The organism is Acinetobacter sp. CWB-B33 (genome assembly GCF_039655955.1).
Taxonomy (GTDB): domain Bacteria; phylum Pseudomonadota; class Gammaproteobacteria; order Pseudomonadales; family Moraxellaceae; genus Acinetobacter; species Acinetobacter bouvetii.
Genome location: NZ_JAGFEU010000002.1, coordinates 1 through 114465, shown reverse-complemented (window position 1 = coordinate 114465; position 114465 = coordinate 1). Strand labels below are relative to the sequence as shown.

At 45.6% G+C, this 114465-nt stretch carries 119 protein-coding genes and 1 pseudogene (1 of these 120 only partly in view); 45 read left to right on the top strand and 75 right to left on the bottom strand.

Translation table 11 applies throughout. The features are described from left to right. Positions 1-1317, bottom strand: the 5' portion of a protein-coding gene (gene eat / locus JZ784_RS06840; protein WP_346314328.1) for an ethanolamine permease. The gene continues 123 nt to the left of window position 1, outside the view; 1317 of the gene's 1440 nt are visible here — the first part of the coding sequence; its start codon is at positions 1315-1317; the stop codon falls past the left edge of the window. A gap of 209 nt (positions 1318-1526) precedes the next feature. On the opposite strand from eat, the gene JZ784_RS06835 reads away from it, so the two are divergent. Further along, on the top strand, positions 1527-1949 hold the full coding sequence (locus JZ784_RS06835) for a hypothetical protein (RefSeq protein WP_346314676.1): 423 nt from the start codon (positions 1527-1529) through the stop codon (positions 1947-1949). A 181-nt stretch (positions 1950-2130) separates the two neighbouring features. Here JZ784_RS06835 and JZ784_RS06830 read toward each other — a convergent pair whose 3' ends face one another. Continuing rightward, positions 2131-2892, bottom strand: a complete 762-nt coding sequence (locus JZ784_RS06830) for a ferredoxin--NADP reductase (protein WP_005007982.1) — start codon at positions 2890-2892, stop codon at positions 2131-2133. An 85-nt stretch (positions 2893-2977) separates the two neighbouring features. Between JZ784_RS06830 and gigC the strand changes: the two genes are divergently transcribed. Beyond that, a complete protein-coding gene (gene gigC, locus JZ784_RS06825) occupies positions 2978-3856 on the top strand; it encodes a LysR family transcriptional regulator GigC (RefSeq protein WP_005007980.1) in 879 nt (292 codons plus the stop codon). 51 nt (positions 3857-3907) lie between these two features. Here the strand turns inward: gigC and JZ784_RS06820 are convergent, their stop codons facing one another. The 16 genes from JZ784_RS06820 to ndhC form a co-directional block, all read right to left on the bottom strand. After that, positions 3908-4501 (bottom strand): cold shock domain-containing protein, encoded by a 594-nt coding sequence (locus JZ784_RS06820; RefSeq protein WP_346314675.1) that lies wholly within the window; start codon positions 4499-4501, stop codon positions 3908-3910. 112 nt (positions 4502-4613) lie between these two features. Then, positions 4614-4907, bottom strand: coding sequence for a cold shock domain-containing protein (locus JZ784_RS06815; RefSeq protein WP_005007977.1), 294 nt, complete (start codon positions 4905-4907; stop codon positions 4614-4616). An 84-nt stretch (positions 4908-4991) separates the two neighbouring features. Continuing rightward, positions 4992-5627: a uracil phosphoribosyltransferase gene (upp, locus tag JZ784_RS06810; protein ID WP_005007976.1), complete on the bottom strand. Its 636-nt coding sequence runs from the start codon at positions 5625-5627 to the stop codon at positions 4992-4994. A 125-nt stretch (positions 5628-5752) separates the two neighbouring features. Further along, positions 5753-7297: an NADH-quinone oxidoreductase subunit NuoN gene (gene nuoN / locus JZ784_RS06805; protein ID WP_346314327.1), complete on the bottom strand. Its 1545-nt coding sequence runs from the start codon at positions 7295-7297 to the stop codon at positions 5753-5755. Positions 7298-7300: 3 nt separating this feature from the next. After that, complete coding sequence (nuoM, locus tag JZ784_RS06800) at positions 7301-8911, bottom strand: NADH-quinone oxidoreductase subunit M (RefSeq protein WP_005007973.1); 1611 nt, start codon at positions 8909-8911, stop codon at positions 7301-7303. 1 nt (position 8912) lies between these two features. After that, on the bottom strand, positions 8913-10802 hold the full coding sequence (gene nuoL, locus JZ784_RS06795; protein ID WP_005007972.1) for an NADH-quinone oxidoreductase subunit L: 1890 nt from the start codon (positions 10800-10802) through the stop codon (positions 8913-8915). Next, positions 10799-11107: an NADH-quinone oxidoreductase subunit NuoK gene (gene nuoK, locus JZ784_RS06790; protein WP_005007970.1), complete on the bottom strand. Its 309-nt coding sequence runs from the start codon at positions 11105-11107 to the stop codon at positions 10799-10801. The genes nuoL and nuoK overlap by 4 nt, the downstream gene beginning before the upstream one ends. Then, entirely contained in the window at positions 11107-11625 is a 519-nt protein-coding gene (gene nuoJ, locus JZ784_RS06785) for an NADH-quinone oxidoreductase subunit J (RefSeq protein ID WP_171065499.1), read from the bottom strand. Before nuoJ ends, nuoK begins: the two co-directional genes overlap by 1 nt. After that, entirely contained in the window at positions 11625-12167 is a 543-nt protein-coding gene (nuoI, locus tag JZ784_RS06780) for an NADH-quinone oxidoreductase subunit NuoI (protein WP_005007966.1), read from the bottom strand. Before nuoI ends, nuoJ begins: the two co-directional genes overlap by 1 nt. Positions 12168-12185: 18 nt before the next feature. Then, the gene (nuoH, locus tag JZ784_RS06775) at positions 12186-13202 is read right to left on the bottom strand and encodes an NADH-quinone oxidoreductase subunit NuoH (protein WP_005007963.1); all 1017 of its coding nucleotides are present in this window, start codon (positions 13200-13202) and stop codon (positions 12186-12188) included. A gap of 3 nt (positions 13203-13205) precedes the next feature. After that, positions 13206-15890 (bottom strand): NADH-quinone oxidoreductase subunit NuoG, encoded by a 2685-nt coding sequence (gene nuoG, locus JZ784_RS06770; RefSeq protein WP_346314326.1) that lies wholly within the window; start codon positions 15888-15890, stop codon positions 13206-13208. A gap of 11 nt (positions 15891-15901) precedes the next feature. After that, complete coding sequence (nuoF, locus tag JZ784_RS06765) at positions 15902-17230, bottom strand: NADH-quinone oxidoreductase subunit NuoF (protein ID WP_005007958.1); 1329 nt, start codon at positions 17228-17230, stop codon at positions 15902-15904. Next, positions 17227-17736 (bottom strand): NADH-quinone oxidoreductase subunit NuoE, encoded by a 510-nt coding sequence (gene nuoE / locus JZ784_RS06760; protein ID WP_005007957.1) that lies wholly within the window; start codon positions 17734-17736, stop codon positions 17227-17229. The genes nuoF and nuoE overlap by 4 nt, the downstream gene beginning before the upstream one ends. 14 nt (positions 17737-17750) lie before the next feature. Then, on the bottom strand, positions 17751-19538 hold the full coding sequence (gene nuoC, locus JZ784_RS06755; protein WP_005007955.1) for an NADH-quinone oxidoreductase subunit C/D: 1788 nt from the start codon (positions 19536-19538) through the stop codon (positions 17751-17753). Between the two features lie 87 nt (positions 19539-19625). Beyond that, the gene (locus JZ784_RS06750) at positions 19626-20303 is read right to left on the bottom strand and encodes an NADH-quinone oxidoreductase subunit B (RefSeq protein WP_005007953.1); all 678 of its coding nucleotides are present in this window, start codon (positions 20301-20303) and stop codon (positions 19626-19628) included. A gap of 7 nt (positions 20304-20310) precedes the next feature. Beyond that, a complete protein-coding gene (ndhC, locus tag JZ784_RS06745; protein WP_346314325.1) occupies positions 20311-20856 on the bottom strand; it encodes an NADH-quinone oxidoreductase subunit A in 546 nt (181 codons plus the stop codon). Positions 20857-21480: 624 nt separating this feature from the next. On the opposite strand from ndhC, the gene JZ784_RS06740 reads away from it, so the two are divergent. Next, positions 21481-21837, top strand: a complete 357-nt coding sequence (locus tag JZ784_RS06740; protein ID WP_005007947.1) for a hypothetical protein — start codon at positions 21481-21483, stop codon at positions 21835-21837. A gap of 56 nt (positions 21838-21893) precedes the next feature. On the opposite strand, the gene bfmS is transcribed toward JZ784_RS06740, so the two are convergent. Continuing rightward, positions 21894-23570, bottom strand: coding sequence for a sensor histidine kinase BfmS (gene bfmS, locus JZ784_RS06735; RefSeq protein ID WP_346314324.1), 1677 nt, complete (start codon positions 23568-23570; stop codon positions 21894-21896). Positions 23571-23610: 40 nt separating this feature from the next. Beyond that, entirely contained in the window at positions 23611-24327 is a 717-nt protein-coding gene (gene bfmR, locus JZ784_RS06730) for a response regulator transcription factor BfmR (RefSeq protein ID WP_005007943.1), read from the bottom strand. A gap of 599 nt (positions 24328-24926) precedes the next feature. On the opposite strand from bfmR, the gene JZ784_RS06725 reads away from it, so the two are divergent. From JZ784_RS06725 to JZ784_RS06715, 3 genes are all read left to right on the top strand, one after another. Continuing rightward, positions 24927-27761 (top strand): ribonucleoside-diphosphate reductase subunit alpha, encoded by a 2835-nt coding sequence (locus JZ784_RS06725; protein WP_346314323.1) that lies wholly within the window; start codon positions 24927-24929, stop codon positions 27759-27761. Between the two features lie 415 nt (positions 27762-28176). Further along, entirely contained in the window at positions 28177-29460 is a 1284-nt protein-coding gene (locus tag JZ784_RS06720) for a ribonucleotide-diphosphate reductase subunit beta (RefSeq protein ID WP_005007934.1), read from the top strand. A 175-nt stretch (positions 29461-29635) separates the two neighbouring features. Beyond that, positions 29636-30244 carry a DUF805 domain-containing protein gene (locus JZ784_RS06715; RefSeq protein ID WP_346314322.1) on the top strand — a complete coding sequence of 203 codons (609 nt, stop codon included), beginning with the start codon at positions 29636-29638 and terminating at the stop codon, positions 30242-30244. Between the two features lie 202 nt (positions 30245-30446). Here the strand turns inward: JZ784_RS06715 and JZ784_RS06710 are convergent, their stop codons facing one another. Next, positions 30447-30860 (bottom strand): TM2 domain-containing protein, encoded by a 414-nt coding sequence (locus JZ784_RS06710; RefSeq protein WP_213073136.1) that lies wholly within the window; start codon positions 30858-30860, stop codon positions 30447-30449. Between the two features lie 93 nt (positions 30861-30953). Next, positions 30954-32123 carry a low temperature requirement protein A gene (locus tag JZ784_RS06705; protein WP_346314321.1) on the bottom strand — a complete coding sequence of 390 codons (1170 nt, stop codon included), beginning with the start codon at positions 32121-32123 and terminating at the stop codon, positions 30954-30956. Between the two features lie 224 nt (positions 32124-32347). On the opposite strand from JZ784_RS06705, the gene JZ784_RS06700 reads away from it, so the two are divergent. Then, positions 32348-32830: a hypothetical protein gene (locus JZ784_RS06700; protein WP_130144256.1), complete on the top strand. Its 483-nt coding sequence runs from the start codon at positions 32348-32350 to the stop codon at positions 32828-32830. Here the strand turns inward: JZ784_RS06700 and JZ784_RS06695 are convergent. Then, on the bottom strand, positions 32827-33495 hold the full coding sequence (locus tag JZ784_RS06695) for an HAD family hydrolase (RefSeq protein ID WP_346314320.1): 669 nt from the start codon (positions 33493-33495) through the stop codon (positions 32827-32829). The two genes, JZ784_RS06700 and JZ784_RS06695, sit on opposite strands and share 4 nt — an antisense overlap. A 95-nt stretch (positions 33496-33590) precedes the next feature. On the opposite strand from JZ784_RS06695, the gene JZ784_RS06690 reads away from it, so the two are divergent. Continuing rightward, positions 33591-34358 (top strand): hydroxymethylpyrimidine/phosphomethylpyrimidine kinase, encoded by a 768-nt coding sequence (locus JZ784_RS06690; protein WP_346314319.1) that lies wholly within the window; start codon positions 33591-33593, stop codon positions 34356-34358. Positions 34359-34416: 58 nt separating this feature from the next. Here the strand turns inward: JZ784_RS06690 and JZ784_RS06685 are convergent, their stop codons facing one another. The 11 genes from JZ784_RS06685 to JZ784_RS06635 all read right to left on the bottom strand — a co-directional run bounded on the left by JZ784_RS06685 (position 34417) and on the right by JZ784_RS06635 (position 41960). Continuing rightward, positions 34417-35490 (bottom strand): DUF1176 domain-containing protein, encoded by a 1074-nt coding sequence (locus JZ784_RS06685; RefSeq protein ID WP_346314318.1) that lies wholly within the window; start codon positions 35488-35490, stop codon positions 34417-34419. A gap of 117 nt (positions 35491-35607) precedes the next feature. Beyond that, a complete protein-coding gene (locus JZ784_RS06680) occupies positions 35608-36012 on the bottom strand; it encodes an NUDIX domain-containing protein (RefSeq protein ID WP_346314674.1) in 405 nt (134 codons plus the stop codon). A gap of 559 nt (positions 36013-36571) precedes the next feature. Further along, entirely contained in the window at positions 36572-37006 is a 435-nt protein-coding gene (locus tag JZ784_RS06675) for a nuclear transport factor 2 family protein (RefSeq protein WP_005007902.1), read from the bottom strand. A gap of 125 nt (positions 37007-37131) precedes the next feature. Next, a complete protein-coding gene (locus JZ784_RS06670; protein WP_346314317.1) occupies positions 37132-37791 on the bottom strand; it encodes a DUF2939 domain-containing protein in 660 nt (219 codons plus the stop codon). Positions 37792-37912: 121 nt separating this feature from the next. Further along, positions 37913-38248, bottom strand: coding sequence for a YegP family protein (locus JZ784_RS06665; RefSeq protein ID WP_005007899.1), 336 nt, complete (start codon positions 38246-38248; stop codon positions 37913-37915). Positions 38249-38481: 233 nt separating this feature from the next. Then, complete coding sequence (locus tag JZ784_RS06660; protein ID WP_005007896.1) at positions 38482-38847, bottom strand: hypothetical protein; 366 nt, start codon at positions 38845-38847, stop codon at positions 38482-38484. A gap of 110 nt (positions 38848-38957) precedes the next feature. Then, positions 38958-39302, bottom strand: a complete 345-nt coding sequence (locus JZ784_RS06655; protein ID WP_005007894.1) for a zinc ribbon domain-containing protein YjdM — start codon at positions 39300-39302, stop codon at positions 38958-38960. Between the two features lie 179 nt (positions 39303-39481). Beyond that, a complete protein-coding gene (locus tag JZ784_RS06650; protein ID WP_005007891.1) occupies positions 39482-39829 on the bottom strand; it encodes a DUF488 family protein in 348 nt (115 codons plus the stop codon). Between the two features lie 8 nt (positions 39830-39837). Then, the gene (locus tag JZ784_RS06645) at positions 39838-40284 is read right to left on the bottom strand and encodes an SRPBCC family protein (RefSeq protein ID WP_005007889.1); all 447 of its coding nucleotides are present in this window, start codon (positions 40282-40284) and stop codon (positions 39838-39840) included. Between the two features lie 231 nt (positions 40285-40515). Beyond that, positions 40516-40926 carry a ribonuclease E inhibitor RraB gene (locus tag JZ784_RS06640; protein WP_005007888.1) on the bottom strand — a complete coding sequence of 137 codons (411 nt, stop codon included), beginning with the start codon at positions 40924-40926 and terminating at the stop codon, positions 40516-40518. Positions 40927-41015: 89 nt separating this feature from the next. Continuing rightward, the gene (locus JZ784_RS06635) at positions 41016-41960 is read right to left on the bottom strand and encodes a hypothetical protein (protein ID WP_005007886.1); all 945 of its coding nucleotides are present in this window, start codon (positions 41958-41960) and stop codon (positions 41016-41018) included. 284 nt (positions 41961-42244) lie between these two features. On the opposite strand from JZ784_RS06635, the gene JZ784_RS06630 reads away from it, so the two are divergent. After that, positions 42245-42385 (top strand): hypothetical protein, encoded by a 141-nt coding sequence (locus JZ784_RS06630; protein WP_018572682.1) that lies wholly within the window; start codon positions 42245-42247, stop codon positions 42383-42385. A gap of 12 nt (positions 42386-42397) precedes the next feature. Here JZ784_RS06630 and JZ784_RS06625 read toward each other — a convergent pair whose 3' ends face one another. From JZ784_RS06625 to acnD, 15 genes are all read right to left on the bottom strand, one after another. Then, entirely contained in the window at positions 42398-43063 is a 666-nt protein-coding gene (locus JZ784_RS06625) for an RluA family pseudouridine synthase (protein ID WP_005007884.1), read from the bottom strand. A gap of 644 nt (positions 43064-43707) precedes the next feature. Continuing rightward, positions 43708-44154 (bottom strand): hypothetical protein, encoded by a 447-nt coding sequence (locus JZ784_RS06620; RefSeq protein ID WP_346314316.1) that lies wholly within the window; start codon positions 44152-44154, stop codon positions 43708-43710. 690 nt (positions 44155-44844) lie between these two features. Beyond that, a complete protein-coding gene (locus tag JZ784_RS06615) occupies positions 44845-45549 on the bottom strand; it encodes a DUF1003 domain-containing protein (protein WP_005007880.1) in 705 nt (234 codons plus the stop codon). Positions 45550-45588: 39 nt separating this feature from the next. Then, positions 45589-45831, bottom strand: a complete 243-nt coding sequence (locus JZ784_RS06610) for a DUF6868 family protein (RefSeq protein WP_346314315.1) — start codon at positions 45829-45831, stop codon at positions 45589-45591. Beyond that, entirely contained in the window at positions 45828-46067 is a 240-nt protein-coding gene (locus JZ784_RS06605) for a hypothetical protein (protein WP_346314314.1), read from the bottom strand. Before JZ784_RS06605 ends, JZ784_RS06610 begins: the two co-directional genes overlap by 4 nt. A 34-nt stretch (positions 46068-46101) precedes the next feature. Next, complete coding sequence (locus JZ784_RS06600) at positions 46102-46308, bottom strand: hypothetical protein (RefSeq protein ID WP_005007875.1); 207 nt, start codon at positions 46306-46308, stop codon at positions 46102-46104. 173 nt (positions 46309-46481) lie between these two features. Further along, entirely contained in the window at positions 46482-47186 is a 705-nt protein-coding gene (locus tag JZ784_RS06595) for a hypothetical protein (RefSeq protein ID WP_346314313.1), read from the bottom strand. 58 nt (positions 47187-47244) lie between these two features. Next, on the bottom strand, positions 47245-47823 hold the full coding sequence (locus JZ784_RS06590; RefSeq protein WP_346314312.1) for a DUF4126 domain-containing protein: 579 nt from the start codon (positions 47821-47823) through the stop codon (positions 47245-47247). A gap of 91 nt (positions 47824-47914) precedes the next feature. Then, positions 47915-48070, bottom strand: coding sequence for a hypothetical protein (locus JZ784_RS06585; protein ID WP_346314311.1), 156 nt, complete (start codon positions 48068-48070; stop codon positions 47915-47917). Beyond that, on the bottom strand, positions 48067-48507 hold the full coding sequence (locus JZ784_RS06580) for a hypothetical protein (protein ID WP_346314310.1): 441 nt from the start codon (positions 48505-48507) through the stop codon (positions 48067-48069). Before JZ784_RS06580 ends, JZ784_RS06585 begins: the two co-directional genes overlap by 4 nt. 151 nt (positions 48508-48658) lie before the next feature. Then, entirely contained in the window at positions 48659-48793 is a 135-nt protein-coding gene (locus tag JZ784_RS06575) for a hypothetical protein (protein ID WP_005007869.1), read from the bottom strand. Positions 48794-49318: 525 nt separating this feature from the next. After that, a complete protein-coding gene (locus tag JZ784_RS06570) occupies positions 49319-49738 on the bottom strand; it encodes a hypothetical protein (RefSeq protein WP_346314309.1) in 420 nt (139 codons plus the stop codon). Positions 49739-49965: 227 nt separating this feature from the next. Beyond that, positions 49966-50199, bottom strand: coding sequence for a hypothetical protein (locus JZ784_RS06565; RefSeq protein WP_346314308.1), 234 nt, complete (start codon positions 50197-50199; stop codon positions 49966-49968). A gap of 20 nt (positions 50200-50219) precedes the next feature. Then, the gene (locus JZ784_RS06560; RefSeq protein WP_346314673.1) at positions 50220-50441 is read right to left on the bottom strand and encodes a hypothetical protein; all 222 of its coding nucleotides are present in this window, start codon (positions 50439-50441) and stop codon (positions 50220-50222) included. 148 nt (positions 50442-50589) lie between these two features. Continuing rightward, positions 50590-53208 (bottom strand): Fe/S-dependent 2-methylisocitrate dehydratase AcnD, encoded by a 2619-nt coding sequence (gene acnD, locus JZ784_RS06555; RefSeq protein WP_346314307.1) that lies wholly within the window; start codon positions 53206-53208, stop codon positions 50590-50592. Between the two features lie 237 nt (positions 53209-53445). On the opposite strand from acnD, the gene JZ784_RS06550 reads away from it, so the two are divergent. Beyond that, a complete protein-coding gene (locus JZ784_RS06550) occupies positions 53446-54168 on the top strand; it encodes a folate-binding Fe/S cluster repair protein (protein WP_346314306.1) in 723 nt (240 codons plus the stop codon). Positions 54169-54305: 137 nt separating this feature from the next. Next, on the top strand, positions 54306-55040 hold the full coding sequence (locus tag JZ784_RS06545) for a DsbC family protein (protein ID WP_346314305.1): 735 nt from the start codon (positions 54306-54308) through the stop codon (positions 55038-55040). Positions 55041-55259: 219 nt separating this feature from the next. Here JZ784_RS06545 and JZ784_RS06540 read toward each other — a convergent pair whose 3' ends face one another. Further along, entirely contained in the window at positions 55260-56444 is a 1185-nt protein-coding gene (locus tag JZ784_RS06540) for a PQQ-dependent sugar dehydrogenase (RefSeq protein WP_346314304.1), read from the bottom strand. A gap of 124 nt (positions 56445-56568) precedes the next feature. On the opposite strand from JZ784_RS06540, the gene JZ784_RS06535 reads away from it, so the two are divergent. Beyond that, on the top strand, positions 56569-56889 hold the full coding sequence (locus JZ784_RS06535; protein ID WP_346314672.1) for a protein tyrosine phosphatase: 321 nt from the start codon (positions 56569-56571) through the stop codon (positions 56887-56889). A gap of 58 nt (positions 56890-56947) precedes the next feature. Here JZ784_RS06535 and JZ784_RS06530 read toward each other — a convergent pair whose 3' ends face one another. Next, complete coding sequence (locus JZ784_RS06530) at positions 56948-57193, bottom strand: hypothetical protein (protein ID WP_005007855.1); 246 nt, start codon at positions 57191-57193, stop codon at positions 56948-56950. A gap of 373 nt (positions 57194-57566) precedes the next feature. Between JZ784_RS06530 and JZ784_RS06525 the strand changes: the two genes are divergently transcribed. After that, the gene (locus tag JZ784_RS06525; RefSeq protein WP_346314303.1) at positions 57567-58373 is read left to right on the top strand and encodes a tetratricopeptide repeat protein; all 807 of its coding nucleotides are present in this window, start codon (positions 57567-57569) and stop codon (positions 58371-58373) included. A 101-nt stretch (positions 58374-58474) separates the two neighbouring features. On the opposite strand, the gene JZ784_RS06520 is transcribed toward JZ784_RS06525, so the two are convergent. From JZ784_RS06520 to JZ784_RS06505, 4 genes are all read right to left on the bottom strand, one after another. Next, positions 58475-59413, bottom strand: a complete 939-nt coding sequence (locus JZ784_RS06520) for an AEC family transporter (RefSeq protein WP_346314302.1) — start codon at positions 59411-59413, stop codon at positions 58475-58477. Positions 59414-59539: 126 nt separating this feature from the next. Then, positions 59540-60655, bottom strand: a complete 1116-nt coding sequence (locus JZ784_RS06515; RefSeq protein WP_346314301.1) for an NADH:flavin oxidoreductase/NADH oxidase — start codon at positions 60653-60655, stop codon at positions 59540-59542. 50 nt (positions 60656-60705) lie between these two features. Beyond that, positions 60706-62805, bottom strand: coding sequence for a TonB-dependent receptor (locus tag JZ784_RS06510; protein ID WP_346314300.1), 2100 nt, complete (start codon positions 62803-62805; stop codon positions 60706-60708). 23 nt (positions 62806-62828) lie between these two features. Then, positions 62829-64094: a carbohydrate porin gene (locus tag JZ784_RS06505; RefSeq protein WP_346314299.1), complete on the bottom strand. Its 1266-nt coding sequence runs from the start codon at positions 64092-64094 to the stop codon at positions 62829-62831. Between the two features lie 372 nt (positions 64095-64466). On the opposite strand from JZ784_RS06505, the gene mutM reads away from it, so the two are divergent. Continuing rightward, complete coding sequence (gene mutM / locus JZ784_RS06500) at positions 64467-65321, top strand: bifunctional DNA-formamidopyrimidine glycosylase/DNA-(apurinic or apyrimidinic site) lyase (RefSeq protein WP_346314298.1); 855 nt, start codon at positions 64467-64469, stop codon at positions 65319-65321. Further along, positions 65318-65599, top strand: coding sequence for a peptidylprolyl isomerase (locus tag JZ784_RS06495; protein ID WP_130148026.1), 282 nt, complete (start codon positions 65318-65320; stop codon positions 65597-65599). Before mutM ends, JZ784_RS06495 begins: the two co-directional genes overlap by 4 nt. A gap of 69 nt (positions 65600-65668) precedes the next feature. Here the strand turns inward: JZ784_RS06495 and JZ784_RS06490 are convergent. Next, positions 65669-65827 (bottom strand): annotated as a pseudogene (locus JZ784_RS06490) (gamma-glutamylcyclotransferase family protein); the annotation flags it as partial. A gap of 150 nt (positions 65828-65977) precedes the next feature. Here JZ784_RS06490 and JZ784_RS06485 point away from each other — a divergent pair. Continuing rightward, positions 65978-66670, top strand: coding sequence for a hypothetical protein (locus tag JZ784_RS06485; RefSeq protein ID WP_346314297.1), 693 nt, complete (start codon positions 65978-65980; stop codon positions 66668-66670). A gap of 51 nt (positions 66671-66721) precedes the next feature. Here JZ784_RS06485 and mscL read toward each other — a convergent pair whose 3' ends face one another. Both mscL and typA read right to left on the bottom strand, forming a co-directional pair. Continuing rightward, positions 66722-67156 (bottom strand): large conductance mechanosensitive channel protein MscL, encoded by a 435-nt coding sequence (gene mscL / locus JZ784_RS06480; protein ID WP_346314296.1) that lies wholly within the window; start codon positions 67154-67156, stop codon positions 66722-66724. 222 nt (positions 67157-67378) lie between these two features. Further along, positions 67379-69217, bottom strand: coding sequence for a translational GTPase TypA (gene typA / locus JZ784_RS06475; RefSeq protein ID WP_346314295.1), 1839 nt, complete (start codon positions 69215-69217; stop codon positions 67379-67381). 172 nt (positions 69218-69389) lie between these two features. Between typA and JZ784_RS06470 the strand changes: the two genes are divergently transcribed. The 3 genes from JZ784_RS06470 to JZ784_RS06460 all read left to right on the top strand — a co-directional run bounded on the left by JZ784_RS06470 (position 69390) and on the right by JZ784_RS06460 (position 73324). After that, entirely contained in the window at positions 69390-70760 is a 1371-nt protein-coding gene (locus JZ784_RS06470) for a uracil-xanthine permease family protein (RefSeq protein WP_005007834.1), read from the top strand. A gap of 66 nt (positions 70761-70826) precedes the next feature. Further along, a complete protein-coding gene (locus JZ784_RS06465) occupies positions 70827-71864 on the top strand; it encodes a class I SAM-dependent methyltransferase (protein WP_346314294.1) in 1038 nt (345 codons plus the stop codon). Next, a complete protein-coding gene (locus JZ784_RS06460; RefSeq protein ID WP_346314293.1) occupies positions 71861-73324 on the top strand; it encodes an amino acid permease in 1464 nt (487 codons plus the stop codon). The genes JZ784_RS06465 and JZ784_RS06460 overlap by 4 nt, the downstream gene beginning before the upstream one ends. Positions 73325-73920: 596 nt before the next feature. Here JZ784_RS06460 and omp38 read toward each other — a convergent pair. Beyond that, positions 73921-74961, bottom strand: a complete 1041-nt coding sequence (omp38, locus tag JZ784_RS06455; protein ID WP_346314292.1) for an outer membrane protein Omp38 — start codon at positions 74959-74961, stop codon at positions 73921-73923. 381 nt (positions 74962-75342) lie between these two features. On the opposite strand from omp38, the gene JZ784_RS06450 reads away from it, so the two are divergent. The 3 genes from JZ784_RS06450 to JZ784_RS06440 all read left to right on the top strand — a co-directional run bounded on the left by JZ784_RS06450 (position 75343) and on the right by JZ784_RS06440 (position 77811). After that, complete coding sequence (locus JZ784_RS06450; protein ID WP_346314291.1) at positions 75343-75864, top strand: GspH/FimT family pseudopilin; 522 nt, start codon at positions 75343-75345, stop codon at positions 75862-75864. Between the two features lie 109 nt (positions 75865-75973). Continuing rightward, positions 75974-77149, top strand: coding sequence for an acetyl-CoA C-acyltransferase (locus JZ784_RS06445; protein ID WP_346314290.1), 1176 nt, complete (start codon positions 75974-75976; stop codon positions 77147-77149). 212 nt (positions 77150-77361) lie between these two features. After that, the gene (locus JZ784_RS06440; RefSeq protein WP_346314289.1) at positions 77362-77811 is read left to right on the top strand and encodes a VOC family protein; all 450 of its coding nucleotides are present in this window, start codon (positions 77362-77364) and stop codon (positions 77809-77811) included. Between the two features lie 55 nt (positions 77812-77866). On the opposite strand, the gene JZ784_RS06435 is transcribed toward JZ784_RS06440, so the two are convergent. The 5 genes from JZ784_RS06435 to JZ784_RS06415 all read right to left on the bottom strand — a co-directional run bounded on the left by JZ784_RS06435 (position 77867) and on the right by JZ784_RS06415 (position 85366). Continuing rightward, a complete protein-coding gene (locus tag JZ784_RS06435) occupies positions 77867-78352 on the bottom strand; it encodes a DUF934 domain-containing protein (protein ID WP_346314288.1) in 486 nt (161 codons plus the stop codon). Continuing rightward, positions 78345-79988: a nitrite/sulfite reductase gene (locus JZ784_RS06430; protein WP_130148000.1), complete on the bottom strand. Its 1644-nt coding sequence runs from the start codon at positions 79986-79988 to the stop codon at positions 78345-78347. Before JZ784_RS06430 ends, JZ784_RS06435 begins: the two co-directional genes overlap by 8 nt. A gap of 250 nt (positions 79989-80238) precedes the next feature. Continuing rightward, on the bottom strand, positions 80239-82641 hold the full coding sequence (locus JZ784_RS06425) for a glucose/quinate/shikimate family membrane-bound PQQ-dependent dehydrogenase (RefSeq protein WP_346314287.1): 2403 nt from the start codon (positions 82639-82641) through the stop codon (positions 80239-80241). A gap of 207 nt (positions 82642-82848) precedes the next feature. Further along, the gene (locus JZ784_RS06420) at positions 82849-84129 is read right to left on the bottom strand and encodes a carbohydrate porin (protein ID WP_346314286.1); all 1281 of its coding nucleotides are present in this window, start codon (positions 84127-84129) and stop codon (positions 82849-82851) included. Positions 84130-84247: 118 nt separating this feature from the next. Further along, entirely contained in the window at positions 84248-85366 is a 1119-nt protein-coding gene (locus JZ784_RS06415) for a CaiB/BaiF CoA-transferase family protein (RefSeq protein WP_346314285.1), read from the bottom strand. Between the two features lie 210 nt (positions 85367-85576). Here JZ784_RS06415 and JZ784_RS06410 point away from each other — a divergent pair, with 210 nt between their 5' ends. After that, positions 85577-86587 carry an AraC family transcriptional regulator gene (locus tag JZ784_RS06410; RefSeq protein WP_005007790.1) on the top strand — a complete coding sequence of 337 codons (1011 nt, stop codon included), beginning with the start codon at positions 85577-85579 and terminating at the stop codon, positions 86585-86587. A 101-nt stretch (positions 86588-86688) separates the two neighbouring features. Here JZ784_RS06410 and JZ784_RS06405 read toward each other — a convergent pair whose 3' ends face one another. Next, the gene (locus tag JZ784_RS06405) at positions 86689-87147 is read right to left on the bottom strand and encodes an NUDIX domain-containing protein (protein ID WP_131276071.1); all 459 of its coding nucleotides are present in this window, start codon (positions 87145-87147) and stop codon (positions 86689-86691) included. A 225-nt stretch (positions 87148-87372) separates the two neighbouring features. Between JZ784_RS06405 and JZ784_RS06400 the strand changes: the two genes are divergently transcribed. Both JZ784_RS06400 and JZ784_RS06395 read left to right on the top strand, forming a co-directional pair. After that, positions 87373-88578, top strand: coding sequence for an acetyl-CoA C-acetyltransferase (locus JZ784_RS06400; RefSeq protein ID WP_346314284.1), 1206 nt, complete (start codon positions 87373-87375; stop codon positions 88576-88578). An 11-nt stretch (positions 88579-88589) separates the two neighbouring features. Then, positions 88590-90722 (top strand): 3-hydroxyacyl-CoA dehydrogenase NAD-binding domain-containing protein, encoded by a 2133-nt coding sequence (locus tag JZ784_RS06395; protein WP_346314283.1) that lies wholly within the window; start codon positions 88590-88592, stop codon positions 90720-90722. Between the two features lie 155 nt (positions 90723-90877). Here JZ784_RS06395 and JZ784_RS06390 read toward each other — a convergent pair whose 3' ends face one another. Beyond that, entirely contained in the window at positions 90878-91351 is a 474-nt protein-coding gene (locus JZ784_RS06390) for an Lrp/AsnC family transcriptional regulator (protein ID WP_346314282.1), read from the bottom strand. Between the two features lie 137 nt (positions 91352-91488). Here JZ784_RS06390 and JZ784_RS06385 point away from each other — a divergent pair, with 137 nt between their 5' ends. Continuing rightward, positions 91489-92121: a LysE family translocator gene (locus JZ784_RS06385; protein WP_346314281.1), complete on the top strand. Its 633-nt coding sequence runs from the start codon at positions 91489-91491 to the stop codon at positions 92119-92121. Between the two features lie 139 nt (positions 92122-92260). Continuing rightward, a complete protein-coding gene (locus JZ784_RS06380) occupies positions 92261-92596 on the top strand; it encodes a hypothetical protein (protein ID WP_346314280.1) in 336 nt (111 codons plus the stop codon). A 79-nt stretch (positions 92597-92675) separates the two neighbouring features. Here JZ784_RS06380 and JZ784_RS06375 read toward each other — a convergent pair whose 3' ends face one another. The 3 genes from JZ784_RS06375 to JZ784_RS06365 all read right to left on the bottom strand — a co-directional run bounded on the left by JZ784_RS06375 (position 92676) and on the right by JZ784_RS06365 (position 94634). Further along, entirely contained in the window at positions 92676-92903 is a 228-nt protein-coding gene (locus JZ784_RS06375; protein WP_346314279.1) for a hypothetical protein, read from the bottom strand. A 78-nt stretch (positions 92904-92981) separates the two neighbouring features. After that, positions 92982-93404 (bottom strand): GNAT family N-acetyltransferase, encoded by a 423-nt coding sequence (locus tag JZ784_RS06370; RefSeq protein WP_346314278.1) that lies wholly within the window; start codon positions 93402-93404, stop codon positions 92982-92984. 9 nt (positions 93405-93413) lie between these two features. Then, the gene (locus JZ784_RS06365) at positions 93414-94634 is read right to left on the bottom strand and encodes an SAM-dependent methyltransferase (protein WP_346314277.1); all 1221 of its coding nucleotides are present in this window, start codon (positions 94632-94634) and stop codon (positions 93414-93416) included. Between the two features lie 103 nt (positions 94635-94737). On the opposite strand from JZ784_RS06365, the gene JZ784_RS06360 reads away from it, so the two are divergent. Together JZ784_RS06360 and JZ784_RS06355 are read left to right on the top strand one after the other, a co-directional pair. After that, the gene (locus JZ784_RS06360) at positions 94738-95385 is read left to right on the top strand and encodes a hemolysin III family protein (RefSeq protein ID WP_005007771.1); all 648 of its coding nucleotides are present in this window, start codon (positions 94738-94740) and stop codon (positions 95383-95385) included. A 142-nt stretch (positions 95386-95527) separates the two neighbouring features. After that, on the top strand, positions 95528-96841 hold the full coding sequence (locus JZ784_RS06355; RefSeq protein ID WP_005007770.1) for an MFS transporter: 1314 nt from the start codon (positions 95528-95530) through the stop codon (positions 96839-96841). A gap of 82 nt (positions 96842-96923) precedes the next feature. Here JZ784_RS06355 and JZ784_RS06350 read toward each other — a convergent pair whose 3' ends face one another. Together JZ784_RS06350 and JZ784_RS06345 are read right to left on the bottom strand one after the other, a co-directional pair. Further along, positions 96924-97271 (bottom strand): hypothetical protein, encoded by a 348-nt coding sequence (locus JZ784_RS06350; protein ID WP_346314276.1) that lies wholly within the window; start codon positions 97269-97271, stop codon positions 96924-96926. A 164-nt stretch (positions 97272-97435) separates the two neighbouring features. Continuing rightward, the gene (locus tag JZ784_RS06345) at positions 97436-98446 is read right to left on the bottom strand and encodes a metallophosphoesterase (protein WP_219190065.1); all 1011 of its coding nucleotides are present in this window, start codon (positions 98444-98446) and stop codon (positions 97436-97438) included. A 103-nt stretch (positions 98447-98549) separates the two neighbouring features. On the opposite strand from JZ784_RS06345, the gene JZ784_RS06340 reads away from it, so the two are divergent. Beyond that, positions 98550-100175, top strand: coding sequence for a phospholipase D family protein (locus JZ784_RS06340; protein WP_346314275.1), 1626 nt, complete (start codon positions 98550-98552; stop codon positions 100173-100175). A 37-nt stretch (positions 100176-100212) separates the two neighbouring features. On the opposite strand, the gene JZ784_RS06335 is transcribed toward JZ784_RS06340, so the two are convergent. Continuing rightward, positions 100213-101025, bottom strand: a complete 813-nt coding sequence (locus tag JZ784_RS06335; RefSeq protein WP_219190067.1) for a lysophospholipid acyltransferase family protein — start codon at positions 101023-101025, stop codon at positions 100213-100215. Positions 101026-101403: 378 nt separating this feature from the next. Here JZ784_RS06335 and hflX point away from each other — a divergent pair, with 378 nt between their 5' ends. The 6 genes from hflX (at position 101404) to JZ784_RS06305 (ending at position 105460) form a co-directional block, all read left to right on the top strand. Next, positions 101404-102732 carry a ribosome rescue GTPase HflX gene (gene hflX / locus JZ784_RS06330; RefSeq protein WP_346314274.1) on the top strand — a complete coding sequence of 443 codons (1329 nt, stop codon included), beginning with the start codon at positions 101404-101406 and terminating at the stop codon, positions 102730-102732. A 43-nt stretch (positions 102733-102775) separates the two neighbouring features. Then, positions 102776-103147 carry a hypothetical protein gene (locus tag JZ784_RS06325; RefSeq protein ID WP_005007756.1) on the top strand — a complete coding sequence of 124 codons (372 nt, stop codon included), beginning with the start codon at positions 102776-102778 and terminating at the stop codon, positions 103145-103147. 10 nt (positions 103148-103157) lie between these two features. Beyond that, the gene (locus tag JZ784_RS06320; protein WP_005007753.1) at positions 103158-103832 is read left to right on the top strand and encodes an LrgB family protein; all 675 of its coding nucleotides are present in this window, start codon (positions 103158-103160) and stop codon (positions 103830-103832) included. 88 nt (positions 103833-103920) lie between these two features. Then, positions 103921-104367 carry a DUF2147 domain-containing protein gene (locus JZ784_RS06315; RefSeq protein ID WP_346314273.1) on the top strand — a complete coding sequence of 149 codons (447 nt, stop codon included), beginning with the start codon at positions 103921-103923 and terminating at the stop codon, positions 104365-104367. Between the two features lie 140 nt (positions 104368-104507). Then, entirely contained in the window at positions 104508-104957 is a 450-nt protein-coding gene (locus tag JZ784_RS06310; protein WP_005007750.1) for a DUF2147 domain-containing protein, read from the top strand. A 50-nt stretch (positions 104958-105007) separates the two neighbouring features. After that, a complete protein-coding gene (locus JZ784_RS06305; protein ID WP_005007748.1) occupies positions 105008-105460 on the top strand; it encodes a DUF2147 domain-containing protein in 453 nt (150 codons plus the stop codon). Between the two features lie 70 nt (positions 105461-105530). Here JZ784_RS06305 and JZ784_RS06300 read toward each other — a convergent pair whose 3' ends face one another. From JZ784_RS06300 to pdxA, 3 genes are read right to left on the bottom strand one after another with little or no spacing between them, the layout of a single operon-like run. Beyond that, positions 105531-106376: a symmetrical bis(5'-nucleosyl)-tetraphosphatase gene (locus JZ784_RS06300; RefSeq protein ID WP_346314272.1), complete on the bottom strand. Its 846-nt coding sequence runs from the start codon at positions 106374-106376 to the stop codon at positions 105531-105533. Further along, positions 106369-107184, bottom strand: a complete 816-nt coding sequence (gene rsmA / locus JZ784_RS06295; RefSeq protein ID WP_005007744.1) for a 16S rRNA (adenine(1518)-N(6)/adenine(1519)-N(6))-dimethyltransferase RsmA — start codon at positions 107182-107184, stop codon at positions 106369-106371. Before rsmA ends, JZ784_RS06300 begins: the two co-directional genes overlap by 8 nt. A gap of 33 nt (positions 107185-107217) precedes the next feature. After that, positions 107218-108201, bottom strand: coding sequence for a 4-hydroxythreonine-4-phosphate dehydrogenase PdxA (pdxA, locus tag JZ784_RS06290; RefSeq protein WP_346314271.1), 984 nt, complete (start codon positions 108199-108201; stop codon positions 107218-107220). Positions 108202-108537: 336 nt separating this feature from the next. On the opposite strand from pdxA, the gene rplM reads away from it, so the two are divergent. The 9 genes from rplM (at position 108538) to JZ784_RS06245 (ending at position 114308) form a co-directional block, all read left to right on the top strand. Next, positions 108538-108966 (top strand): 50S ribosomal protein L13, encoded by a 429-nt coding sequence (rplM, locus tag JZ784_RS06285; protein ID WP_005007737.1) that lies wholly within the window; start codon positions 108538-108540, stop codon positions 108964-108966. A gap of 13 nt (positions 108967-108979) precedes the next feature. Continuing rightward, entirely contained in the window at positions 108980-109366 is a 387-nt protein-coding gene (rpsI, locus tag JZ784_RS06280) for a 30S ribosomal protein S9 (RefSeq protein ID WP_005007735.1), read from the top strand. 360 nt (positions 109367-109726) lie between these two features. Next, positions 109727-110377: a glutathione S-transferase N-terminal domain-containing protein gene (locus JZ784_RS06275; RefSeq protein WP_005007733.1), complete on the top strand. Its 651-nt coding sequence runs from the start codon at positions 109727-109729 to the stop codon at positions 110375-110377. A gap of 11 nt (positions 110378-110388) precedes the next feature. Next, entirely contained in the window at positions 110389-110817 is a 429-nt protein-coding gene (locus JZ784_RS06270) for a ClpXP protease specificity-enhancing factor (protein ID WP_346314270.1), read from the top strand. 17 nt (positions 110818-110834) lie between these two features. After that, on the top strand, positions 110835-111476 hold the full coding sequence (locus tag JZ784_RS06265) for a hypothetical protein (protein WP_346314269.1): 642 nt from the start codon (positions 110835-110837) through the stop codon (positions 111474-111476). Positions 111477-111884: 408 nt separating this feature from the next. Then, entirely contained in the window at positions 111885-112244 is a 360-nt protein-coding gene (locus JZ784_RS06260) for a hypothetical protein (protein ID WP_005007727.1), read from the top strand. Positions 112245-112330: 86 nt separating this feature from the next. Further along, the gene (locus JZ784_RS06255; RefSeq protein ID WP_346314268.1) at positions 112331-113314 is read left to right on the top strand and encodes a hypothetical protein; all 984 of its coding nucleotides are present in this window, start codon (positions 112331-112333) and stop codon (positions 113312-113314) included. A 16-nt stretch (positions 113315-113330) separates the two neighbouring features. Next, on the top strand, positions 113331-113876 hold the full coding sequence (locus tag JZ784_RS06250) for an ATP/GTP-binding protein (RefSeq protein ID WP_005007723.1): 546 nt from the start codon (positions 113331-113333) through the stop codon (positions 113874-113876). A gap of 9 nt (positions 113877-113885) precedes the next feature. Continuing rightward, complete coding sequence (locus JZ784_RS06245; RefSeq protein ID WP_346314267.1) at positions 113886-114308, top strand: roadblock/LC7 domain-containing protein; 423 nt, start codon at positions 113886-113888, stop codon at positions 114306-114308. Positions 114309-114465: the final 157 nt, after the last annotated feature.

Below are 114465 nucleotides of genomic sequence, written 5' to 3'. Positions count from 1 at the left end.
CGCTAACCAGACTTTCGGATCCACCACGAAGCCTGCAACTACAGCAATCGCAGCCAGTATCAGCGCAATATAGGCCGTCACTACACCGCCCGGCGCTTGGTATGGGCGCGGCAAATTGGCTTTCGATGTTTTCAGCTTAATATAAGACAGCATCATCAGTACGTAAGAAATTGTCGCGCCGAACACCGCCATTAAGATCAGCAGGTCGCCTTCGCCAGACAAAGACATCAAAAAGCCAATAATGCCGGGGATAATAATGGCCAAATGCGGCGCATGGTTTTTATTGGTTAAAGACATGGATTTGGGTAAATAGCCTGCGCGGGACAGGGCAAAAATCTGCCGCGAATAGGCATAAATAATCGAGAAGAAGCTGGCGATTAAACCTGCCAAGCCGACAAAGTTCACAAAACCCGCCAGCCACGTATTGGCGCCATATACTGCTTTTAAAGCATCAACCAAAGGCGCGCCTGATGCTTTCAATGCCTCTGCCCCTGCTGCGCCCGGCCCTAAAAATAAAATGCTCAAGGCAAAAAAAGCTAAAATCAGCATGGAGCCAATCAAGCCGCGCGGCAGAGATTTATGCGGTTCTTTGGCTTCTTCCGCCGCCAGAGGCACACCCTCAACCGCCAAGAAAAACCAAATGGCATAAGGCACAGCAGCCCAAATTCCAAGATAGCCCATTGGCAAGAAACTGCTGGCGCCTGCCGCATCTGCATTTACCGCAATATCAAATAAATTGGCGCTGTCAAATGCAGGCAGCATAGTAAAAATAAACACCATCAATGCCATAGCCGCCACAGCAGTAATCACAAACATGATCTTTAACGCTTCGCCAGCGCCTTTCAAATGAATCCCCATAAAGACCAGATAACACACCAGATAAATCATCCAGCCGCCCATGCCGAATAAGGATTCACAATAAGCGCCAATAAAGCAGGCAATCGCCGCAGGCGCGATAGCGTATTCAATTAAAATAGCGGTACCTGTCAAATAGCCGCCCATTGGGCCAAATGCTGTGCGGGCAAAACTGTAGCCCCCGCCTGCAGTCGGCAGCATCGTCGACATTTCAGACATGCAGAGGCACATGCATAAATACATAAAGGCCACCACAACGGTGGCAATAAACATGCCGCCCCATCCGCCCTGCGCTAAGCCAAAATTCCAGCCGGCAAAGTCCCCTGAAATGACATAAGCCACGCCAAGCCCGACCAGCAGCAGCCAGCCGACCGCTCCGCTTTTTAATTGCCTCTGCGCAAAATAATCGTCAGCAGCGGTATCCGCCGCGTGCAGCTCTGCAGCGCTTTCTGAATTTGACATATGCACCTCTAATTTTTAGTTTTGCTCATTCAGTGCTATGCATAAGCCATACCAAATTAGATCTTTAAGTCACATTCAAGCCGAGTCAAAACGCTATCTTGTTGTTTTAAATATGATCGCATGCAGGATGGATGAAAAAATGAAAGTCTGCCTTTGCAGCAATAAATGAGCTATAATTATGCACCTCATTTTTCATGCACTCATTCTATATGGCGTACCGTCAGCAAAGTGTAACGCTTGATCTTGACACTGACGTCACTTATCAATGTGCTTTACATTACACCCGCGATCAGCATCTGATTGGCATTATTGAATTCAGTAAGCCCAGCTATGTCTTGAAATGGGGAGATTTAGAATTTTTCCGCCGCCGGACGGAAGAATTCTCAGTCATGCCGTTTCCGGACTGCATTAATGCCATGGTGATTGATATCCGCAATGTCACAGCATATTTGGATAATGAAGTGCCGATTATTCCTTGGCGCTTGCTGGAAGAAGACTGTCCGGTACGCTTAGTTGTGCCTCAAGAGCGCATGGATCATTATGCCGGCTTTTTTGAGCCGACATGGCTGACCGCAGATGTCGACACAGCCATTCAGGAAATCCGTGAATACATGGATATGTTTGTGCATTAAGCCTGTTTGCATTGATACAGCTCAAATAAAAAACCTCCATTTAGGAGGTTTTTTTATATCTGTAAAAAGCCCCTCCTTTAATAAAGGAGGGGCTTGGGGAGGATTCAAAGATTTGAGAAGAATTTTATAATTTTAATCCCTCCCAACCTCCCTTTTTTAAAGGGAGGAGTACTGAGGGTACTTACCAATAATTTTCAACAGCAATATTGCCTTCGCCGCGGCGGTTCATGGTCAGGCCGCGCGCTTTCAGCGCATCTTTGGTGTCATCCACCATCTGCGGGTTGCCGCAGAGCATGACATGGCTGGTTGCAGGGTTCAGCGCCATGCCTGCTGCTTTTTCCAGCTCGCCATTAGCGATCAAGACCGGTAAACGGTCATGCAAAGGCGCGTTCGGGTCACGGGTAATAATCGGAATAAACTGAAAGCCCGTATGCCCTTCGCCAAACATTGCGGCGATTTCATTAATCCGTTCCACATAGGCCAATTCTGCTTCTGTGCGCACACTGTAAACCAAGTTGATTTTTGAATATTTCTGCCATGTTTCAAAGTCTTGCAGCATTGATAGAAATGGCGCCAAGCCTGTGCCGGTCCCCAATAACCATAAATCCTGAGGCAGCGGCAGCTGATAGCGCGCCAGCGTTAAGAAACCGTACGGAATTTTTTCCAAATACAGCTCATCCCCCACCTGCAAATGCTGCAAATTAGACGTAAATGCGCCATCTGGCACGACAATCGAGAAAAATTCCAAAGTTTCATCAAATGGCGAAGATACGACAGAATAAGCCCGCACCACCAAATCATCCCCCACTTTTAAGCCAATGCGTGCGAATTGGCCTGCAGTGAATTTAAAATGAGCAGGCCGCGTCATGGTAAAGCTGAATAAAGTATTGGTCCAACGATGTACAGATAGAACTTTTTCTAAGCTAAATTTCTCAATTGACATGATTTCAACGTGGCATGAAAGACTGCGCTCATGTTAGCATGACGGCATAATTTATTAATATTTTTTAAATGTTAAGGCTCTATTCATGCGCATGACTTTACGCCAGTTGGCTGTTTTTGTAGCGGTCGCTCAAGAAGGTACAGTAACCAAAGCCAGTGATGCCGTAAAACTCACGCAAAGCGCTGCGAGTATGGCTTTAGCAGACTTGGAAGATGGCTTGGGCGCGCCGCTGTTTGACCGTCTAGGCAAACGATTGCAGCTTAATGACTTGGGCCGTTTTTTACTGCCTCAAGCCTTAGAAATCCTTGGCCGCTGTGAATCATTCGAACAAGCCGCCAAAGGTGAACTGCAAAGCATTGATTTACGCTTAGGCGCCACCTTAACCATCAGCGATTATTTGATGCCTGACCTGATGGCGGATTTTCTGCAAATCCAGCCGCAGGCCCATTTACAGCTGCAAGTCGGCAATACCCGCCAGATGATTGAAGCGGTCAATCAGTTTCAGCTGGATTTAGCCTTAATCGAAGGCTCTTGCCATTTGCCGCAGCTGCAATGCATACACTGGCGCGACGATGAACTGGCGGTATGCTGTTCACCCGATCATCCGCTGGCACGGCTGGGCCGCCCTTTAACCATAGATGACTTTAAAAATGTGGAATGGATATTGCGTGAAGAAGGTTCAGGCACGCGCGAAGTCTTTGACAATGCAATTTTGCAGGATTTGCCGGATGCCAATATCCGCTTGACTCTGGGCCATAATGAAGCAATTCTGAAAATTGTTGCCGGCGGTTTAGGCATGTCATGCATTTCTAAACTTGCCATTGAACCGCTGCGTGAAAAAGGCCAATTGGTGATTTTAGACACCCCTTTCTGGCAATTGACCCGCCCGCTGTTCATGCTGGTGCACCGTCAAAAATATCAAGGGCCGGGCTTAAAAGCTTTCATGAAATTCTGTGAAAAATAATAGGTTTCTGCCTATAAAAAAGCGCCTGATGGCGCTTTTTTATCTCAACCATTACCACCGTGAATCATTTTCACAGGGTTCACCATCATTATTGCCATCCATTTTTGTACCTGGGCAATTACGCACAAACCAACGGGCTTCTTCACGTGAATTCATCTGCGAACAATGTATTCGCCCATCACAACGATACCCATTCGGATTACTGTTTACAGGCACTTGAGCCATTGGCTGTACATCAGCTGGGGATTGCTGTGCTAATTGATAGCGCTGATATTTTCCATAAACAAAATAAGCCAATAAACAAATTAGAATAAGCCCTACAATAGTTGTGATGATTCCCCCGCCGTGGTTGTTTTGCTTTTGACGCCCAGATTTTTTCTGATTACCACGGTTTATCACTGCTCTTGCTGATGGCGTAAAAGTTTCAGACTGGTTTTTTATATCCAAACGAACAATATTATCTGCTTTAAATTTGCCCTTTTCTTCTACAATCCGAAACTTCAGCTTTTCACCAATCTGCGGCTGAATATTCCGATTGGGCATATCCTTAATATGAAAAAATAGATCCCTAGATTCCCCGTCCACTTGTATAAAACCAAAGCCACGTTCTGCTTGATAATTCTTAACTTTCCCCTCTTGAAACATCATTCACTCAATCTTTATATTTTTAATCATTGTAATAGAAAAAGCGCCGTTAGGCGCTTTTTTGCATCATATTTCATTCAATTTTCATGAAATATCAATTCTTTAAGTTTTCTTATTTGCGTAAATTTGACAATAATGCAGAAGTAATTGATGTGTTATTCGCAACTACTTTTGACTTCTTGGCTTTCGCAGAATTGTCTTCTGCACGCTCAATTTTAACCGCCTTAAATTTACCGCCATTGTCTACCACGTTAAATTTCACACGCTCATTGCGTTTTGGCTCACCTTCCGCTGCAGGAAAATCAGAAATATGAAAGAACACATCTCCTTCAGCTGAACCAATAAAACCATAACCTTTTGCAGGGTCATACTGCTTGATTTTACCCTGATATACTTCGTCTTTCATGATGCCGCCCTATTTTTTAAAATGCCTTATGCGCATTATATAAAAAAGAGGCTTTAAAAGCCCCTTTCTTATTCAATCTTAAAATCAGTCTTTTTGCACTGAACCGAAAATCTTGTCGCCAGCATCGCCCAAGCCAGGCACGATGTAGCCATGTTCATTAATGCCCTGATCAACTGATGCAGTGAAAATTGTCACATCAGGATGCGCTGTTTCTACACGTTTAATGCCTTCTGGCGCCGCAACTAAGACCATCACACGGATATCTTTACAGCCGCTTGCTTTTAATACATCAATCGCAGCCACCAGTGAAGAACCTGTTGCCAGCATCGGGTCAATAATCATCGCAATACGGTTTTGCACATCAGGCACTAATTTTTTGTAATATGTGCGCGCTTCCAGCGTTTCTTCATCGCGCTCTAAACCCAATACCGAAACTTTTGCGCTTGGAATCAAATTTAAGAAACCTTCCAGCATGCCAATGCCTGCACGCAAAATAGGCACTACTGTAATTTTTTTACCCGCAATGCGGTCTACAGTCACTTTGCCAGCCCAGCCGTCAATTTCATGATCGCACATTGGCAAGTCTTTAGTCGCTTCATAGGTCAGAAGCATGGTGACTTCTTGAGCAAGTTCGCGGAAGTTTTTAGTACTGATATCCGAACGGCGCAATAAACCAAGTTTATGGCGGATGAGCGGATGACGGATTTCATGGATAGCCAAGGGAGAACACCTAAAAGGTTAAGATCAAATTCTTAGTATTATAAAGGCATTTAACAAATGATAAAAATAAAAAAGCCCTCTAAGTCGAGGGCTTTTTTGTAATAACTGGATTAATTCAGCATTAATCAGTTAAAACCGCTTTGCACCAATGCCAGAATGAATTGCTGCAATTCAGGTGAAATCGCAAAGAAAGCCACCTTAGAAACCGCAATAATTGGATCTGGATAAACACCGATCAACAGCACAAGAGCTGCGGCGCCTAATACCATAATACCGCCGACTTTTTGACCCCAATGGTCAACAGCGTCAATACGCGGGTTTTCAGGCGGTGTCATGTACATCACTACCATGACACGCAGATAGTAGTACAGGCCGATACCCGAACCAATGATTACCATTGCCGCCAAGAACCATGACTGGCCCGCAACTGCAGTTTTAATCACGAGGAACTTACCGATAAAGCCCGCTGTTAATGGAATGCCAGCAAGGGAAAGCATCATCACGGTCAACGTCGCAGTTAACACTGGACGGCGCCAGAATAAGCCGCGGTACTCTGCCAAGCTGCCTGCTTCATCTGTATTGTTGTATGGGCTGGACATTAAGGTCACAACACCGAACGCGCCGATGGTGGTTAACACATAAGTAATCACATACACGTTTACAGATTCAAACGTCGCGAAACCTTGCACTTGAAGGAAGTCTGTATTGCGCGCGCTGACAATCGCCACCAGCAAGTAACCGAAGTGAGCAATCGATGAATACGCAAGAATGCGTTTCAAATTCACTTGGCGAACCGCCAGCAAGTTACCTGCAAGGATAGAAAGCACAGCAAGAATCGTCAGAATGATCACAAAGCTGTCTGACAGGATTAAGCCTGAAGACAGTACATAGCGGACAAACAGGCCGATCATTGCCACTTTGGCAACAGTTGCAAGGAAAGTCGCGATTGGAGCCGGCGCACCGGCATACACGTCTGGCGTCCATTTATGGAATGGCGCAAGAGACAGTTTGAATGCAACTGCAAAGATGATTAACGCCAGGCCCAGCACCACAGCTGGCTGACTGAATGTCGTGAACAGTTTGCCCGGTTCAGCGACAAAGTTCAGCGTGCCTGTGTAAGCATAGATATAGGCCATACCCATCAGCAGCATTGCAGACGCGGTTGCTGAAAGAACAAGGTATTTCACACCGGCTTCAAGCGATTGAGAACGCTGATGCGTATAAGCCAATAAGCCATAAACTGGAATTGACATCAACTCAAGACTGATAAAGAACGATGCATAGTGCGTGCTTGCCACCATCAGCAATGCGCCTGTCACAGACGCCAGCATCAGGATATAAAGCTCTTCACGGTTGTCTTTATAAGTTTCAATATAGGCATGCGATAGCGTGCAGCACGCAAGCGCCGCGACGATAATCACAAACTGGTACAGCATCGTAAACGGATCTACGATGAACAAATTCATTACGTTGGCAGGAGCAAACTGCCCTGCAAACACAACAAAAATGATGTAAAGCGCAGCAAGGTTTAAACCGATAACCGATGCTGTTGCAGCTAAATTATGATTGCGCTTGATGGCTACCAGCAGCATCACCACCACCGCTGTTAAAGCGACGATCATGACTGGCGCGATAGGCATCAGCTCTGCAAATGACATTGTGAAGTTCATGACTTATTGGATCTCCACATTTTCAGCTGAAACGACAGCTTGCTGCAGTGTATCAACTGTTTCTTGAACAGGAATGTAGCTATTCGCTAACCACGCCATGCTTGAATTAGAAACGTCAAGGAACGTTTGCGGGTACAGACCCAGCCAGACCAGACTCAGCGCACAAACTAAAAGAATCACAATTTCACGTACATTCAAATCTTTTAATGGATTTGAATAGTGCTTTTGCTGTTCTTCATTTGGTGTGCCAAATAATGCTTTATGGATCAGGATTAAGCCGTAAAGGCCAGCAAATACCAAACTTACCGCAGCAAGAATTGTAAACACTGGGAAGCGAGCATAAGAGCCCATCAAGATCAGGAATTCACCGATGAAGTTGCCTAGACCTGGAATACCCACAAGCGCAGCAACAAAGAACATCAGGAAGAACGCAAGATACTTGAACTGGCCGCGGATACCGCCCATCAGGCGTAAATCACGTGTATGCAGGCGTTCATAAACTTGACCGCACATAATAAACAGGGCAGCCGAAGAGATGCCGTGCGCCAGCATCATGATCATTAAGCCTTGGAAGGTCAAAATGTTGCCCGCATAGATTGCAAGCAAAATGAAGCCCATGTGTGAAATCGACGTATACGCTAACAGGCGCTTCATATCGGTTTGCTGGAAAGCACACCAAGCGCCGTAGAAAATACCGATTAAACCAAAGATGATCGCAATGTCAGCAAACTGTGCAGATGCAGCCGGGAAGAACGGAATCACAAAACGCAATAAACCGTAAGCCGCAGTCTTAATCAGGATACCTGCAAGGTCAACAGAACCTGCTGTCGGCGCTTGCGCATGCGCGTCCGGAAGCCAGCCATGCAATGGGAAAACTGGAAGTTTTACCGCAAAGCCGATGAACATGCAGATCATGAAGGCATAAGCTAAAGCAGGAGCTTGTGCATCAATGGTATTCGCTACAGCCATTAAATAGTTGTAGTCAAAACGGATTTCACCATTCATCGAATATCCGACAGCCACAAGGCCAAGGATACCGATCAGCATGATTAAGCCGGCAACTTGCGTATAGATGAAGAACTTAGTCGCAGCATAAACGCGGGACTTGCCTTCTGCGCCGCGATGGCCCCAAAGTGCAATCAAGAAGTAGATTGGAACCAGCATCATCTCCCAGAAGAAGAAGAACAGGAACAAATCAATTGCAAGGAATACACCGATAACGCCGCCTAAAGACCATAGAAGGTTTAAGTGGAAGAAACCGACATTTTTCTGAATTTCACCCCATGAACAGCCCACTGCCAGCACACCAAGGAGTGCAGTTAACCCCACCATAAGAAGTGATAAGCCATCCACCGCAAGGTGAATGTTAATGCCGAGGGTTTGAATCCAAGGCAATTTAAACTCAGCAGCCCATGTTGGCGCAGCATTGCCAAGTTCGTAGTTATAAGTACCCGTTTGCCAAAGAACAATGGTCAACACCAAAGTCACCAGCATACCGATCAGTGCGATATAGCGCGGCAGGTGCTGATCGAGTTTATCGACCAGCCAGCATGCAAAACCTGCAATGAACGGAATAAGAACCAGAGCGGGTAAAATTAAATTATTAGTTTCCATTTTATTTCCCCACGACCTGAATCACGACCAAGATCATCAGCAAGACAACTGTGCCGAATGCCATACTTGATGCGTATTCACGCAATGAACCTGTTTGACGTGAACTTGTAAAGCTGTTGCCGCCTTTTACAAGTGCAGGCAGTACCAGCCATAAGCCGTCAATTGGATCACGGCCTAAGATTTTCGCAATCAGCAAATATGGCTTCACAAATACGATGTCATACAGCGCATCGAAACCAAGCGCATTGCGGCAGATATTCACAAGGCCAGCGCCCAGTGAAGTTTTCGCAAATGCTTTTACTGCACTGTAAGCGAAAGCAAACAGAATCACGCCAATCACAAGGCCTGCAAGCGCAATGCCCACAGCGGTGTATTCAGCGCTGTGCATGCCGTGTTCCAATGCTTCAGGAACATTGAATGCCGGAATTTTAGCAGCGTTTAAAATATTGGTTACCGGCGCTTTTAATACATAAGCTAAACCAGTCGACAATACTGCAAGAATCGCCAAAGGACCCCAGTACGTCACGCCTTTAATTTCATGGTAAGGCGTATTTTCTTTGCCAAAGAATACAACCCAGATTAAGCGGAATGTATAAATTGACGTTAAGAATGCACCTGCAACACCAGTCCAGTACAAGCAGTCATAAACAGCAACCGCTTGGCCTTTCACCCATACAGCACCCAAAATCGCATCTTTCGAGAAGAAGCCGATCGTGATGAATGGGATTGCAGCCAATGCGCCGCCGCCAATCGCAAAACAGGCAAACAGGAATTTGTTCTTATGGAACAAGCCGCCCATTTTGAAAATGTTTTGTTCATGATGATAAGCCAGAATCACCGCACCTGAAGACAAGAATAATAATGCCTTGAAGAATGCGTGAGTCAGCATGTGGAACAAGCCCGCTTGGTATGCTTCAGCGCCCACAGCCATAAACATATAGCCTAACTGACTCATTGTTGAGTAAGCCAAGATACGTTTGATGTCTGTTTGCACCAATGCCGCGAAACCTGCAACCAGAAGCGTTACCGCGCCTGTAATCGAGATGAACGCCATCACTTCAGGCGCTTGCTCAAACACTGAGAACATACGGCAGCACAGGTAAACACCTGCGGTTACCATGGTCGCCGCGTGGATCAATGCAGATACAGGCGTAGGGCCTGCCATCGCATCCGCCAGCCATGTTTGCAATGGGATTTGTGCAGATTTACCTGCAGCGCCCAGGAACAGCATTAATGCAGTCCAAATTGCAATTGAAGAACTTTCAGCCAGAACCGTTGGCGCTGCTGCAACCACTTCTGCAATGTTTAAAGTACCAAACTGCTGGTAGATTAAGAACAATGCAATCAGCAGGAATACATCACCCACACGAGTTACTGTAAATGCTTTGATGGCAGCAAAACCGTTTGCAGGGTTTTGGTAGTAATAACCGATCAACAGGTATGAACAAAGACCAACACCTTCCCAGCCTAAGAACAATAACGCTAAGTTATCGCCTAGAACCAGCAATAGCATGCTTGTTACAAACAGGTTGAAGTAAGAGAAGAAACGCGCAAAATCTTCTTCACCGCGCATATACCATGTCGCGAAGATGTGAATTAAGAAACCGACACCTGTCACCATGCCCATCATCAATAATGATAAGCCGTCAAGGTGAAGCGAAAAGCCTGGCGCTAAACCGCCTACATTGAACCAAGTCCAAAGATGCTGGGTTGTCGCAACAGAACCGTTATTTACGAAATCTAAGCCGGCAATCAATGCAAATAATGCAGAAAGGCCAACTGAACCCGCCCCGATAATGGCTGCAACTTTTTCAGGAAGATTGTTGCGTCCCGCCGCCAAAAGGATAAAACCAATGAGCGGAAATAATACTGTTAAATATAAATAGCTCATCCGCGCATCTCACTAGCAGCATCCACATCCAAATGATGGAAGCGATGATAGAACTGAAGGACGATCGCAAGGCCGATACAGGCCTCTGCCGCAGCAAGCGTTAAAATCAGGATGAACATGATCTGGCCATCAGGCTGCGCCCATGCGCTGCCCGCCAAAACGAACGCTAAAGCAGCGGCGTTCATCATGATTTCAAGGCTCATCAAAATAAAGAGTAAGTTGCGTCGCACCATTACACCGTAAAAACCCAGTGCAAAAAGAATGGTTGCAACGATCAAACCATGTTCTAAAGGAATGTTGCCCATTATTCTTTTTCCTCTTCTGCACTTGGTTCGCGTTTACCCAGATGGAATGCTGCGACAAGCGCACCAAGCAATAGCATCGCGGCAACTTCGACCAATAATAAGTACTGAGTAAAGAGTGCTGTACCCACAGCTTTCGGGCCAACCACTTCTGCGCCCATCACCAAAGATGCTTTGGTGTAGTCTGAGCCCAGCATCCATACGAGCACCAAGCCCATCAGGAAGCTCATCAGCGCAGGATAAGCCCACGCAGATGAAGTCAGCCACTTGCTTTCCTGTTCCACAGTTTGCTGGCCCAGGTTCAGCATCATCACCACGAATACGAATAGCACCATGATCGCGCCGGCGTAAACGATGATCTCAAGCGCGCCGGCAAACGGCGCGCCAACGATCATGAACATGCCTGCAACGGCAAGCAATGAAACGATCAAGCTGAGTAAAGCGTGTACTGGATTGGTGTTGGTCACAACACGAATCGTAGAGACGATGGCCACAAGCGCCATCAAATAAAACGGCCACATCATGGTAATAGACTCCGTACATCAACAGGCGCGCTTTCACGTTGCGCTTGGCCTTTGTCTTTACCTGTCACAGCCATACCGGTTACGCGGTAGAAGTTGTAATCAGGATATTTACCAGGACCTGAGATAAGCAAGTGTTCTTTCTCATACACAAGGTCTTGACGAACGTATTCTGACAGCTCGAAATCAGGTGTTAACTGAATTGCAGTCGTCGGACATGCTTCTTCACACATACCGCAGAAAATGCAGCGAGAGAAGTTGATACGGAAAAATTCCGGATACCAGCGCCCATCTTCGTGTTCTGCTTTTTGCAGTGAAATACAGCCCACTGGACATGCAACCGCACACAGGTTGCAGGCCACACAGCGCTCTTCCCCATCTGGGTCGCGCGTCAGCACGATACGGCCACGGAAACGCGGCGGTACGATATCTTCGGCTGGCACTTCCGGATATAAAATGGTGTCACGTTTACGTGTCACATGTGAAAAAACCATCCACAGTGAACGTACAATTGACCCAAATCCAGCTAGAAACTTAAACATTTTGTTCTCCCTGCTGTCTTAGGCCTGATTCATCAGAATCACAGCACCAGTCACCAAAAGGTTAACCAACGCCAAAGGCAAGCAAATTTTCCAGCCAAAGTTCATCACTTGGTCGTAACGCGGACGCATTAATGAACCGCGCGCCAAGACAAACATCATGACAAAGAATGCTGTTTTGATAATGAACCAGAACGCATCTGGAATAAACGGAATTTCAAGGTTGAACGGCGCAAGCCAGCCACCAAAGAATAAAGTTACGATCAGAGCAGAGATCAGCACTACGTTGACGTATTCCGCAACGAAGAACATCCCCCACTTCATGCCGCCGTATTCTACATGGTAGCCTTCCGCCAATTCCTGTTCCGCTTCCGGCTGGTCAAATGGATGACGGTGCGTTACTGCAACGCCTGCAACCACGAAAATCAGGAAACCTAAGAATTGAGGAACGACAAACCACACATCGCGCTGCGCTTCCACAATTTCACGCATGTTGAATGAGCCGGCAATTGCCACCACACCCATCAGCGAGATGCCCAAGAACACTTCATATGAAATGGTTTGAGCAGCAGAACGCAGGCCGCCTAATAATGCATATTTGTTATTTGATGACCAGCCGCCGAACAGCACGGCATACACGGCAATACCCGCCATTGCCATAAAGAACAGCAAGCCGATGCTCATGTCCGAAACGCCTAAATAAGGCGATACCGGAATAACCATGAATGACAGTACCGCTGTCCCCATCGCCACTGCTGGCGCTAGGCGGAAAGTCAGTTTGTCGGCAAATTTTGGCGTCCAGTCTTCTTTGAACATGATTTTCAGCATGTCGGCAACAATCTGGAACATACCGCCCGGACCGACACGGTTCGGACCGTAACGGTCTTGCCATAATGCTAGCAGGCGGCGTTCAATGAACGACATCAGCGCAGCAATTAAAACAACAACCAGCAAGATGACAATCGCTTGCAGCACAGAATAGGCAATTGGCCAGTTCTCAGCCCACAGCGGCGTTTGACGTATTAATTCTTGTTGCATGAATTACACTCCTACCGCGACTGAAACAGGCTCAGCAAGAGATACCGTCGGCGCGATGCCAACTGGGTAGCCAATATAACCTGTAGGTAAATATTCAATCACTTGAACTGGAAGCACAATTGAAGTCTCGCCAGCTTTTATCGTAATTTTTTGACCGTCTTGAACATTCAAGCGCGCTGCATCCTGCTCACCCACTGCAAACACTGCATCAGGAATACGGGTTTCCATTGCAGGCGTTTTCACCGTGAACTCGCCAGAAGCGAAAATGTGATGCATCGGCACTAGGCGGAAGCTGTCTGGGTTGACCGCAGCAGTTTCAGGCGCAACAAATGTACGCGCTGGACGTTTTGGCAAACGGTCGAACAAACGGATGCCTGAATCGCCGCCTTTTAAATGCCCGCCCACGTTGTCTTGGAATTTGTTCCAAGCCTGCGGTGAGTTCCAGCCAGCGGACCATGCAAATGGAACCAGCGGAGACGGTGTTTCGCTGCCAACATAACCTTCCATAGAGAATGTTAATGCAGAGTCTGTATCCACAGGCTGTTTAGGCTCGTGAATAGACAGTGGCGCGCGCATTGCAGTACGGCCAGAATAGCGGCGCGGTTCACGCGCAACTTTAAGGCCATGGACACGGAAGCCCGCATCTGGCGCAACATCTTGAATCGCTTCAAGTGCAGGTACGTTTTTCGCAACGGATTCGATCACGTCATCCAGCAAGGTCCAAGAAATCGCTTTGCCTTTCACGCCAGTTTCAATGGCATGCAGCCAGCGCCAAGATTCTTTAATCGCCAGTTCCGGCTTGTAGTAGCTCGGGTCATACACTTGGTAGAAACGCTGTGCACGGCCTTCTTGAGAAACAACCGTACCGTCGCCTTCAGCAAATGAAGCTGCAGAAAGCACGATATCCGCTTTCTTCACAGTTTCAGTTTCAGAATGATCCAAAACAATCACGTCTTTCGCTTTCGCCAGCGCTGCTTCAACTTGGCCCGCAGGCAAACGGCGGAATAGATCATTTTCAACGATCACAACCGTGTCATAGTCTTGCGCAAAGGCTTGCTCTAAGCTTTGGCCGCCTAAGATTGCCAAGCCCATTGAGTTCACTTCAGGAACCGTCAAGGTTAAGCCCGCATTTGAACCCAGATTCTGTGCAACTTGCGCAGCAGCTTCCATGATTGATGCGTCTTGCAGGCTTGTACCAGAGATGATCAATGGCTTTTTGGCCGCTTTTAAAGTGTCAGCAATGGTTTGCGCAAATGCTTTCGCATCGTCAGCAAGACCAGTAACCGTTTCACCTTTAACAGCAGCAGCAACGGCAAAACCTAAACGCGCAATGTCGTTAGGAGACGCAACCACTTCACCTTCAGCAATATCAGCCAAACGGGTTTGCGTTGCCGCCAAGATGTAAATCGGCGATTTCGCATCTTGCGCAATACGCTGCACAGGTTCGGCCAGCCAGTCTTGAGTACGGCGTTCCGCAGCCATCTCTTTGGCTTTGTTTTTCGCCGCTTGGCGAACAGATAAAGCCATGCGAGGCGCAGTTTGAGTCAGGTCTTCACCTAAGATCAATACAGCGTCATAGCTTTCAATTTCACGCATCGTCGGGTTGTATACACCCTCAGTTTGCATGATTGATGCAGCCAGCTCAGCCAGGTTTTGCTCTTTTTGAGACATGCCTGTTGAATAGTTCTCTTGACCTACCAGCTCGCGAAGCGCGAAGTTAGATTCAAGTGAAGCGCGCGGCGAACCAATACCCAAAACTTTTTTGCCTTGGATGTTTGCAATCACGGTATCCAGCGCTGTATCTACAGAAACTGTTTCTACAGTTGCGCCATTACGGAATTGCGGCTGACGCGGACGGTCTTCACGGTTGACATAACCTGTGCCGAAACGGCCTTTGTCGCAAAGGAAGTATTGGTTGACATCACCGTTAAAGCGGTTTTCTACGCGGCGAAGCTCGCCATAACGCTCACCCGGAGAGATATTGCAGCCCGAAGAACAGCCTTGGCATACGCTAGGCGCATACTGCATGTCCCACTTACGGTTGTAGCGTTCTGAGTGAGTTTTGTCGGTGAATACGCCTGTAGGGCACACTTCAGTCAAGTTGCCAGAGAATTCAGACTCTAAAGTACCTGATTCTGGACGGCCAAAGTAAACGCGCGATGCGTTAGCATATACGCCGAAGTCTGTGCCGCCGGCATAGTCTTTGTAGTAACGCACACAGCGGTAGCACGCGATACAGCGGTTCATTTCATGCGAAATGAACGAACCCAATTCCTGATTGTAATGGGTACGCTTGGTAAAGCGGTAGCGGCGGCGGTCATGCTGCGTCATCACCGTCATATCTTGCAAATGACAGTGACCGCCCTCTTCACAGACTGGACAGTCGTGCGGGTGGTTGGTCATCAAGAATTCAACAATCGAAGCGCGGAAGTCTTTTGCTTCTTTGTCTTCAACTGAGATATAGGTATTGTCAGACGCAGGCGTCATACATGACATAACTAAACGGCCGCGGGTATCTTCTGGATTCGCGTATTGAGTTACAGCACATTGACGGCAAGAACCGACAGAACCTAAGGATGGATGCCAACAAAAGTATGGGATGTCGATGCCAAGGCTTAAACATGCTTGCAGCAAGTTTTCTGAGCCGTTGACTTCATACGATTTTCCATCGACATGAATTGTAGCCATAGTCGAATTCCTTAAGCTTGTTCTACGTTGCCAGTTTTAGCAGCAGCATCAACTACTTTTGCTTCAAACTCGCTACGGAAATATTTAAGTGCGCCCATTAATGGTTCCATCGCACCTGGAGCATGCGCACAGAAAGTTTTACCAATCCAAAGCTTGCGAGTCAGTTCTTGCAAGTGGTCGATATCTTCTTTCTTGCCTGTGCCGTCTTCGAGTGCTTTCAGCGCTTTAACCGCCCATGGCAAACCGTCACGGCAAGGCGTACAGAAACCGCATGATTCACGCGCAAAGAATTCTTCTAAGTTACGTGTTGCTGAAACCATGCATTGCGTTTCATCAACCACCATGAGTAGGCACGTACCTAAACGCGAACCTGCTTTCATGATGCTTTCAGCATCCATCGGAAGGTCGATATGCTCTGCAGCCAAGAAGTCTGTAGATGCGCCGCCCGGAAGCCATGCTTTCAGCGTTAAGCCATCACGCATGCCGCCAGCGTGGTCTTCAATCACTTCACGCGCAGTGGTACCGAAAGGAAGTTCCCAAAGGCCTGGGTATTTTACTTTGCCTGAAGCGCCGTAAATTTTAGTGCCTGGATCTTTCGATTTGCCCGCAGATAAGCCGATATACCATTCTGGGCCGCGAAGCATGATTGCCGGCAAGTTGTTATAAGTTTCAACGTTGTTGACAATCGTAGGACGACCCCATGCCCCAGCAACTTGCGGGAAAGGCGGTTTCGTACGCGGGTTCGCGCGGCGGCCTTCAAGCGAGTTAATCAATGCAGTTTCTTCACCGCAGATATAACGGCCCGCGCCTGTATGCACGTGCAGCTCAAAGTTCCAGCCAGAGCCTAGGATGTTTTCACCCAAATAGCCTTTAGCGCGGATTTGCTCTAATGCTTCATTTAAGTAGCCAGCCGCTTCGATGTATTCACCGCGGATAAAGATATAACCTTGCGTTGCTTCAAGGGTATAACCGGCAATCAGCATCCCTTCGATCAATTGGTGAGGAAGATCTTCCATCAGCAAACGGTCTTTAAAGGTGCCTGGTTCCATTTCATCGGCATTACAGATCAGGTAACGGGGACCGCCGTCATTCGGCGCCATCAGCGACCATTTAATCCCTGCCGGGAAACCTGCACCGCCGCGGCCTTTGACCGTTGCAGCTTTGATCACGTCCAGCACATCTTTTGGCGGCATGGTCAATGCTTTTTTAAAGCCTGCGTAGCCTTCAAGCGCTTCGTAGTCATCTGCGCTGCGAACATTGGCCTGTTTGCTCAAACGCCATGTCAGCGGATGAGTTTCCGGGTTGCCGTCGCCGTAAATTGGTTTTGGTTCAGTATTCATACATACTTCTCCAATAACTGTTTAATTGATGTCACTTCAACCAGTCCGTGAGTATCTTCATCAATCATCAAAGTTGGACCTTTGTCGCAGTTGCCCAGGCAGCAGATCGGAAGCAATGTGAACCGGCCGTCAGCAGTCGTTTGACCAAACTGAATGCTCAATTCACGCTGAAATGCTTCAGCTAAAGTTTCCGCGCCCATCAAGAAGCAAGCGATTGAGTCACATAATAAAATTACATGGCGGCCAACAGGCTGACGGTAAATGCGGTTATAGAATGTCGCCACGCCTTCAAGGTCTGCAAGGCTCATGCTCAGCATTTGAGCAATCGCATTCATCTGCGCGTCATCTACCCAGCCGTTGCGGCGCTGTACACATTTCAGCGCATCCAAACACGCAGCGCGTGGATACGGATAGTGCTCAATGTGATGCTGAATATCGTGGATTTCTTCTGCAGTCAAAATCCCTTCAACATTCACACGCGGCTTTTTATCAGTCAAAATCATCATAATGCGTTTACCCCTTAGCGATCCACGTCAGCCATTACGACGTCAATGGTCGCTAAATAAATGATTAAGTCAGACATTAAGCTGCCGTTAATCACAGAAGGCATTTGCTGTAAATGCGTGAAGGTCGGTGTACGAATACGGGTACGGTAACTCATCGTTGACTTGTCTGAAGTCAAGTAGTAGTTCGACGCGCCTTTCACCACTTCCGCCATTACAGATGCTTCACCAGCAGGCATGACAGGACCCCATGACACGCTCAGGAAGTGCGTAATCAAAGTTTCAATATCTTGCAATGTTTTATCTTTCGGCGGTGGAACAGCCAGCGGATGATCCGCCTTGTATGCGCCAGAAGGCATGTTGTCTAAACATTGCTTAATGATTTTCAGCGATTCTTCAATTTCACGGAAATGCACAATCACACGCGCATAGGCATCGCCTTCGTACTCTAAAGGCACATCGAAATCGTAGTTTTCATAACCGCTGTAAGGACGGTATTTACGCACGTCAAAATCGATACCTGTCGCACGCAGACCCGTACCTGTTACACCCCATGCCAATGCAGATTTTGCATCGTACTGAGCGACATTGCGGGTACGGCCAATGAACACTGAGTTTTTCAATGCTGCAGTGTAGTACTCTTTCAAGCGGCCCGGCATCCAGTCTAAAATTTCACGGATCAGCTTTTCCCAGCCATTTGGCAGGTCATGCGCTGTACCGCCAATACGGAACCATGCTGGGTGCATGCGGTAACCCGTGATCGCTTCGATGGCGTCATAGATTTTCTGACGGTCGGCGAACATATAGAATACCGGCGTCATACCGCCGGCATCCTGAATCGCTGTACCAATAAACAGCAAGTGGTTATTGATGCGGAACAATTCAGACATCATGACGCGGATGCATTGCGCACGGTCAGGCACAGTAATGCCCGCCATTTGCTCTACGCCCATGACGTAAGGCATGTTTTGCGCACAGCCGCCCAAGTAGTCCACACGGTCGGTATACGGAATGAATGAGTGCCAAGTTTGACGTTCAGCCATCTTTTCCACACCGCGGTGGTGATAGCCAATGTCCGGCACGCAGTCTTTCACTTCTTCGCCGTCCAGCTGCAAGATCACACGGAATGCACCGTGCGCAGACGGATGGTTCGGACCCAAGTTCAGGAACATGAAGTCTTCATCGGCGTTGCCGCGTTTCAGGCCCCAATCTTCAGGCACAAAGCGCAGGTGTTCCTGCTCGAAATCCTGTTTCGCCTGGTTCTGCATATACGGTGTATATTCAGTAGCGCGCGCAGAATATTCTTTACGCAGCGGGTGGCCTTCCCAGTAAGTCGGCAGCAAAATACGGCGGAGCATTGGATGCCCCTCGAAATTGATCCCGAACATATCGTAAGCTTCACGCTCGTACCAGTTGGCATTTGGCCAAATATTGGTTGCAGTCGGCAGATTTACATCATTCTCGCTCAATGCAACTTTAATTCGGATGTCGCTGTTGCGCTCAAGAGACAGCAAGTGATAGAACACTGTAAAGTCTGATGCAGGCAAACCGTCACGGTGCGTGCGCAGGCGCTCGTCTACTGCAGACAAGTCAAACAGCATCACGTATGGGCGTGACACTGTACGCAAGAACATTAAAACGTCTTGCACACGTGCGCGCTCAACCCAGACTGTAGGAAAGTCTTCAAAAGTCGTTTGCACGTAGAAGTTCTCGCCAAATTTGGCTTTGAGCTCTTCTACAATTGCAAATGCTGGGCGTGAATCAACGGGAGTTGATTCTGGCATAGCAATTTCAGTTTCAGCCATTGGCTTGGCTTCCTATTTAATACAAATTCAGTCAACCTAAACGACAATTACACCCGGACCGGGTGTATCAAACATTCATCGTTTAAATTATTTAATTTCATCCATAGAGCGCAGGTTTTTCACAGCAATGCGCTGTGCTTGCTTGCGGTCGCGTTCCGGCTGCATCTTTGGCTTATACACTGGCTGAAGATCATCACCGATAACCGCTGACAATGGGCGGCGCTCTAATTGAATTTGGTCTTGCAATAACATTAATGCTTGAATTAATGCTTCAGGACGCGGCGGACAGCCTGGGATGTACACATCCACAGGAATGATTTTATCCACGCCTTGCACAACAGAATAAATGTCGTACATGCCGCCTGAGTTTGCACAAGCGCCCATGGAAATTACCCATTTCGGCTCAAGCATTTGCTCATACAAACGCTGAATGACTGGCGCCATTTTCATGAAGCAGGTTCCTGCCACAATCATCACATCCGCCTGACGCGGTGAAGCGCGGATAACCTCGGCACCGAAACGCGACAAGTCATGCACGCCAGTTAACGTTGTTGCATACTCTACGTAGCAGCAAGAGGTACCAAAGTTGAACGGCCAAACTGAGTTTTTACGGCCCCAGTTTACTGCTGTATGCATCAAGTCCTCTAAACGGGTCATGAATACATTCTTATTCACTTCTTCTTCAAGCGGATCTGTCACGATTTGACGCTCTTGAAGCGGATATTGATCAGCATCCGGATTCGCACGGGTTAATGTATATTTCATTCCCGGGTTACTCCTTATCAGATGATGCAGCCGCAGATTTTTTCACACGGCCAGATGATTGAGCTGGAATTTGACCAGTAGGGTCAAGTACCAATTCTTCAATTGAGTTAAAGCGGGTAATTTCTGCAATGTCCATGTTTGGCGAACCAATTTTCAGCTCTCGGCCGGCAGTTTTACGCTTATCTGTTGGCGCCCAATTCAACGCGCCAACCTTCACGGCATAAACCAATGCAATCAATAAATCGACCACAAAGATGACTACCGTCGTAAAACCGAACCAGCCCGCTTCACGCACAGATGTAGACCATGCATAGAGGTAGAGCGCTTCGATATCAAAAACGACGAAGAAAATTGCAACTAAATAGAACTTTGCAGACAAGCGGATACGCGCACCGCCTGCACCGACAACACCTGACTCAAACTGCTCTTGCTTAGCACGGCCCCACGATTTACCCCCTAGGAGTAACGGGACTGTGAGCATAAAGACGCATAGAAATGTAACGCCGATCACGAAGGCAATAATTGCCCAATCGTATGGAGTAATGGCACTCATGCGGGGATAACTCCTGGCAGGCCTAATTTATTAACAAAGAATGCATGTATTGGCCTTCAAATACACCAAACACAAAATTAATCCCGCCAATTGTACCTGATTGATGATGTATCTTGCTAGCTTATAAGCCTTAGTCTTTGGGATGATTTTTTAAGCATTTTTCTTAAAACTCTCGACTAAAGCCGTATTTCACTCCTATTTACCGCCTTATCAAATAAATTTTTAAGCTATTATTATTTTTACAAATTTTCTATTTTCAGCACATTTCAAAAGCGCACCTCCAAACTTCAAAGCACAAAATATCACCGCATGATTGAGAAATTCACCAGCAACCTAGCTTTTATTTATTTTTTCACTGAATTTTCACATTATGATAATTTTAACAATAAAAAATCTATCATTCTGGCACTTTTAACTGCCAGCCAACTTTTTACCTACCTCTTGCAACGGCGCTGCCGCATTGCAAAATAATCTCCCCCGCTGCGTCGGCACGCGCTATTAACTGCACTTATTTCATTCGGCTTTGTATTTTTTTGCAGCAAATTTAAGCCGCCTATCTGCATTTAATTCTTTTTGTGCTATTCCTATATAAAACAATCAAATCACTCGAAAAAGGAGCAATACATGAATCTAGAGTTTACGCATAAGCCAGACTACTTTTTGTTTGCCCAGCTCATTATCCGTCACATTGAAAACTATGTAGCAAAACACCCAGACGCAGATAATGCCATTTTTGATTTGCGTGATATCTACGAATTGTTCCGTCAAGACAAAGCCTCAGCAACAACCAACCTAGACGGCATCATGAATATTGCCGATGAATACAAAGTTGAAACACTGAATGGCGATGAAAAATTAATTAGCCGCTATGCTATTGATGCTAAAAACAATTCACTGCTGATTGATTTCAATACCAATGCGCTGGCCGCATTAAAAAACGGCAAAGACATTATTGCGCCAGACGCATCCGTTCACGAATAAAAACTCAAGCAATAAAAAAAGCCATTCAATTGAATGGCTTTTTTGGCTTTAGCGCCTTATTTAACGTTCAAGCTTTCGCTGTCCGAATCCTTCGCGGCCTCGCCAGCTTTGCGCTTACTGTCTTTAAAACGCTTGGCAGGCCACTGCATAATGAAACGCGCGCCGCCCAATCTCGGGCTTTCATCAATATGCACCGAACCGCCAAACCAATATGCAATGCGGCTGACAATCGACAAGCCTAGCCCATAACCGCCTGATGCCCGGGTACGGCTGTTATCCAAGCGGGCAAACGCTTCAAAGATACGGCTGCGCTCGTCTTCAGGAATCCCAGGCCCGTCATCTTCCACACAGATGTACGCATTGCCTTTGCCGTCCAGCCCGCCGCTAATCACCACCTTATTGTCGCAATAGCGCACCGCATTGCCCACCAAATTCTGAATAACGCGGTGCAGATAGCGGCGTTCAGCATCCACCACAACGGTCAGCGGCGGCGCCTGCAGTTCCAGAGTTTTTCCGGTTTTCAGCGCTTCAGTCTCGATCACCACCTGATCCAGCACTTCAAACAGGATAATCTGCTCAAAATCCAATGACGGCGTGCCCTGCTCCAGCTTGGCATAGGTCATGATTTCATCAATCAAGGTATTGAGCGCCTCAATATCCTTATCAATCTGTTCGACCTGATGCTGGCGGTATTCGTAATCTTCTTCATCCGCCATCATTTCCACGCCGAAACGGATTCGGGCGACAGGCGTACGCAATTCATGCGATACAGCTCGCATCAGCTCACGCTGCGCCTCAATCAAACGCTGAATATGATCTGACATCGAGTTGTAGCTGGACGCCAGTGAACCCATTTCATCACTGCTCTCCACAGGCAGGCGCACAGACATGTCACCGGTCTTCATTTTATTCAATGCATAATTCACCGCGCGCAGCTTGCGCTGCATTGGCACCAGCAGGCCATACACCCCAAGGCTTAACACAAACAGGCTCAGCAAGGTAATGCCAGCAGCCAGCTGAAAAGGCATCCAATTGAATAACGGCACAGGCCCCATCACCAGCACTTCAGTGGTTGAGCTTGGAATTGGCGAAACAATAGAAATGGTCGTGCCGCGCACTGTTGCGCTGTCGCGGTACAGGATAATGCTGTGATCCAGCCTTAAGCGGCCGATCTGTTCTGAATCCAAAGGCAGGTTTTTAACATCTTCAATTTGCATCGGATAAGCAAAATAATGCTGAATGCGCTGCAGATATTCTTTTTCCTGCCCCGGGTAATACACCAAATAATCCAGCACAAACACAGGCAGGGCCTTCATTTGCCGTTCAGTGATATTTTCAGCCTTGATATACAGCAGGTGACTGGCATCATCTTTCAGGCCGATAATGATATAGGCCACATTGGTTTGCGCATCCCAGCGCACAACCGCTTTGCGCTCTTCAATGCGCTTCGCTTCGGCGCGGGTTAAGTCCACCTTGTCGGCTTTAACATAATAGATGGGCAATTCCAGCAGATTGGACGCATCGGAGATCCAATCCATGCGCTGCTGTTCATTCGGCTGACGGGCAATGCCTTCACTGATGATATAAGCCATGCCGTCCGTCAGGGACTCGCGGTATTCCTGCGCGCGCTGATAATTGATGATTTGCACCAGCAAATAGCCGAACAAAGCCACCAATACCACCAAGATGACCAGTCCTGCATAAATGCGCAAAAAAATACTGTGCTTTAACACTTAGACCTGTCCTGCTTCAGCCTCAAAGGGACGGCATCAATTAGATGCCGTTAGTTTCTTTTACAAACAGATAGCCTTTGCTTCGTACAGTTTTAATACGTTTTGGATTTTCCGGATCATCGCCGATTTTTGGACGGATACGTGAAATGCGCACATCAATCGAACGGTCTTGACCGTCATATTCAATACCGCGCAGGCGCTCAAAAATATCTTCACGCGACAAAATACGGCCAGCGTTTGACGCCAGCAGCCACAGCAGGTCATATTCGGCGCTGGTAAAATCAACCAACTCGCCATTGAGCGTCACAGAACGGCCGCCGTTGTCGATCACCAGATCATCAAACTCAATGCGCTGCGCTACTTCATCTTCCGGCGCTTTATCTGTACGGCGCAGCAATGCGCGGATACGCGCCAGCAATACGCGCGGCTGCACAGGTTTTGCCACATAGTCATCTGCACCCATTTCAAGGCCAAGCACCTGATCCATGTCTTCTGTGCGCGCAGTCAGCATTAAAATTGGCTGATGGTAATGCGGACGCACTTCACGGCAAATCGTTAAGCCATCTGCACCCGGCAGCATCACATCCAAAACCACCATATCCGGCTGTTCTGCAATAATGCGGCGGATTGCGCGGTTGCCGTCCGGCTCTACCCCAACCTCAAGTCCATTGCGGATAAGGTATTCTTGAGTTAAGCGGGCAAGACGCTCATCGTCTTCAACGATTAAAATTTTAGGTAACTTTTCTTCTTGGCTCATTAGAGTGCCCCTTTATTTGACTGGACGTATCCCTTAAAAATCCAAAAGATACAATTCAATATATTTTGCAATATACACACGTTTACATTGTAAACAAGATGCTGTTCACGAAACTGATACATCAAGACCGCAATTTGTTAAGAATTTTCAAGCATTGAATTCGCTGTATTTTCCGATACGCGCTTTTTCAGGCATTTCTCAAATTATTCAGTTACAAAAAGCATAAAAAATAACCAATGCCTATATTTACAGCAATCAGATGAACCATGACGCAAATAAGTTTTTAGCTTTTCAACTTATCCACAAGGTTATCTATAAGCACTTAAACTCAGCTTTGCTATGCTATGCCCTTGTCCAATAAGGCTTAAACAAGAAAGATAAAAAATAGGGATTTTTTCGAGAAGGATTTCCATCGAAACAGATTAAAATATTTAATAAAATGTCAATATTGATCTGACCTAAATTTTCCCGTATCTTGTGTCCAATTCATTTTTAAACCACTAAGTCTTGTGTTTAAACCTCAAACACTGTGGCATAGTTTTTGCCCGGTTCAAACGGTCTACAAACATAACAATAGATGACAATGGAGCTATGCTGACATGAGCGTAATCACGTCTACCCCAGGCCAATTGCAGGTGATCAAGCGCACCGGTGATGTTGCTGTTTTTGATGCGGAAAAAATTTCTGTAGCGATCGGCAAAGCGTTCTTGGCTGTTGAAGGCCAGCAAAGCGCTGACTCTAGCCGTATCCACGATCGTATTTCTCAACTTACCGAGATGGTATTAAATACGTTCCAGCGCCGTTTACCGTCTGGCGGCACAATCCACATTGAAGAAATTCAAGATCAAGTTGAACTTGCGCTGATGCGCACAGGCGAACAGAAAGTTGCCCGTTCTTATGTGATTTACCGTGAACAGCGCGCTGAAGCGCGCAAGCTGACTGGCGCCAATCACCACCCGACCCTGCAGGTTACCACTGCAGACGGCCAGCTTCGCCCGCTGGATCTTGGCGCGCTTGAAGCGCACATTGCGAAAGCAGCTGAAGGACTGGAAGGCATCGACGTTCAGGCCATTATCGATGAAACCGTTAAAAACTTATACAACGGCGTAAAAGAGTCAGACATTGCAACCACAATGATGATGGCGACCCGTACCCGCATTGAACAAGAACCCAACTATACTTACGTGACTGCGCGTTTGCTTCGTGACAACCTGGTTGCGACCGGTTTGGAGTTCCTGGGTCTGGCTGCAGAAACCAATGAAGGCGATGCTTTAGAGACATTCCTGAAAAAAGGGATTGAACTTGATCTGCTTTCACCAGAGCTGCTTAACTTTGACTTGGCTAAATTGGCCGCTGCGATTCAGCCTGAACGCTCAAACCAATTTACCTACTTAGGCCTGCAAACCTTATTTGACCGTTACTTCATCCATTCAGATGGCGTGCGCTTTGAATTGCCGCAATTGTTCTTCATGCGTGTTTCAATGGGCCTATCGCTCAATGAAGAAAACCGTGAAGACCGTGCAATCGAATTCTACAACTTATTGTCCAGCTTCGATTACATGGCGTCTACGCCTACCCTGTTCAACTCAGGCACATTGCGTCCGCAATTGTCGAGCTGCTACTTAACCACCATTGGCGATGACCTGTACAACATCTATGGCGCAATGCGTGACAACGCGATGCTGTCTAAATGGGCTGGCGGCTTAGGCAATGACTGGACTCCTGTTCGCGCTTTGAACTCATATATCAAAGGCACAAACGGCAAGTCTCAAGGTGTTGTGCCTTTCCTGAAAGTTGCTAACGATACCGCTGTAGCAGTGAACCAAGGCGGCAAGCGCAAAGGCGCAGTCTGTGCATACCTTGAAACTTGGCACTTGGACATCGAAGAATTCCTAGAGCTGCGTAAAAACACAGGCGATGACCGCCGCCGCACCCACGACATGAACACAGCAAACTGGGTTCCAGACTTGTTCATGCAGCGTGTATTTGAAGATGCGGAATGGACACTGTTCACGCCGTCTGAAACGCCAGACCTGCATGATTTGACTGGCGCAGAATTCGCTGAACGCTATGCGTACTACGAAGGCATTGCCAAAGAACAAAACTTATTGCACAAAAAAATCCGTGCAAAAGATTTGTGGCGCAAAATGCTGTCTATGCTGTTTGAAACTGGCCACCCTTGGATTACATTCAAAGACGTCTGCAACCTGCGTTCTCCGCAGCAGCACGTTGGCGTAGTGCATTCATCGAACTTGTGTACAGAAATTACGCTGAACACCAATGCCGATGAAATTGCAGTCTGCAACTTAGGTTCAATCAACCTTGTGCAGCACGTTCAAGGCGGTGTTCTTGACCGTGAAAAACTGGCGCGTACCGTAAAAACTGCAGTCCGCATGCTCGATAACGTGATCGACATCAACTACTATGCGGTTCCTCAAGCGCGCAATTCGAACTTGAAACACCGTCCAGTCGGCATGGGCATCATGGGCTTCCAGGATGCGCTGTATGAAATGCAATTGGCTTACGGTTCAGAAGCTGCTGTTGATTTTGCCGATGAATCGATGGAAGTGATTTCTTACTACGCGATTCAAACGTCGAGCGATCTCGCACTTGAACGCGGCACCTATGAAACATTTAAAGGTTCATTGTGGGATCAAGGCATCCTGCCAATTGACTCTTTAGATCTGGTTGCAAAATCACGCCCTGAACGCATGTTTGAAGTTGACCGCACACAGCGTTTGGACTGGGACACTCTGCGTGCCAAAGTTCAAAAAGACGGCATGCGCAACTCGAACGTGATGGCAATTGCACCGACTGCAACCATTTCAAACATTTGCGGCGTGTCTCAGTCAATCGAACCGACATTCCAAAACCTGTATGTGAAATCTAACCTTTCTGGCGAATTCACAGTGATCAACCCGTACTTGGTACGTGCATTGAAAGAACGCGGGCTTTGGGATTCTGTGATGGTCAACGACCTGAAACATTTTGAAGGTTCTGTTCAAAAAATCGCACGTATTCCTGAAGAGCTGAAAGCGATCTTCGCGACTGCGTTTGAAGTTGAGCCGCGCTGGATTGTGGACGCAGCATCACGCCGTCAAAAATGGATCGACCAAGCTCAGTCTCTGAACCTTTACATCTCTGGTGCAAACGGCAAGAAACTGGACATGACATACAAAATGGCATGGCTGCGCGGCCTGAAAACCACGTATTACCTGCGTGCATTGGGCGCGACTTCTGCAGAGAAATCGACCATTAACACCGGCGCATTGAATGCAGTTAAAGCGACTGCAGCTGCAGCACCTGTTGCCGCAGCGGCTCCTGTTGTTGAAGCGAAAAAACCTGAAGCGGTTGAAGAAGATGGTTTCGCAAATGCGGCACCAGTGCCAATGGCATGTTCAATTGATAATCCTGATTGTGAAGCTTGTCAGTAAGCTGACAGGTTTTTAATCCCCCTAAATCCCCCTTTTTAAAGGGAGACTCCTATACTTTTGAGAGTTGGAGTTCCCTCCTTTTTCAAAGGAGGGTTAGGGAGGATTGAAAAATAAAAGATAAATAAAGGAACCCACCATGCCGCATATGACCCATAACTACTTGTTAGGACTTGTTGCCTTGGTGGTTTCCTTTATTGTTTGTTTTTACGTACCGTTGACTTATGCATGGGTCAAAATACGGGAACAGCAGCGTAATCAAAATAAGTCGTGAGGATATTTGCTCTTCCGCATAAAATTAGAGCATCCATCGGCAAAACTTAATTTTGCTTACACAGAATGAGCGTATAGTAGGATGTCTTAGCTTCAACAGCTGGATGTCTCATAAAAGATATAAAGCAACGAAGAGAGAACTGTTATGTCTATCCTAAGTTGGGACGATTTCGAAGATGATGAACCGAAACAAGCTGCACAAGCTCACCAGCCTGCGCCCGTCGAGCCGAAAAAAACGGTTGATTCGCAAGTGGTATCTGATGCACAGCAATCATCGCCGAATCTGGCAGCTGCACAACCCGCTCGAACCGCTGGAAGTCGCGGATCAAATCCAACCAATTCAATGGAAAGAGCATCTGCTGCCTTAGAACAGCTGGATGCCGCACCAGGCTTGGAAGAGCTGGAAATGGGCGCGCAGCGTGTACAGGTTGACGACAAAGCAATGATCAACTGCCGCGCTGACTTAAACCAGCTGGTTCCGTTCAAATACGAATGGGCTTGGCAGAAATATCTTGACGGATGCGCAAACCACTGGATGCCGCAAGAAGTCAACATGAACCATGACATCGCGCTTTGGAAGTCTGAAAATGGCTTAACTGAGGATGAGCGTACTATTGTTATGCGTTCACTGGGTTTCTTCTCGACTGCGGATTCTTTGGTTGCAAACAACCTGGTCTTGGCTATTTACCGCCACATCACCAACCCAGAATGCCGCCAGTACATCTTGCGTCAAGCATTTGAAGAAGCGATTCATACACATGCTTACCAGTACTGCATCGAATCTTTGGGTATGGATGAAGGCGAAGTCTTCAACATGTACCGTGAAGTACCAAGCGTTGCGCGCAAAGCGGCATGGGGCTTGAAGTATACGCAGTCTTTAAGCGATCCTACTTTCCAAACCGGTACACCTGAAAACGACCAAATCCTGCTTCGCAACTTGATCGCGTTCTACTGTGTGCTTGAAGGCATCTTCTTCTACTGCGGTTTCAGCCAAATCCTATCGATGGGCCGCCGCAACAAAATGAATGGTGTTGCTGAGCAGTTCCAGTACATTTTACGCGATGAGTCGATGCACTTGAACTTCGGTATCGACATGATCAACCAGATCAAAATCGAAAACCCAGGTTTATGGACAGCTGAATTCCAGCAAGAAATCATTCAAATGATTCTTGAAGGGACCATGCTTGAAATTGAATACGCACGCGATACTATGCCGCGCGGCGTATTGGGCATGAACGCGGCCATGATGGAAGAATATTTGAAATTCATCTGTAACCGCCGCTTGGCTCAGCTGGGCTTGCCTGAACAGTTTGCCGGCGTGAACAACCCATTCCAATGGATGTCAGAAATGATGGACTTGCGCAAAGAGAAGAACTTCTTCGAAACTCGCGTAACAGACTATCAGACTGGCGGCGCGTTGAGCTGGTAGGAAATCACTTCAGTGAAAATAAAAGCGGAACGTTTTGGTTCCGCTTTTTTTATATAAAAACATTAGAAATACATTTAGTTATGAATATATCAGTTTAAGTTAAAACTATTCTGATAATATAAAACAGTTTAAAAATACATCAATTTAAAAAAACCGCATAATAATAGAGGTGAAAATGAAAGGTCAGATTCTAGATTATTCGATTCAAACCAATACAGGCATTATCAGTGCCGATGATCAAAACCGATATGAGTTTATAGGAGCTGAGTGGCGAGGACAAAATGTACCTAAACGGGGTGACCGCGTAGATTTTGACATTAACCCCGAAGGCAAAGCTGTTCAAATATTTACTGCACTAGGCAGCACCAATCCAATACAAAACTTTTCACAACAGCTTGATAAAATTTCCAATCAAGATCAGTCCGAATCAGAATTTAATATGATTGATTGGTTTGTAAAATGCCTGAAAAATTATGCTAATTTCACAGGGCGTGCACGCCGTAAAGAATTTTGGTTTTTTGCATTAGTTCAATTCATCATACTCATTATTGCTCAAATTATTGACTCAATTATTGGAACTGATTTTGTATTGTATGGATTGGTCGCATTGGCACTATTTATTCCAAGTTTAGCCGTATCAGTTCGTCGACTGCATGATATTAATAAATCTGGCTGGTGGTATCTAATTGCTTTAATTCCATTAATTGGAGGAATTTTACTGATTGTCTGGTTTGCAACTGAAACAAAACCTGAACCTAATCAATGGGGACAACCTGCAAAGTAAGTACAAATCATTAGCGCTCATCGATTAGAAAATATCTGCAGTATTTTTTTACTTATTCCAAATTTAGCAGCATCAGTATCACCTCCTCTTATTTATTTGGTAAGCAACAAATACCAAAGCCAATATGAACCAAGAGGGACAGCCAGTCCAAGGTCTTAAACAATAAAAAGGCGCACTTAGCGCCTTTTTATTGTTTATCAACTTAACCATATTTACGGGCAAAATCTTCATCTGACGTACATAAGTAAATAATGAATTCAATGAAAGCAACGATTGAAGGGATAAAAGTCCAACAGAAAAGCAGATAAATAATTCCCCAGCCTATTTGACCTAAATAAAATTTATGAATCCCAAATCCACCAAGAAAAAAAGCCAAAATTGCTGCGGCAATTCGGCTTTTTTGACCATATTGAGCACCTAGTGCAGAAGGAACAGATATTTGGTAAATATTAGCCGCTTGCCCTAAGCCTCTAATTTCAAAGTCTACAAACTGTCCTCGAGCAGGATGACTCTGCCCCTTCCAATCGCTACCCGAAAATTGGTAACGATTTTGATCATCGCCACTAATCACACCTGTATTACTTTGAATGGAGAAATCTAATATTTGCCCTTTCATATTAACCCTCAATATTTTTTCATTTTTATGTTTGTATTCAATATTATGCCATGAAATCCTCAAACTCAAAATAAAGCAAATACGTCTATCTGTTTAGCGTTTCAAATAGCATTTAGATAAAATCAGCCTTAGCGCATATACCGCCGCCATGGCAAAAATGGCATATCCCGCAGGCTCAATAAACTGCGGAATACACAGCACAATCACCACTGTCAGCGGATAAAGCCATTTCTTCAAACCGCTTTGATGATGCGCTTCATGCAGAATGTACAGACTAGAGGTATACACAATCAGGCTGATCGCCACGAAATAGCTTTCATGCATAGAGCTGATCAGGGCCTCATGCGACACGACATCGACGGCGGCAGCCAGCCCTGCGCCAATGGCCGCAATGCTGATGAACACAAAAAAATGCCCATAGCCCCACGCAAAGGCCATTTTTCGGCTGTTCAGCCTTTCTGCAATCTCACTGTCAAAATAGGCCCACCACATGGTGAACATCATGACCAGACCGCCAATCATCAGAAAAATCAGTTCGGTACTGAAACGCTGATTATTCAAGGCATCGGTAATGGCGATTGAACAGCCGACAATCGACTCCCCCAGCACGATAATCGTCAGCAGCGCATAGCGTTCAGCAATATGATGCGCATGCCACGGCGTGCGGCTGGCCGCTTCGGCAAAAACAGGCACACACAGCTCGGCGGCCGCCAGCAGCGCAAATAAATAGACCGTGAACTGTATCGGCGAAAAGTGAAACAGCAGCCAGCCGCACTGCACCAGAATAATGCCGAAAGCATAACGCAGCGCCGTTTGACGCCGTTCAGCATCATGTTTTGCAACACGGAGCCATTGCGTGACTAAGCTCAGCCGCATAATGGCATAGCCGATGATAATGACATCAAAGTCCTGCTGCTGAAATGCGCTGGGAATGCCTGCAGCAATCACCAGCGAGCCTATAATCTGTATAAAGGTTAAAATTCGGTACAGCGCATCATCATTGTCATAAGCTGAAGCAAACCAGCTGAAATTCATCCACGCCCACCACAGTGCAAAAAACACCATGCCATACAAAGTCAGGCCATGCGCCAAATGATTTTCAATGATGGCATGATGCAGCTGCTGCCCTGCAGTCGCAATCGCCACAACAAAAATTAAATCAAACAGCAGCTCTAAAGAAGTTGCGACTCGGTGCTTCTCATGCGGGTCACGCGGCGCAATCGGCTTGAGCCATGCATGAGCGAATGAAAAAAAATTTGGCATTTGTTATTCTGACGATTCATGGATTCAGGCAAATTTTTTCAAATTAAATTCGAAGAAACAAGCAGGCTTACAAAATAAATAGTTTTTTCTGTTCCAATTGCTGCCTGCTCTTCACACTGCTGGCTGCAAAGGCAATCCAATTAAGGCAGCTTTACTTAAAATAACTTCTTTTATCAAAAAATCAGTGACATACTGCTTTAAAATAAAAACCAATTCCATAATAAATGATTCAAGATTATTTAGAACTGTATCCGCAGGCGCTTTGGGTACAGATTGCACAGCAGCAGATGTCGCTGCTGTCGCCCAGCCAAACCCTGCTTGCGCAAGAAATGTGCCCCATTTCCTTTGACAGCCTAGACAGTTTTGCCGTGAATTACCCCGTTGCTGAACATCATTTTGCACAGCTCCTGCAGCAGGCCAATTTAAAATGGAATGAATTTGGACAGCCGATTGTCTTTATTCAGCTGATGGACCGGACAGAAGCACAGCTGGATGGCATTGAAATTCAAGCCATCCGTGAAATTGCATTAAGCGCCAATGCCCGCATGGTGCAAATATTTTTCAAAAATGGTGAAGCTTTAGCGCATGAAAAGCTGCCCGTAAAGGCGTCACGCACGTTCCGCATGATGATGATCGGACTGATTGTGCTGTATCTGATTGCACTGGCTGCCGTACTGTCACTTGAAAAAACCAGTCCCTCGCTTTAAACCGGCTGGCTGCAAAACAGTGGAATCACCGCGGCTAAATCGGCAAAGGACTCAATCTGCTTTTTCGGCTGCGCATGCGCCAATTCCGCGGCGCTGCCGTAACCATAAGTCACAGCTATACTGTCGATGCCGTTATGGCGCGCGCCTAAAACATCATATTCACGGTCTCCGACCATCAGGCATTCTGCGGCGGCCAGCTGTTCCTGCTCTAAAATATAGGCAATCAGCTCTGCCTTATTGGTGCGCTCACCCGACAGCTCGCTGCCGTAAATCCGGCTGAAATACGGCGCTAATTGAAAATGCTCTAAGATCCGCTTGGCATAGACGGTTGGTTTCGCTGTCGCGACATACAGTTTAAAGCCTTGCTGCTTTAAGGCTTCCAGTGTTTCCGGCACGTGCGGATAGACCTGATTTTCAAACAGGCCGGTGACCGAAAAGCGCTCTCTATACCCCAGCAAAGCCTGCTCAGCCAAGTTATCATCGAGCGCCACATTAAGAATTTTCGCCAGTGATGCTTTCAGCGGCGGGCCAATAATCCAGTCGATATTGATATGCTCATTAATCGGATGCCCCACTTTTTCCAGCCCATAACGCGCCGATGCAGTAATGCCGACTTTGGGGTCTGTCAACGTTCCATCCAAATCAATCAATATATTTTTAATCACGCCCTGCACCTTATTCGCCACTCTGCAAAATGCACTCGAGTGTTGCCTGAAACTTGCCTATACTAACCCAAATTTTGCATCAGAAGGATTCCATTATGCGGCCAACCGTATTGTGCTTTTCCGGTTTAGACCCCTCTGGCGGCGCTGGGCTGCAGGCGGATATTGAAGCCATTGGCCAAAGCGGCGCCCATGCCGCCATTGCCTGTACAGCATTGACCATTCAAAACTCACAGCAGGTTTTTGGCTTCAGCGCGACCTCTAAAGAGCTGCTGCTGGCGCAGGCGCATGCCGTCGTGAAAGATTTGCCAATCAAATGCGTGAAATCCGGCATGCTGGGTACCACGGACAATATTGCTGCGCTGGCAGAATTTTTGCAGGAACAGCCGCAATATTTATATGTCTTAGACCCGGTTTTAGTGGCCAATAGCGGCGGCTCATTAGGCGATCAGGATACTCTGGTGAAAGCCTTTGCGGCACTGATTCCGCTGGCCACGCTGATTACGCCCAACACCATCGAACTGCGGGCTTTAACCGGTGAACAGGATCTGCAGCGGGCAATCCAAAAACTGTTTGCCATGGGCGCTCAGGCCGTATTGGTCAAAGGCGGCCATGAAGATACGCCCGAGTTCATCCGCAATGCGTTATATGTTCAAAGTGAGTTGGTGTCGGAAACCCAATGCCCGCGTTTGGACGGCGAATACCATGGCTCCGGCTGCTCGCTGGCCAGCTATATTGCAGGACGGCTGGCCTTAGGGGATGATGTAAAAACAGCCGTGCATCATGCCGAAATCTGGCTTTTTGGCGTATTGCAGCATGCTGAAACACCTGTGCCAAACGGGCAGAAAATTCCTAAGCGCTTTTAGCTCCAAGCATAGCTGGCTGCATCTCAAATCAAAAAAAGCGCCCCAAATGGGCGCTTTTTTATTGTGTAGCCTGTCCTTTTGAAATAAACACAGGCATTTGCCAAGCGCCGCCCGCAAAGCCTTTGCATTGCGCCTGAATGGCTTTGTAGGTTTGCACAAAACGGCTGCCGTTCCACGCCCATTCTTCTTGCGAACCGCAATCGGCCAGGCCGCGCCCTTTTTGCGCCGCAAAAATTTGCCCTTCGCTAAAACTGGAGCCTGATGCTGTCACCAGCTGGCGGGTTTGCTGCAATGCGCTGTCCATCACCCAATAGCCATATCCATAATTATAAGCGCCGCGCCAGCACGGCGCTTCGACCACAACATTTTGACGGTTCAGCGGATATATCGTGATTTGATCTTCCGGCAAATAATTCTGCTCATACAGCGTCCAGCAGCTGTCTTTATTGACCGATTTTTTTAGCTGTACTGCCAGCTGTTTGGCTTGCGCTGAATTTACGCTCAAATGTTTCGCGATGCTGGGACTATAGCGTTTAATTTGCACCAGCGGCAAAAGCTGCATTTTTAAAACCGCGGCATTGGACTGTTGACCTTTGCGGACCAGCGCAGAAGCAGTACCTATCCGCCTTTGATAATCATCCATTTTAAGCAGCGCCGCACTGGCGCCCGCTGGTGACAAAGCCCATTCCGTCTGCTCTGCTGTCCAAATGATGGGCGCTGCGTTTTGCACAGCCTGAAGCAATGCGGCTGTCTGCACTGCAGACAGCTTGCCTTCTCCAGTCTGCTCATGAATTGCCACTGTGCCATAGCTGCGCCCCAGCATACGCACAGCCAAGCGTGTTCCGCGTGCCGGCAAGTGCGCTGAATCTATTTTTACCCGAGCCGTGACTGGCGCATTTGCTCCAGCAGCCCGCTGCAGCAATACAGAAACTGGCCGTTCTAAATGATCATCGGCCTGATAGCCCGCAGCACGGCAAGTGCCGGTATTGTCACAGGCCAGCTCCCAATCCTTATGCAGAAAATGAATGCCTGAAATGCTTTCCGCAGCGCTGAGTTGGCTGACGCTGTACAGACTGAAAAATGCAAAACTCAGGGCAAGATGCAGCGGCAAAGGCTTATGGCGTATCATCATGGCTGCACCCTCAATTTTTGGACATTCTCTCAGAATACTGAACAATGCCTTGCAATCAAAGTTCAATACAAAATTTCAGACGCCTGCCATACAACGCATTCATATTTTACACTTTGGCTAAAAACTCCTGCTGCGCACCGCGCCATCAAACTGCAAGCAATCGTCCACCCGGATGCGCTGTACCGCGCTTAACTCATCCAAGACAAACCAGCGGCAGGCTGAATGTTCTCCGCTCAGCTGAATCCGCGCATTTTCCGGCAAAACGCAGCGGAAAATAAAGGCATGTGAACAAACCGCGGCATGAAAATAAACGCCGGACAAATAAGCAACATCGACTGCACAGCCTAATTCTTCCTGACACTCCCGCAGCAGCGCCTGATGAATGGTCTCGCCCATATCTAGACCGCCGCCAGGCAGGCCCCACGCATGATCCGCATAATTCGCCTTGAGCAGAAGCACCTGATGCTGCGCATTGACAATGACTGCATGCGCACTCATTCGATAAAAATCATGAAACCCCATCATCATTGCCTCTGCAACTTAACCCAAGACCCAGCCTGTCATTGTCCGATATTCATGCATTTATTTCATCTGCTCCAGTTTCAGCCTTGCGGCATCCAGCCCGATCAGCATTAAAACCTGCAGCAAGGCCTTAAACTGCGCTGAATCATTTTCGCTCATGACATGGATATTTTATTGATCGCGTCAAAACTCTCCAAAGCTAAACCCGCTGTGCTGTGCGGCAGCTGGCCTGCATCAAAGCCGATGCTGCTGTTATTCTGGAAGCGGAATATGCTGGGCAGGAGTCTGCAGCCGCACTTTTGCATTTTGCTGGCGGCCATTCACAGCCAGTGAGGAAAGGAACTGAAAGTTGAAGTCCGTATTTTCGGCTGCGGCTTTATTTTTGCTGGATGTTCATGCCGCTTGTTTTTGATGATTCATTGAGCTGTCCTCAATCAATGAGGCGCGCATATCCCCTGTGCGCCAACAGCAATACATGTACAGGAGATATGCGCAATTCGGACTCAAACGCATGGCCGATAAGCCCGAAATTTTAAACTGATAAAATCTGCTGCGCGGTCTAGATATCCCACTCCATCGACACTATCGATTCAACAGGATGCGGCAAAGAAACATGCTGATGAATAATTTTCCATTTTCCACTTTTTTTCCTGAGGCAAATGGTCGTTCTGCACCAGACAACGCCAGGAGTCGGCTTACCGCTTTCAACATCAATTTTGCAAAAACCATGCACAAATGCCATATCCGGCTCAGCATGTATATTCAGCTGATCACGGAAGACCCGCAGGCCAGTTCTAAAATAGTCCTCGTATGAGCTCCAAACCTTTTGATAAGAGCTAAGCCCTTGCAGTTCCATCGTCACATCAAATAAATTGACCTCTGCAGCGCAGTGCTCCGCAATTTGATTCATATCTAAGCTGCAAATGGCTTTATCCCAACTGTTTAAGACAGCTAGAATTTCAAGTCCCGCAGGTTGATCACCCGTTATTTTCACTCTGTCCCTCCCATATATTTAAAGAGTTCCTGTTTTTTTGGCAATAGTTGCCAAATCTGGCTGTATTGTAGATCTATTATTACTTTTAGTTTAAAAGCATATTAAACTTGCGAATATATTATAAATTAATTTGGCAAACGGATATTCACTATTTTCCAGCTGAGATTAGAACGCCGCATTTCCACATGCGTTATCTTGCCCGCATCATTCGGCACAGCGATTTCAAAACGGTTCAGGCCTGTGTAATGCGCTCTCATCTTGGGTTTAGGCCGTGTTCCCTGAGCATCAGGGATGGTCTGTTCCGCTGCTCCTTGCGCATCAATTTCAGACTGGGCAAGGTCTTGCTCAATTTCTTCTAATTGGCTGGCTGCTGATGCCTGCTGCGCAAGCAGATTGCGGATTGATTCAGGCATTGCCGCAGAATTCTCCGTCAGGCTTTGCTGCAAGGATTCTTTTAGCCCCTTGCCCTGCATTAATAAAAATATGGTGCGCTCATTTACCGCTGCATCGACGGCTTGAGCACTGATTGCACTGCTCAATTGAAGGCCCCACTTTTGCAAAGCGCCAGGCAAATGCTCCAGTCCGGCTGCTGCATTCAGTTTTTGCTCAATTTGCGGTTTCAAACCTTTTTTGACTTGGTCAAAATCAATGTATTTGGCAATTCCGGCAGCATCATTCTGCTGATACGCCCGATTCATTTGATACAGCACCCAATAAGGCGAAGCAAAAAACAGGATGAGCGCGGCCATGACCATGCCGGCAAGTGCAATTTTTAAAGCTTTCATGTTCTGTATTGGCTCCAGCATTGCCCTCAATAATGCAAAAAAAAAGCATGCCGAAACATGCTTTTTCACGTTCATACAGACAGGATATGTGATTGCATCCTGCCTGCACAACAGCGATTGATTAACCAATTAAATCCTTAATGGTTTCACTGCCGCCATTATTTTTAACGGATTCAATGCCTTTATCCCGCGACTGCTCACTGCCGTAGAATTGACTGGTGCCAATAATCTGATGATTGGCCGCTTTCAAATTAAAATACGGCTTGCCGTTTTTCGCCTCTAAACGTTCATAACGGCTATCGTCTGAACTGTTCTTCTGAACAGATTCAATCCCATTGTGCGCTGAAGCTTTGGCTTTATACAATTCACTGGTCAAAATGACTTCACCGTTGCCTGCTTTAAGCACAAAACGGAACTGCCCGTCACTTGCCTGACTAAGTTCATACCACCCCGCCATCTCACACCTCTTTTCGTTATAAAGTTTATATTCGATAGAATTATATTGTCTAAAAATTATTCTATTCTTATGAATATAATTGAAATTTATCAAAGAAAACAATACTTTTTATTTCAGCTCAAGGCATTTCACACCGGTCAGGAACAACCCACAAATATTGTTATTTTTCAAAAAATTAAATAAAAAAATAAGTCAAAACAAATGCAGCAGATGCTGCATTTGTTTTGTTGTTTTTATTTTAAAATATGCTTGCTGTACGTTTCTTTATTTATTTCAAGCATTTCTACACAGGCCTGAATGCGCAAATTGTCCCGGGCCGGCACCTGCTGCTGCAGCACCCGCAACAACAGCGCTGAAATTTCCTGCTGCACCACGATGCTCCGGCCAGTCAATAAAGAAACTTTCGCATGCAGATACGCTTCACCGACGTCTTCTCCCAAACCAATCACGTAGGCTTGCTGGCACACTGCGCGGCTTTTAATGTCGGATAAATCGCTGACATGGCCAGATTCAAAAAAAGCGCGGTTTAAAGCCGTCAGAACAGGCTTGGCGTCAAAGGGCTGAAGGTTCTCAGAATATTCCAAATGGATATGCGGCATGGTCACAGTCCTCTTAAATGTTTCAGGCTATTATGCCTTGCCAAAGCAGTGTGCGCTGAATGATTTGCTTCAAACAGCGCATTTATAAAGCAATGCAGCTGAAACTTCACTTACGCTTTTTTTACATACTCAGATTTCAATTTCATTGCGCCAATGCCGTCAATTTTACAGTCAATGTCATGGCCATCGGCAGCATCGGTCAGCAGGCGGATATTTTTCACTTTAGTGCCCACCTTAACCACAGAAGATGAGCCTTTAATTTTCAAATCTTTAATCACAGTCACAGTATCGCCGTCAGCCAGCACATTGCCATTGGCATCGCTGATCACGCTTTGCGCATCGCCATCTGCGGCCTCGCCCTCTTTCCATTCATATGAACATTCAGGGCAAATCAGTAAATCACCATCTTCGTAGACATATTCTGACTGGCATTTTGGGCATAGGGGTAAAGACATGGCAACCTCAAAAAAAGAAAAAACGGAAAAAGAAAAAGAGCCGCCGCAGCGCTCAAAGCACGTACTATAACACTTTTAATTTTCAGCCACTTAAATCACGTAAATATTTTAAGGTTTTATTCCGCTTACGGGAGGTTTTCCTCTGTGCTACGCTGTCTCAATAGAGCCGAAAGGATTGCCTATTGTTCTAATATTTTCTTCAGCACATCGGCATGGCTTTTTCCAGCATTTTTAGCGGCTGTCAGCAACGTCACTTTATGCTGACGCGCCAAATCACGCAACTGCTGCATGGCTTCGTGCTGTCCGGCCAGTTCCGCCGCATACCGCTGCTGAAACTCGGTCCAGCGCTGTTCAATATCCTGGTGATACCACTTGCGCAATTCGCTGGAGGGCGTCAATGTTTTAGGCCAGCCGTCCAGCAGCGCCTGTTCTTTTTTTATGCCTCTGGGCCAAAGGCGGTCAATTAAGATCCGCTTGCCGTCTGCGGCATCAGCAGGGTCATAAATCCGTTTAATCTGTATATCCATAGACCGCTTTACTCATCCGGAATAGCAGGGTTGACTAAAAAAGACAGCAGCTGCAGCGACTCCTGCCAGCCTAAATAGCAGGCATCGGCCGGGATCACGTCAGGCAGCCCCGTTTGGGTAATTCTAACTTCAGTTCCCACACTGACTTCTTTTAATTCAATAGTCACTTCAATTTCACCCGCCAATTCGGGCGCGTCAAAGTGATCGGTATAGCGTAAAAGCTGATTTGGTATCACCTGATGGTATTTGCCATGAAAGGAATGCTTGGTTCCCGTAGAAAAATTAGTGAAATGCATCCGGTAACTGCCGCCTGTCGATATTTCAGCATACTCAACATGCGCGCTGAAACCATGCGGCGGCATCCATTTCACTAAAGCGTCTGGGTCTGTAAATGCACGGAACACCCGCTCTGGCGGGGCACTGAAAACGCGATGCAGCTGTACGGTATTTTTCATTGTTTTTCTCCACGGTCATCATATTCATGATGTCATGCGCTTGCGCTATTGCTATCAATTTATCCGCCTGCCTAAAAATGATCCAGCGCTTTTCTGTAGGATAATTGAACCGCAATCATTTTTTACATCTGACTGGAGACAGGAGCCTGCTGCGCTTTTACCGATGCAGGATAGATTAAAAAAAGCCTGGCGATTCAGCGCGAGGCTTTCATTTAACTGCAGCGCCAACGGTTAATTCAGCTTTCCGTCTGCATTTTCAGCATCGAATGCGGCGTCTTCGTCATCCTCTTCCAGATCATCGTCATATACATAAGCCATGCAGCCCCAGCCGTCATATTCACCCGAAAACTGCCCTGCAATTTTAGTAAACCATTCTTCTAAATCGACAATATCGGCATATTCGGGTTCCATATACACATAAATGGTAATGATCCATTCACCCGATTCCTCATCTTCAAACAGGCTGATTTTCTGTTCTTCTTTCAGCAGGTAAATGGCGCATTGGTCAGCTTTCTCTTCATGCTGAAAGGCAATGGAATATTCAATTTCATGCGCTACGCTCAGATCATCGCCATCTTCAAGCATTTGCCATAATACATTGCCATTATCATCGTCTGGGAATTGCTGGTAATCGCGTGTCATATATTGTCCTTATTCTGCTTTTGTTGTGCCGCTTTTAGATTAGCCGAAATTTGCTGCTGTTTGGAGATTTATTGCGCAGCATTTTTCGATCAGCATGCTTCATCCTGCTCAAGTGTCTGGCGGTCAGGCGCTTCCTGCATCAAGGCCATAAACTTCAGCTCTTCCAGCCTTAAATTTAAATATGACTCGTGCAGCTGCACATGGCTGAAATGATTGCCATGAAAGTTGATCAGCTGATAATCATCCCGCAGTTCCTGCAGCAGCTGGCCCACATTTTCGCCATTCAGCAATGACAAATACAAATCCGCTTTTGCATTAAACACCAATGCAACCAATGCGATCGCAGCCTGACAGCGGTTCTCATCCAGATAATGGCATTCGGCAACCCGCCCGGCATGATTCGCTTCCTGAATTTGGGCGCGCAGCAGCAGTAAATGCTGCGCGGCATCTGAGCCGCTGTAGCCGTCAATCAGCTGTTTCTGCAAATGCTGAATGGGGGCAAAATAATGCTGCTGATAGCCGTTAATTTTCCGTTCCAGCGCCTGCATAATGTCATCGCGCTCCTGTAGCGCCTGCGCTTGCCCCCAATAGGCTTTGAGTTTTTCCTGCGCTTTTTGCTCGATATAGGCTTGGGTTGTGTGCTGATGCGCTGTTAAAAAATCCTTGACCTGCGCGATTTGCTCTTTGATCTCATTCAGCATGATTTCAGCGTTCATTTTCGTCAGCTCAATAAAGCTGTCGGCCTGCAGGCGGCGGGTGATCACATATTTTTCGATATCTAATACATGCTGATACTGGCTGAGCTGATTGACTGAAACCTTTAAGCCGCTGAGCTGAATCCGCAGCTGCGTCATATCATATTTCATCTCATTGGCCTGCTGCTCATGCAGGTTCAGCTCATTGCGGGCATGCGCTAAATTGTCCTGCAAGGCATTTGATAATTGACGGCTTTTTTTCAGCTGCTGCCAAGTGAACAGCAATAATGCTGTCAGCACAGCCAGCAGTGCAATGAACATAATATACGGATACGGCATCGCTGCTCCTCAGCATGAGGAATTTCACCCTCTTGCGTTCATTTATGCAGATGATCTTTTCTTTATAATGAATAGGCGATCCTGAATAAGCTTTCAACAGCTGAGCGGTAAAATACGATTAGCGGACAAGCGCCATGATTCTTAAATAAGCGTATCTTTTTTATTGTCTTTTTTATTATTGCTGAAGCTGCTTTGTTTAAGTGGAAATATTTTGAAAAACAAAAACTGATTTTATAAATATTTGATATTAGCCAAGTTTTCATTTTAATTGTCTTTCATTTTTAGTGTTATTTTCTGCGCGGCAGCAGGATCAGGCATCCAACTGCCTGCTGGGCCGCGCCAGCAACACAATCATTCCAAGCGCCTGCCGTCTGCCGTTCTCGGCGCATTCGCCAAGGCAAACTGCGCAGCTGAAGCCTGAATAATTTCCACTGTTCTTAAAACGGTACATTGCCATTAATTTCGACGGCTTTCCCGCTCAAAGGCTGAATAAAAGCCAAAGAGCTGGCGTGCAGCGCCATGCGCTTTAAAGGGCTCTGCGCAGCATTCGGATGATAAATTTTATCGCCTGTAATAGGATGGCCAATATGCATCATATGCACCCGCAGCTGATGCGATCTGCCTGTAATCGGCGTCAGCAGCACACGGCTGACCGCTTGCGCATCATCATAGCTCAGCCCTTGATACAGCGTTTGCGCAGGCTTGCCCAATTCATAATGCACCATTTGCCGCGGCCGGTTTTCCCAATCCGTAATTAACGGCTCATTGACGCTGCCTGCGCCTTCCAGCCGGCCTTGCACTAAAGCAATATAATTCTTCTTCACCGTCCGCGCCTGAAACATTTTGCTGACCGCCACTTCCGCATCGCGGTGCTTGGCAAACATCAGTATGCCTGAGGTTGCCATGTCCAAGCGGTGGGTAATTTTAGCATTCGGAAATTTCTCCACCACGCGCAGATAAGCGCTGTCCTGATGCTCAGGCAGCCGCCCCGGCACAGACAGCAGCCCTGCGGGCTTATCAATCACCACCAGATCATCATCTTCATAGACAATCATCAGCGGCTGTTGCGGAGGCATATAGATAAAATTGTCGTCTAAGGGCATAGCGCTGCAATACTGGGAAAATTTTGGCGCAACATAGCAACTGCATTTTCATGTGTCAATGTCTGGAACAGATTCCGCATTCAGCAATGCTGGATCGGCGGTTTTAAGTTGGGCTGAAAATGAAACGATGAGCGGATTGAAATAAAAAGCGGCTATCTTTATTGTTTTTATTATTTTATTAGAACGGAATTTTGAGGGCGGTGTAAGAGAAAACGGAATCGTTTACTTCAACTATCCTGACTCGGTAAGTCATGATCTTATAGCCTATAAACTTGTGATCTATAGCGTCCTAAGCCGAATCGAGACCTTTTGGGTAAGTACTGCTCTCGCGTTTTGCGCCCGCACAGCATGCTGCTCTTTTCGATCTCTGTCACACCCTTGAGATCTATAGTAATGAACAGGCTGCGGGATTGTTTCCCTGAAACCGCAGAATTTCTGCGCATTATGAGAATTTTTCCCAGATTTCACCAAAGATTGAAAAATATTTCCTACATTAAGCTATAAAGCATTTTTTTTATGCAAATACATAGCTATTAAAGGAATTTTATTCAATGCAGACTTCTAGAAAATCAGCTGCAATAATTGAATCTCCATGACAGTTTTCAGCGCCTTGGCGAACAGCCTAGCCATATCTTAATTGCAGCCTATTCAGCGGCGGACGTCTTGTCAGGCTGTAAATAAAGCTTGCGGATGACATCCAGTTCCTGATGCGTAAAGGCATCCAGCAAATGACGCGCAGCGGCTAAATTCAAACCCTGAAATACAACATCAACTGCTTTACTGTATTTTAAAAAGCCAAATAAATTAGACTGCTCTACGCTGACCTCAATATCGCTTTCAAAATTAAAAGTCAGCGCCTCAGTTTCCGGCATTTCAATCAAGCTGATTTGAACGGCCAAATTCTGCGTATTGTCTGTGACAGTAAATTCGGCTTTCCCGCCCCGCATCTGCAGCATTAAAATCTGCAGCTGCTTCCAGTTCATCGCATTAAATTTTTCCATGATTTCTTGTGCAGACATTTCTTCAAAAAACTCTGCTTCATCATCCGAATGATGGTGCGGGTGCCTGATTTCCAAATCATATGCGGTCATTATTATTCTGCCTGTATGATGTTCTGTCTAAATTTTACCAATAGTTTTAACGGCACTCTCATTTTGTTCTTAAATGATGAATAAAAACCCATAAAAATAAAAAAGCACAATGCGTGACACAAATATCATTAAATTCAAAAAGATTGATAGACCAAAAGGTTTACAGTTGAACTAGCTTACAAGCAGCGCTGCGCGCTTCTCATCAGGAAGAATGGCCGTATCGGCACACATGAAAAGAAGAATTGATCATTGAAAATGGAAAAGCAGATTTATTTTTTCTGCAGTCTTGCGGATTTTTGAGGGCGGTGTAAGAGAAAACGGAATCGTTTACTTCAACTATCCTGACTCGGTAAGTCATGATCTTATAGCCTATAAACTTGTGATCTATAGCGTCCTAAGCCGAATCGAGACCTTTTGGGTAAGTACTGCTCTCGCGTTTTGCGCCCGCACAGCATGCTGCTCTTTTCGATCTCTGTCACACCCTTGAGATCTATAGTAGCCAATGCCATCAGGGATTAATTTCCGAAGATTCGGCAATTTCCATCAATTTTAGGATTTTTTTCCGCAGCAGGTACAATTCAAAGTATTTTTTCCCTTTTGGCTATTTTTATCAGACTTTTATTGCGCACTAAGGCCATTTATCAGGAATTTTTTTCAAATAATCAGCCTCAGTTTGCATCTTTCTTGCCGCTACTCTTTCTTTTTGCTCATTTCTGACAGCAAATCCAGCTGAATTTCCTGAATTTTGGCCAGCCTGTCCCATTGGTGCATCAGCAGATGGTCAATTTTTTCATGCAGATTGCGGATTTCCAGCTCAGCCTTTAAATTGACCTGATAATCATTTTCGGAACGCATCCTGTCTTTGGCTTCCTGACGGTTTTGACTCATCATAATGATGGGCGCCTGTATCGCCGCCAGACAAGACAATATTAAATTCAGCAAAATAAAAGGATAGGGATCTGCGGGATGATTGACCATGGCGACCGTATTCACCAAAATCCACAGCACCAAAAAGGCGCCGAAGCACATTAAAAATGCCCAGCTGCCGCCAAAAGTGGCTATTTTGTCTGCCAGCCGCTCGCCAAAGCTCCAGCGCTGATCCAGCTTATTTTCAACATTTTTACTGATCAGGTCATGCTGCTGCATGCTGTGAATGACTTCATATTCTAAATTGGAGACCTCCCCCTCTTCCGAAGTCAAAATAGACTGCACATACTGCATGCGGTACTTGGTCAAATCGGCCTGGCAAATATAGTCCTGCACGCTCCAAGCCGGAAAATCTTTGGCAATTTCCTCGGTAATGACTTTGCGCACCGTTCCCATCGGAATCAGCTTTTTTGACAGATCATTCTTTTTGCACACCAAGCACGTCCGGTATTCTGTTTTCCCGTTCATTCCATTCCCTGCTCAAACCCGATGAGGATAAATTTCACCTTACTGCATCCATTTTAATGCGATATACGGCGCAAGATTCAGCAATAAAATACCGATTTTATACACCGCCATGCCGCCGTAATGAATTGCTTCAAACTGCCTATCGCTGAGTTTAAACCATTGCCCATGCACCTGTTTCATCCAGTCTTTGGCAAAAATAAATGCGATAAACCAAATCATTAAGATAATGTAATTGAACAGCATGCAATACAGCAGAAAGTCACAGAGCTGTGTGATATTCATGGCAATTCTCCGCTGAAGATCCTTGCTGTCATTTTAATCTTTTTATGCCGGGACTGCTGTTTTTTCTTACAGCCTTCAAACGCCGCACGGGCCTGCCGGCTGTGCGCTAGATGATTTTCTGGAGATTCAGCTTCAGCATGATTTTGCTTTAGATTATTGAAGCCTGAAAAAACCTGCGTCAACATCGGCGCTTGCACCGGTTGGCCTGTGCGTTCCTGAATTTTTTTAATCAGCACAGGCCAATTTTAATTGCCTATGTTCAATATATTGCTATTCTTCGCAGCACTTGCTGCAGCCTTCCACTTTCTCGGCCGGCCAATTCATTCTGGCCCGCTTATACGCCAGCTTAAAGTCGGCAAAATAGCCAATTAAAATCTGGTCATCAAATTTTGGCAGGTCTTCACAGCCCTGCGAGGCATTATGAATTTTGTGTGCGCCATTCGGCAAAGCGTTTTCATCGACAATAAATTTAATCATGCAGCAGTCCCCATATTAATTTTTTTTAAGTTCGGCAACGAATAAACCCATATAAAAATTATGGTTTTAATTCCATAATAAAATTATGCCTTTATTGAACAAAAATCAATCACTGCTGCTGTTTTATTTCACCGGCCTTTCTGCACACTCCAAGCTATCTGAACAAATGGGCACTATTCGAAACTCAGCTCATCAAAATCTTGAATTTTTGAAAGATAAATAGGCGGAGTTTTTATCTTTGACCATGTTTCCTTAAAGCGCGGATCGGCTTCCACATCTTCATTTTGGTTCTCTCGATAGACTTTTTTCGCGGTCAAAAAGTTGATGCTGGTTTGACTGTTGATATATGGCCCATGATTGCTGGAGCTGTCATAGCCAATTAAGCGCAAATCCTGATTGTGCAGTCTAAAGCTGTAATTCCAATAGCCATAACGCCCATGGCCATAGTGAACATTCAGCAAGCCTTTGTTTATTTCTATCCATAATTCAGGCGCATAATACACGCCCCCTTCTTCATTTTCCGAAGAAAACGCCGAGAGGTTTTGCGTCAATTTTTTATATCCGCCTTTTTCATGAAGCAACACAATAATGCCGCGGCGGTTGCGGTCAAGCTTTCCTCGATATTCATGATTGACCCACTGCGCTGGGTCTGTCGCTTTGACGATTAAGGCTAAATCCTGAACACCGTCTTTATTGAGGTCACCGTGAATGGCGTCAGACAGCACGTATTTTGCAGGGATATAAGCTTTGTATTTGATCGCATCTTTTTGCAGTTGAATGTCTTCTGCCGTGGGTGGTTCTGCTGCAGCCAAGGTGATTTGCGAACCAAACAAGGCAGCAGAAAGGCCAATCATTGCTGTCATCAATTTAAGTTTCATGGTTTTTATTAACATCGTCATCCGTGTTGAAATAAATACTTAAGCCTGAAATGGCGCTTTAGACTGTAGAACGGCTGATGCTTTCTTGCTTTTTGCGTCTAAGCCAGCGCACGCCCCACACCACCATGATTAAAACCACAATTACCACCAGCACCGGGACAATCAGCGATAAAATAGACAGTAAAAATGCGCTGATCCATTCTCCTGTAGAAACCACTGGATTTGCAATGCCCCCTGTGGTTGCGGTAGATAATCCACGCACGGCAACGGTACTCATTTGCACTGCCGTTGCCGTACCCCCGCCGACAATGATGGCTGCCGCCCAGCTGGCAAATTGCGACATTTCCCCGCTGCTGACCGCCATCGTGGTCAGTGTTCCTGCGACCATCGCAGCAGGCGTCGCAATGGTGTCTAAGGCATTGTCTACCCAAGGGATATAGTAAGCGGTAATTTCACACAATGTCGCAAAGCCTAATGCAATGCAGACCGATGGCATCGCCAGCCATTCAAAGCCTTTCATGGGCTCAAACCAGCCCATAAGTGATGCCATGCTCATGACCAAGAGTGGGACAAAGACACGAAAGCCGCAGGCAGCGCTTAAGCCTATACCGATACAAAGTCCGAGTATTGTTTCCATGTGATGTCCTCTAGCAGTCTGGCTTTTATTTTATCGTTATTTATGATGATTAAATTAGCAAAAGGCACTTACATAAACTTCAATTTTTCCCTTAGGTAATTTTTTCAACTTCTATTTTATCTTTGATTGTCCAATCTTGAGGGTGCGGAACAACAGCCAAATAAACATTTTCATTTTCTGTATCCATAAGCTCCTTGGCTGTTTTGATGACCCAATTTTTCATCGTATTTTTATTACTATGACTCATAATAAATAGCTTATTTTCAGATTTAGCGATAAAGCTCTTGAATTATTAATCTGAAATTCACTCTCTACGATCCATTTTCCATATTTAATTGCTTGAAGTTTTTTTACTTTTGAATGACTTGCAGAATTTATTTCAACCATTTGCGCAATTACAATATCGAAAAGAAATTCGTTTAGATTAAAAATTTCAGCTGTCACTTTGTTAGAATTATTTCGATAAAAACTTCGAAATAAGATATCTTCATCTGTAATTGGATGGGATGCCTGAGTCATTTTCAAAAGCTCTCTTGCTAAGAATTTTATCCAAGCCTTACTCCGGTCATTATGCTTTTTTCCATCAGACATATTTAGACTGAAACATTTGTTCTCATGCTTATCACATTTCTTTTTTGCCAGTTGAAAAGCTGTTGTCAAAGCATTTTCTAAGTTTTCTGTCATACTACTTTAAGATTTATTTTTTAATAATATTTAATATAACAAAGTGTTAGTGTAAGTTCTTTAGTTTTTCACCAACAAAAAAGCCCCATCTTGTGACGGGGCTTATATTTAAAACAGGATTATCTGTTTTAAATATATTGCTTTGGCAAATTTATTTTTTAAATTCAGTGCCATGGCATTTGGTACACGGGGGTAAACGGTCTGTACCAATTTCTAAGTATGTGCGTTTGCCGCACTGAACACAAAAATAGAAGCCTGTTCCAGGGATAGAGCCTGCAGTAACCATTTTTGTTCTCCATGTGTTTTAGAAATGGTAGAACCAGTATAACCCTCTTATGATGATTGTCTATTGATCATTTCGACAAATGATAATGGCATAATTGCAATAAATAATTTCGAATGGAAATTTTGGCTACTCTACAGAGATTTGGTGAGTCAGTTTTCTACTTGCAGCCCTTCGACGCGTAGAAATACTTTTTTATCTGTTTCAGAACTCTTCCCGTTCCTGCAGTGGTTCATCCACTCTTCTTTCTGCATAAAAGTCTTCTGGCATTTGCGCCAAAACTTTAAATAGCTGATTTGCTGTGACAGGTTTTTCACGCAGTATAACTTCATCACTACTGCGAAAATTTCAACTTCTTTTCCTTCAAAGCGAAATTCTTTAGGTAAACAAATGGCTTGACTGCACCTTTCATAAAAACTTTTGCGGTAGTCAAAGTACTACTCCAGCAGTTTTGATATATATACTATGATAGGTATTTTTGAGTATTTTTTTTCTATAAATATAAGCCAGCATGTCTTCATGCATACCCTACCTTCTTTTATGCTCTGTTCTTACAGCAATATCTGGAATCGATTCTGCCGGACTAATAACAGTTTGTATTTTCACTCGGTCACCTAATTTTTTCTTCAACATGTAAGTAAAAGATTTTCCTTGTGCTTTAGCTTCCATCTGAATGTCATAAAGCTCATCTCCTGAAATTGGATGCTCACTCATATCAACCAAAGTAGAAAAGTGATAGGTTGCATCTTCTTCACTTTCTGTAGGAGATGCTAATTCAACGACTTTCTCAGGATCAACAGTTACAGCATCTTGCATACCAGAACCTGCTGCACCAAAATTTTGCACAACTTTATGATTCTCTCTTAAATCTAATATTGCCAAATCTTCTTCTGAAAATGGCACATGAAATTCATTAAAATTTATAAATGGCCTGCCATCAATTCTCATTTGAAAATGATAATGTGGATATTCAATTTGGCTGCCTTTATGCCCTTTAGCATCATTTTGTGAACAATCAAATGTCCATTCAATATTTTTCCATTTAATAGTCGATAATAAAACTTTCCTATCGGATCTTTCGCTTTCTAAATCATTAATATTAGATAATAATTTTTCTTGATTCGCGCACTATCTTAAAAAAGATGCAATATTATGATAACCAAATTTTGTATAAATCAATTTGAAATCATTTTTTTAAATTTACCTCGACGTAATAACCAATGTAGACACGCCTGCTCTTTACTAATTGTTTTAAAATCTTTACCACATAAATAACATTGTTCATTCTGATAACCAGCTTTAAAAGCACTCACTTGACGTATGTGCTCTTCGTGTTGTTTATCATTAATTTCTTTAATTTGAGCTTCTGTAAGATTATTTAGCCATGTTCCAAAGTTTTTATCATCCATTAATCGTTTTCTCTTTTATTTCAATCATATAAGTATTTAACATTTCGATTAATATAAGAATTTAACCCATCTCCTGATGAAGCTAAAATTTTCATTCTATCTACGTGAAACTTTCCTGCCTTTCCATAATAACTGTAAGTATAAATTTTAGCTGTTCCATTAAATTTGACTCTAATGTAAATATCTCCAACCTCGTAATGCGTTACATTAGAATCATTATTAATATCTTTATAAATTTCCATAATACCCCTAAATAAAAAAACGCCCCAATCCACATTAGAGCGTTTTTTAATCAAATTCAACAACTTTAATCTCCCCTAGCCCCTCTTTAAAAAGAGGGGAACTCCCTCCTTTAAGAAAGGAGGGTTGGGGTGGATTTAAAGAATTACATCAAGCCACATTCCCTTCCAAAAAGTCCTGTGCAAAGCGTTGCAATACCCCCCCCGCTTCATATACAGACACTTCTTCTTCCGTATCTAGACGGCAGGTTACAGGCACTTCAACAATTTCACTCTTACCGTCTTCCGTCGCACGCTCAATCACTAAAGTTAAAGTCGAACGCGGCGCGATATTGCCAATCACGCTATACAGCTCAGTACCATCTAAACCTAAAGTTTTACGGTCAGTGCCTGCTTTAAACTCAAGCGGCAGCACACCCATACCCACTAAGTTGGTACGGTGAATACGCTCAAAACCTTCCGCCACAATCGCTTCAACGCCTGCAAGGCGCACACCTTTAGCAGCCCAGTCACGGCTTGAACCCTGACCATAGTCTTTACCGGCAATGATGATCAGCGGCTGCTTGCGGTTCATATAGGTTTCAATCGCTTCCCACATGCGCATCACTTCGCCCTCAGGCTCAACACGCGCCTTAGAACCCTGCTTAACCGTACCGTCAGCACGAACCACCATTTCATTAAACAGTTTCGGGTTGGCAAATGTCGCACGCTGTGTGGTCAAGTGGTCACCGCGGTGCGTTGCGTAAGAGTTGAAGTCTTCTTCTGGCACGCCCATTTTTTTCAGGTATTCACCCGAAGCGCTGTCTAACACAATCGCATTCGAAGGTGACAAATGATCCGTAGTGATGTTGTCGCCCAAGATCGCCAGCGGACGCATATTGGCCAATGTGCGCGGTGCAGCCAAAGCCCCTTCCCAATACGGCGGACGGCGGATATATGTACTTTTCGGGCGCCAGTCATACAGCGGGCTCGCAGCTTTTTCATTCACGCCCAAATCAAACATTGGAATGTAGATTTTTTTGAACTGTTCTGGCTTAACCGCAACTTTGACCAAAGCATCAATTTCTTCATCAGACGGCCAAATGTCTTTCAGGTAAATAGGGTTGCCGTCTTTGTCATTGCCCAATGCATCTGTTTCGATATCAAAACGGATTGTCCCTGCAATGGCATAGGCCACAACCAATGGTGGTGAAGCCAAGAACGCTTGTTTTGCATAAGGATGGATACGGCCATCAAAGTTGCGGTTGCCTGAAAGCACCGCAGTTGCGTACAGGTCACGGTCAATAATTTCTTGCTGAATTTTTGGATCTAACGCGCCTGACATCCCGTTACACGTGGTACATGCATACGCCACGATGCCAAAGCCGAGTTTTTCTAAATCATGCAGTACGCCTGCTTCTTCCAAATACAGCGCTGCCGCTTTAGAACCCGGTGCAAATGACGTTTTCACCCATGGCTTGCGCACTAGACCCAGCTCATTCGCCTTACGCGCCAGCAAGCCTGCTGCCACAGTATTACGCGGGTTAGAGGTATTGGTGCAAGAAGTAATGGCGGCAATGATGATGGCGCCATCTGGCATGAGGCCTTCCGCTTCTTGCGCAAGTGCCGCGTCTAAATTGCCAGCAATGCCTTTGGCTTTTAAGTCAGCCGTTGATACACGCGCATGCGGGTTGGATGGCCCTGCAATGTTGCGTGTTACCGTTGAAAGATCGAAACGGAGTACACGCGGATATTCCGCTTGGGTCATGTCGGACGCCCAAAGACCGATCTCTTTGGCATAGCGTTCAACCAGTTTCACCTGATCCGCTTCACGGCCAGTCAGCGTTAAATAATCAATGGTGTTTTGGTCAATATAGAACATTGCCGCAGTTGCGCCATATTCAGGCGTCATGTTGGAAATCGTCGCACGATCCCCCACCGACATGCTGTCTGCGCCTTCACCGAAGAATTCTAAATATGCACCGACTACGCGCTCCTTACGCAAGAATTCAGTCAATGCCAAAACGATATCTGTTGCGGTAATGCCTGCTTGACGCTGACCGACAAATTCCACACCAATGATATCTGGCAGGCGCATCCAAGACGCACGGCCGAGCATGACATTTTCAGCTTCTAAACCGCCGACACCAATCGAGATCACACCCAATGCATCGGTATGCGGTGTGTGTGAATCTGTTCCGACACAGGTATCTGGATATGCAATGCCGCCACGGTTTTGAATCACTGGAGACATTTTCTCCAAGTTGATTTGGTGCATAATGCCGTTGCCAGCAGGGATCACATCGACATTTTCAAAGGCTGTTTTGGTCCATTCGATGAAGTGAAAACGGTCTTCATTGCGGCGGTCTTCAATGGCGCGGTTTTTCTCAAAGGCATCTGGGTCATAACCGCCGAACTCGACAGCAAGAGAATGGTCAACGATCAGCTGCGTTGGCACCACGGGATTGACTTTCGAAGGGTCTCCGCCTTGGTCTGCAATCGCATCACGCAAACCGGCAAGGTCGACCAGCGCTGTTTGCCCCAAGATGTCATGGCACACTACGCGTGCAGGATACCAAGGGAAATCGTGGTCTTGCTTGCGGTTAATCAATTCTTTTAAAGACTGTTCGAGGATGGCTGGGTCACAGCGGCGCACCAATTGTTCAGCCAATACTTTTGAGGTGTAAGGAAGTTTTGCGTATGCGCCTGGCTGGATGTCTTCTACGGCTTGACGCACATCGAAGTATTCGAGCTGGGTGCCTGACAGGGGTTTACGGTAGTTGTTATTCATTGCGCTGTGCCTCTTGCATCATTTTGTTCTGCATGTCTAATGCTCTGAATACTACACTGCCGAAAAGCCATTTCCCAAATCGTTTAAATTTCATAAACTTAGATATAAAAATAGGGGGTTTTGAAATATTTAGTTACATTAACTTTGGGATATTTGCTCTAAATATGATTTTTTTTGAAAAATAGCGGAAAATAGGCCTAATTCTTTAGTATTAGATGATAGATAAGCGAGCAATTCATGAGCGATTTAGCCTTCTCCTCATTCACTTTAATCGGTGCCGATGCGCAAAAATTCCTGCAGGGACAAGTCACTTTAAATACCGAAGCATTGGCCGAAAATACCACGCGCTATACCGCAATTTGTGACCTGAAAGGCCGCATTCACTTCGGTTTGTGGCTAAAAAAGGTCAATCCAGAACATTTTGAAATTGTCACTACTGCCGATCAGGCCGACGAGTTTTCCAAGCACATTAAAAAGTACGGCGCGTTCTCTAAAATGAAGCTTGAACCCGCGGGTTCAGTTTTCCCGGCACTGATTGACGATACGACTGCTTTTTCAGCAGAAACGACTGATATTACTGCTTGGGAAGTGTCTGCCATTCAAAACGGTCAAGCATTCATCAGCCAAAAAACTGAAGGCATGTTCCAGCCGCAAGAACTGCGCCTGCATCAGCGTGAAGGCGTTCACTATGACAAAGGCTGCTATCTGGGTCAGGAAGTCATTGCGCGTTTATGGTTTAAAGCCAAACCGAAAGCATGGCTGCATGCAATTCAGGGTTCAGGCGATGTGCCTGCTTTGGGTGAGCAGTTGAATAAAGGCGTTCAAGTGGTGAATAGCGCGGCTTTTGAGGGCGGTTTTATTGCACTTGCGGTTGCCCGTCCTGACGCTTTGAAAGAGTTAGGCGTAACTGTTTTAGCATTGCCTGAGTATTTGAGCGGTGATGTGGCTCGACCTGCTTAAGTCTATAAATTTTAGACTGTTGTGATAGATTAGCCTCTAAGTTTAGGGGCTTTTTTAATGACTAAATCTTTTCAATGCAGCTTGTACTTTGTTATCAACTCTGTAAATATTTATAAAAATATCAACAATTAAACATTATGAAAAAATTAACTATTTTAGCACCAATCCTGACTTGGCTGGTTTTAGGCAGTTCAGTCAGCTTTGCAGATGATCTCGACAAAATGAATCAAGCTGCTCAACAATTTCCTAGAGAATTAAAGCCTGAGTTTATCGATCAGACCCCAGTTGAAGGACTGTATGCCTTATCGAATGCCCGGGGCACATTTATGATGGATGCTAAAAGCAAATATTTGATTAAAGGAAAAATTTTAGATATCAATAATCAATCGAACATTACCAATGCCATTTATCAAAAACACTATGCAATAAACCCCAAGCAACTCCCGCTGAATCAAGCTTTTAAAGAAGTAAAGGGAAATGGGAAACATGTCATTTATGTTTTTGCAGATCCGGACTGCCCTGCTTGCCAAGCATTTCAAAGTGCTTTCGAAGAAATGGATAATATGACTATTTACACTTTTCCATTTGCATTAACTCACCTGCACCCAACCGCATTAACAACGGCAAAAAAAATCTGGTGCTCTAAAGAGCCTTTAAAAGTATGGAAAGAGTATTTAATTGAGGAGAAAAAACCAAAACAGCAATCTACTGATTGCAGCAATCCAATTGATCAAAATATGGATTTGGCTAAAAAACTGAATATCTCAATTACCCCCACTGTTTTTAATTCACTCGGGCAGCGAATGGCGGGTCTTGAGACTGAAGAAGAATTCGAAGAATTTATTACCCCCAAAAAAGTACAATTAAATTAATACATAATTTATAGGGTGTTTTTGAAGGGAAATGCCCTATAAAATTTGAGAACATAAATTCTTAATTTTATTTATGCCTGATATAAATAGTGGAATAAACATAACAATACAACTGCTCAATAGAACCATGGATCAGCATCTCATACCACTCCATTTCACCTGACTATTCGCATCTGCAGCCATGCTCTTTCTCCTGAATTTTTAGAAAAACTCAAAAAGTTAGAAAGGCACCTTCTTCCTCACATAATAAACCACACCACCCCGATCATCCGAAAAATAAAAGGAGTTTGCATCAATCCGGTAAATATCTACAGGGCGTCCATTGACTTTTTTACCCGCTAAAAAACCATCCATAAAAGTTTCAAGTTTTTGCCCTTTGCGCATAATCGCAATTTTATAGCCATGCCCAATTGCTTCATCCGTAGAACCATGCAAAGCCACTAAAAAAGAATTTTTGATGACCTCATCTGTGTCTGGATGGTCAAAATAATCAAAACCGAGCGCTGATGAATGTGATGGAAAATAGGCATAGGGAGCTGGCACATTTTTACAGCCTGAGGCGCGTTTGAATTTAGGATCAGCAAAAATCTTGCCATTGGATGAATAGCAGGACGGCCAGCCATAATCGGCATCACGCTTCAGCGCATAAAACGTTTCATCAGGCTTACTTTTACCTAAATGATCTGATCCCTGATTGGTCGCAAATAAAAACTTTCCAATCCATTTCAAACCGACGGCATTGCGCAAGCCTGTGGCGTAAATCTTTTGTTCCGAACCATCCGGATTCATTTCCAAAACAGCCGCACGAACTTGTTCTTTCTCGGCACACGCATTGCAGCTTGAACCCACGGATACATAAATCTTGCCGTTTCCGCCCACTGCAATGGTTCGTGTGAGATGCCAGCCGCCATATTTATAACTGAGGCCATAATCAGGGAAATTGGCTAAAACTTCAGCTTTGGCCGCGGGTTTAGTTTCACCTTGGCTAAATTTCCGCCGGGTAAGCTGATGAGTCTCAGCTAAATATAGCCAATCTTGCCCTTGGGCATCTGTATAAAACTGCACTGAATTTGGGTTCTTCAACCCCGTCATATAAGGAATGATTTTACCGAATTTTCCGGTTTCAGCATTCCATTCATCCAAAATATAAACACTGCCTTTTTCGTTGTCGGACAAATCATGCATATCCGTGACAAACATTCTGCCATCCGGCGCTTTAGCAAAAAAACGCACTCGTTTTAGGCCTTCAGCCGCAGGAATGATGTCATAATTGGATGGAAGATTGAAAGAAAATTGCTTTCCATTTTTCAAGTGTATTGGATGAGGAACAAGTTTTGGCTGCCCTGCCAAACCTGCCATTGAGCAGGCTAAACTTAAGAATAAAGCTGACAGTATTTTTATCATTTTAGATCCGTCTCGATTCATCTTATGAAAATAGCTTCTATTTATGTTATATAAATTAAATCTTTTTTGGCTGAAATATATTTAAAAATAATCATCAACAAACAATAAATTGTGAGAAATCAGTATTAACTATCTTTTTATTTGCAGCCGCAACCAATGGCGCAGTCCAACAGCAGAGCGTATTTTTGCAGCAGGTTACGGTATTCATACGCGTTCTGCGGGGACAAGCCGTCATGCAAAACATAGCTTAACCGTTAAAGATATTGCCTGGGCAGATTGTATTTGTGTCATGGAACAGAAACATAAAACATGGATCAAAGAAAAGTTTCATAAAGAGCTGTCATATAAGAAAATTATTGTTTTAGATATTCCTGATGACTATCAATATATGGATGAAGACTTAATCGAAATACTCAAACAATCCATGCAGCATTATCTCGATTAAATCTATAAAATGATGTTGACGCGAAATATTCAGTCGCCATCTTTCAAGTCAGGTTTAATTAAAACCCATGAAACAGCTTATTCATGTCTTTGCATAAATAATCTTTAAATGAATAATCCCGCGCATGCTTGGCGTCAAATTTTGCCGTCACGCCCTCTTTTTCAAAGATATACACGCGGTCTTCCTTGCTCACCAAATACTCGCCGCCAAGCTTCATCAGCAAAGCATCAATCTTATCTTCATGCGCAATGCTGTCATCTTGATTGATTTTGTCATAATTGCGTTTAATGCCTTTAATAAACATTCATCTGCTCTTTCATTTAATGCAGCGCAGATTTACCTCAAAACACAATGAAAAGCAAATCCGTTTAAAATAAAACGTAAAAATTCATAATCAGCTCATCCTCGGGCTTTACATTGAAAATGCCAAGGTTCATATTCCATCGGACTGCATTTCAAGCCATCTGCACAGCCTGCATGCCAATGCCTGAAGATTTTGCATTGATCATGCATTTTTTTGATCAGCATGCTTGCACAATGGCTGACCGCTTGGAATATTTCACAAAAGGCATATTTACTTTCACATAATTCTAATTATGATGAGATATACGGTTACTACACATGAATATGCTCAGACACATAAATGGATTTATGCTGCTGTATTAAAAAGGTTTAAAATGAAAAAAATTCTATTCGCAGGCTTAATTGCACTCTCTTCTCAATTTGCTTTAGCTGAAGCACCAGCCAACAGCACTGATCCTGAATTTGCCAAAATTGAAGCGATGGTGAAAGCAAAGAATCTGACCGGCGCTTACCAAGCTTTAGAAAAATTGGCAAAGCAAGGCAATGCGCAAGCGATTTATAATCTAGGTTACTTAACGCAAACGGGCCAAGGCACAGCCAAAAGCGAGAAGAAAGCGATTGAGCTGTACGAGCAAGCTGCAAACAAAGGCTACCCGGTAGCAAACTATGTTTTAGGCAAAAACTATATTGCAGGTTCAATGGGCTTAAAGGCTGATCCTGTCAAAGCTAAACAATATCTTGAAAAGGCTTCTTCACAAGGCTTTGATGATGCCAGCATCGATTTAGCCGTGCTGCTGTTCTCTGAAAACAAGCCTGAATCCGACAAAGCCGGCTTGGCGAAACTCGATCCTTTAGTGAAAAAAGGCAACTTTCAAGCGATACATGCCAAAGCGCTATATGACATCAGCACCGGCTTTAAAAACAAAGATGAAAAGCCCATTCAGCAAGGCCTGAACAGCATTCAGGATTTGGCTAAAAAAGGCTACATCCCTGCGCTGATGGCAGTGGGCAATATGTTTGCCAACGGCAATATCATTCCGCAGAACTTAACGGAAGCGCAAAAAATCTTCACCGCTTTAGCCAAAGAGAATGTGCCGCAAGCCAAAGAGTCTTTAGCAACCGTCAACAAAATGATTGCAGAGCAAGCCAAGGCCCCTAAGCCAGCGGCAAAAAAGAGCTGATCAGCCTTCTTTTTCAATCCTAAGCAGTAAAAAGCCAAACATTTAACGTTTGGCTTTTTTATGCAAGGGACAGGCTGCGGAGGTTAAATCTGCACGCAGCATCACAGCGGAATAAACCGTGCAGACTGCGACAGCAGCACGGCAACGGCAATAAACCCCATAATCGTGCTGAGCACCAGCGGCGCTAAAGCCTTTTCTCCTAAACCGTAATGCTGCGCGAAGATGCCGAAAGCGACTGGCATGGGAAGCGCCGCCAGCAATGTGCCGACAAAGAGCATTTCTGAGCTGGCATTCAGCAGCCGCAGCAGGCTGAAAATCATCAATGGCATCAGCACGACTTTCAAAGCTGCCAAAGCCATGCTTTGCAGATTTATCGCATTCAGCTTCATGCCGGCTAAACTGCCGCCAATGACAAACAGCGCCAAAGGCGAAGCTGTTTTTCCCAGCATTTCCAGCGCTTGGACAACAGCGCTGGGCAATTTCAGCTGCAGCAAGACACAGCCAAGGCCGATTAAAATCGCAAGGATCACAGGATTCTGCAGCAGCCGTTTCAGCAGAATTTTAAATACAGCGCCTTGCTGAGGCAAACTCAGGTGCTGCCCTCTTTCTGCCAAAAGCAGCATCAAGGTCAAAATCAGCAGGTTTTCAATAATTAAAGTTAAGGAGAGATAAACAGCGGAATGGCTGCCCAGCAGCAGGGTCAAAATCGCGGTACCGATAAAACCGGTATTGGACATGGATGCGCCCATGGCCAAGACACTGGCATGGGTCATCGACTGGATGAAAAATTTCCGGTACAGCAGGTATGTCAGCACAAACATCAGCAAAGAACCGCCGCCATAGCCAATGAAATAGGCCGGATGCCAAATTTCCGCTAAGTTTTTGCTGGCCAGCGCCTGCACCAAAAAAGCCGGCAAAGACACCTTCATAACAAACTGGCTCAGCGGCTGAATATGCCCTGAGGCGATAAATCCGCTTCTGACCGCCCAGTACCCCAGCAGCGCAATCAAGCAAATTGGCAACAGCACATTCGCCAGCACGGCATCTTCCTTATAACGTGTAATTAATCACCGCTCAGCGGCTTTGATCATTTTGAACAGCCACTTTTTCCCGCGATAGCGGGCACTCAAAAGCGGCATAAAAAGAAATTGAGTGTTCAAAACATCTTAGCGCTCAAAAGGCTTAAATAAATCGCGCAGTCCATGCGGCTGACAGCGTAAATACTGCGGCGCCACTGCAACTGTTTCTCCCAGTTCGGCAGCGGCATGCCAAGGCCAGCGCGGATCATACAGGATTGCGCGGGCAAGGCCGATGGCATCCGCCTGCTCATAATGCAGAATGCCTTCCGCCTGCAAAGCGTCCGTAATCAAGCCTACAGCAATGACTGGAATGCTGAGCTCTTGTTTAACCGCGGCGGCAAATGGCACTTGATAGCCTGCATGCAGATCAATTTTCTGCTTAATATGCAGCCCGCCGCTGGACACATGAATATACGCTGCACCGAATTGTTCCAAAGCTTTCGATAAGCCCACGGTAGACTCGACATCCCAGCTGTCCGCATCATCTATCCAGTCTGTCGCAGATAAACGCACACCAATGGGATAGCCGGCAGGCACCGCGTCTTGCATGGCCTGAAATACCTCCAGCGTCAAACGGATGCGGTTTTCAAAGCTGCCGCCATACTCATCGCTGCGCTGATTTGACAGCGGCGACATAAATTGATGCAGCAAATAGCCATGCGCTGCATGCAATTCAATCAAATCAAAACCGGCATCTACAGCCCGCTTGGCAGACTCTGCAAAATCAGCAATGACTGTCTTAATTTCATCTGCCGTCAGCGCATGCGGCGCATGATCCGCCGGATGAAACGGCAGATTGCTGGCGGAAACTGTTTGCCAGCCCTGCGTGTGTTCAGGCGCCAGCTGGCCGCGGCCATCCCAAGGCTTATCGGTCGAGGCTTTGCGCCCTGCATGCGCCAGCTGAATGCCGAACGGCATCGGTGAAAGGCTTTTCACTTTCGCCAGCAGCGCTTTCATCTGCGCACGCTGCAAATCATTCCACAGGCCCAAATCTGCATAACTGATGCGCCCTTCCGGCTGCACTGCAGTCGCTTCTACAATGCACAGCCCGGCACCGGACAGCGCATAATTCGCCCATTGCTGCTCATGCCAATACGTCAGCTCACCCTGTTCATTGGCAGAGTATTGACACATCGGCGCAATCACAATTTTATTGCTCAATTGCAACTGGCCAAATTGAATAGGCTGAAATAATAACGCCATGCAAATCTCCTTACTGCCCTGCTTGATCTAATCTTTAGTGCTGTTTTTAATTAAAATGCTTTGGTGACACTCAATCCTGCGCTCCAGTTCAATCCATCCGCAGGTTCAAAAAAGCGCCCATTGCCGTCATTCACAATGACAGAGCCGACATAGGTTTCATCAAATAAATTGTCAGCCCTTACATACGTCCGCACTTTCCAATCCGCTTGCTTCCACACATAGCCGGCATTGGCGGAAACTACGGTATAGCTTGGCGCAGCGTCACTGTTGGCATCATCGACATAGACTTTATCCATATAGCGCACATCTACGCCTGCGTTAAATCCTGTTTCCGGCTGCCAGCCTAATGTAGCGAACGCTTGGTTTTTGGCAATGCCGGGAATTTTAGCGCCGGATTGAATACCGGCAGTATTGCCGTCAAATTCAGCATTAATGTAGCTGTAGCTGGCTTGTGTACTCAAATCACGCCAAAGGGTTTTATTCCAAGACAGCTCTGCCCCTTCACGCAAAGTCCTGTCGGCATTTTTAAATGTGGCGCGGCCATCAATCGTGCCTGCGGAAACAATATCATTCTGTGTTTTGCTTTGGAAAACCGCCGCCGTGAAATTGCCCCATGCATTTTGCGCTTTAACACCCCATTCATAATTGTCACTGCTGGCAGGCAGCAAATTGAAATTCATACCATCGTTGGCTGAATAAGCCATCTCCGTAAAGGTGGGCGTTTCAAAGCCTTTGGCATAGCTGATATAGCTGCTGACATTGGGTGTGATGGCCCAGTTTAAAGCTGCCGACGGCAAGACTTTGTCATAGTCGGTTTTGCCGCTGTCATCACCGTTGCCGGCCTTAATATAATGATCCTTTGATTCATAATGCACATTGCTGTAGCGCAGGCCGGCATCTAAAGTCCAAGCCGGCAGGAAGTTCCACGAGGCTTGCAGGTATGGATCTAGATTCCATAGGGTATTATTTTCATCACGGCGCAAATTGCCCTTCACACCATAATTTCCGCCGGCATCAAAGTTTTCATAGCCTTTGCGGTCTTCATCCATAGAGTCAAAAGCCAAACCCGCAGTAAAGCGGGTATTCGGCAGGAGTTCTTTGCCCGTCCAGCGCAGATCTGCCCCGTAGTAATCACGGCTAAAATCAATCACACCGCCCGCATGGCGCAGATTGGCCTGTGTGCTGCTGGGAATTGACTGATACTGGACCACATCCCGCTGCCCAGCATAGGCCATGGCATACAGCTCATTTTGATCATTCAGCAGCTTGCTCCAGATCAAGCCTGTCTGCGTCTGAGTAATGTCCTTGCGCACATCAAACTGCTTTAAAAAGGGCACTTGCTGTTTCGGATTTTCCTGCCACTGCGCGCGGGTCAAGCCCTGCGGATCATCGGCATGAATATCCACATGGTTGACAATCCAGTTAACCTTAGAGCCATCTTCCAAGTCCCACGTGAGTTTGGCATTGCTCAAGACTTTTTGAGCGGCACTGTGTTCACGGTAGCCGTCCGTATCAAAATATGATGAACTGACCACATAGCTCGGCTCATTGGCCTTGTCTGCGCCGCCTTGCGCGACCACATCCACGCGGCTTTTATTGTGGCTGCCGCCGGAATAGCCCAGCTCAATCGAGTCTTTGCCTTCACCCTGCTTCGTACTGGTCAAAATCGCCCCGCCGGAAGAATTGCCATACAGCGACGAAAACGGCCCGCCCAGCACCTCTATATGATCCAGGCTGCTGAGGTCAATATTTGAAGTCTGTCCCTGGCCGTCCGGCATGGTCGCTGGAATGCCGTCGACATATAAGCGGATGCCGCGTACGCCAAAGGTAGAGCGCGCGCCATAGCCGCGCATAGACAGCTGCAGGTCCTGCGCATAATTTTCACGGTTGTTTAATTGCAGTCCCGGAACACCTTGCAGGGTTTCGGTTAAATTTACGCCGATATTATTTTGATGATTCTTTTGCTCTATGCGGTAAACAGAAGCCGGTGTATTCAGCCAAGCGGTGTCTGTCCGGGCAGCTTCTATTTTAATGACGGGAAGCAAAACAGGTTCCGTAGAACCTGTTTCTGCATATAGGCTTTGGCAGATGCTTGCCGTCAGTCCAAGTAAAGTCATTTGCATAGGAAGATTCAACGCTTTACTTGTCATCAGGTCACCTGCTTTTCAGCTCATTAAAATGTAACTTTAGAGCTTAAACCAATTAAGAAGGCATCATCAACTTTGTTTGTAGAACCTGGGTTAACCACATACTGTAAATTTGGACGCAGCATGAGCCATTTAGCTGGGTTGTAGCTGTAATTCAGTTCAATATTGTATTCAGCATGCGCGTCATATTGCGCTTTGCCTTCAGAAAAACGGTCATTCACATGCACACGGTTTAGGCCCAAGCCAATATAGTCATTTGGCAATGCTGCAAACAGGCCCACATATTTCAAGCCAATTTGCTGTGAATTATCCACCTTATTGGTGATGCGGTCATGCCAAGTAAAGTTTGCAAAGCTATGCAGCCCCTGTTTGCCTGCGCCCGTTGAAGTCAGCTGCTGTTCCACTGCCAGCCAGCCGGCAAACGTACGGTCTTGCTGCTCGCCGGTTTGAATGTCTTTTTGGTTTTTAACTTCATCGGCGGTATTGTACATGCCGCCGACACGGTAGCTGCCCGGCAGGCCATTCACAAAGGATTTCGGTGTCCAAATCAATTCCACAGGAATCGTTACACCGTCTGCATTTTTGGTATCTAAATTCCAGCCGTGGCGTTCCAATGCATTTTCCGGGTTGTATTCATAAACCCCCACTTGCGCAGCCACTTCAGGAGCCGCTTGATATTTCACGCGTCCGCCCCATTGAGAAACCGGCGTATTCATCCAGATATTGCCTTGCCATTTGCCCATTTGCGCCGCGCAAAATGCATTGCTTTGGAAATCACAGGCCATGACATTAAAGTCCATGCCCAAACCTAGGCGGCCGGCTTTAATGCTGATGCCTTGTTCCTTAAAGTTCTTTTCAATGGACAGTTCAGACAGGCGGCTTTTTTGATTGCCGCGGCCAAAATTGGCTTGCACATTGGCCCACTGCGGCGCCGAAGGATCCTGCAAATCATCCAATGTGGTGCTTTGGCCTTGGCGCGCCGTCATCACGGCGCGTACAGTCACGCCATTCCAGCCCGCCAGTTTTTCCATATCGAATTGAGTGCCTAACCACAACTGGCTGGCCACTGTTGCAGAATGCCCTGCGTTGCGGCCGCCATCCGCCAAATACGCCGCATCAGCTGCGATATTGGCTTCAAATTTCACGCCTTGCTGCGCTAATTCGCTGCGTTTGCCGTCCCAATCGCCCAGCATATACTGGCCTTTGGTGTCGAAAGGCTGCTGCGCCGCTTGAGTTTGGGTCATGGCTGCCATTAAAAATGCCGGCAATAGAGCTAGACTGAACTTGTTCATTGGAAAAACCTGAATGCAATAACTTAATGTTTTCAATTCAATAAATTGAAATTAAATGAATAATTACATAATTGTTAAATTTTTAATCTGCAAAATTTTTATCATTTGCTAAACTTTTAGTTATTACTTTCTTAATTTTAATAACTTAATATTAAGTGCTATCTATTAATTTTAATATTTATCAGAAACTTATTATCCTCCTATTTTTTTAGTCGCTCAGAGCCGCCGCAATCATATCTTTTAAAAATTAACTATGCAGACTATTTTTTTAGGAAAAACAAAAAAGCACTAGCTTTTACATCCATTTCGAAGCTTGCAATCCCTGCCATTCAGCCCGATATTAAGCGTATCCACCACAGCTCTGTCCACCCAATGCCTGAATTACCCGAAGTTGAAACCACCAAAACCAGCCTGCTGCCTTTGCTTGATCAAAAAGTTTTAAAGGTGGAGGTTCGCCAGCCCAGCCTGCGCTGGCCCATTCCAGAAGATATTCAAAAGCTGGCTGGGCAAAAGCTGCTGAAGCTGACGCGGCGCTCTAAATACATTTTGGCTGAATTTGAGCAGGACAGCATGCTTTGGCATTTAGGTATGTCCGGCAGCTTTAGAATTTGCGACGGTCATGAAGAACTGCGCAAGCATGACCATTTGATTATCCAGTTTGAAGATTTGCAGCTGCGCTATCATGACCCTCGGCGTTTTGGCTGCATTCTTTGGCTGAATGCAGACTCACAGGTCAAACTCATTGACACCTTAGGGCCAGAGCCCTTAAGCGATGACTTTAATGCCGAATATTTATTCAGCAAATTCAAAACTAAAAATACCGCCGTTAAAGTCGCTATGATGGACAATCACATTGTGGTCGGCGTCGGCAATATTTACGCGACTGAAAGCCTGTTCAATTTAGGCATTCATCCGGCGCAGCCTGCCTCAACTTTAAGTTTTGCGCAAGTTGAAAAAATGGTGATTGAGATTAAACGCATCTTAAAACAGGCTATTGATTTAGGCGGTTCAACCTTGCGTGATTACAGCAACGCCATGGGCGAAAATGGCTATTTCCAGCAAACCCTATTGGCCTACGGCCGCGCGGGTGAAATGTGCATCAACTGTGAAACGGCTTTAGAAAATTTAAAGCTTGGACAGCGCGCATCGGTATTTTGTCCGCAATGCCAGCCTTTAAAAAAGGTTAAAATAGCCAGCAAGAAAACCCTGAAAGGAAGCAAAGCATGAAGTCTGCGATTGTCCGTCACATCTTGGTCAAAGACAAAGACCTGTGTGAACAGCTGAAAAAGAAAATCAAAGCCGGCGCTGACTTTGCCAAAATCGCCAAACAGCATTCGACATGTCCTTCGGGTAAAAAAGGCGGCGAGCTCGGCGACATTAAAAAAGGCCAGCTGGTCGGCCCAATTGATAAAGCGGTTTTTACCCTGCCTGAACGCGAGCTGCATGGTCCAATCAAAAGCCAGTTTGGCTGGCATTTGCTGGAAATTAAGTTCAGAATGGATTAATTCAGCGGTTCAAACCGAATATTTTTAAAAACGTCAAAACACGATGCTTAAAAAAAACCAACGCAGCAATTAAGCTGCGTTTTTCATTTCATAAACCCATGCGGATTTCTGTTCGCCGGACTCCAGCTGAATCATCACCTGCACCCGCTGATACTGCATGCCTTCAAACTCATCCAAAGCATCCCAGTGCTGCTTTAGTTTTTCCGTACTGAAACAATAATCCTTAATGACTAATGCTGCCGGAATGCTTTCTCATCGGTCATAAATATTGCTATTTTTTTTAAATATATATTTAAGACTTACAAATATATAAAATACTATTACCATCACTTTTGTATTCAAACATCAATCACAATAAAATCTAAATAGGAAAAACTCATGGGAAACTACTATAATTATCGTCTGGGAATACTCGGGGAGCGCTTTGCAATACCTGTTAGAGAAAAACAAAAGATTATTCAGGAAATGTATGATGATCCACTAATAGATCCATTTAAAGAAATGATGCAAGCTATCACATTAGATGGGCAAACAGAACAAGAGACTAAATGGAATAACTATTCATTGCATTTAACGACTTTTAGTAAAAAATACCCTGAGTTAAAATTTGTTTTAGGATTCTCTGAAGTAAATGACAGATATAAAAGCAATGAAAATTTTATTTTATTTCATAAAGGAACAAATCAATATTTGGAACGGAAACAAGGTACAGATGATATTGTCGTCGGCAATATAAAGACGAGCGCATGGTATTTATTTCTATCCGATGCTGTCATACTTTTTAAAGATAAAAATGATTTTTTAGCTCAGGTGATTCAACAACAGTTTGAAAACAATACAATCATCATCATTCCATTTAAATATTACGATTCTTTGGATGATGCGAAAACAGGACTTGATAGAAAGACTGTTTTTTTTAACAGCGAAGTAATTTTTGATCATTTGGATACATTATTCCCTGAATTTGAAAGTATTGGCGCCGCATTAAAAGTTACCTTTCCATCAGGTCAGTTTGCATTATTTCTAGATGCCGCTGAAACATATATCTTTGAATCAGGTTTATGCATCTGACAAAATGCCAAACGGCACATAAAGTGCCGTTTGGCATTTGTCTATTTACAATTACTGACGTTTTTTCAATTCATCACGGATTTCACGAAGCAGTTCAATATCTTCTGGCGTAGCTGCTGGCGCTTCAGGCTCTGCAGGCTGCTGACGGCGCATTTTGTTCATAATTTTCACCAGCAGGAACACCACCCAAGCCAAAAGCAGGAAGTTGATTAAGATGGTCAAGAAATTACCGTAGGCTAAAACATTCAAGCCTGCGTCTTGCGCTGCTTTTAATGTATTCAGGTTATTGGGATTATCGCCCAATACCAAGAACCAGTTTGAATAATCCACATCACCGCCAAGTATCCAAGAGATCACAGGCATGATGATATCTTTCACCATGGAATCAATAATCTTGCCGAATGCGCCGCCAATGATCACACCGACAGCTAAATCCATCACATTGCCTTTTACGGCAAATTCTTTAAATTCTTGAACAATACTCATCTTTATCTCCAGCCAACATTCGATGCTATTCTTTATTAAATTTTTTAAGTGATTTACATCACCAATTGTAATGTATAAGCATATTTAATTCCTTGTAATTTACTCGGAAAATATCCGCTTTAATATACAGCTTTGCGAATTCTAAACAAAAAAAGCCATCAATCACTTGATGGCTTTTTTTTAATGATGCTGCGCTCTTAAGCGCAGTTTCACTTTTAAATCTTATTTACCAGAACGGTTACGCTTACGTTCGTTTTCAGTCAAGTAACGCTTACGGATACGGATTGACTTCGGTGTTACTTCAACTAATTCATCATCTTCAATAAATTCAAGCGCTTGTTCAAGCGTATATTCAACCGCAGGAACAAGAGTCAACGCATCATCAGTACCAGACGCACGTACGTTTGTTAACTGTTTCGCTTTCGTTGGGTTCACAGTCATGTCGTCAGAACGAGAGTTAATACCCACGATCATGCCTTCATAAACTTCTAACTGCGGTTTAGCGAATAGACGGCCGCGGTCTTGAAGTGTGAACAATGCATAGCCCAGGCAAGTACCTTGAACCATAGAAATCAGCACGCCGTTTTGACGCTTCGCAACAGTACCTTGTTTCATTGGACCGTAATGCGAGAAGCTTGACGTCATGATACCAGTACCAGAAGTCATGGTCAGGAATTCAGAACGGAAACCAATCAAGCCGCGTGAAGGAACAGTTGCTTCAATACGGATACGGCCTTTACCGTCAACTTCCATATTGGTCATTTCGCCTTTACGGTGACCCATTTGTTCCATTACAGAACCTTGGTGCTGTTCTTCAACGTCAAATGTTACGTTTTCGTACGGTTCTTGCATTTGACCGTCGACTTCTTTCAAGATTACTTGTGGACGAGATACGCCCATTTCGAAACCTTCACGACGCATGTTTTCAATCAGAACTGAAAGATGAAGTTCGCCGCGGCCAGACACTTTGAAACGGTCTGGACTGTCAGTATCTTCTACACGCAATGCAACGTTATGAATCAATTCACGGTCTAGACGTTCACGGATGTTGCGTGAAGTTACGAATTTACCTTCTTTACCGGCAAACGGTGAGTTGTTTACTTGGAAAGTCATCGATACTGTAGGTTCATCTACAGAAAGTGGCGGCAATGCTTCAACATTTTTCGGATCACAAATGGTGTCAGAGATATGAAGTTCATCAATACCAGTTACACATACGATGTCGCCTGCTTGAGCAGAATCTACATCAATACGCTCTAAACCATGATAGCCCATGATTTTTAAGATACGGCCGTTACGAGTCTTGCCGTCTTTATCAATCACTGTTACAGGTGTATTCAAGCCAACTGAACCGCGCTGAATACGGCCAACACCGATAACGCCTACGAAGCTGTTATAGTCTAATGAAGAAATCTGCATTTGGAATGGACCATCAACATCAACTGCTGGCGGTTCAACAATGTCTACGATTGTTTGGAACAATGGCGTCATGTCATCTGCAAGTTCTTCTGGAGAAGGACCAGCAACACCGCGAAGGCCTGATGCATAAACAACCGGGAAGTCTAACTGTTCGTCAGTACCGCCTAAGTTATCAAACAAATCGAATACTTGATCGATTACCCAGTCTGGACGCGCGCTTGGCTTGTCGACTTTGTTGATAATCACGATTGGCTTCAAACCGCGCGCGAACGCTTTTTGCGTTACGAAACGCGTTTGCGGCATTGGGCCTTCTTGAGAATCGACAAGAAGAAGTACGCAGTCAACCATCGACATTACACGTTCTACTTCACCGCCGAAGTCAGCATGTCCCGGGGTGTCCACGATGTTGATGCGGTATTCAGTATCAGTACGCTTATCTAACCATTTGATCGCAGTGTTTTTTGCAAGAATGGTAATACCGCGTTCACTTTCAATAGCGCCCGAATCCATTACACGTTCGATCTCGCCTGCGCGATCACCAAGAGCACCTGATTGCTGTAAAAGTTTGTCTACAAGAGTCGTCTTACCATGATCGACGTGCGCAATAATGGCAATGTTACGGAGAGTTTTGATATCTGACATGTAAATTCGATACGCCTAAAGTTTGAGGGCAAATTATACAGAAAAAATATAAATTTTAGTAGTGACAGTTTATTGACAGACTCATTTTTTTGACCAGCAGCATGTTTTTTGGGTTTGTAAAGCTGTGTAATCAGATTAGAATAGCGCCACCTTGCCTTAATTTGCCCTGCACATGTCTGATTTAAATCAATCTCCCAGCCCCAAAGATCAACTTGATTTAGTCTATGGACTGAATGACCGTCCGAAACCTCTTGTTGCATTTCTTGCTGCATTTCAGCACTTATTGGCGATCATTGTACCCATCGTCACGCCTGGCCTGCTGATCTGTTTAGCTTTAGGCGTGTCCAAAGAAGACACCAATATGATTCTTTCCATGTCATTGGTGATCTCAGGCATTGCCACTTTTTTGCAATGCAAAAAGGTCGGCCCCTTTGGCGCAGGCCTGCTGATCGTTCAAGGCACCAGCTTTAACTTTATCGGCCCAATTATTGGCATCGGTTCAGCGATGGTTGCGGCAGGCACGCCTGTTGAAGCTGTCATGGCCTCTATTTTTGGCGTAGTGATTGCGGGCTCATTTATTGAAATGGGTGTTTCGCGCATTCTTCCCTGGGTGAAGAAACTCATTACACCGCTGGTTACGGGCATTGTTGTGCTGTTAATCGGCTTGACCCTGATTAAGGAAGGCCTCATCAGCATGGGCGGCGGCTATCAGGCCATGAGCGATAAAACCTTCGCCAATACAGACAATTTAATTATGTCCTGTACGGTTTTAGCATTAATTATCATCCTAAACCGTGTGCGCATCACTTGGGTAAAAAGCTCCGCTATCTTAATCGCTTTAATTGTCGGTTATGTTCTTGCGGGCTTTATGGGGCATCTAAATTTCTCAGGCTTAGAAGATGCGCCGCTGGTGCAAATTCCAACACCAATGCACTTTGGCTTAAGCTTCTCTTGGAGCTTATTCATTCCCATGGCATTCATCTATCTGGTCACCTCTTTGGAAGCCATTGGCGACATTACAGCGACTTCTAAACTGTCAAACCAGCCTGTAGATGGCCCAGAATGGATGCAGCGCATTAAAGGAGGCGTCTTGGTGAATGGTGCAAACTCTTTGCTTGCCGGTTTATTCAATACGTTTCCAAGTTCTGTATTTGCGCAAAACAATGGCGTGATTCAATTGACTGGTGTTGCCAGCCGCTATGTCGGCATTTGGATTGCAGCGCTGCTGGTCATTCTTGGCTTATTGCCAGCCGTTGCAGGCGTGATTCAGGCTGTGCCGCAAGCAGTGCTGGGCGGCGCCGTCATGGTGATGTTTGGCGCAGTGGCTGCTTCAGGCATTAATATTCTTTCAGGCATCCATTTAGACCGCCGCGCTCTGCTGATCATTGCGATTTCATTAGCGTTAGGCTTGGGTGTTGCGCAAGTGCCGCAAATTCTAGAACACTTGCCTGAACTGTTCCGCAATATCTTCAGCTCCGGCGTCGCTACTGGCGGCATTGCAGCCTTGCTATTAAATATTATCCTTCCTGAAACGAAGAAATAATTTCATTTCAGTATGCACGGCGCCCAGCATTGTCTGGGCATCGTTTTTACTTAGGAGTAACAATCAATGGATCCAAGAAGTGAAGTGGTTCTTCGGCAGCAGGATTATCTGACGGGTTCTGTACTTTTTGTCAATGCGCCATGCGATGAATTGCAAGCGCATTTGCCTTCACAGGTCGATGCCCAGTTTTGGACATGGAATTACAACGAATCCCTGTACTTTCAGAAGCAGCAGGCCCCTATTCATTTTGGCATCGAACTGCCTGAAGCCGATTTTGAACAGGCGGTCATCTTTGTTCCCAAATCAAAAGAACTGCTGAATTATGTGCTGCATAATGTGCTCAGCCGTTTGAAAATTGGCTCATCTGTTTTTTTAGTCGGTGAGAAAAAAGGCGGTGTGGAACGCGCAGCTAAACAGCTGCTGCCTTATGGCAGCGCCATTAAACTGGACAGCGCGCGCCATTGCCAAATGTGGCAATTGACCAGCAGCATCCGTACAGAACTGAAGCCGCTTGCAAGCTGGGTGCAGGAATATACAGTCCCTACCCCAAATGGCGATTTGAGCATTTGCGCACTGCCGGGTGTCTTCAGTCAAAATAAATTGGATGTCGGCACAGCTGTTCTTTTGCCTTACCTTTCAAAAGTAACGTCAGGGAAAATTGCTGATTTTGGCTGCGGTGCAGGGGTCATCAGCGCCTATCTAGCCAAACTGAATCCGAAAAACCGCATTTTCGCACTCGATGTGGATGCATTTGCTTTAGCCTCTACACAGCTGACTTTTGAGAAAAATAATCTTTTGCCAGAACAGCTTGAGATTAAGGCAGTCAGCGGCATTGAAGATGCGCCGCTATTTTTGCATGCCATCGTCAGCAATCCCCCATTCCATCAAGGCATACATACCGATTACAATGCCAGTGAAAATTTATGCAAGACCTCGCGCCGCCACCTGAAATCAGGCGGTGAGCTGTGGATCGTTGCAAACCGTTTTTTAAATTATCCTGTATTAATTGAGCAAAATTTTGGTCAGTGCATTACAAAAACGGATCAGCAAGGCTTCAAAGTGCTCTTCGCCAGCACTCAAAAAAATCTTAAGGAACAACGATGAGCGAAACCTCTCAACCGGCGCATCTTCAGCGTAAGCTTGGCGCCCGCCATCTGAATATGATCGCAATCGGCGGTTCTATCGGTACAGGTTTATTCCTTGCTTCAGGTGCAACCATTGCGAATGCCGGCCCAGGCGGCGCTTTATTGGCGTACTGCCTCATTGGCGTGATGATTTACTTCCTCATGACCAGTTTGGGCGAATTGGCGACACACAACCCGACTTCTGGCGCTTTCTTCACTTACGGCACAAAGTATGTTGAAAGCGGCTTCGGTTTTGCGCTGGGCTGGAACTACTGGTACAACTGGGCTATTACCGTGGCTTTTGAACTGGTTGCGGTACAGTTCATTATGAAATTCTGGTTCCCCGATATTCCAGGTTTCTATTGGAGCGCCATCTTCCTTGCTGTCGTGTTTGGCATCAATGCGTTGTCGGTAAGAGGTTTTGGCGAGAGCGAGTTCCTTTTCTCCTTAGTTAAAGTCCTGGCGATTATCATTTTTATTGTGATTGGCATTTTTATGATTTTTAAAATCATGATGACGCCTAATGTCAGCGTTTTTGCAAACTGGACCAAAGGCGAAGCGCCTTTTGTTGGCGGCTTATCCGCCCTCATTGGTGTCGCCATGATTGCCGGTTTCTCTTTTCAGGGCACCGAAATGGTCGGCGTGGCGGCTGGTGAATCTAAAGACCCGCAAAAAACCATTCCTATTGCGATCAAACAGATTTTCTGGCGCATCCTCTTGTTCTATGTGGTGTGTATTTTCATTATCGGCACACTGATTGCATATGATGATCCGCGCTTATTGCAAGCCGCATCCAGTGAAAATATTGCGCTGTCGCCTTTCACGCTGCTGTATGAAAAAGCCGGTTTTGCCTTTGCCGCCGGGCTGATGAATGCCGTGATTTTAACTGCAATTTTATCTGCCGGTAACTCAGGCATGTATTCCTCTACCCGCATGCTGTTTGATATGGCGAAAAACGGCAGCGCGCCCAAAATTTTCTCCAAATTAAATGCCCGCGGCGTTCCAATGAATGCGTTATATGCAACCACGGTAATTGCGGCGCTTTGCTTCTTAACCACCTTCATTGGCGAACAAGCGGTCTTTAACTGGCTTCTGAACATGTCCGGCATGTGCGGCTTTATTGTGTGGCTGGGGATTGCCGTATCGCATTACCGCTTCCGCAAAGGATATTTAGCGCAAGGCCATAAACTGGAAGATCTTGCATACCGTGCGAAATTCTTCCCTTTCGCGCCTTGGTTTGCCTTTATTCTTTGTGCCATTGTGGTATTGGGCCAAAACTATCAAGCCGTTCTGAATGGCGATTTATTAGGTGTCATTTCAACATACATCGGCATCTTCTTATTCTTAGCGATTTGGCTAGGCTACAAGTGGAAATACAAAGCCAAACTGGTGTCTTACCAAGCGATGGATGTTCGCCCAATGAACATTGACCGCGAGTAATTCCATTCCCGGATTACGCTTAGCGCTTATAAAAAAACAGTCTTCGGGCTGTTTTTTTATGTACAGCATAATCGATCTGCACTCTGTAAGAGCATAACCTGCTGACTGATTGATTCAGCTACAGTACCAACAGAAACCTTGATCATCGATAACAATGGCCAGCCAATAGATTGCTTTTTGACACTTCACTACAGTTTTAATACCGCCGCTGGCACAGCATCAAAAACGATCAAATTACAAATCACGCGTTCATCTATTGCGTCAATCCATGAGTGATTGCCAGCTGAATCAAAAAAATGCCTCGAGGCATAATTACAACGCCTTCTTCTGCATGCTGTATTTGCCGAGAAGCAATGCATCTGCATCTAGTTTGCCGCTTTGTTTCGCTGTTTAAACGCCATATTGATGAAGCCATGCTGAAAAATCATCTGCACAGCAAAAAGCCCGCAGTTAGAGACTAGTCCTGTAAAGGTTTAGCCAGCGCTAAACTCACACTCAACCTGCCTGTTCAATGACAACGGCTAAAATCATTCTAAAAATAATAAGCAATAAAAAAGCAGCCTTACGGCTGCTTTTTAGATCAGTTCAATAATAAATTATTGAGCTTGTTGACCTTCTACAACAACTGTACGGCTGCCAGAGATAGTCGCGAATACACGACGGTTCATAGCACGGCCTTCTTTAGTGTTGTTGTCAGCAATCGGTTGATCCCAAGCGAAACCTTGAGTAGTCAAACGAGATGCATCAACGTTGTATTCATTTACAAGTGCAGATTTAACAGAGTTAGCACGAGCCAATGACAAACGTTCGTTCAATGCGCGTGGACCAGTGTTATCTGTGTGGCCTTCGATGCGAGCAGTAGCGTTTGGATATTCAACTAACTTCTCAGCAACTTTAGCGATTTCTGGCTTGTATTGATCTTTGATGTTTGATTTGTTTGTATCAAAGAACACACGAAGTTCCATGTTCAGATCTTCAGTCAACTCTTGTGGAGCTGGAGCTACAGGAGCTGGAGCTACAGGAGCAACTTCTACCACTGGAGCAGCTGGTTTCAAGTGACCGCCAAGAACTACGTTAAGACCTGCCAAAGCAGTGTAGTTCCAGAAATCTTCGTCGATATTGTAAGTCGCGCGAGCTTCAGTACGTAGAGACAAAGCATCGTTTAAGCGCCAGAAAGCACCTAGGCCAGCATTACCTAAAGTACCTTCTTCCTCTAAACCGCGAGTATCACGGCCAGCAGCTGAATCAAGTTCGTATTTGTAGTGACCAGCACCTAATAATACGTATGGCTTGATTTTGCTGTCGTAGTTTTTAGTGATCAAATCAGAAGTAGCATAGAAGTTACCGTTGATTTGAGTTTGTTTGTATTCGCCTTGGTTTTGATCTGAATCACCTTTTACTTGGTTGTATTCAGCTTCAAAGCCTAACCATGGAGTTAGTTCAACACCAAGCGCAGCGCCAACGAACAAGTCGTCTTGAAGCTCTTGGCCGCCATTAGTCAAGTTGCCACGGCTGTTGTTGTGCTCAGAATCTTGGAAAGTGTAACCAAGCATTAATGGAGTAACAGTTACGCCTGCGTTTGCAGCTGCTAAAGGAGCAGCTACGAGCATTGCTAATGCAATACGACTCATTTTCATGGATTTATCCTCCAGAGATAAAAATTGTTGTTCAAGCTTAAGCCTAAATAAATTTGGCTATCCTGAGATAGGCTTTCTAATACCCCAGTTTTATTTTTAAGCTATTCACGTTGAATCATACAAACACTTTATTCTTTTTCCAAGTGCTTGATTAATCTAATCAAGTAAATTATTGACAAAATTACTTACAATTTCCGTTGTAATTCGGTAATTTTTTACTCAATTTATTCTTGTGAATCGCCTATTGTCACTTGCCTTTATTTTAGCAGTTTTATCAATTCTTGAGTAATAAAATTAACTGCTCTGTATAAGCAAGCATCAAAACCCTTTACTAATACCACGATTTTTATAAAAACAATATATAACAACAGGTCTAATTTCATGTTTTCTCTAATAAAAAATGGCTTTACATTATTTGAGCTCATAATTTCAATTGCTGTTTTAGCCATCATCACTACAATCGCTTTGCCGCATTTTCAACAGCTCATGGCCGAACAAGAAGTTAAGTCAACTCTTTCCAAACTAGCCTTAGCAAACAGGTCTGCAAAAAATTTAGCGCTTGTGCATCGCGCCAATATTGTGATTTGTCCAAGCAAAACATTGACGCAATGCGAACCTGCAAACTGGAACAGCGGCTTCATTGTATTTATCGATATCAATAAGAACCGGCTCGTAGACAGCGCGGAAAAGGTTTTACAAACCGAAGTGCTCAATCTGAAATATGGCTCTCTGGACTGGAAAGGAACGCTCAGCATCCCCAGCCTTACCTTTCAAGCCCTATCCGGTTTGCCGATTGGTTCAAATGGCGGCTTTTATTACTGCTCATTGATGGGGCTGCCTCATCAAAAATTAAATCTCAGTAAAATGGGACATACACGAATTGAAAATATCAGTGCCTGCTAGAACTCATGGGTTTCATTCTGCACACCAATTGCGCTTTATTCTGTGAGATTTTTCAATATACTGCTCGGGTTAGGATATTTTTTAATTAAAAAATTTAGGAGAAATAACAATGACGGACATCGTAATTGTAAATGGCGCACGTACGGCTATGGGCGGTTTTCAAGGCAGCCTTTCTGGTTTAACAGCGCCTCAATTAGGCGCTGCGGCAATTAAAGAAGCTGTTTCTCGTGCAGGCTTGCAGCCGAACGATGTTGAAGAAGTCATTATGGGCTGTGTCCTTCCTGCCGGCTTAAAACAGGGCCCAGCGCGCCAGGCGATGCGTCTGGCTGGCCTGCCAGATTCTACAGGCGCAGTCACCATTAATAAGCTGTGCGGTTCAGGCATGAAAGCCGTCATGCAGGCAGCCGATATGATTAAAGCAGGTTCCGCCTCTATTGCTGTTGCCGGCGGCATGGAATCTATGACCAATGCGCCTTACGTATTAACCAAAGCCCGTGCAGGCTACCGCATGGGCCATGGCGAAATCAAAGATCATATGTTCCTGGATGGACTGGAAGACGCTGAAACAGGCCGTTTAATGGGTTCTTTTGCGCAAGATATGGCAAATACCAAAGGCTACACCCGCGAACAAATGGATGCTTTTGCCATCCGCTCTTTAAAACGCGCGCAAACCGCAATTACAGAAGGCTATTTCGCCGATGAAATCGTGCCTGTAACCGTTTCTTCGCGCAAAGGCGATGTCGTTGTAGATAAAGATGAACAGCCGTTCAATGCCAACATCGACAAAATTCCGACTCTGCGCCCTGCTTTTGCCAAAGACGGTACCATTACGGCAGCCAACGCCAGCTCAATTTCAGACGGCGCTTCGGCTTTGGTATTAACCTCTGCTGACCATGCAGCCGCCAAAGGTTTAGCGCCGTTGGCTAAAATTGCAGCTTATGCATCTAACTCGCAGCACCCTTCTGAATTTACCATTGCACCGGTTGGCGCGATTCAAAAAGTGTTAAATCAAACTGGCTGGTCTGCCGCAGATGTGGATCTTTGGGAAATTAACGAAGCTTTTGCTATGGTTACCATGTGCCCAATGGACGTGTTCAAACTGGATGCCGACAAAGTCAACATCAATGGCGGCGCATGCGCATTGGGCCACCCAGTCGGTTCGACAGGTTCACGTATTATTTTGACACTGATTCACGCACTTAAACGCACTGGTGGCAAACGCGGTATTGCAGCCCTATGTATTGGCGGCGGTGAAGCGACTGCAGTTGCGATTGAAGTGCTTTAATGCTTTATAGCCTTCCTGAGTAAAGGGCTATTTAGAGGGATTATTCTTTAACCCCCCCTAACCCCTCCTTTAATAAAAATAAAGGAGGGAGACTGAAAATCCCTCTGTAAGAGGGATTTTTTATGCTTACATTTTTTAATAGATTCATCATTTAAAGTTCAGAAAATCGTCCTAGAATTGAAGGGAAACAATAACAAAAATGGATGTTCACCATGCAGCTGAATCACTATCTGAACTTTAAAGGCGATACTGAAGCCGCCTTTAACTTTTATAAATCCGTGTTTGGAGGAGAGTTTTCCGCGCTGATGCGTTATGGCGACATGCCTGCTCAGGAAGGCATGTCCCTCTCTGATGATGATCAGCAGAAGATTATGCATGTCTCCCTGCCGATTAATGAATTTACCGTGCTGATGGCCTCAGACGTCAATGATCAATTCTGCGCTCAAACCAACCAGCCCTTTACCGTGGGCACCAATCACTATATTTCGATCAATTTAGACAGCAGTGAACAGGATAAAGTGAAGCAGCTGTTTGATGCGCTGTCAAAAGGCGGTTCGATAGAAATGCAGCTGGATAAAACCTTTTGGGGCGCACTGTACGGCGCATTTACCGATCAATTCGGCATTAAATGGATGATCAACTGCCAGCTGGAAGAACGCTGATTTCACAAAATAAAAAGCCTCCTGATGGAGGCTTTTTTGTACTCAGCTTTTATGCTTAAGTGCCCGTTTGATAATGCGCTTGAGGCACAGCAGTCGATGCTTGGTAAGGGTTAGTAAAATCACCTAAACCTGCAGCGGCTTCCTGAATGTCCTTACCTTCTTTCACAATAAAGCTGTCAAAGCCGGAACGCTTCATGTAGTTCAATACATCTTTAAACACATCGCCCGTTGCGCAAAGCTCACCTTGGTAGCCTTGACGGCGCAACAGAGCAGCAAATGAATAACCGCGGCCATCATTAAAACCTGCAAAATCAATAAAGATGGTATCTAACTGATCCAGCGGGAACTGATGATCTTCAGGTGAAGTATCAACAGTGACGAACAGGCCTTTTTTACCCGTTATATTCGGCAGCTGATCCAATTGCGCTACCGTCAAAACCACATCGCCTTGCGGCAACGCGCCATCTTTACCAATCACTTGATAAGTATTGTCTGCAACAGAGCCATCTTTAGAGAGGACTTGAAGTGCTGTATTAAGCATATGCACGCTCCTTAAATGGCTGAATGCCGACACGGCGGTAAGTTTCAATGAACTCTTCGCCTTCTGTACGCAAATCTAAATACGTATTCAGGATTTCTTCGATGATGTCTGGAACCACTTCAGCCGCAAATGATGGCCCAAGGATGTCACCAATCGATGCATCATGGTCTGCATTGCCGCCCAAAGTGATTTGGTAGAACTCAGCGCCTTTTTTATCGACGCCTAAAATACCGATGTTGCCGACATGGTGATGGCCGCAGGCATTCATGCAGCCTGAGATATTCAGGTCAATGTGGCCAAGGTTGTACACCGTATCCAGATCATCAAAACGGCGTGAAATCGCTTCCGAAATTGGAATCGATTTTGCATTCGCCAATGAGCAGAAGTCACCGCCTGGGCAGCAGATGATATCGGTAATGAAGCCGATATGCGCACGGGCCAGGTTGTTCTTTTCAAGAATTTGCCACAATTCAAACAGGTCTTTTTGCGGCACATCCACCAGAGAAATATTCTGTTCATGCGTGGTGCGCAATTCGCCAAAGGTGTATTTGTCTGCAAGGTCCGCAATCAGGTTCATTTCTTCAACCGTCATGTCGCCTGGCGCAACACCTGCGCGTTTCAAAGAAATCGTAACGATACGGTAGCCTGAAACTTTGTGCGCATTGGTATTGATGTTGAACCATTGCTTGAATTTCGGCTCAGCCGCAAACTGCGCAGCAAAGTCTTCGTCTGCATAATTTTGATAGTCAAATGGCGTGAAATTTTCATCCATTTTCTTCAAGGTATCGGCATCAATTTTTAAGGTTTTGATAGTATGCGCAAATTCAGCTTCGACTTTTTCAGCAAATACCGCAGGCGTTAACGCTTTCACTAAAATCTTGATGCGCGCTTTGTATTTGTTGTCGCGGCGGCCATGCAAATTATAGACGCGAAGCACCGCTTCTAAATAGGCGATTAAATCTTCACGCGGCAAGAAGTCACGGATAAAGCTGCCGATTACAGGCGTACGGCCTAAGCCGCCGCCGACTTTAATTTTATAGCCCATTTCGCCAGCTTCATTGCGCACGATGTAAACACCGATATCGTGGAATGACGTTGCAGCGCGGTCAATTTCTTCTAATGCAGACACCGCAATTTTGAACTTACGCGGCAGGAAAGCGAATTCTGGGTGGAATGTCGACCATTGACGGATCAATTCACAGGTTGGACGCGGATCAGCAATTTCACCCGCCACTACACCCGCATACTGGTCAGTCGTGGTGTTGCGGATACAGTTGCCCGACGTTTGAATGGCATGCATTTGAACCGATGCAAGCTCTTGCAGCATGTCCGGCACATTTTCCAGTGCAGGCCAGTTAAACTGAATATTTTGACGCGTAGATACGTGCGCATAACCGCGGTCATAGTCTTTTGCCAGCGATGCAACTTTACGCAGCTGCTGTGAATTCATTAGACCATAAGGCACTGCAATCCGCAGCATCGGCGCATAGCGCTGAACATATAAGCCATTTTGAAGGCGCAGCGGACGGTATTCATCTTCCGTCAATTTTCCTGCTAAATAACGTTCCGTTTGATCGCGGAACTGTGCAACACGTTCATTAACCAGTTGCTGGTCAAAATCAGTATATAAATACATGGCGTACAGCTAGTAATTTCTATTATAACGATGCACAGCATAACGAGATTTGATCTATCAAGAAAATGCGTTTTTTACATATTTCATAGCGGTTTTATTGATAAGGATATAGGGATTTCACTGATATAAAGCCTTTCGGCGCTTTTCATTCTATTTTCATCAATATTGATTATTTTATTCATTCTTTAGCATTTTTTTTCATAACAAAAAAGCCTGACGGATCAGGCTTTTTTCAATATGAGTTCAATGCTTATTTTTTATCCGGCAATGCATAGGCCACAATTGAGTCGCCCATCTTGGTGCCGAATGAACCGTGACCGCCCGCCATGATCACGACATACTGCTTGCCGTTGGCTTCATAAGTCATTGGCGTCGCTTGACCGCCAGCCGGCAAACGGCCTTTCCACAGCTCATCACCATTGGTCACATTGATCGCGCGGATATAATTATCCTGAGTGGCGCCAATGAACATGACGTTGCCCGCAGTTGAGATTGAGCCGCCGAGCATTGGCACACCCATTTTAAATGGCGGCAATGGAATGCCCGGCATACTGTCACGGATCGTGCCGATGCGTCGTTTCCAAGCTGTTTCATGGGTATTCAAATCGACACCGGCAACATAGCCCCAAGCAGGCTGTTTGCACGGCAAGCCAAACGGAGACAAGAACGCGCTGATTTCAACACCATAAGGCACGCCGTACATCGGCTGCACGCCAGCTTCGGTGCCTGCGCCTTTGGCCGTTTTAGGCCGGTTTGGATCTTCAGGAATAAGCCTAGACACAAATGGCAGGCCAATCGGATTCATCACTGCGATTTGACGGTCCGGGTTCACCGACATGCCGCCCCATTCAAACACGCCTAAGTTGCCTGGAAACACCAATGTGCCGTTTTCTGAAGGCGGTGTGTAAATACCGTCATAGTTCAGTTTTTTAAATGACACACGGCAGATCATTTGGTCAAACATGGTTGCGCCCCACATTTGCTTATCTGTCAATTTGTCTTTCGGCGCCATATCAAAATCAGAGAATGGCTGTGTTGGAGAATAGCGCTCGCCTTTGGTCTGCGGACCGCGTTTTACCGTTTGCGGTACTGGACGCTCGGTAATCGGCACAACCGCTTTACCTGTACGGCGGTCTAAAACAAAGGCATTGCCTGTTTTAGTTAAAACGTAGATCGCAGGAACCATATTGCCTGATTTATCTTTAATGTCCGCTAAAGTCGGCTGTGACGGCACATCCATATCCCATAGATCATGATGCGTGGTTTGGAAATTCCAGATCAGCTTACCTGTCGTCGCATTCAATGCCAGCATTGAGTTGGCATAGCGCTCATCCAATTCAGTGCGGTTGCCGCCCCAGATGTCCGGTGTGCCGACACCGGTTGGCACATACACGATATCCAGTTTGGCATCATAAGCCAAAGGCGCCCATGCATTAGGTGAATTATGCACAAATTTTTGACCCGGCGCCGGAATCGCATTCGGATCTTCTGCACCCGTATCAAAGACCCAAAGCAGTTCACCGGTATTGACATCATAGCCGCGAATCACACCGGATGGCTCTTCGGTAGAATAGTTATCAGTGGTTGAGCCGCCAACAATGATGGTGGTTCCTGTCACCACGGGCGGAGAAGTCGGGATATAGCCGCCAGGATAAGGGAATGGCATATCTTTTTGCAGATCCACTTCACCGCTATGTCCGAAGTCTGAACATGGCTTGCCGGTATGTGGATTCACCGCAACTAAACGGCCGTCATTAACCGGAAGAATGACTTTTTGAGGGCATTCAGCAGAAGCCGTTTTTTTAGCTGCCAAACTGGCTTCAAAACCTGCGGTGTTGTTTGCATCATAGTAAGAAACGCCGCGGCAAGTTAAATGCTGATAGGTATTATCGGCTTTCAGCTTCGGATCAAAGGTCCATTTCGCCTTACCGGTAACGGGATCAAGCGCAGTCAATTTTTGGTGGGTTGTACAGATGTACATGTTGTCGCCCACTTTAATTGGCGTCACCTGATTAGTGGTCTCGCCAGAATCATTCTCCGTTTTAAATTCGCCCGTATGATACTCCCAAGCCACTTCAAGGTTTTTGACGTTATCCGAGTTAATTTGCTTTAACGGAGAATAACGCAAGCCTGACTGCGTACGGCCATACGCCGGCCAGTCTTCATCCGCAACACCCGGAATCGGCTGTGATACGGCAGGCTGTTTGGTGCTTAACTCGCCGCGGATTTCCTGAGGATCGTTAAATACAGAATAGATCATCACAGCAATGGTAATCGCCAATGCGCCTATCAGCGCTATTTTTGCGCCTTTGCTATGGTCAAAACCGCGGGTGACTGCAGGAATCAGCAGCCACAAACCAAATACGCCTAAAATATCGAGGCGCGGCGCCAGAGCGAAAAAGTCTGAACCGACTTCCCATAAGCCCCAGACAACGGTTCCTAAAACCAGTGCCGCATAGACGATCAATGCTGAACTTTTTAATTTCTGCAGCAAGACTGCAGTCGCAATGAAGAGTAAACCTGCAATGATGTAGTACCAAGACCCGCCCAGCACTGCAAGGTATATCCCTCCTATCAGCAGAATCAAACCAAACAGCGCGGCTATGGCCGCGGTGAAAGTTTTAAATCCTGAACCCGAAGACGGAGTACCCATATAAGCCACCTTTTTCTTAGATTCTTTTTAAGCTCATCCTTTGTGAAAACAGAGCTGAGCGCCTGAATAGTTTTTAGATTTTAAGTATCTGCCAAGCCATTTCAGCCCACAGGTCAAAATGCTGAGCATGAACAGCTTTATTGTTTTCAAGTCAAATGAATCCAGTATTTGCCGCTGATGCCTGGCAAATACTTACGGATCTAGAAACTAAAATGCGGTCTGGAATTTAATTCCGCCGACCCATGCATTTTCACCATTTTTATATGCGCCAACATGGCGGATATATTGAATATTGGGGCGCACTGTCAGCCAATGGGCTGCATGAATGCCATAATAAATTTCAGCGTCGTATTCTTCACTTTGCAGGCCGCGCGCATCGACTGTGCTATTGGCAATATTGGCGTCATTCACATCATCATTAATACTGATGCGCCCGAGTCCAATGGCTATTTCATCCTGCGGGCGGGCATCGAAAGCGCCTTTGTAAACCAGGCCGATATTCTGCATATCCCTGACGCGGTTGGTATCAGCATCATGCACAGTCAGGTTAGCAAAACCGCTTAAACCACGTGACGCATCATCTTTATGCGCCGTCAGCTGCTGCTTCGCGACAATCCAGCCGCCTTGATGATGATCTTTTGCATTGACAGCGCTGTGAATGACATCTGCATCCGCCGTGCTGTAGTAATAGCCGGCGCGGTATTCACCCGGAAGCGCTGCAGCGCCGGCTTTAGGCGACCAAACTACTTCTGCCGGAATGATTGCGCCATGTGAGCCATCGGTGCTTAAGTTCCAGCCTTTACCGCGCTCCAGATTTTCAGGGTTGTATTCATACACTCCCACTTGCGCAAATAAATCTGGACGGATGCTGTATTTTATCCGAGCCGCCCATTGGCTGACCGGCCAGTTGTACCATTGATCACCGACCCAGTTGCCGACTTGCGAACCGCAGAGCGCCAAATTTTGAAAATCACAGTCAAAGCTGTTGAAATCCTCGCCTTCACCAAACCGGCCGGCCTTTACATCCAGTTTTTGATCGAGGAATTTTTTCTTGATCCAAAAATCAGTTAAGCGCCAAGTTTGACCGCGGCCCCACACTTCTTGAACTGAGCTTAAATGCCCGTTCAGCGCATCAGAAGTTTGCGATAATGAATGGCCGTTACGCTCCGTCACGGTGATTTGCGCTTCAGTGTCTTGCCAGCCGAGAATTTTTTCTAAATCCAGATGAGCGCCAATTGCGAATTGATCGGCATATTCAGTGCCATGGCTGGATGAATGTTTTGCATCCAGCAATGTGACCATTTCTCCGGTATATCCGAAGCTGAAATCATAGCCTTTTTGCTGCAAATCACTGCGCTGACCATTCCAATCGCCAAACATCCAAGGACTTTCAGCGCTGAACGCTTCGGCTGCAGAAACACTTTGCACTCCTAGACTTAAGGCGCAAAGGCTGAGACAAAAACACCAACTGTTTCTTAATCTATTCATAATTGGTGACCTTTTATATCTTTTGACTCATGTGAACAATACGCTTAATTCGTATAAAATCGCATGTTTTTGTTATTTAAAAGCCACTAAGCCACACCAATTATCATAATAAGAGATTTTACAATAAATCATAGCCTAATGATTTTCCTATAAATTCGTACCTTATTTTGGATCGTGAAAACTTAATCGGACAAGCTAATTGTTGTTCGTTTTTTGTACTCCCCTCGTGCAGCGGCACATCAACCAGCCAGTCCCGTTCATCCGCAAGCGCGGAATGCAAAGCCTCATGCAAACTGAGTACAGGCTCAACACACACATCCTGTGTTCTAAACAATTCATTCCATTCAGAAAAATCTTTAGTCAGCATCTTTTCCTGAATCGCCCGCTTAACAGCTGTCCGGTCTTCTGGAGCAAAGGATGCGCCTTTTTCAGCCACGATCGGAAGCTCTAAAATCTGCGCCAAACCCAGCATAAATTGCGGTTCTAAACTGCCGATGGATAAATAGCGCCCATCGCGGGTTTGGTAATAATCATAAAATGTGCCGCCATTTAAATGTGAATGCTCTGGCTGCTGCCGCTCATTGCCTGCGATTTCCGCAGCCGCCGCCATATTGTTTAAGGCCACGGCGCAATCCGTCATGGAGATATCAATATACTGGCCTTGACCGCTTTGGCTGCGCTCAATGACTGCGCTCAAAATAGCAATCACGGCATGCAGCGAACCGCCGGCAACATCTGCAACCTGAATGCCCAGCGGAGGCGGCCCGCTGTCCTGACGGCCGCTGTGCCCAGCAATGCCCGATAACGCCAGATAATTAATGTCATGCCCGGCGCGGTCTTTATAGCTGCCCGTTTGACCATAGCCGGTCACCGAGCAGTAAATTAATTGCGGATGAATTTCGGCAAGTGTTTGATAATCTAGGCCTAAGCGCTGCATGACCCCTGGCCTGAATTGCTCAACAACAATGTCGTATTCAGAAATTCTGGATTTCAGCAATGCAATACTGTCAGGGTCTTTTAAATCCAAAGCCACGGACCGCTTATTGCGGTTTAAGTAATTGTGCGATGCGGCCTGCCCATTGGAATACGGCGGCATCAGGCGTACAAGATCGGGGCGTGTCGGTGATTCAATATGCACAACTTCGGCGCCCATATCCGCCAAATACATTGTGGCGAATGGGCCTGGCAGCAGAGTGGAAAAATCAAGGACTTTCAAACCGTTTAGCGGATAATTCATTGGGTTTTTACTCTATTTATGTTGCATTTTCAGGCATATTAGAAATATAAAAGATTCAACACAATGTCATGTTCAGCCATTTACCTTGATAGTTTCGGCAATTTAACATGTGAAAATGGTAAATTTACTGTTGTAAATTGCCATACATACATTTTTTAGCGTCATTTAGGTCAAGCAATAGTGAACATTAAAGAGACTGAAGGAATTAACATGAGTCGCGATACGATCAGTATCCATTTCGTCAACGCCGCCCTGTCTGGTGTAAAGCGCCTTGGCATGGATGTCGAAACTTTATTGTCTCACGTTGGCATCGAGGCAGAGCTTCTGCGTCAGCCTAAAGCGCGTATTTCACCTGAACAGTACACCCGCTTCATTAAGATGCTGTGGATGGTGACGCAGGATGAACACGTCGGTTTTGATATTCAGCCGCGCCGTTTGGGCACTTTTGCCATTATGTGCCAGTTGATTATTCATGCAAAAACATTAGGTGATGCACTGGAGCTGTCCTCGCAGTTTTATAAATTATTTGGCGATGAATGGTCTGTTTCACTGGAGCGCGATAAGCACGAAGCGCGCTTAGTGCCCTTAATTCCAAAATCCATGGACCCGGATCATTTCATTACAGAAAGCATGCTGATGATTTGGCATGGCTTAGCGTCTTGGCTGATTGAACGCCGCTTGCCGCTGGAGCGTGTGCATTTCGGCTACAGCCGTCCAGAGCATGCCGACGAATACGATGCACTGTTTTTTGCACCGGTAATGCAGTTTGATGCGCCGCGTACCGAAATTACTTTTGCAGCGGATTATTTAGATCTGCCAATCCGTCAGAACGAAGAGTCTTTAGAAGAATTCCTAAAAGCAGCGCCTGCGCAATTGCTGGTGAAATTTAAAAATACCAATTCATTAACGTCTCGCATCCGCGAAGTGTTAAAGAGCCAAATTGGTGAAGAAATGCCGACACTGAATGATGTTGCATCGATGCTGTATCTGTCGCCGCAAACACTGCGCCGCCGCTTGGCTGCTGAAGGCAAAAGCTATCAAGGCGTGAAAGATGCCTTGCGCCGCGACGCCGCCATTCATTTATTACTCAATCCAGCATTGACTTTGGAAGATGTGGCGCAGCAAGTCGGTTTCAGTGAAACCAGCACCTTCCACCGCGCATTTAAAAAATGGACTGGGGTAACCCCAGGCCTATACCGCCAGCTGCATGGTTATCATTAAGCCAAACTGTGGATAATTTTTGACTTATCCACTGAAGATAGTTTTTTTTACAGAGCAACTATCCTCGCCCAAGCAACATGCTTGGGCTTTTTTATGCTTTTTCAGCTGTTTAGCGCTATGCCGCATGGCAAAGGCTGAAGCAATAAAGATTCTATCCCTTGCGGATAAATTGGCAGTTTCAATGCCTCCAGCTCTTGCGCACAGTACCATGCAGCTTGGTATACGGAACCATCCGACTCTTGGCCCATAATCTCCTGCATGGCATAAATGTGACGGTCAGAAAATTCGGCAGCATACACGAATACAATCTCATGCCCCTGCTGCCCATCAAAACTGAAAATATTCTCCAGCACCTGAAGCTGCTGCACGTGATGAATCTCTTGCTGAATTTCTTCCCGCACTTCACGCCGAATTGCATCAACCGCAAGCTCTCCAAACTCTATACCGCCGCCAATCGGCATTAAATAATGCTCATTCTTTGCAGAATCAAAACCTTGAGTTAAAAGTACGCGTCCATGGTGTCGAAATAAACACACCGCTTTACCCCGTATATTTTTCATGTTTATCCCCTTTCTCCATTCGGCATAGCTTAGCACGCGCATCAAAGAGAGGCTTAAAACATCATTTTTGAGGTCTTGCACTTTATTTTATTTAAGCCATCTGCTCAGGATGAAAGTGGCAAAAAATCTCAAGTGATCTGAGCCGTTCTCGTCATTGCACTTCATTAATTAATCATTACACTCAAAAGCACATAAAAATTTTAATGCAGCAATTAAGGATAAATTATGAGTGAGGCTTACATCATTGATGCCATCCGCACACCGCGCGGCAAAGGGAAAAAAGACGGTTCATTGCATGAAGTAAAACCCATCAGTTTATTAACGGGGTTGCTCAATGAACTCAAAGACCGCCATCAATTTGATACCGCCGCCGTCGATGACATTGTTTTGGGCTGCGTCACGCCGATTGGCGATCAGGGGGCCGATATTGCCAAAACCGCGGCTATTGCTGCCGGCTGGGACAATGATGTTGCTGGTGTTCAGATTAACCGTTTCTGCGCATCAGGCTTAGAAGCTGTGAATTTAGCGGCGCAAAAAGTCCGTTCTGGCTGGGAAGATCTCGTGGTTGCCGGCGGCGTCGAGTCGATGTCCCGCGTGCCGATGGGCTCAGACGGCGGCCCTTGGGCGCTGGATCCTGAAACCAATATGGCCTGTGATTTTATTCCGCAAGGGATTGGCGCCGACCTGATTGCTACGATTGACGGCTATACGCGTGCCGATGTGGATGCCTTTGCAGCAGGCTCGCAAAAGAAAGCCGCTGCAGCCCAAGCCAATGGCTACTTTGACCGTTCCGTTGTGCCTGTACAGGACAAAGCGGGCGTGACCATTTTAGCCAAAGACGAATTTATTAAACCGGCCACGACAGCTGAGGGCTTGGGCAAACTCAATCCAAGTTTCGCCATGATGGGGCAAATGGGCTTCGATGCCATCGCCCTGCAAAAATATCCTGAAGTGGGTGCAGTCAATCATGTGCATCATGCAGGCAACTCATCAGGGATTGTCGACGGCGCTGCGGTGGTGCTGCTGGCTTCTGAAAAGGCAGTCAAAGAGCAAGGCCTCAAACCGCGCGCCAAAGTGCTGGCAACAGCTTTGGTCGGTACAGACCCAACCATCATGCTGACCGGCCCTGCGCCGGCTGCCCGTAAAGCTTTAGCCAAAGCAGGCCTGACGATTGATGACATTGACCTGTTTGAAGTCAATGAAGCCTTTGCTGCCGTGGTGATGCGCTTTATTACTGAGCTCAAGATTGACCCTGCCAAGGTCAATGTGAATGGCGGCGCCATTGCTCTAGGCCACCCACTCGGTGCAACGGGCGCGATGATCTTGGGCACGCTGCTGGATGAACTGGAACGTCAAGGCAAAAAGCGCGGCTTAGCCACTTTATGTGTCGGCGGCGGGATGGGCATCGCTACAATTATTGAATTGGTATAAGGAGAAGAAAAATGGGCGCAATTCAATTTGAAAAAAATACCGACAATATCGTTATCTTGACGCTGGATTCTCCAAACCAGTCGGCCAACACCATGAATGCCGACTTCCGCACTGCACTGGCAGAAACGGTAGAAAAACTGCAAGCAGACGAAAATATCGCAGGGATTATTTTCCGCTCGAACAAAAAAACCTTCTTTGCCGGCGGTGACCTTGATGAACTGATTCAAGCCACGCCAGAACATGCCACAGCATTCTTCAACATGATTGAAGACATGAAGTCCAAACTGCGCTATATCGAAACCCGCGGCATCCCCGTAGCGGCAGCACTGAATGGCACGGCGTTGGGCGGCGGCTGGGAGCTGGCGCTGGGCTGTCATTACCGTGTCGCACTCAATGATGCCAAGGCTAAATTTGGCCTGCCTGAAGTGACTTTAGGCTTGCTGCCGGGCGGCGGCGGTATTGTGCGCATGGTGCGTTTATTGGGTCTACAGAATGCATTTCCACTTTTAATGGAAGGCAAGCAAATTGGTGTCGAAAAAGCCAAATCACTTGGTCTGATTCAAGACACAGTAGAATCTGAACAAGAGCTGATGGATAAAGCCATTGCCTGGGTCAAAGCCAATCCTAAGTCACAGCAGCCCTTTGATGTGAAAGGCTACAAAATTCCAGGCGGCACGCCTTCCACCCCAGCGGTCGCGCAAATGCTGGCGATTGCCCCCGCGATGCTGCGTGATAAAACCAAGGGCTGTTACCCTGCGCCTGAAGCCATTATGTCAGCGGCTGTAGAAGGTGCTCAAGTCGATGTGGATACGGCGCTCACCATTGAATCACGTTATTTTACCTATTTGGCAACAGGTCAAATTTCTAAAAATATGATCGGCACTTTCTGGCATGGTCTCAACGCCATTAAGTCAGGTGCAAGCCGTCCAAAAGACGTGGCGAAATGGCAAGCGACTAAAGTCGGCATTTTGGGTGCAGGCATGATGGGTGCAGGTATTGCTTATGCGACGGCATCTAAAGGCATTGCTGTGGTGCTCAAAGATGTGTCTATTGAAGTTGCTGAAAAAGGCAAAGCCTATAGCCAAAAACTGCTGGATAAGAAAGTCTCGCAAGGCCGTTTAAGCGCAGAAAAGCGTGATCAAGTTTTAGCGCTGATCCATGCCACAGCTGACGCTGCCGATTTGCAAGGCTGTGACTTAATCATTGAAGCAGTATTTGAAAATCAGGAACTGAAAGCCAAAGTCACTCAAGAAGCTGAACCGCATCTGGCCGCAAGTGGTATTTTCGCTTCAAATACTTCTACTTTACCCATTTCAGGACTGGCACAGGCATCGAAAGATCAAGCCAAATTTATTGGCCTGCATTTCTTCAGCCCAGTGGATAAAATGCAGCTGGTGGAAATTATTAAAGGCAAAAACACCTCTGCTGAAACACTGGCCAAAGCCTATGACTATGTGCAGCAAATTGGCAAAAACCCAATTGTGGTGAATGACAGCCGCGGTTTCTTTACCAGCCGCGTGTTCGGCACCTTTGTACAGGAAGGCTTGCGCCTGCTGGCAGAGGGCGTGCATCCTGCGCGCATTGAAATGGCAGCGCTGAAAGCCGGCATGCCGGTTGGCCCGCTGGCGATTCAGGATGAAGTGTCACTGACGCTTTCGGAGCATGTGGCAAACGAGACCCGTAAGGCCCTGCAAGCCGAAGGCAAAGACCTGCCGCGCTCAGGTGCTGATGACGTGATTCAAAGCATGATTCATGAATTTGGCCGCAAAGGCAAAGCTGCCGGTGCGGGTTTTTATGACTATCCGGAAGGCGGCAAAAAGCATCTTTGGGATGGCTTAAGCAAATGGCAGAAAGACAATGACATTTCAGAACAGGAAATGATTGACCGCTTCCTGTTTGTACAGTCACTGGATACTTTGCGCTGTCTTGAAGAGGGTGTTTTAGAATCGACTGTCGATGGCAATGTCGGTTCAATCTTCGGCATTGGCTTCGCGCCTTGGACAGGCGGCGCTTTGCAGTTCCTGAACCAATACGGTTTAGAAAAAGCTTTCGTCCGCGCCAATACGCTTGAAGCGAAATACGGCGAACGCTTTAAAGCGTCGCAATTGCTGAAAGATAAAATCGGTAAAGCTGAGCTGATTTAATCCACGCATCTCTGCATTCAAAATCAGATTCAAAAAGGAGCTGCGGCTCCTTTTTTTCGTATTTTATTCTAAGAAAAGATGCCTGCGCCGTCCCCCGCAAATCAGCGCAAAAAGACCACGGGACTATACTTAAAACGCGAAAGCATTTGAGTGACTTAAAACTTATTTTGCTTGACGGGGAAACCCGCAAACGGTTTCAGCTCTTTTAAAATAAACATGCTTTGCATTTCCTTAATGCCTGACAAGCGCCGAATCACCGACATCGAAAACTCGGCATAAGTGTCTAAATCAGGCGACACCACCTGCAGCAAAAAGTCAGCATCTCCGCCCACGCTGTAACATGCCACTACATTCTCCAGCTCAGCGACTTTTTCCTCAAATTTCCGCGCTTCAGCTTCACTATGGCTGTCGATGCTGACGCGGATAAACACCATGACGCCTAGGCCTAATTTTTTGCGGTCAAGCAAGACGCCATAACCGCGGATCACCTGCTCGTCTTCCAAGCGCTTGACTCTGCGCCAGCACGGTGAAGCAGACATACTAATCTGCTCAGACAGCTGCTGATTGCTGGTGCGGGAATCCTGCTGTAAAAGGCGCAGTATTTTTTCATCGGTGCGGTCTATTTTCATTTAGGGAACAACCTGCCTTTTTTATTTAATTTATAAATAATTTATACCCTAAAAGCATTAAATTTTAAAATAAATAGATCAATTCCACCTGTCTGTTTGCCGAACAATAGAGCTGTTTGCACACTGGAATAAAGCCCATGAATTTACTGATGCTGCTCGGCAGCTATACGTTTACTTTAGCGCTGGCGGCGCTCATTCCCGGGCCCGGCATGACTGGGCTGCTGTTTAAAACCCTGAGCCGCGGCTCAAGCCATGGCCTCAAAATGCTGGCTGGGCTGGTCACTGGGGACCTTCTCTATCTGATGCTGGTTTTATCCGGACTCAGCTGGCTGGGACATGCATTAAACAGCATATTTGCATCTGCGCTGATCCTTTGCGCATGCGCCTATCTGCTGTATTTGGCTTACCGTTTTTGGAATACAGCGCTGTTTTTTGATATGCAGGGGGAATCTTCCAATAGGTCATCCAGCTATAAAGAAGGCTTGCAGATTACGCTGGCCAACCCCAAAACCATCTCCTTTTATTTAGCGCTGGTTCCATCCATTTTAGGCACGGCTATACTGCAGCGCGCGGTGCTGAGCGCAGTGGTGCTGCTGACCGTTGTGACCTTATTGGCTGCCGGCAGCCTGTACATTTTCAGTGCGGTCAAAATGAAGGATTTGCTGCGCAGTCCAAGCGCCCTGCGCATTTTGCTCAGAGGAACAGCGCTCATCATGGCTGGGTTTGCCTGCAGCGGCATTTTTTTAGAAGGTTCCCGCTTGATGCACTAAATAAAAATACGCACCGTATTCAAAGGCTAAGTGAAACCCATAAAGAAATCATGGTTATCTGATAATTCCCCATCATGCGCCAATCCATGTTATAAAGTAACAAATATTTATTCTTTTTATTTTGACTGAGTAGGCTGTTATGACAGATCAATCATCTCCTGAAAAATCACCTTGGGGCTGGAAAGCGCTCATTATTGCCTGTATTTTAGGTGCAGTATTCATGGGTTTCTTTTGGCTGGCGGTCAGCAATGAACCAGACTATATGCCAAGTCAGCAGAAGAAAGACAATACTCAGCAGCATGCATTCAAGAATGCGCCTGCAATGTCTCAGGAACAAATGGCTGAAGCGCAGCAGCAGAAAGAAGCCCGTGAAGCAGCTCAAAAACAGTCAGCAGCGGACATGAACATGACTGAAGGTGAACATGCGCATATGGATGATATGCTGCACGAAACTGCGCCTAGCCATGCTCACTAAGCTGTAAATAAAATTCAATAAAAAAGCACTGTTCATTCAGTGCTTTTTTATTTTCAGCCCTTGATCAGCAGCAGGAGGCTCATTTTTGCTTTAACAAAGATGCCTTCATTTGCTGCATCGCAGACTGCATTGCTTTGGCTTTACCCTTCGGCTGCGGATCGATGCCTTCTGCATCAATACAACCGATATCATCAATACCGACCAGTTCCAATACAGCAGTCCAATACGGCGTGACGGCATCTGCAGCCAAACCTTGAGAATGCCGTCTCTTGAACTGGAAACAGCCGCATTTTTTGCCTTTACGCATCCGCATCACCATTGATCTGATCGCCCAATCAGTACAGCAGCATCGGACTGATGCTTAGCCACTGTGATGCGCGGATGATCAGAGTTTCAAATACATCTCAATATGCGCAATGCCGCAGTCCATATATTCATCGCCCTCCACCTGAAAACCCAGACCTGCATAAAACTGTATGGCGTGCACTTGCGATGACAGTTTTAAAAATTCACGCTGTTCAGATTTCGCCTGCTGGATAATGGCGTGCATCAGCAATTTGCCAATGCCCAAACCGCGGTGTGACTTCAATACCGCTACCCGGCCAATGCTGTTATTTTGCAATAATCGTGCAGTCGCAATGGGCTGATGCTGATCATAAACCGCAAATTGCAGGGATACGGCGTCTTCTGCATCCCATTCATCCTCCGGGGCAATCTGCTGCTCCTGAATAAACACCGCCTCTCGAATCGGCTTAATCGCCTGCTGCAAGTCAGCCCATGATCCCGAAACAATCTTAAATTGGCTCATTTTCATTCCTCAGCACTTGCAGCCAATATCCTGCTGATCCCATTGATCCTGCAGCAGCAGCTCTAAAGAATGCTTCTGAATGCCGTACATCTGTTTCAAGGCCTGAATTTGCGCCAAAACCTGCTGATCCGGCGCTTGATAATCTTGACGCTTGGTGGCCAGAATCATCTTATTTTTACTGGTATGTTCCAGTGCCACAAATTCAAAGACTTTGGTGTCATAGCCATAAGCTTTGAGCAAAAGTGCACGAATGGTATCGGTCAGCATTTCTGCCTGCTGTCCGGCATGAATGCCGAATTGCAGCATCGGCTTCAGCACGTCAGGACTGTACAGCTGCGGGCGCAATTCTTTATGGCAGCACGGCGCGCACATGATCATTTGCGCATTTAAGCGGATACCGGTATGAATGGCAAAGTCAGTGGCCACATCACAGGCGTGCAGGGCAATCATCACGTCCAGCTGTTCTGGATTATAGGTCCGCACATCGCCCTGAAAGAAATCCAACTGCGTGAAGGCCGCTTCAGCCGCAACGTGCTGGCAAAACTCCACCATTTTAGGATTGAGTTCCACCCCTGTGACAAATGGAACTTGGCCGTGTTTGGCCAGATAATCATATAAGGCAAAGGTTAAATAGCCTTTGCCGGAACCGAAATCCACTATGTGCAAAGGCTTTTCGGCCGGCTGAATCTGTTCTAAAGCCCCCGCGCAAATTTCAACAAACTTATTAATCTGCTTCCACTTGCGCGCCATGCTTGGAATAATCTGCGCTTTGGCATCGGTAATGCCCAGCGGCTGCAAAAATTGGCTGTCTTGATCGACATAACGCTGTTTAATTCGGTCGTGCCCCTGCTGTTCCGCCGCATCTTTAGATGCCGATTTATTTTTACTGAGGGTCAGCATGGCTTTTTTCTTATTTTTCTTCAGCTGCAGTTCTTCATCTAGAGTCAATAAATTCGCCTGTTTGCAATGCTGAAGTAAAGCGGCCACCTGTGCCGAAGCCTCCCTTAAAGGGTAGTTTTTAGTGACGTCCTGGGTTTTATAGCGATACAGGCAGCTCAATGCCGGCTCATTTTGCAAAGAAATAGCCCGCAAGGTTATTTTTTCCAATTGTGCGAGTTCACCCTTATACTGACTCAGGATTAAGCGCTCAAAACGCTGTGCATCAACGGCTTGCTGAAACGCATCGAGGAATTGCTGTTCCTGTGGGAAGATCGAAGCCGAAGCAGACATATATAAAACCTAAAAAGAATTGCTGTTAAAGTTTAAATCTTCTTACACGAAAAGCAAAATTGAATTACTATACATATGTATATTTAAATATGAGCGACATTAAATGACGAATAACGCTCCGCTTGTTCAAGACTATGACCAGTTTGAAGAACGCTTGAACTTTCTCAGCCACGGCCTTGGCGCAGTATTATCCATCATTGCAGGTATTTTATTGATTATAAAGGGATCATACCTGCCTGCTGGGCAATGGTTTGGGCTGTGGGTCTATGCGTTGAGCATGATTCTGCTGTTCTCTGCATCAACGCTCTACCATATGGCAACCACCGCTGACCGCCGCTACTTTTATAAAAAACTAGACCATACCGCCATCTATTATTTAATTGCAGGCACCTACACGCCCTTTCTGGCGATTGCCATTCCAACGGCAAAAGCCCACTATTTGCTGATTGCCTTATGGGTCATTGCTCTAATTGGCACACTATTCAAGTTAATATTCATTAACTCTTTCCATAAAATTTCACTGATCGCTTATTTGCTCATGGGCTGGCTGGCGATACTGGTCATTGATGATATGCAGCGCTTCCTAAGCGCTCAAGCTTTAACCTACCTCATCATTGGCGGGCTTTCTTACACCGTCGGCGCATTGTTTTATGCATTAAAAAGAGTAAGATATACCCACGCTATCTGGCACATTTTTGTACTGATAGGAGCAGGATCACACTTCCTGTCTATCTATCTATACGTGATTTAATCATCTCATTCTTCATTTCAGCGACCCTGAGCGAGCGGAATAGAGGCGATTGCTGTTGTTTTTTTAAGAAATTACGCCTTTTTTAAAAAGATTGCGCTTTTAAAACTAAGCTTTTTTATTTTTAGTAAGTGTAAGGTCTATCATGGCGTCAACAAATACAGCTGCAGCTCAAGAGCCGGCAGCCAATTCAAAATTCCGCGTACTTACAGCCAGCCTTGTAGGTACAACAATCGAATTCTTCGATTTTTATATTTATGCAACAGCCGCTGTGCTGATCTTCCCGCATTTGTTCTTCCCTGCAAGCACAGATCCTACAACTGCCACCATTCAGTCTTTAGCGACATTCGCGATTGCCTTTATTGCCCGCCCGATTGGCGCAGCATTCTTCGGCCATTTAGGCGACCGTATTGGACGTAAAGCCACTTTGGTTGCCGCTCTGCTGACTATGGGCATATCGACCGTCAGTATTGGCTTGCTTCCAACCTACGCGCAAATTGGCATTGCTGCGCCGTTATTGCTTGCACTTTGCCGCTTAGGCCAAGGGCTCGGATTAGGCGGTGAATGGTCTGGCGCTGTCCTGCTTGCAACTGAAAATGCGCCTGAAGGCAAACGCGCCTGGTATGGGATGTTCCCGCAATTGGGTGCGCCGATTGGTTTTATTTTAGCGACAGGCTCATTCCTGACCCTTGGCGCATTCATGTCTGAAGAAGACTTTATGCAATGGGGCTGGCGTATTCCATTCATTGCCAGTTCACTATTAGTGATTGTGGGTTTATGGATCCGCTTGAAGCTGCATGAAACCCCTGCATTCCAAAACGTGTTAAACAAGCAAAAAGAAGTAAACATCCCGTTTAAAGAAGTCATGACCAAACATTGGGGCATGCTGATTCTGGGTACAATCGCCGCGATTTGTACCTTCGTGGTGTTCTATTTAACCACCGTTTTTGCCTTAAACTGGGGAACAACCAAACTTGGCTATTCACGCGCTGAGTTCTTAGAACTGCAATTGCTTGCAACGCTTTGCTTTGCTGCCTTTATTCCGCTTTCTGCAATATTGGCGGAAAAATTTGGCCGTAAAACCACCTCTATCGCGGTTTGTATTGTTTCTGCATTATTCGGCTTAGTGTTCTCTTCGATGCTTGAATCTGGCAGTACCGTTGTGGTGTTCCTATTTCTGTGTATTGGCTTATCCATCATGGGCTTGACCTATGGCCCAATCGGCACCGTACTGTCTGAAATTTTCCCAACATCAGTACGCTACACAGGTTCCGCTTTGACTTTTAACTTAGCAGGCATTTTCGGCGCTTCATTTGCACCTTTAATTGCAACCAAGCTTGCCACTGAATATGGCCTATATGCGGTTGGCTACTATCTCACCGCGGCATCACTCCTTTCACTTCTTGCCTTCCTGGCAATCCGTGAAACCAAAAACGATGATGTAAACAATCAAATCTAAAGCTTGTTTCAGCATGCAATAAAAAAAGCCGATGCAAAATGCATCGGCTTTTTTTTATTGCTGGGCTGGCCTATTGAACAGCTTATAGTGACTGCTGCAGATCCTCCATCATCAGCTGATAAGTATCTGAAAATACTTCCCGGTCGCCCCCTGAATTATAGAAACTCGGCACAATATAGGTCACCGCCTGCTGATGATCCTCAGTGAAATACAAGACATTCACCAAGGGTTCAATGTCTGCTTCAGACAAGCCATTTTGCGCAGCCAGCTGCTGAAATTTTTGATAAAAATCAGCAGAAAAAGATTGATTTTCGACTTGAGCAGCTGTGGAAAAGTCCTGTACCAGCTGATTTAACCCCTGCTCCAGCTGTGCTGACTGCTGCTCAGAGAGTCCAAATAACGTTCCAACTTCCTTATGAAATTCTGACATATTGTTCTACTCTTATTATTCACTATGCTTTGTGTTAAAGCCGGAGCTTCAGAATCAGCAGATATGCACGCTTTTAAGGCAATGCCTTGCTGCCGCTTCATTTAAACTTTGCGTTTAACTATTTTAATATAATGTGAAATACGTCTACATAACAAGCTAAAAAATCAGATTAATTCAATAATATCAATTGTCGGCGGCACCCTGAATCGGAAAGGCACGCCAACCATGCCGGTGCCCACGGTCACAAAGACATCCGCATGCTCATGCTGATACAGCCCTTTTTTATGGCCCAAAATAGAGACCTTTTTCATCACAAAGTCGGTTAGCCACGGCAGCTCAACTTGCCCGCCATGCGTATGCCCTGACAGCATTAACGGCCGGGTCGGAAGCGCAGGCACCATATCTACAGTATCCGGGTTATGCGACAAAATAATCCATGGCTTATCCTGCGGCAATTCCGGCATAAAGCGCATATCCGCCTTGCCCGCCCACAGGTCGCCAATGCCAATCAGTCTGAATTCATTGAATTCAACCACCTGCCCTTCAATATCCATGACATTGTTCTGCTGCAGCGCGCCTTGCAATAATTGCTGAATAGGCGGTCCAGGATACTGCTCATCATGATTGCCATTCACAGAGTATACGGGCGCCTGAATCTCTTTGAGCACCGCCAGCTCTTCCGCCAGTTTATTTTCAGGTTCATAGGTCCAATCCCCGGCCACCACCACCAAATCCGGCTGGGCCTTATTCAGCTTTTTCACAATCAGCTTTAACTGGCGCTCATGGCCTGAAAATAAGCCGATATGCAGATCGGCAACCAAAGCGATTTTCACAGGCTTCAGCATCGCTTTATCGTCATGCAGCTGATAGCGTGTTGTTTTCAGCTGAATAAGATGCGGTTCTATAAAGCGCGCATAGCACAGCACGCCGCTGACTAAAAATACAAAAACCGCTTCATGCGGAAAGTAGTAACCGCTCCAGCCTGCATATATGCTGAAAAAGAACAAAGGAATCAGCAAATAGGACAGATAAAAAGCCAGCAAATGCACAAAAGCTTTAAAGGGATGAATGGTTTCCGTGCGCAATTGGCTCAGCCACGCCTGAGAAATCCCCCAGAGCGCCAGCAGCCCCATACCAATATAAAAATAAATCACAACGGAATTTTGATCCCACATACGAATACTCAACAAATTGACCAGCTGGAATTCACCGACCTTATATTTATCTTTTCATAGCTCGCAATTATACTCAATTCTAATTTTTTGATTTTCTGCACGCATGATCAATACCGCACATGGCATTACGGGCGCTGTAAAGCCGCTGAATTATTCTAAATCAGCAGCGGCTGCACTCGGTTTCAGCTTGATTTTAGGGCTTCCTGCATGCTCGACGTTGCCCAAGCAAACCGTGCAGCCTATGGAATATGCCTTCAGCACCCCCACTGAAGCGACCGCCTTGGCAAAAATTGTCCTGCCGCTGCGCGATGCCAATCCGGGCTTAACAGGCTATCATGTGCTTTACGACCCGCTGGAAGCGCTGGCGGCCCGTATGGAGCTGATCAATAAAGCCGAAAAATCATTAGATCTGCAATATTATATTTGGGACAATGACAAAATCGGCTCGATGGCCCTGCATTCCATTATTCAAGCCGCAGACCGCGGGGTCAAAGTCCGCCTGCTGATTGATGACAACAATGCAAAAAAAATGGAAGGCATTTATCTGGCGCTGGATCAGCATGCCAATATCGAAGTCAAACTCTATAATCCTTACCGCTTCAGGCATTACCGCGCGATGGATATGCTCTTAAACTTAAAGCGCATCAACCGCCGCATGCACAATAAAAGCTTTATTGCTGACAATCAGATTGCCTTGATTGGCGGGCGCAATATGAGCAATCAATATTACAATTTCAGCGACAATTATCAGTTTTCAGATGTCGATGTCATGCTGGTCGGCGCGGCTTCAGACGAAATCATTCATTCTTTTGATGAATACTGGAATGATGACTATGCATTTCCAGTCAAGCAGCTGGTCAATCCGCGCCACTATACCCTGCGTTTTGACGGGCTGAAGCAGCAGCTGAATGATTTCAATCAGGAAATTACGGTACAAAACTACCTCGACTTGGCCAACCGGTCGCATGCCTTTGACAAATGGCTGAATAACCAAATTCAGTTCGACTGGGTCAAAGCCGAAGTCGTCAAAGACTCGCCAAGCAAAATTAAAGCCAAAGCCAAAAAGGAAGAACATCTCAACTTTCAGCTGCTGAACCACTTAAGCAATCCAGAACAGAGTGTGGATATTGTGTCGGCCTACTTTGTGCCGGAAAAGCATGGTGCAAAAAAGCTGAATGACTTAAGTCAGAACGGCGTGCAGGTTCGTGTCCTGACCAACTCATACAAGGCCAATGATGTCCCGCTGGTACACGCTTTTTATCAAAAATACCGTCAGAATTTATTAGAAAATGATGTGCAGCTGTATGAGTTTCTGTCCAATCCCAACGCGGAAAATTTGAATATCAATACCGATGAACTGGCCAGCAAAGCCAAAGTCAGCATAAAAGGCCTGAGCCGTTCCAGCCTGCATGCAAAACTGATGGCGCTGGATGAAAAACAGGTGTTTATCGGTTCTTTTAACTTCGATCCGCGCTCGGCCTATTTAAATACCGAAATCGGCGTACTGCTGAACAGCCCGTCTTTGGCGCGCGCAGTTCATACCACGATGGATCAGAACCTCAGCAAATATGCCTATAAGCTGGTTTTGGACGCCAATCAGCACATCAACTGGAAAATTAAGCTGGAAAACGGTCAAACCCGTACTTACTATAAAGAACCCAAAATGAAATGGTGGCAGCGCGCCGGCATGAAAATCATCTCCTGGCTGCCGGCAGAAGGCTTTATGTAAGCCTTTTATCTTGCATTAAAACAATAGCAAACGCTGCCTATCCTGCAGGCTGATTCAGCACCTGCGCATGCAATTTCACCAAACCTTCAGTCATTTTCAGCTGAACCTCCTGAGTCAAGCTCTCCACGGTGTGCCCAGCCGTATCAATCGCCGGCAGCGCCATCAAATGCGCTGTGACTTTCGGCATTTCCAGCACGCTCTGCACATGCTTGGCGAAAGAAACTTCATCGACATACGGCGCAATCATATCCAGCTGCCCCTGCTGATTCACATAGCAAATCAGGCAAATCTGCACAGGCCGCTGGGCTTCAATCGCCGCCCCAAGCAGGCGTCCATGCACTTTTTTTATCCGCGTGCCATCCGATGTCGTCGCTTCTGGAAAAAACAGCACGGGGCTGTCCTGCTTTAAAAAAGCCGTCATTTGCTCACGGATTTTAATGGAATCGCCAGAACCGCGCTTAATGAATAACGTCCCGCCGCCTTTCGCCAGCTTGCCCAGCAAAGGCCATTTTTCTATTTCAGCTTTGGCCAAAAAGAACACCCGCGCGCCCGAGCCCAATACGGCGACATCTAGCCAGGAAATATGATTGCTGACCCATAATGCCGGACGGCGCGGGATCTCGCCATGCACTTCAACTTCAATATTGAAGACCTTGCACAGTTTGCGGCAAAAAAACTGCACATAACGCGTATTGGCAGGATTATTCGGATCTTTATACAGCTGATAGTAATACACCAGATAAAAACCTTCGGCTATCGCGCCAATCGACGCAATCACCTTGCGCACATACAGGGAAAAGCGAGAGAACCCTTTTAAATTTGACGATGTCGGTGCAGCAGATTCATTCATACAGTTATCACTAGTCACAAAACGGCTAAATTTTTAACCACAATCTGCATAGCATACTATACCGAAGCGCGTCACTTTGCATTGATCATAAAAACCGAAACTGGGCATCAGCATTTCCCATTTCCATCGATTATATAAATATTTAAAAATATTATTATCGTTTTTACAAATAGAAAGCCCCTATGAATGATCAGCACAGCAGTAAAACGGCAGCGCCTTATTGGGCTGTATTAATGTTCATCGGCGCCGCATCCACCATATACAGCGCGCTGATAATTATTTTTGCGCATGGCTTTTACAGCACAATTTAAATTCAGCATTCCCCCGCTCCAGCTCATTTTCGCCTAGAATAGTGTTTTAGTCAGGAGGTTTTGCAGATTGGATCATTTAAAGCAGCAGCGCGGTGAAAAGGTTATCTTGGTCAGTGTTTCGGTACAAATGCTGGAAGATTTGGATGCCGAAGAATTTCATTTGCTTGCACAGTCTGCAGGCGCTGAAATTCTAGAGCACGTTCATGCGCAGCGCATCAGACCCGATGCCAAACTGTTTATTGGTTCCGGCAAAGCCGAAGAAATTGCAGCCCTTGCAGAACAGCATGAAGCGGATCTGGTGATTTTTGACCATGCGCTGACCCCGGCCCAAGCGCGCAATCTGGAAAAAATCATGCATTGCCGCGTGGTTGACCGCACCGAATTGATTTTAGATATCTTTGCACAGCGCGCGCGCACCTATGAAGGCAAGCTTCAGGTTGAACTGGCGCAGCTGCAGCATCTGTCTTCCCGCTTAATCCGCAGCCGCGGCGACTTAGACAGTCAAAAAGGCGGCATCGGCTTGCGCGGGCCGGGTGAAACGGTTTTAGAAACAGACCGCCGCCTATTGCGCATCCGCATGGGGCAGCTGAAAGCTAAAATCGAGAAAGTCAAACAGACCCGTACGCAAGGCCGTGTCGCCCGTCAAAAAGCCGCTGTTCCAACGGTGTCTTTAGTCGGCTATACCAATGCCGGAAAATCAACCCTATTCAACATTCTGGCAGACAGTGATGTCTATGCGGCAGATCAGCTGTTTGCAACGCTGGATCCGACGCTACGGCGCTTGAATTGGGATGGCATCGGCAATTTAGTTTTGGCCGATACGGTGGGCTTTGTCCGCAACCTGTCGCACTCTTTAGTGGAGTCTTTTAAAGCGACGCTGGAAGAAACCGTTGAAGCGACTTTACTGCTGCATGTGATTGATTCCAGCAGCCCAGACATGCTGGAACAGATTGAAGCGGTCGAAAAAGTGCTGAAAGAAATTGGCGCAGACGTGCCTGTGCTTCAGGTGTACAACAAAATTGATGCCACGGGCGAGCAGGCCAAAATCATTTATACGGCGCCGCACCAGCCCGGCCGTGTCTATATCTCGGCGCATACGCAGCAGGGGCTCGACCTTCTCAGGCAAGCCGTGCATGAATGCCTGATGGGCAATATCCAAAGTTTTGAACTGAACTTAAAACCCGCGTACGGCAAGCTGCGCAATCAGCTGTATGAACTGAATGTGATTCAGTCTGAACAATATGATGATCAAGGCAATCTGCATCTGCATGTCATCATGGCGCCGCATAAATTAGAACAGCTGATTAAACAGGCGCATTTGCCTATCTCTGAAATTTTAGGCGACCGCGCCCGCCTATTTCAAAAACCGCTTGAAGAATTTGAAATCAAAGACTAAATCGGTTAAAACGTGATTAGTTAAATTTTAATGAAAGATCAAAATGGACTGGATCAAGCGCATCGACTGGAAAGCATGGATAGGTACAATTGCTTTAATTATCATCTTCCGTGAAGGTGCCGTCTGGGTTATGAAACAATTCGGCCACCCGGAACTGGGCAATTTAGCCGGCCTCATCAGCCTGCTGTCGGTGCTTGCTTTGTGGAGAAAATTCAAGAAAATTCCAGCGAGTTTAGTCGATACCAACAACAAGATTATGAAAGAAAGCGCGTTTGCCTTTCTGCCGATCAGCGCAGGCTCACTGCTGATGATGATGCATTTAGGCGATGAAACGCCGATGTTCTTAATCGTCCTGTTCGTCAGCACCCTCATCCCGCTTTGGGTGTATGCAAAAATGTCCAAGAAGTGGCTGTAGGAGAATCAACATGCTTGCAATAATTTCCGCATTCTTCATCACATTGATTGCCTATCTTGCGGCCAAACCGATTAATAAAAAATTACCGCAAATTCCAGTCATTGTGATTGGCATGTTTTTTGTGATCGGCATGCTGTATCTCTTTGGCATCCCTTATGAAAACTACATGGCGCAAGTGAACCCGCTGTTCAACACCTTACTGGGTTATGTCACGGTGGCCTTGGCGATTCCTTTAGCGGCAATGCGCTATGATGATTTGCCATTAAAGGCGGTAGGCGGCATTTTAGTCTTTGCCAGCATCAGCGCTGTTGCCTTGCCGATGGGATTGGCGTACCTGCTTCACTTATCTGATCCGACCATTATGGCTTTTGCAACCCGGGCAGTGACCACCCCGATTGCCATTAACATCGCCGCGCTGCTGCATTCGCCCGTGCCGCTGGTCATCTTAATTGTGATTCTTTCCGGCGTAATTGGCGCTGCTTTTTCCCCTTTAATTTTACGGCATATCAACGATGAACGCGCTTCCGGCTTAGCGCTGGGACTGGCTGCGCACGCCATCGGCACAGCTCAGGCATGGCAGCGCGGCAGTGTGGCTGGACGCTACGCCGCGTTTGGCATGGCCGTGAATGCGGTCTTTACCGCTGTTTGGCTGCCCTCATTTATCTTTTTCCTGCAAAAAATGTGACTGAACAATCATTTTTAAACAATTGTTTTGCCTAAAAATCCAGCATATGATCAAGAGACGTTTTTCATATTAAAAAAGGATGATTTTGATGGGAAAATTTCAATTGACCGCTGCGCTAATGCTGAGCAGTTTTTCAAGCATGCTTTGGGCCAGTGATATTTCGGGGCTATGGAAAAATATTGATGACAAAACGGGCTCTTCAAAAGCAGTCCTGGAAATCCGCCAAGAATCTAACGGCACTTATACGGCTAAAATTATCAAAGTCACGCCGCGCCCAGGCTATACGCCTAAAGAAACCTGCGTAAACTGCCCTTCACCCTATACCAACAAACCGATTCTCGGCTTAGATGTATTGACTGGGTTAAAGCCAAGCGGTGAGAACAACTATTCCGGCGGGAAAATTCTCGACCCGCTTTCAGGAAAGCTTTACAGCACCAAAGCGAAATTAAGCCCAAATGGCAAGCGTATAACTCTGCGCGGCTATGTCGGAGTTTCAGCATTAGGCCGCAGCCAAACATGGATACGTCAGGATTAACCGCAACCGCGCAGCTGTTTTTTATTAAAATGCTGTTTTAAAATATTTTTCTAAAGCTCAGTTGCATAATAGCTTCACCTTGCATAGCATAAAATTAGATTCAGAAATTGGATTTCAGGCGATAAAAAGGAAGAATAAAAATGCAGAGAAATATTATATGGGCTTCATTCGCAGGTTTGCTTTCATTCAGTTCTACACTCTTTGCCCAAGATCTTACGGGAATTTGGCAGCAGATTGATGACAAAACAGGATCCCCTAAGGCGCTGATTGATATCCGCAAAGAACAAAACGGGACATTTACCGGAAAAATCACCAAAATCACGCCGCGTCCCGGCTATACTCCGCGTGAAAAATGTGTCGATTGCCCTTCCCCTTATACCAACCAGCCTATTCTTGGCTTAGATGTTTTTAAGAATTTAAAATCTGACGGTGAAAATGTGTACTCTGGAGGGAAAATCCTTGATCCGCTTTCAGGTAAAATTTACAATTTGAAAGGCAAGCAGTCAGCTAACGGTAAACGCTTGCTTTTAAGAGGATATATTGGCATATCCGCGATTGGCCGTACACAGACATGGATTCGCCAAGATTAAAGTTTTATATCCATATCTGTTTATTTTGTGACGAATCATTTAGGGGTTTTATGAAGCGGAATTTGAAATTGGGGCTCCTTTTGCTTGGCGCCGCATTTAGCGGTTCAGCATTAGCGCAGGACTTAACAGGCACTTGGCAATCTATTGATGATAAAACAGGGTCGCCAAAAGCGGTTATTGAAATCCGTAAAGAAGATAATGGCACCTACACCGGTAAAATTGTCAAAATTACGCCTCGACCGGGCTACACACCTCAAAAGACATGCAATGACTGTCCAGCGCCTTACAAGAATCAGCCTATTTTAGGCATGGAGATTCTCAAGGGCTTAAAATATGTTGACGGCACCGGCAATTATGAAAAGGGCCGTGTCATCGATCCGCTTGCAGGAAAAGTGTATAACGCAAAAGTAAAACTGAATGCGACCGGCAAACGCCTCACTTTACGCGCCTATATGGGGGTTTCAACCTTAGGCCGCAATCAGACTTGGCTGCGCATTGATTAATTTTATTTCGAAAAAAAGCCGCAATTATTTGCGGCTTTTTTATTGTTTCTGCTTTTACAGAAGAATCATTTTAGAACATCGGATTATCCACACGGAATATTTCCTGATCCTCCAAACGGCAGGCAATCAGCTGATTGCCCCAGACGCAGCCGCCATCGACATTCTGTATGCGGTCAGAGATTGTTCTTCCCTGCAATGCCGCCCAATGGCCAAAGAAAATTCGGTGGGTTTTTGCAGCCTGCGATTCAAATTCAAACCACGGCCGGAAGCCCTCGGGCATCGGCTCATCCAAAGCATCTTTGAAGCTGAATTCCATGCGGCCTTCAGCATCTGTGAGGCGCATGCGGGTCAAATAATTGGTAATGCAGCGCAAGCGCTCATTGCCTTGCAGCTCATCCGACCAAAGCGCTGGTTTTTTACCATACATCTCTTTTAAAAAGCTATCGAGCACAGCAAGGTCATCATGGCCTATCACCGCCTCAACTTCTTTGGCTAAGGCCACAGCCTGCGCTGCAGTCCAATTGCAGGGAATGCCGGCATGCGTCAGCACCGTACCGTCATCCGGGAGCAAGCACAAAGGCTGCTTGCGCAGCCAGTCAATCAAATCATCACTTTCCAAGGCATTAATCACGTCTTGGGTATTGTCCTGTTCCTTGATTTCTTTGATGCCGCGCGCAACAGCCAGCAAATTAAGGTCATGATTGCCCAGCACCGTGGCGGCTGCACCGCAGTCCACCAGCTTTTTAATAAAACGCAATGCGCCAATTGAGTTTTCACCGCGCGCCACCAAATCGCCAGCAAACCAGATAAAATCCTGATCCGCATCAAATTGAATATGCTTCAGCAATGCTTTTAAAGCTTCAAAACAGCCCTGCACATCACCAATAACATAGTTATAGCGCGCCATCTTATGCATCCACCATCTGATCCGCCAAAGCGACAAATTGCGCTAGGGTTAAAGTTTCAGGACGCGCCATCGGATCAACGCCAGCACTCTCGAAACCATCTTCCGCCAGCATGCCTTTTAAGCTGTTGCGCAATGTTTTGCGGCGCTGCGTAAAGACATGCGAGACCAAGCGCGCCAAGGCTTTTTCATTTTTCGCCACAATCGGCTTCACTGCATAAGGCTCTAAACGAAAAACGGCCGAAGTCACTTTTGGCGGCGGGTTAAATGAGCCAGGCGGCACTTCAAACAAAAAGGTCGGTTTGCAGAAATACTGAATCATGACGGACAGGCGGCCATATTCTTTGGTGTTCGGCGATGCCGTAATACGATCCACGACTTCTTTTTGCAGCATGAAATGCATGTCTTTCACTTTGTCGCCAAATTCCAAGAGATGGAACAGCAATGGCGTCGAGATGTTGTATGGCAAGTTGCCGACTACGCGCAGCGGGCGGCCATCCTGAAATAATTCAGTAAAGTCATACTTCAGCGCATCCGTCTCAACAATGGTCAGACGCTCTGGATGCGGAACACGCCCCGGCAGGCCGGCAGCCAAATCACGGTCAAGCTCGACCACAGTCAAAGCGTCACATTCGCCAATTAAAGGTGACGTTAAAGCGGCTAAACCCGGGCCAATTTCCACGACATTATCGCCGGCGCGAGGATTAACTGAACGGACTATTTTTGCAATGACACGTTGGTCATGTAAGAAGTTTTGACCAAAACGCTTGCGCGTGTGATGCCCTTCATCTTTTGGGTTTAAGGCATTAATTTGATACATAAAAACATTTCCAACGTGAGTAATGGGTAAAAATCAGCGGCGAGCCAAATCGAGGGCTAAATCAACAGCGGCATGCAAGCTTGAACTTTTTGCCAGTCCTGTACCCGCAAGGGAGAGCGCTGTGCCATGATCTACAGAAGTGCGGATAAAAGGCAAACCTAAAGTAATATTAATGGCTTCACCGAAGCCTTGCGATTTTAACACAGGTAAACCCTGATCGTGATACATCGCCAAAACGGCATCCGCATCTTTTAAATTTTCTGGGGTAAATAAAGTATCGGCCGGCAAGCTTAAACTCATATTCACACCTTGAGCGCGGTAGCTTTCCAGTACAGGATTAATCACGTCAATTTCTTCCATGCCCAGATAACCGCCCTCGCCGGCATGCGGATTAAGGCCGCAGACCAAAATATGCGGATGTTCAATTTTGAATTTGGTTTTCAAATCATGAATAAGGATATCAATCACTTGATGCAGGCGCTCTTGCGTAATGGCATCCGGCACATCACGCAAAGCCAAATGCGTTGTTGCCAGAGCCACACGTAAAGTTTGAGTTGCCAGCATCATCACCACCCGTTCTGCACCCGCAAACTCTTGGTAATATTCGGTATGGCCGCTGAAATGCATCCCAGCTTCATTAATAATCGACTTTTGCACAGGCGCAGTCGCAACGCCCACACTTTTTCCCGACATTGCATAATCCGCAGAACGGCGCAGCTGCTCCAGCACATAGGCCGCATTCTTGACATCCAGCTGCCCCATCACCACAGGATTAGCTAAAGGCACATGCTCTACATAAAGTTGACCTTGTGCAGACGTTTCTGTTTGCCCCATATATTCAATGATTTGAATATCTTGTTTCAGCATATTGGCACGATCACGCAGCATGTTGATGTCTGCCAGCACCACAATTGGACGTTCATCAATACGTTCTGCCAAACTCAAACAAATATCCGGGCCAATTCCAGCAGGTTCACCGCTGGTCACATATAAAGGAAGCATGAGGTTCTTCTGCATTATCAATTGCTCCTATTTTAGTACAAATTTACAGCCTAAAAAGCTTATACAGCATTGCTGCGTAATTTTAGGTTCACCCTGAAAGCAATAAAGGGCATTCTCCGCAGCTGCAGCGCAAACCAAAAAACCTGTTAAATTCCGCCTGTCTGGCGCTATGTATCTTTTTAGCTTATTTTTTAAACCGCATGCTAGGTTTTTCATTTAAAGTGGTATAAAATACAGCGCTTGAAATTTAATATTTTCATTTGTGATTCTTCACGTTTTCGTTTAGAATCGCGTCTCCTTTTGTTTGGACAGATTCCATAGTCCAAACCAACTATAATAGGTAGTGGTTTAATGAAAACTCTCAGCGCTAAGCCAGCTGAAGTTCAACACGACTGGTACGTTGTTGATGCTTCTGGCAAAACTTTAGGTCGCCTTGCGACTGAAATCGCTCGTCGTTTACGCGGTAAGCACAAAACTTCTTATACTCCTCACGTTGACACTGGCGATTATATCGTTGTAATCAATGCTGAAGAAATTACTGTGACTGGTAAAAAAGCTCACGATAAGAAATACTATCGCCACACTGGTTTCCCTGGTGGTATCCGTGAGACTAACTTTGAAAAGTTAATCGCTCACAAACCAGAAGCAGTTTTAGAAAAAGCTGTTAAAGGTATGTTGCCAAAAGGTCCTCTTGGTTATGCAATGATCAAGAAAATGAAAGTGTATGCAGGTACAGAGCATCCACATGCTGCTCAACAGCCACAAGTTTTGGACATCTAAGGGATAACAGCACATGGCTACTAATTATGGTACAGGTCGCCGTAAGACCGCAACTGCACGTGTTTTCTTGTCAGCTGGTACAGGCAAACTCGTAATCAACAACCGTACTCTTGAACAGTATTTCGGTCGTGAAACTGCTCGCATGGTTGTAAATCAACCTCTAGAGCTTTTAGAAGCTACTGAAAAATATGACCTTTACATCACTGTTGCTGGTGGTGGTATTGGCGGTCAAGCTGGCGCAATCCGTCACGGTATTACTCGCGCATTGATCGCTTCTGACGAAACGCTTAAGCCTGCTCTTCGTCAAGCTGGTTTCGTTACTCGCGATGCTCGTGAAGTTGAACGTAAGAAACTTGGTTTACGTAAAGCGCGTAAACGTCCTCAATTCTCTAAACGTTAATTCGTTTACCGAATCGGACAAAAAAGCCTTGGATTATCCAAGGCTTTTTTTATTCCATCAATCAAGCAAAACAGCGTATAAAACATTGACGTGACATCATTAGCCCCTCCCCAAAGAGCAGACCAATAACACCGTCTTCAATAGTTTTTACAATGAGGTCAGCATCAGCCTCAAAATAAGAAGCAGGATAGCTTGATCCGGCCGCAACCAGCTGATCATCCAAAAAAGAATGCCGCGCCGTGCAAAGAGAAGTGCTGTCAAATTCCAAGATCAGGCAACATCGATTAATTCAAACTGTTTCGTGATTTTATGGGTGTTTTTTAGTATCCTATCTCATTCAAAACAGATTGTTCAGGATTTATGTCACTCGAGAATGCCCCTCCTCAAGGAATCACGCTGTATAGCCATGCAGATGATTTTCGATCCCACTGGATCCGCTATGTCCTTGCGGAAAAGCAAATCAAGTACAATCTGGTTTTGACCGATGAAGATGACGAAGATCTCGCCAGCTTAAATCCTTACAATCAGCTGCCCATGCTGGTAGAAAATGAACTGAAGCTGTTTAAAGCCAGCATCATTTCTGAATATATCGACGACCGTTACCGTCAAAATAAGCTGTATGCCGATGCTCCAGCGCCGCGCGCAGAACAGCGCCAGTATATTTGGCGCTTTGAGCAGGACTGGCTCAATCTTGCCGATATCATGCTGCGCCATGCAGATTCATTGGATATCAATGCTCAAAAAAAAGCGCAAAGCAAACTGCGGGATACACTGGTCTCACTCACCCCATTATTTCAGCATTTTCCCTTTTTCATGTCAGAGCATTTCAGTATCCTGGACTGCATGCTGGCGCCCATTTTTTTACGCTTAAAAACGATGGGAATTATTCTGCCTCAACAGCACTGCCGTCCGATCCACCTGTATTGCCAGCGCATTTTCAACCGTCCTGCTTTTGTAAAATCCATGACATTGCAGGAAAAAAACCGTTACAGTGAATTATTGTCGAATTAATCGAGCCCCATATGTCTGAACAAGAATTAAACCTCAGCCCAACCCGCCCTTACATGGCCCGCGCCATTTATGAATGGATTTGCGATAATCAGCTCACACCTTACCTGCTTGTGGATGCAACGCAGCCCAATACCATGGTGCCAGAGCAGTTTATTCAAGACGGCCAAATCACTTTAAATCTTGTACCGCATGCAGTACACGCCTTAAACATGAGCAATGATGCAATCACCTTCTCTGCACGTTTTGGCGGTGTTTCACGTGATTTGTACGTACCGTTTTCAGCGGTGCTTGGCATCTATGCCCGTGAAAATGGCCAAGGCTTATTCTTTGATCCAACTGAATATCAGCATATCCAAAATAGCGAAGATGCTTTAAAATCAGACACTGAACAAAAAAATGAACCGCCAAAGAAAAAACCTAGCTTAAGGCTATTAGATTAAAAATATGGAGCAGTAAAATGGCTTTTGACTTAGTACAGTACTTTGCAGAACAATTAGAGACTCAAAAGCCTGAGCTTCTCCCCCATCTCTCCAAGGAAGATAAGCGGAGCCATATTGCTGAAATAAATGCTTTAACGCTCGGTGAGCTCATTAGCCAATGGCGCTTAAATGACAAAAAAGTTTATCAAGAAATTACTTCTCCAGATGATTTATACGTGCAGGAAGTTGCACGGCATTTAACAACCTCTAAAGAAAACGCCTCCAGCCTTCCCCGTACGGAGCTCGAGGAATTAACCGCTGCAATATTCAAGCGCCAGCTCACCGAACTGAAACAGCTGCATGATACAGGCAATCACACTCTGCAGAGCATCCGCGAACTGCTGCTTGGCCAAATCGAGCATTTATCCGGGCAAGCCGACAATTGGGTTTGGTCAACAAACAACCTTTTAGAATTAAAAGGTTCCAAACCTATAATTGCAGATGAGCTATCATTAGAGGAATCAATGAAGGAGTTCAATCAAATGGTGAATCAGCACACAGGCCACGAACAGGAAGAAACTGCCCCGATCATTCCAGCATGGTCAAAAGTCGCAGAACCTCTTGTAGCCGTTGTTATTTTATGGGTACTTTATTCTGCTGTTTGCAATATATTTGCTTAAAAGAAAACATAAAAAAAGATCAGTAAATACTGATCTTTTTTTATGTCAATATTTCAGAATACCGACTAAATTTATCAACAATGTATACTTTTGTAAAAAAATGAAAATAATGATGAACATTTCGCATATATTTTTACCGAATTACATTTCTTTACACAAATTTAAGGCAGTAAAAAAAAGAGCGTTCAAACACTAAAAAACAAAATAATCGATACTTCCATCACGCTTAGCATCAGGCCATTTGTAAAAAAAAAAGACAAAAATACAAGCAAATTAACGCATCAAAATTATTTTATTGAAATGTCATGCCCCCCTCCTATAATTAAATTAAGTAATTAACAAAGTCTTTAATTACCGGCTTCAACACAATAAATAATCATTTACAAAACCAGTAAGAGGGAAAAAATCATGGCTAAAGTTTCATTAGATTCACTTACCAATATTGATGGTTTTATTGCGGCAGCGCTTGTTGATGGGGAAAGCGGGCTAGCGCTTGCAACACAAGGCGGAGGCGGAATTGATTTAGAGCTGGCGGCGGCGGGGAATACTGAAGTCGTACGCTCAAAGCGCCGTGTAGCTCAATCATTGAACTTAAATGACCATATCGAAGATATTCTGATTACGCTCGGTAAACAATACCATTTGATCCGTCCATTGGAACAAAATGCAAATGTCTTCCTGTATCTGGTTCTTGACCGCTCTAAGTCGAACCTCGCAATGGCTAGGCATGAGCTCAAAGCTTATGAAAAAGAATTAGACTTTAGCTAAATACCTTAAATTCCCTGCATATCAAAATATGCAGGGAATTTTTAATTGGCCTACACAAAATTCCACAAGCAGATAGAGAGATAACAATGAGTAAGCAATATATTAATATTGCAATATCAGGTTTAAGTATCCATGATGCGGAGGAGCTGAAATCCCAGCTTGGCAATATTATTAATGAAAAATTCTCCATCCAATGGAAAACAGCTTCAGACATTAATTTAGACTGCTTATTTATTCATGAAAATTTCTTCGAAACCGAGGGAATACAACGAGTTCTGAACAACCGTAAATTTCCATGGCTTAAAGTTGCCAAAGATGACTCCCTTTGCGGAAAATTAAGAAATAATACCTTGTATTTGCCGTTGCTTGATTCAGTAGAATTAGATGAATGGATTAAAAACTATATTGTTCAAAACAATCAGCCAATAGATGATGAGGCAAAACATATAGCTAATCAGCATCTCTATACAGTATTGCCTGAAGACCACCATTTCTCTGAAAGCTATTTTAAAGAAATGCATAATGCTGAAGCGCATAACAAATTGCACATTTTTGACACGCACGGATCACTCGGCGTCATCGATATTGCAAACAATCTAGCTTACAGCAATCCAGAAAGAACTTTAAATCATACAGATTTCAGTTTTAATTATGATTTCGCATCAACGACAGATCTGACTAAAGTATCTAGAAAAAACAGCCACATTCTTCAAGATTGGATTTGGAACTTATTCTGGAAATCGCCTAATTTTTATCAAATAGCGCCGGATGATGGCCACTACCGCATCCATTTTTGGCCTAAGCCTTATGATACAAAGCACCGTAAAAAAATATTCCAGATGTCTGCGTGTTTTGTGCAAGGCGCTAAAATCTCAAAAATTGCAGAGCAGCACAATATTCCAATAGAAATGGTGCGCCAATTTATCGCCGCCAATATGGCTGCTGGAAATATCAGCAAAATCAATCTTTGGGATAACCATTACACTCCCCCTGAAAAAGCAGACACTCATTCCGAAGAAAACATGATTGCAAGCTTTTTTGGAAAATTACGCAGAAAATTCGGTTTCTAGCGACAGGAGAAGTTGCATGATTTTACAGCAATACAAAATAGTATTTGCAGGAACAATGGGCGCTGGAAAAACAGAGGCCATCCGTTCGCTTTCAGACATACCAGTGCTTCTTACTGAAGCATTTAATACAGATCAAGAAAGCCATGCAAAAATGGAAACCACTGTCGGCATTGATTATGGCGAAGTAACGCTAGAAGATGGCGTTAAAATTGGCTTATACGGCACCCCTGGGCAAAGCCGTTTTGATTTTATTTGGCCTGTCATTTGCCAAGGCGCGATAGGCGCAATTATTTTAATAGACCATAATTGTGATGCGCCATTGCAAGAGCTTGAAACCTTTTTAGAAACTTTCCAAAACTATACGGATAATTTTGCGATTGGCATTACACACGTTGATGTTAATAGCAACCATCACTCATTGTCCATTTATAAAGAATGGCTAATTGGGCAAGATTTATTCTGCCCTTTATTTTTTATAGATGCCCGAAAAAAAGAAGATGCTTTGCTTTTGCTTGAAGCCCTTATTACAGCTGTAGAAGTCAATCACAACATTAGCGCTTAAGGAGCATATATGTTCAATATTAAAGAAAAACGAGCTGCTTCAGCTGAATTGATCGACAAAGCAAAGCAAGAACTGCAAGACATCATATCCAATGTGCGCGGTGTCAATTTTGTTATGGTTTGTTCAACTGATGGCTTTGAACTTGCCAGCCTTTATAAAAGAGATATTTACAATAAAGGCAAACTGGCTGCTGTCAGCAGCTCAATTTTGGCGATGGTTACGGCATTTACGCAAGAAATTCACCTAACAGGCTGTCAATCCATTACATTAGATGCCGAAAATGGTAAAGTCGTACTTTCCGCGATACCTGCAAAAAATCATCCAATGATTATTGTTGCTATGGCAGATAAAGATGTTTTATTGGGACAGCTCTTATATGCTATTAAAAAGACAACTCATGCTATTAAATCAGCCGATTTAGAACTGATTTAACGAATAGATTCCCCCTTTTAAAGCTATTTCCCACGCATAAAAAAACACCCCTAACTGCTTGAGTTAGGGGTGTTTTTCGAATAATGAGCTGGCGATGACTTACTCTCACATGGGTAACCCCACACTACCATCAGCGCTAAGAGGTTTCACTTCTGAG

Coding starts and splice junctions, on each gene's coding strand:
- nuoL (WP_005007972.1), bottom strand. CDS start 10,802: ATGAGCTATTTATATTTAACAGTATTATTTCCGCTCATTGGTTTTATC.
- ndhC (WP_346314325.1), bottom strand. CDS start 20,856: ATGAGTGCCATTACTCCATACGATTGGGCAATTATTGCCTTCGTGATC.
- JZ784_RS06685 (WP_346314318.1), bottom strand. CDS start 35,490: ATGATGATACGCCATAAGCCTTTGCCGCTGCATCTTGCCCTGAGTTTT.
- nuoI (WP_005007966.1), bottom strand. CDS start 12,167: ATGTTTAAGTTTCTAGCTGGATTTGGGTCAATTGTACGTTCACTGTGG.
- JZ784_RS06470 (WP_005007834.1), top strand. CDS start 69,390: ATGTCTGATTTAAATCAATCTCCCAGCCCCAAAGATCAACTTGATTTA.
- JZ784_RS06680 (WP_346314674.1), bottom strand. CDS start 36,012: ATGGGGTTTCATGATTTTTATCGAATGAGTGCGCATGCAGTCATTGTC.
- JZ784_RS06465 (WP_346314294.1), top strand. CDS start 70,827: ATGGATCCAAGAAGTGAAGTGGTTCTTCGGCAGCAGGATTATCTGACG.
- nuoM (WP_005007973.1), bottom strand. CDS start 8,911: ATGGAAACTAATAATTTAATTTTACCCGCTCTGGTTCTTATTCCGTTC.
- pdxA (WP_346314271.1), bottom strand. CDS start 108,201: ATGCAGAAGAACCTCATGCTTCCTTTATATGTGACCAGCGGTGAACCT.
- JZ784_RS06315 (WP_346314273.1), top strand. CDS start 103,921: ATGGGAAAATTTCAATTGACCGCTGCGCTAATGCTGAGCAGTTTTTCA.
- JZ784_RS06255 (WP_346314268.1), top strand. CDS start 112,331: ATGAGTAAGCAATATATTAATATTGCAATATCAGGTTTAAGTATCCAT.
- nuoK (WP_005007970.1), bottom strand. CDS start 11,107: ATGGGCAACATTCCTTTAGAACATGGTTTGATCGTTGCAACCATTCTT.
- JZ784_RS06485 (WP_346314297.1), top strand. CDS start 65,978: ATGGGAAACTACTATAATTATCGTCTGGGAATACTCGGGGAGCGCTTT.
- JZ784_RS06575 (WP_005007869.1), bottom strand. CDS start 48,793: ATGGTTACTGCAGGCTCTATCCCTGGAACAGGCTTCTATTTTTGTGTT.
- JZ784_RS06550 (WP_346314306.1), top strand. CDS start 53,446: ATGAGCGATTTAGCCTTCTCCTCATTCACTTTAATCGGTGCCGATGCG.
- nuoE (WP_005007957.1), bottom strand. CDS start 17,736: ATGATGATTTTGACTGATAAAAAGCCGCGTGTGAATGTTGAAGGGATT.
- JZ784_RS06610 (WP_346314315.1), bottom strand. CDS start 45,831: ATGAATATCACACAGCTCTGTGACTTTCTGCTGTATTGCATGCTGTTC.
- JZ784_RS06370 (WP_346314278.1), bottom strand. CDS start 93,404: ATGAGCCAATTTAAGATTGTTTCGGGATCATGGGCTGACTTGCAGCAG.
- nuoN (WP_346314327.1), bottom strand. CDS start 7,297: ATGAACTTCACAATGTCATTTGCAGAGCTGATGCCTATCGCGCCAGTC.
- nuoF (WP_005007958.1), bottom strand. CDS start 17,230: ATGAATACTGAACCAAAACCAATTTACGGCGACGGCAACCCGGAAACT.
- JZ784_RS06325 (WP_005007756.1), top strand. CDS start 102,776: ATGGACTGGATCAAGCGCATCGACTGGAAAGCATGGATAGGTACAATT.
- JZ784_RS06560 (WP_346314673.1), bottom strand. CDS start 50,441: ATGGAAATTTATAAAGATATTAATAATGATTCTAATGTAACGCATTAC.
- JZ784_RS06505 (WP_346314299.1), bottom strand. CDS start 64,094: ATGAACAAGTTCAGTCTAGCTCTATTGCCGGCATTTTTAATGGCAGCC.
- JZ784_RS06435 (WP_346314288.1), bottom strand. CDS start 78,352: ATGCTTAATACAGCACTTCAAGTCCTCTCTAAAGATGGCTCTGTTGCA.
- JZ784_RS06820 (WP_346314675.1), bottom strand. CDS start 4,501: ATGTTTCAAGAGGGGAAAGTTAAGAATTATCAAGCAGAACGTGGCTTT.
- JZ784_RS06700 (WP_130144256.1), top strand. CDS start 32,348: ATGATTCAAGATTATTTAGAACTGTATCCGCAGGCGCTTTGGGTACAG.
- JZ784_RS06665 (WP_005007899.1), bottom strand. CDS start 38,248: ATGGCGGGGTGGTATGAACTTAGTCAGGCAAGTGACGGGCAGTTCCGT.
- JZ784_RS06360 (WP_005007771.1), top strand. CDS start 94,738: ATGACGAATAACGCTCCGCTTGTTCAAGACTATGACCAGTTTGAAGAA.
- JZ784_RS06445 (WP_346314290.1), top strand. CDS start 75,974: ATGACGGACATCGTAATTGTAAATGGCGCACGTACGGCTATGGGCGGT.
- JZ784_RS06275 (WP_005007733.1), top strand. CDS start 109,727: ATGTCACTCGAGAATGCCCCTCCTCAAGGAATCACGCTGTATAGCCAT.
- omp38 (WP_346314292.1), bottom strand. CDS start 74,961: ATGAAAATGAGTCGTATTGCATTAGCAATGCTCGTAGCTGCTCCTTTA.
- acnD (WP_346314307.1), bottom strand. CDS start 53,208: ATGAATAACAACTACCGTAAACCCCTGTCAGGCACCCAGCTCGAATAC.
- JZ784_RS06390 (WP_346314282.1), bottom strand. CDS start 91,351: ATGAAAATAGACCGCACCGATGAAAAAATACTGCGCCTTTTACAGCAG.
- JZ784_RS06750 (WP_005007953.1), bottom strand. CDS start 20,303: ATGAAATATACATTAACCCGTGCGAATCCGGATGCTGATCAATATCCG.
- mscL (WP_346314296.1), bottom strand. CDS start 67,156: ATGAGTATTGTTCAAGAATTTAAAGAATTTGCCGTAAAAGGCAATGTG.
- JZ784_RS06270 (WP_346314270.1), top strand. CDS start 110,389: ATGTCTGAACAAGAATTAAACCTCAGCCCAACCCGCCCTTACATGGCC.
- JZ784_RS06565 (WP_346314308.1), bottom strand. CDS start 50,199: ATGGATGATAAAAACTTTGGAACATGGCTAAATAATCTTACAGAAGCT.
- JZ784_RS06830 (WP_005007982.1), bottom strand. CDS start 2,892: ATGTCAATTGAGAAATTTAGCTTAGAAAAAGTTCTATCTGTACATCGT.
- JZ784_RS06380 (WP_346314280.1), top strand. CDS start 92,261: ATGACAGATCAATCATCTCCTGAAAAATCACCTTGGGGCTGGAAAGCG.
- nuoJ (WP_171065499.1), bottom strand. CDS start 11,625: ATGTGGCCGTTTTATTTGATGGCGCTTGTGGCCATCGTCTCTACGATT.
- JZ784_RS06570 (WP_346314309.1), bottom strand. CDS start 49,738: ATGAGAATTGATGGCAGGCCATTTATAAATTTTAATGAATTTCATGTG.
- JZ784_RS06420 (WP_346314286.1), bottom strand. CDS start 84,129: ATGAATAGATTAAGAAACAGTTGGTGTTTTTGTCTCAGCCTTTGCGCC.
- JZ784_RS06265 (WP_346314269.1), top strand. CDS start 110,835: ATGGCTTTTGACTTAGTACAGTACTTTGCAGAACAATTAGAGACTCAA.
- JZ784_RS06385 (WP_346314281.1), top strand. CDS start 91,489: ATGAATTTACTGATGCTGCTCGGCAGCTATACGTTTACTTTAGCGCTG.
- JZ784_RS06595 (WP_346314313.1), bottom strand. CDS start 47,186: ATGAAACTTAAATTGATGACAGCAATGATTGGCCTTTCTGCTGCCTTG.
- JZ784_RS06585 (WP_346314311.1), bottom strand. CDS start 48,070: ATGAGTCATAGTAATAAAAATACGATGAAAAATTGGGTCATCAAAACA.
- bfmR (WP_005007943.1), bottom strand. CDS start 24,327: ATGAGCCAAGAAGAAAAGTTACCTAAAATTTTAATCGTTGAAGACGAT.
- JZ784_RS06660 (WP_005007896.1), bottom strand. CDS start 38,847: ATGCCGCATATCCATTTGGAATATTCTGAGAACCTTCAGCCCTTTGAC.
- nuoG (WP_346314326.1), bottom strand. CDS start 15,890: ATGGCTACAATTCATGTCGATGGAAAATCGTATGAAGTCAACGGCTCA.
- JZ784_RS06620 (WP_346314316.1), bottom strand. CDS start 44,154: ATGACCGCATATGATTTGGAAATCAGGCACCCGCACCATCATTCGGAT.
- JZ784_RS06645 (WP_005007889.1), bottom strand. CDS start 40,284: ATGAAAAATACCGTACAGCTGCATCGCGTTTTCAGTGCCCCGCCAGAG.
- JZ784_RS06715 (WP_346314322.1), top strand. CDS start 29,636: ATGAAAGGTCAGATTCTAGATTATTCGATTCAAACCAATACAGGCATT.
- nuoC (WP_005007955.1), bottom strand. CDS start 19,538: ATGGCTGAAACTGAAATTGCTATGCCAGAATCAACTCCCGTTGATTCA.
- JZ784_RS06615 (WP_005007880.1), bottom strand. CDS start 45,549: ATGAACGGGAAAACAGAATACCGGACGTGCTTGGTGTGCAAAAAGAAT.
- JZ784_RS06395 (WP_346314283.1), top strand. CDS start 88,590: ATGGGCGCAATTCAATTTGAAAAAAATACCGACAATATCGTTATCTTG.
- JZ784_RS06365 (WP_346314277.1), bottom strand. CDS start 94,634: ATGTCTGCTTCGGCTTCGATCTTCCCACAGGAACAGCAATTCCTCGAT.
- JZ784_RS06350 (WP_346314276.1), bottom strand. CDS start 97,271: ATGTCAGAATTTCATAAGGAAGTTGGAACGTTATTTGGACTCTCTGAG.
- JZ784_RS06635 (WP_005007886.1), bottom strand. CDS start 41,960: ATGCCGTATCCGTATATTATGTTCATTGCACTGCTGGCTGTGCTGACA.
- JZ784_RS06375 (WP_346314279.1), bottom strand. CDS start 92,903: ATGCGTAAAGGCAAAAAATGCGGCTGTTTCCAGTTCAAGAGACGGCAT.
- JZ784_RS06540 (WP_346314304.1), bottom strand. CDS start 56,444: ATGATAAAAATACTGTCAGCTTTATTCTTAAGTTTAGCCTGCTCAATG.
- JZ784_RS06355 (WP_005007770.1), top strand. CDS start 95,528: ATGGCGTCAACAAATACAGCTGCAGCTCAAGAGCCGGCAGCCAATTCA.
- JZ784_RS06245 (WP_346314267.1), top strand. CDS start 113,886: ATGTTCAATATTAAAGAAAAACGAGCTGCTTCAGCTGAATTGATCGAC.
- JZ784_RS06430 (WP_130148000.1), bottom strand. CDS start 79,988: ATGTATTTATATACTGATTTTGACCAGCAACTGGTTAATGAACGTGTT.
- JZ784_RS06545 (WP_346314305.1), top strand. CDS start 54,306: ATGAAAAAATTAACTATTTTAGCACCAATCCTGACTTGGCTGGTTTTA.
- JZ784_RS06310 (WP_005007750.1), top strand. CDS start 104,508: ATGCAGAGAAATATTATATGGGCTTCATTCGCAGGTTTGCTTTCATTC.
- JZ784_RS06600 (WP_005007875.1), bottom strand. CDS start 46,308: ATGATTAAATTTATTGTCGATGAAAACGCTTTGCCGAATGGCGCACAC.
- JZ784_RS06300 (WP_346314272.1), bottom strand. CDS start 106,376: ATGCATAAGATGGCGCGCTATAACTATGTTATTGGTGATGTGCAGGGC.
- JZ784_RS06460 (WP_346314293.1), top strand. CDS start 71,861: ATGAGCGAAACCTCTCAACCGGCGCATCTTCAGCGTAAGCTTGGCGCC.
- JZ784_RS06320 (WP_005007753.1), top strand. CDS start 103,158: ATGCTTGCAATAATTTCCGCATTCTTCATCACATTGATTGCCTATCTT.
- JZ784_RS06625 (WP_005007884.1), bottom strand. CDS start 43,063: ATGCCCTTAGACGACAATTTTATCTATATGCCTCCGCAACAGCCGCTG.
- JZ784_RS06725 (WP_346314323.1), top strand. CDS start 24,927: ATGAGCGTAATCACGTCTACCCCAGGCCAATTGCAGGTGATCAAGCGC.
- JZ784_RS06510 (WP_346314300.1), bottom strand. CDS start 62,805: ATGACAAGTAAAGCGTTGAATCTTCCTATGCAAATGACTTTACTTGGA.
- JZ784_RS06410 (WP_005007790.1), top strand. CDS start 85,577: ATGAGTCGCGATACGATCAGTATCCATTTCGTCAACGCCGCCCTGTCT.
- JZ784_RS06720 (WP_005007934.1), top strand. CDS start 28,177: ATGTCTATCCTAAGTTGGGACGATTTCGAAGATGATGAACCGAAACAA.
- rplM (WP_005007737.1), top strand. CDS start 108,538: ATGAAAACTCTCAGCGCTAAGCCAGCTGAAGTTCAACACGACTGGTAC.
- JZ784_RS06640 (WP_005007888.1), bottom strand. CDS start 40,926: ATGACACGCGATTACCAGCAATTCCCAGACGATGATAATGGCAATGTA.
- rpsI (WP_005007735.1), top strand. CDS start 108,980: ATGGCTACTAATTATGGTACAGGTCGCCGTAAGACCGCAACTGCACGT.
- JZ784_RS06580 (WP_346314310.1), bottom strand. CDS start 48,507: ATGACAGAAAACTTAGAAAATGCTTTGACAACAGCTTTTCAACTGGCA.
- JZ784_RS06815 (WP_005007977.1), bottom strand. CDS start 4,907: ATGAAAGACGAAGTATATCAGGGTAAAATCAAGCAGTATGACCCTGCA.
- JZ784_RS06650 (WP_005007891.1), bottom strand. CDS start 39,829: ATGGATATACAGATTAAACGGATTTATGACCCTGCTGATGCCGCAGAC.
- JZ784_RS06450 (WP_346314291.1), top strand. CDS start 75,343: ATGTTTTCTCTAATAAAAAATGGCTTTACATTATTTGAGCTCATAATT.
- JZ784_RS06345 (WP_219190065.1), bottom strand. CDS start 98,446: ATGTGGGATCAAAATTCCGTTGTGATTTATTTTTATATTGGTATGGGG.
- JZ784_RS06415 (WP_346314285.1), bottom strand. CDS start 85,366: ATGAATTATCCGCTAAACGGTTTGAAAGTCCTTGATTTTTCCACTCTG.
- JZ784_RS06530 (WP_005007855.1), bottom strand. CDS start 57,193: ATGTTTATTAAAGGCATTAAACGCAATTATGACAAAATCAATCAAGAT.
- JZ784_RS06335 (WP_219190067.1), bottom strand. CDS start 101,025: ATGAATGAATCTGCTGCACCGACATCGTCAAATTTAAAAGGGTTCTCT.
- JZ784_RS06710 (WP_213073136.1), bottom strand. CDS start 30,860: ATGAAAGGGCAAATATTAGATTTCTCCATTCAAAGTAATACAGGTGTG.
- JZ784_RS06670 (WP_346314317.1), bottom strand. CDS start 37,791: ATGAAAGCTTTAAAAATTGCACTTGCCGGCATGGTCATGGCCGCGCTC.
- JZ784_RS06835 (WP_346314676.1), top strand. CDS start 1,527: ATGGCGTACCGTCAGCAAAGTGTAACGCTTGATCTTGACACTGACGTC.
- typA (WP_346314295.1), bottom strand. CDS start 69,217: ATGTCAGATATCAAAACTCTCCGTAACATTGCCATTATTGCGCACGTC.
- JZ784_RS06690 (WP_346314319.1), top strand. CDS start 33,591: ATGCGGCCAACCGTATTGTGCTTTTCCGGTTTAGACCCCTCTGGCGGC.
- gigC (WP_005007980.1), top strand. CDS start 2,978: ATGCGCATGACTTTACGCCAGTTGGCTGTTTTTGTAGCGGTCGCTCAA.
- JZ784_RS06425 (WP_346314287.1), bottom strand. CDS start 82,641: ATGGGTACTCCGTCTTCGGGTTCAGGATTTAAAACTTTCACCGCGGCC.
- JZ784_RS06340 (WP_346314275.1), top strand. CDS start 98,550: ATGATCAATACCGCACATGGCATTACGGGCGCTGTAAAGCCGCTGAAT.
- JZ784_RS06260 (WP_005007727.1), top strand. CDS start 111,885: ATGGCTAAAGTTTCATTAGATTCACTTACCAATATTGATGGTTTTATT.
- JZ784_RS06440 (WP_346314289.1), top strand. CDS start 77,362: ATGCAGCTGAATCACTATCTGAACTTTAAAGGCGATACTGAAGCCGCC.
- JZ784_RS06515 (WP_346314301.1), bottom strand. CDS start 60,655: ATGGCGTTATTATTTCAGCCTATTCAATTTGGCCAGTTGCAATTGAGC.
- JZ784_RS06525 (WP_346314303.1), top strand. CDS start 57,567: ATGAAAAAAATTCTATTCGCAGGCTTAATTGCACTCTCTTCTCAATTT.
- JZ784_RS06305 (WP_005007748.1), top strand. CDS start 105,008: ATGAAGCGGAATTTGAAATTGGGGCTCCTTTTGCTTGGCGCCGCATTT.
- JZ784_RS06250 (WP_005007723.1), top strand. CDS start 113,331: ATGATTTTACAGCAATACAAAATAGTATTTGCAGGAACAATGGGCGCT.
- rsmA (WP_005007744.1), bottom strand. CDS start 107,184: ATGTATCAAATTAATGCCTTAAACCCAAAAGATGAAGGGCATCACACG.
- JZ784_RS06495 (WP_130148026.1), top strand. CDS start 65,318: ATGAAGTCTGCGATTGTCCGTCACATCTTGGTCAAAGACAAAGACCTG.
- JZ784_RS06405 (WP_131276071.1), bottom strand. CDS start 87,147: ATGAAAAATATACGGGGTAAAGCGGTGTGTTTATTTCGACACCATGGA.
- JZ784_RS06655 (WP_005007894.1), bottom strand. CDS start 39,302: ATGTCTTTACCCCTATGCCCAAAATGCCAGTCAGAATATGTCTACGAA.
- mutM (WP_346314298.1), top strand. CDS start 64,467: ATGCCTGAATTACCCGAAGTTGAAACCACCAAAACCAGCCTGCTGCCT.
- nuoH (WP_005007963.1), bottom strand. CDS start 13,202: ATGCAACAAGAATTAATACGTCAAACGCCGCTGTGGGCTGAGAACTGG.
- JZ784_RS06400 (WP_346314284.1), top strand. CDS start 87,373: ATGAGTGAGGCTTACATCATTGATGCCATCCGCACACCGCGCGGCAAA.
- JZ784_RS06705 (WP_346314321.1), bottom strand. CDS start 32,123: ATGCCAAATTTTTTTTCATTCGCTCATGCATGGCTCAAGCCGATTGCG.
- JZ784_RS06740 (WP_005007947.1), top strand. CDS start 21,481: ATGAATCTAGAGTTTACGCATAAGCCAGACTACTTTTTGTTTGCCCAG.
- JZ784_RS06590 (WP_346314312.1), bottom strand. CDS start 47,823: ATGGAAACAATACTCGGACTTTGTATCGGTATAGGCTTAAGCGCTGCC.